The organism is Rhizobium indigoferae, assembly GCF_034554815.1.
Taxonomy (GTDB): Bacteria; Pseudomonadota; Alphaproteobacteria; order Rhizobiales; family Rhizobiaceae; genus Rhizobium; species Rhizobium leguminosarum.
Genome location: NZ_CP140637.1, coordinates 115343 through 228883, shown reverse-complemented (window position 1 = coordinate 228883; position 113541 = coordinate 115343). Strand labels below are relative to the sequence as shown.

Annotated in this window: 100 protein-coding genes and 4 pseudogenes (2 of these 104 only partly in view); 74 read left to right on the top strand and 30 right to left on the bottom strand. The window is 60.5% G+C overall.

The window, feature by feature from the left end:
* The 6 genes from U5G49_RS27620 to U5G49_RS27595 form a co-directional block, all read left to right on the top strand.
* A protein-coding gene (locus U5G49_RS27620; RefSeq protein ID WP_193444493.1) for an ABC transporter substrate-binding protein crosses the window boundary here: on the top strand, positions 1-868 show its 3' portion. The gene continues 149 nt to the left of window position 1, outside the view; 868 of the gene's 1017 nt are visible here — the last part of the coding sequence; its start codon lies beyond the left edge, outside the window; it ends in the stop codon at positions 866-868.
* Positions 869-941: 73 nt separating this feature from the next.
* Positions 942-1766 (top strand): ABC transporter ATP-binding protein, encoded by an 825-nt coding sequence (locus U5G49_RS27615; protein ID WP_193444494.1) that lies wholly within the window; start codon positions 942-944, stop codon positions 1764-1766.
* The gene (locus U5G49_RS27610) at positions 1766-2608 is read left to right on the top strand and encodes an ABC transporter permease (RefSeq protein WP_032981327.1); all 843 of its coding nucleotides are present in this window, start codon (positions 1766-1768) and stop codon (positions 2606-2608) included. The genes U5G49_RS27615 and U5G49_RS27610 overlap by 1 nt, the downstream gene beginning before the upstream one ends.
* Complete coding sequence (locus U5G49_RS27605; RefSeq protein ID WP_193444495.1) at positions 2608-3921, top strand: cytosine deaminase; 1314 nt, start codon at positions 2608-2610, stop codon at positions 3919-3921. Before U5G49_RS27610 ends, U5G49_RS27605 begins: the two co-directional genes overlap by 1 nt.
* A 1-nt stretch (position 3922) precedes the next feature.
* Positions 3923-5332, top strand: a complete 1410-nt coding sequence (locus U5G49_RS27600) for an FAD-binding oxidoreductase (protein WP_193444496.1) — start codon at positions 3923-3925, stop codon at positions 5330-5332.
* Entirely contained in the window at positions 5329-5910 is a 582-nt protein-coding gene (locus tag U5G49_RS27595) for an NAD(P)H-dependent oxidoreductase (RefSeq protein ID WP_193444497.1), read from the top strand. The genes U5G49_RS27600 and U5G49_RS27595 overlap by 4 nt, the downstream gene beginning before the upstream one ends.
* A gap of 81 nt (positions 5911-5991) precedes the next feature.
* Here U5G49_RS27595 and U5G49_RS27590 read toward each other — a convergent pair whose 3' ends face one another.
* Entirely contained in the window at positions 5992-6381 is a 390-nt protein-coding gene (locus U5G49_RS27590; protein WP_193444498.1) for a RidA family protein, read from the bottom strand.
* Positions 6382-6559: 178 nt separating this feature from the next.
* Here U5G49_RS27590 and U5G49_RS27585 point away from each other — a divergent pair.
* Positions 6560-7745: pseudogene (locus U5G49_RS27585) on the top strand (IS481 family transposase).
* Between the two features lie 146 nt (positions 7746-7891).
* On the opposite strand, the gene U5G49_RS27580 reads toward U5G49_RS27585, so the two are convergent.
* The gene (locus tag U5G49_RS27580) at positions 7892-8296 is read right to left on the bottom strand and encodes a type II toxin-antitoxin system VapC family toxin (protein ID WP_193444899.1); all 405 of its coding nucleotides are present in this window, start codon (positions 8294-8296) and stop codon (positions 7892-7894) included.
* On the bottom strand, positions 8293-8526 hold the full coding sequence (locus U5G49_RS27575) for an AbrB/MazE/SpoVT family DNA-binding domain-containing protein (RefSeq protein WP_018247053.1): 234 nt from the start codon (positions 8524-8526) through the stop codon (positions 8293-8295). The genes U5G49_RS27580 and U5G49_RS27575 overlap by 4 nt, the downstream gene beginning before the upstream one ends.
* A 136-nt stretch (positions 8527-8662) precedes the next feature.
* Between U5G49_RS27575 and U5G49_RS27570 the strand changes: the two genes are divergently transcribed.
* Complete coding sequence (locus U5G49_RS27570) at positions 8663-9064, top strand: hypothetical protein (protein WP_246289094.1); 402 nt, start codon at positions 8663-8665, stop codon at positions 9062-9064.
* Positions 8970-9188: a GNAT family N-acetyltransferase gene (locus tag U5G49_RS27565; protein ID WP_322790956.1), complete on the top strand. Its 219-nt coding sequence runs from the start codon at positions 8970-8972 to the stop codon at positions 9186-9188. Before U5G49_RS27570 ends, U5G49_RS27565 begins: the two co-directional genes overlap by 95 nt.
* 102 nt (positions 9189-9290) lie before the next feature.
* On the opposite strand, the gene U5G49_RS27560 is transcribed toward U5G49_RS27565, so the two are convergent.
* Positions 9291-11168 (bottom strand): HAMP domain-containing methyl-accepting chemotaxis protein, encoded by a 1878-nt coding sequence (locus tag U5G49_RS27560; protein ID WP_193444900.1) that lies wholly within the window; start codon positions 11166-11168, stop codon positions 9291-9293.
* A 428-nt stretch (positions 11169-11596) separates the two neighbouring features.
* Here U5G49_RS27560 and U5G49_RS27555 point away from each other — a divergent pair, with 428 nt between their 5' ends.
* On the top strand, positions 11597-12313 hold the full coding sequence (locus U5G49_RS27555) for a 4'-phosphopantetheinyl transferase family protein (RefSeq protein WP_193444901.1): 717 nt from the start codon (positions 11597-11599) through the stop codon (positions 12311-12313).
* Here U5G49_RS27555 and U5G49_RS27550 read toward each other — a convergent pair.
* From U5G49_RS27550 to U5G49_RS27540, 3 genes and pseudogenes are all read right to left on the bottom strand, one after another.
* Positions 12286-13638 carry a lysine N(6)-hydroxylase/L-ornithine N(5)-oxygenase family protein gene (locus U5G49_RS27550; protein WP_018245560.1) on the bottom strand — a complete coding sequence of 451 codons (1353 nt, stop codon included), beginning with the start codon at positions 13636-13638 and terminating at the stop codon, positions 12286-12288. The genes U5G49_RS27555 and U5G49_RS27550 overlap by 28 nt on opposite strands.
* A pseudogene (locus tag U5G49_RS27545) lies at positions 13635-17626 on the bottom strand (amino acid adenylation domain-containing protein). Before U5G49_RS27545 ends, U5G49_RS27550 begins: the two are co-directional and overlap by 4 nt.
* Before the next feature lie 19 nt (positions 17627-17645).
* The gene (locus tag U5G49_RS27540) at positions 17646-17864 is read right to left on the bottom strand and encodes an MbtH family protein (protein ID WP_018071314.1); all 219 of its coding nucleotides are present in this window, start codon (positions 17862-17864) and stop codon (positions 17646-17648) included.
* Positions 17865-18057: 193 nt separating this feature from the next.
* Here U5G49_RS27540 and U5G49_RS27535 point away from each other — a divergent pair, with 193 nt between their 5' ends.
* From U5G49_RS27535 to U5G49_RS27525, 3 genes are read left to right on the top strand one after another with little or no spacing between them, the layout of a single operon-like run.
* Positions 18058-19047, top strand: coding sequence for a GNAT family N-acetyltransferase (locus U5G49_RS27535; protein ID WP_193444902.1), 990 nt, complete (start codon positions 18058-18060; stop codon positions 19045-19047).
* Positions 19044-20465, top strand: coding sequence for an MATE family efflux transporter (locus U5G49_RS27530; RefSeq protein ID WP_193444903.1), 1422 nt, complete (start codon positions 19044-19046; stop codon positions 20463-20465). The genes U5G49_RS27535 and U5G49_RS27530 overlap by 4 nt, the downstream gene beginning before the upstream one ends.
* A 10-nt stretch (positions 20466-20475) precedes the next feature.
* A complete protein-coding gene (locus U5G49_RS27525) occupies positions 20476-21663 on the top strand; it encodes a PLP-dependent transferase (protein ID WP_193444904.1) in 1188 nt (395 codons plus the stop codon).
* Here U5G49_RS27525 and U5G49_RS27520 read toward each other — a convergent pair.
* Positions 21554-22213, bottom strand: coding sequence for a sigma-70 family RNA polymerase sigma factor (locus U5G49_RS27520; protein WP_131714460.1), 660 nt, complete (start codon positions 22211-22213; stop codon positions 21554-21556). The genes U5G49_RS27525 and U5G49_RS27520 overlap by 110 nt on opposite strands.
* Positions 22214-22376: 163 nt before the next feature.
* Here U5G49_RS27520 and U5G49_RS27515 point away from each other — a divergent pair, with 163 nt between their 5' ends.
* On the top strand, positions 22377-22868 hold the full coding sequence (locus U5G49_RS27515; RefSeq protein ID WP_018444677.1) for a GNAT family N-acetyltransferase: 492 nt from the start codon (positions 22377-22379) through the stop codon (positions 22866-22868).
* A 121-nt stretch (positions 22869-22989) separates the two neighbouring features.
* On the opposite strand, the gene fhuF is transcribed toward U5G49_RS27515, so the two are convergent.
* The 3 genes from fhuF to U5G49_RS27500 form a co-directional block, all read right to left on the bottom strand.
* Positions 22990-23778: a siderophore-iron reductase FhuF gene (fhuF, locus tag U5G49_RS27510; RefSeq protein WP_193444905.1), complete on the bottom strand. Its 789-nt coding sequence runs from the start codon at positions 23776-23778 to the stop codon at positions 22990-22992.
* A gap of 3 nt (positions 23779-23781) precedes the next feature.
* Entirely contained in the window at positions 23782-25962 is a 2181-nt protein-coding gene (locus tag U5G49_RS27505) for a TonB-dependent siderophore receptor (RefSeq protein WP_193444906.1), read from the bottom strand.
* Between the two features lie 444 nt (positions 25963-26406).
* Complete coding sequence (locus U5G49_RS27500; protein WP_182565187.1) at positions 26407-26982, bottom strand: TetR/AcrR family transcriptional regulator; 576 nt, start codon at positions 26980-26982, stop codon at positions 26407-26409.
* A gap of 104 nt (positions 26983-27086) precedes the next feature.
* On the opposite strand from U5G49_RS27500, the gene U5G49_RS27495 reads away from it, so the two are divergent.
* Positions 27087-27773, top strand: coding sequence for a glutathione S-transferase family protein (locus U5G49_RS27495; RefSeq protein WP_018245550.1), 687 nt, complete (start codon positions 27087-27089; stop codon positions 27771-27773).
* 91 nt (positions 27774-27864) lie between these two features.
* On the top strand, positions 27865-28836 hold the full coding sequence (locus U5G49_RS27490; RefSeq protein WP_193444907.1) for an alpha/beta fold hydrolase: 972 nt from the start codon (positions 27865-27867) through the stop codon (positions 28834-28836).
* A gap of 77 nt (positions 28837-28913) precedes the next feature.
* Here the strand turns inward: U5G49_RS27490 and U5G49_RS27485 are convergent, their stop codons facing one another.
* Positions 28914-29318, bottom strand: coding sequence for a hypothetical protein (locus U5G49_RS27485; protein ID WP_037082774.1), 405 nt, complete (start codon positions 29316-29318; stop codon positions 28914-28916).
* 175 nt (positions 29319-29493) lie between these two features.
* Here U5G49_RS27485 and U5G49_RS27480 point away from each other — a divergent pair, with 175 nt between their 5' ends.
* The 27 genes from U5G49_RS27480 (at position 29494) to U5G49_RS27350 (ending at position 60396) form a co-directional block, all read left to right on the top strand.
* Complete coding sequence (locus tag U5G49_RS27480) at positions 29494-29919, top strand: MarR family winged helix-turn-helix transcriptional regulator (protein ID WP_018245547.1); 426 nt, start codon at positions 29494-29496, stop codon at positions 29917-29919.
* Between the two features lie 67 nt (positions 29920-29986).
* The gene (locus U5G49_RS27475) at positions 29987-30880 is read left to right on the top strand and encodes an NmrA family NAD(P)-binding protein (RefSeq protein ID WP_018516833.1); all 894 of its coding nucleotides are present in this window, start codon (positions 29987-29989) and stop codon (positions 30878-30880) included.
* A 396-nt stretch (positions 30881-31276) separates the two neighbouring features.
* Positions 31277-32305 (top strand): ketopantoate reductase family protein, encoded by a 1029-nt coding sequence (locus U5G49_RS27470; protein WP_193444908.1) that lies wholly within the window; start codon positions 31277-31279, stop codon positions 32303-32305.
* Positions 32306-32356: 51 nt separating this feature from the next.
* Positions 32357-32926, top strand: coding sequence for a TetR/AcrR family transcriptional regulator (locus U5G49_RS27465; protein ID WP_193444909.1), 570 nt, complete (start codon positions 32357-32359; stop codon positions 32924-32926).
* Positions 32927-32938: 12 nt separating this feature from the next.
* On the top strand, positions 32939-33541 hold the full coding sequence (locus tag U5G49_RS27460; protein WP_018245543.1) for a 2-hydroxychromene-2-carboxylate isomerase: 603 nt from the start codon (positions 32939-32941) through the stop codon (positions 33539-33541).
* Positions 33542-33620: 79 nt separating this feature from the next.
* Positions 33621-33746 (top strand): rhodanese-like domain-containing protein, encoded by a 126-nt coding sequence (locus tag U5G49_RS27455; RefSeq protein ID WP_281365504.1) that lies wholly within the window; start codon positions 33621-33623, stop codon positions 33744-33746.
* A complete protein-coding gene (locus tag U5G49_RS27450; RefSeq protein ID WP_193444910.1) occupies positions 33743-35137 on the top strand; it encodes an FAD-binding oxidoreductase in 1395 nt (464 codons plus the stop codon). The genes U5G49_RS27455 and U5G49_RS27450 overlap by 4 nt, the downstream gene beginning before the upstream one ends.
* 30 nt (positions 35138-35167) lie before the next feature.
* Positions 35168-37501: a molybdopterin guanine dinucleotide-containing S/N-oxide reductase gene (locus U5G49_RS27445; protein WP_193444911.1), complete on the top strand. Its 2334-nt coding sequence runs from the start codon at positions 35168-35170 to the stop codon at positions 37499-37501.
* Between the two features lie 184 nt (positions 37502-37685).
* Positions 37686-39335 (top strand): ABC transporter substrate-binding protein, encoded by a 1650-nt coding sequence (locus U5G49_RS27440; RefSeq protein WP_193444912.1) that lies wholly within the window; start codon positions 37686-37688, stop codon positions 39333-39335.
* Between the two features lie 37 nt (positions 39336-39372).
* The gene (locus U5G49_RS27435) at positions 39373-40383 is read left to right on the top strand and encodes an ABC transporter permease (protein ID WP_018245538.1); all 1011 of its coding nucleotides are present in this window, start codon (positions 39373-39375) and stop codon (positions 40381-40383) included.
* Positions 40380-41228 carry an ABC transporter permease gene (locus U5G49_RS27430; RefSeq protein WP_130729662.1) on the top strand — a complete coding sequence of 283 codons (849 nt, stop codon included), beginning with the start codon at positions 40380-40382 and terminating at the stop codon, positions 41226-41228. Before U5G49_RS27435 ends, U5G49_RS27430 begins: the two co-directional genes overlap by 4 nt.
* Positions 41207-42937 carry a dipeptide ABC transporter ATP-binding protein gene (locus U5G49_RS27425; protein WP_130729663.1) on the top strand — a complete coding sequence of 577 codons (1731 nt, stop codon included), beginning with the start codon at positions 41207-41209 and terminating at the stop codon, positions 42935-42937. The genes U5G49_RS27430 and U5G49_RS27425 overlap by 22 nt, the downstream gene beginning before the upstream one ends.
* A complete protein-coding gene (locus U5G49_RS27420; RefSeq protein WP_130729664.1) occupies positions 42934-44016 on the top strand; it encodes an LLM class flavin-dependent oxidoreductase in 1083 nt (360 codons plus the stop codon). Before U5G49_RS27425 ends, U5G49_RS27420 begins: the two co-directional genes overlap by 4 nt.
* Before the next feature lie 201 nt (positions 44017-44217).
* Entirely contained in the window at positions 44218-45324 is a 1107-nt protein-coding gene (locus U5G49_RS27415; RefSeq protein WP_018245534.1) for an LLM class flavin-dependent oxidoreductase, read from the top strand.
* A gap of 90 nt (positions 45325-45414) precedes the next feature.
* Entirely contained in the window at positions 45415-46596 is a 1182-nt protein-coding gene (locus tag U5G49_RS27410; RefSeq protein ID WP_193444913.1) for an acyl-CoA dehydrogenase family protein, read from the top strand.
* A gap of 72 nt (positions 46597-46668) precedes the next feature.
* Positions 46669-47229, top strand: a complete 561-nt coding sequence (gene msuE, locus U5G49_RS27405; protein WP_018245532.1) for an FMN reductase — start codon at positions 46669-46671, stop codon at positions 47227-47229.
* A gap of 16 nt (positions 47230-47245) precedes the next feature.
* Positions 47246-48250: a C-terminal binding protein gene (locus U5G49_RS27400; protein WP_130729667.1), complete on the top strand. Its 1005-nt coding sequence runs from the start codon at positions 47246-47248 to the stop codon at positions 48248-48250.
* 697 nt (positions 48251-48947) lie between these two features.
* On the top strand, positions 48948-50186 hold the full coding sequence (gene serA, locus U5G49_RS27395; protein WP_130729668.1) for a phosphoglycerate dehydrogenase: 1239 nt from the start codon (positions 48948-48950) through the stop codon (positions 50184-50186).
* 623 nt (positions 50187-50809) lie between these two features.
* On the top strand, positions 50810-52096 hold the full coding sequence (locus U5G49_RS27390; protein ID WP_376770326.1) for a GGDEF domain-containing protein: 1287 nt from the start codon (positions 50810-50812) through the stop codon (positions 52094-52096).
* Positions 52097-52272: 176 nt separating this feature from the next.
* Positions 52273-53016, top strand: a complete 744-nt coding sequence (locus U5G49_RS27385; RefSeq protein ID WP_130729670.1) for a FadR/GntR family transcriptional regulator — start codon at positions 52273-52275, stop codon at positions 53014-53016.
* Positions 53000-54598: an ABC transporter substrate-binding protein gene (locus tag U5G49_RS27380; protein WP_193444915.1), complete on the top strand. Its 1599-nt coding sequence runs from the start codon at positions 53000-53002 to the stop codon at positions 54596-54598. The genes U5G49_RS27385 and U5G49_RS27380 overlap by 17 nt, the downstream gene beginning before the upstream one ends.
* Positions 54599-54681: 83 nt before the next feature.
* Positions 54682-55641: an ABC transporter permease gene (locus tag U5G49_RS27375; RefSeq protein WP_193444916.1), complete on the top strand. Its 960-nt coding sequence runs from the start codon at positions 54682-54684 to the stop codon at positions 55639-55641.
* Position 55642: 1 nt separating this feature from the next.
* Positions 55643-56521: an ABC transporter permease gene (locus tag U5G49_RS27370; protein WP_193444917.1), complete on the top strand. Its 879-nt coding sequence runs from the start codon at positions 55643-55645 to the stop codon at positions 56519-56521.
* An 18-nt stretch (positions 56522-56539) separates the two neighbouring features.
* A complete protein-coding gene (locus tag U5G49_RS27365; RefSeq protein WP_193444918.1) occupies positions 56540-57457 on the top strand; it encodes a dihydrodipicolinate synthase family protein in 918 nt (305 codons plus the stop codon).
* An 8-nt stretch (positions 57458-57465) separates the two neighbouring features.
* On the top strand, positions 57466-58482 hold the full coding sequence (locus U5G49_RS27360; protein ID WP_193444919.1) for an ABC transporter ATP-binding protein: 1017 nt from the start codon (positions 57466-57468) through the stop codon (positions 58480-58482).
* The gene (locus tag U5G49_RS27355) at positions 58483-59436 is read left to right on the top strand and encodes an ABC transporter ATP-binding protein (RefSeq protein WP_193444920.1); all 954 of its coding nucleotides are present in this window, start codon (positions 58483-58485) and stop codon (positions 59434-59436) included. It begins immediately after the preceding gene.
* 24 nt (positions 59437-59460) lie between these two features.
* Positions 59461-60396 (top strand): dihydrodipicolinate synthase family protein, encoded by a 936-nt coding sequence (locus U5G49_RS27350; protein ID WP_168278746.1) that lies wholly within the window; start codon positions 59461-59463, stop codon positions 60394-60396.
* Positions 60397-60500: 104 nt separating this feature from the next.
* Here the strand turns inward: U5G49_RS27350 and U5G49_RS27345 are convergent, their stop codons facing one another.
* A complete protein-coding gene (locus U5G49_RS27345; RefSeq protein WP_168278747.1) occupies positions 60501-61265 on the bottom strand; it encodes an IclR family transcriptional regulator in 765 nt (254 codons plus the stop codon).
* 192 nt (positions 61266-61457) lie between these two features.
* Between U5G49_RS27345 and U5G49_RS27340 the strand changes: the two genes are divergently transcribed.
* The 7 genes from U5G49_RS27340 to U5G49_RS27310 all read left to right on the top strand — a co-directional run bounded on the left by U5G49_RS27340 (position 61458) and on the right by U5G49_RS27310 (position 69578).
* Positions 61458-63032 carry an ABC transporter substrate-binding protein gene (locus tag U5G49_RS27340; RefSeq protein WP_193444921.1) on the top strand — a complete coding sequence of 525 codons (1575 nt, stop codon included), beginning with the start codon at positions 61458-61460 and terminating at the stop codon, positions 63030-63032.
* A gap of 146 nt (positions 63033-63178) precedes the next feature.
* Positions 63179-64033 carry an alpha/beta hydrolase gene (locus U5G49_RS27335; protein WP_168278751.1) on the top strand — a complete coding sequence of 285 codons (855 nt, stop codon included), beginning with the start codon at positions 63179-63181 and terminating at the stop codon, positions 64031-64033.
* The gene (gene ggt / locus U5G49_RS27330; RefSeq protein ID WP_193444922.1) at positions 64030-65640 is read left to right on the top strand and encodes a gamma-glutamyltransferase; all 1611 of its coding nucleotides are present in this window, start codon (positions 64030-64032) and stop codon (positions 65638-65640) included. Before U5G49_RS27335 ends, ggt begins: the two co-directional genes overlap by 4 nt.
* Positions 65641-65706: 66 nt before the next feature.
* Positions 65707-66681, top strand: a complete 975-nt coding sequence (locus U5G49_RS27325; RefSeq protein WP_193444923.1) for an ABC transporter permease — start codon at positions 65707-65709, stop codon at positions 66679-66681.
* 4 nt (positions 66682-66685) lie between these two features.
* Positions 66686-67600 carry an ABC transporter permease gene (locus tag U5G49_RS27320; RefSeq protein WP_018444632.1) on the top strand — a complete coding sequence of 305 codons (915 nt, stop codon included), beginning with the start codon at positions 66686-66688 and terminating at the stop codon, positions 67598-67600.
* Positions 67597-68574: an ABC transporter ATP-binding protein gene (locus tag U5G49_RS27315; protein WP_193444924.1), complete on the top strand. Its 978-nt coding sequence runs from the start codon at positions 67597-67599 to the stop codon at positions 68572-68574. Before U5G49_RS27320 ends, U5G49_RS27315 begins: the two co-directional genes overlap by 4 nt.
* Positions 68574-69578: an ABC transporter ATP-binding protein gene (locus tag U5G49_RS27310; protein ID WP_246289105.1), complete on the top strand. Its 1005-nt coding sequence runs from the start codon at positions 68574-68576 to the stop codon at positions 69576-69578. The genes U5G49_RS27315 and U5G49_RS27310 overlap by 1 nt, the downstream gene beginning before the upstream one ends.
* 48 nt (positions 69579-69626) lie before the next feature.
* On the opposite strand, the gene U5G49_RS27305 is transcribed toward U5G49_RS27310, so the two are convergent.
* Positions 69627-70052, bottom strand: a complete 426-nt coding sequence (locus U5G49_RS27305) for a CBS domain-containing protein (protein WP_017957358.1) — start codon at positions 70050-70052, stop codon at positions 69627-69629.
* A 407-nt stretch (positions 70053-70459) separates the two neighbouring features.
* A pseudogene (locus U5G49_RS27300) lies at positions 70460-71501 on the bottom strand (AI-2E family transporter).
* 135 nt (positions 71502-71636) lie between these two features.
* On the opposite strand from U5G49_RS27300, the gene U5G49_RS27295 reads away from it, so the two are divergent.
* The 3 genes from U5G49_RS27295 (at position 71637) to U5G49_RS27285 (ending at position 73567) form a co-directional block, all read left to right on the top strand.
* Positions 71637-72104 (top strand): alpha/beta fold hydrolase, encoded by a 468-nt coding sequence (locus U5G49_RS27295; protein ID WP_322790955.1) that lies wholly within the window; start codon positions 71637-71639, stop codon positions 72102-72104.
* A 238-nt stretch (positions 72105-72342) separates the two neighbouring features.
* Positions 72343-73017 (top strand): L,D-transpeptidase, encoded by a 675-nt coding sequence (locus U5G49_RS27290; protein WP_018444627.1) that lies wholly within the window; start codon positions 72343-72345, stop codon positions 73015-73017.
* Between the two features lie 13 nt (positions 73018-73030).
* The gene (locus tag U5G49_RS27285) at positions 73031-73567 is read left to right on the top strand and encodes an OmpA family protein (protein ID WP_047620083.1); all 537 of its coding nucleotides are present in this window, start codon (positions 73031-73033) and stop codon (positions 73565-73567) included.
* Positions 73568-73665: 98 nt separating this feature from the next.
* Here U5G49_RS27285 and U5G49_RS27280 read toward each other — a convergent pair whose 3' ends face one another.
* Positions 73666-76128: a glycoside hydrolase family 3 C-terminal domain-containing protein gene (locus U5G49_RS27280; RefSeq protein ID WP_193444926.1), complete on the bottom strand. Its 2463-nt coding sequence runs from the start codon at positions 76126-76128 to the stop codon at positions 73666-73668.
* Between the two features lie 201 nt (positions 76129-76329).
* On the opposite strand from U5G49_RS27280, the gene U5G49_RS27275 reads away from it, so the two are divergent.
* Positions 76330-76968 (top strand): TetR/AcrR family transcriptional regulator, encoded by a 639-nt coding sequence (locus U5G49_RS27275; protein ID WP_018516897.1) that lies wholly within the window; start codon positions 76330-76332, stop codon positions 76966-76968.
* 16 nt (positions 76969-76984) lie between these two features.
* Here U5G49_RS27275 and U5G49_RS27270 read toward each other — a convergent pair whose 3' ends face one another.
* A complete protein-coding gene (locus U5G49_RS27270; RefSeq protein ID WP_193444927.1) occupies positions 76985-77863 on the bottom strand; it encodes an alpha/beta hydrolase in 879 nt (292 codons plus the stop codon).
* Between the two features lie 200 nt (positions 77864-78063).
* Here U5G49_RS27270 and U5G49_RS27265 point away from each other — a divergent pair, with 200 nt between their 5' ends.
* Positions 78064-79005: a LysR family transcriptional regulator gene (locus tag U5G49_RS27265; RefSeq protein ID WP_193444928.1), complete on the top strand. Its 942-nt coding sequence runs from the start codon at positions 78064-78066 to the stop codon at positions 79003-79005.
* Between the two features lie 95 nt (positions 79006-79100).
* Here U5G49_RS27265 and U5G49_RS27260 read toward each other — a convergent pair whose 3' ends face one another.
* Positions 79101-82127: an alpha-mannosidase gene (locus U5G49_RS27260; protein WP_193444929.1), complete on the bottom strand. Its 3027-nt coding sequence runs from the start codon at positions 82125-82127 to the stop codon at positions 79101-79103.
* 240 nt (positions 82128-82367) lie between these two features.
* On the opposite strand from U5G49_RS27260, the gene U5G49_RS27255 reads away from it, so the two are divergent.
* Entirely contained in the window at positions 82368-83507 is a 1140-nt protein-coding gene (locus U5G49_RS27255) for an ROK family transcriptional regulator (RefSeq protein ID WP_168278765.1), read from the top strand.
* A gap of 8 nt (positions 83508-83515) precedes the next feature.
* Here U5G49_RS27255 and U5G49_RS27250 read toward each other — a convergent pair whose 3' ends face one another.
* The gene (locus U5G49_RS27250) at positions 83516-84562 is read right to left on the bottom strand and encodes a Gfo/Idh/MocA family protein (RefSeq protein WP_026230397.1); all 1047 of its coding nucleotides are present in this window, start codon (positions 84560-84562) and stop codon (positions 83516-83518) included.
* A 393-nt stretch (positions 84563-84955) separates the two neighbouring features.
* Between U5G49_RS27250 and U5G49_RS27245 the strand changes: the two genes are divergently transcribed.
* The 6 genes from U5G49_RS27245 (at position 84956) to U5G49_RS27220 (ending at position 91433) form a co-directional block, all read left to right on the top strand.
* On the top strand, positions 84956-86254 hold the full coding sequence (locus U5G49_RS27245) for a type 2 periplasmic-binding domain-containing protein (RefSeq protein ID WP_026188676.1): 1299 nt from the start codon (positions 84956-84958) through the stop codon (positions 86252-86254).
* A gap of 171 nt (positions 86255-86425) precedes the next feature.
* Positions 86426-87355: a carbohydrate ABC transporter permease gene (locus U5G49_RS27240; RefSeq protein WP_018245497.1), complete on the top strand. Its 930-nt coding sequence runs from the start codon at positions 86426-86428 to the stop codon at positions 87353-87355.
* The gene (locus tag U5G49_RS27235; protein ID WP_018245496.1) at positions 87352-88194 is read left to right on the top strand and encodes a carbohydrate ABC transporter permease; all 843 of its coding nucleotides are present in this window, start codon (positions 87352-87354) and stop codon (positions 88192-88194) included. The genes U5G49_RS27240 and U5G49_RS27235 overlap by 4 nt, the downstream gene beginning before the upstream one ends.
* Before the next feature lie 34 nt (positions 88195-88228).
* Positions 88229-89467 carry an ROK family transcriptional regulator gene (locus U5G49_RS27230; RefSeq protein ID WP_018245495.1) on the top strand — a complete coding sequence of 413 codons (1239 nt, stop codon included), beginning with the start codon at positions 88229-88231 and terminating at the stop codon, positions 89465-89467.
* Between the two features lie 48 nt (positions 89468-89515).
* A complete protein-coding gene (locus tag U5G49_RS27225) occupies positions 89516-90370 on the top strand; it encodes a sugar phosphate isomerase/epimerase family protein (RefSeq protein WP_193444930.1) in 855 nt (284 codons plus the stop codon).
* 22 nt (positions 90371-90392) lie between these two features.
* Positions 90393-91433, top strand: a complete 1041-nt coding sequence (locus U5G49_RS27220; RefSeq protein WP_322790954.1) for an ABC transporter ATP-binding protein — start codon at positions 90393-90395, stop codon at positions 91431-91433.
* Between the two features lie 129 nt (positions 91434-91562).
* Here U5G49_RS27220 and U5G49_RS27215 read toward each other — a convergent pair whose 3' ends face one another.
* The 3 genes from U5G49_RS27215 to U5G49_RS27205 all read right to left on the bottom strand — a co-directional run bounded on the left by U5G49_RS27215 (position 91563) and on the right by U5G49_RS27205 (position 95168).
* Positions 91563-93368 carry a methyl-accepting chemotaxis protein gene (locus tag U5G49_RS27215; protein WP_193444931.1) on the bottom strand — a complete coding sequence of 602 codons (1806 nt, stop codon included), beginning with the start codon at positions 93366-93368 and terminating at the stop codon, positions 91563-91565.
* 10 nt (positions 93369-93378) lie between these two features.
* Entirely contained in the window at positions 93379-94365 is a 987-nt protein-coding gene (locus tag U5G49_RS27210; RefSeq protein WP_193444932.1) for a cytochrome-c peroxidase, read from the bottom strand.
* A 329-nt stretch (positions 94366-94694) separates the two neighbouring features.
* Positions 94695-95168, bottom strand: a complete 474-nt coding sequence (locus tag U5G49_RS27205; RefSeq protein ID WP_193444933.1) for a ProQ/FINO family protein — start codon at positions 95166-95168, stop codon at positions 94695-94697.
* Between the two features lie 276 nt (positions 95169-95444).
* Here U5G49_RS27205 and panC point away from each other — a divergent pair, with 276 nt between their 5' ends.
* Positions 95445-96356, top strand: a complete 912-nt coding sequence (panC, locus tag U5G49_RS27200; RefSeq protein WP_168319008.1) for a pantoate--beta-alanine ligase — start codon at positions 95445-95447, stop codon at positions 96354-96356.
* Entirely contained in the window at positions 96353-97174 is an 822-nt protein-coding gene (gene panB, locus U5G49_RS27195) for a 3-methyl-2-oxobutanoate hydroxymethyltransferase (protein ID WP_193444934.1), read from the top strand. The genes panC and panB overlap by 4 nt, the downstream gene beginning before the upstream one ends.
* A 21-nt stretch (positions 97175-97195) precedes the next feature.
* Here the strand turns inward: panB and U5G49_RS27190 are convergent, their stop codons facing one another.
* Positions 97196-98110 (bottom strand): hydrogen peroxide-inducible genes activator, encoded by a 915-nt coding sequence (locus U5G49_RS27190; protein ID WP_018245487.1) that lies wholly within the window; start codon positions 98108-98110, stop codon positions 97196-97198.
* Positions 98111-98256: 146 nt separating this feature from the next.
* Between U5G49_RS27190 and katG the strand changes: the two genes are divergently transcribed.
* A complete protein-coding gene (gene katG, locus U5G49_RS27185) occupies positions 98257-100443 on the top strand; it encodes a catalase/peroxidase HPI (protein WP_193444935.1) in 2187 nt (728 codons plus the stop codon).
* Positions 100444-100507: 64 nt separating this feature from the next.
* Here katG and U5G49_RS27180 read toward each other — a convergent pair.
* The 4 genes and pseudogenes from U5G49_RS27180 to U5G49_RS27165 all read right to left on the bottom strand — a co-directional run bounded on the left by U5G49_RS27180 (position 100508) and on the right by U5G49_RS27165 (position 102480).
* Positions 100508-100926, bottom strand: a pseudogene (locus tag U5G49_RS27180) (PIN domain-containing protein).
* Positions 100913-101173, bottom strand: coding sequence for an antitoxin (locus tag U5G49_RS27175; protein ID WP_193444936.1), 261 nt, complete (start codon positions 101171-101173; stop codon positions 100913-100915). Before U5G49_RS27175 ends, U5G49_RS27180 begins: the two are co-directional and overlap by 14 nt.
* A gap of 81 nt (positions 101174-101254) precedes the next feature.
* Complete coding sequence (locus U5G49_RS27170) at positions 101255-101812, bottom strand: DUF3299 domain-containing protein (protein ID WP_193444937.1); 558 nt, start codon at positions 101810-101812, stop codon at positions 101255-101257.
* Positions 101813-102021: 209 nt separating this feature from the next.
* The gene (locus U5G49_RS27165; protein WP_193444938.1) at positions 102022-102480 is read right to left on the bottom strand and encodes an SgcJ/EcaC family oxidoreductase; all 459 of its coding nucleotides are present in this window, start codon (positions 102478-102480) and stop codon (positions 102022-102024) included.
* A 144-nt stretch (positions 102481-102624) separates the two neighbouring features.
* Between U5G49_RS27165 and U5G49_RS27160 the strand changes: the two genes are divergently transcribed.
* From U5G49_RS27160 to U5G49_RS27145, 4 genes are all read left to right on the top strand, one after another.
* On the top strand, positions 102625-103800 hold the full coding sequence (locus U5G49_RS27160) for a sensor histidine kinase (protein WP_246289100.1): 1176 nt from the start codon (positions 102625-102627) through the stop codon (positions 103798-103800).
* Entirely contained in the window at positions 103797-104471 is a 675-nt protein-coding gene (locus U5G49_RS27155) for a response regulator (RefSeq protein ID WP_193444939.1), read from the top strand. Before U5G49_RS27160 ends, U5G49_RS27155 begins: the two co-directional genes overlap by 4 nt.
* Positions 104456-106420 carry a sensor histidine kinase gene (locus U5G49_RS27150; protein WP_246289103.1) on the top strand — a complete coding sequence of 655 codons (1965 nt, stop codon included), beginning with the start codon at positions 104456-104458 and terminating at the stop codon, positions 106418-106420. The genes U5G49_RS27155 and U5G49_RS27150 overlap by 16 nt, the downstream gene beginning before the upstream one ends.
* Before the next feature lie 68 nt (positions 106421-106488).
* Complete coding sequence (locus tag U5G49_RS27145; protein ID WP_105008542.1) at positions 106489-106956, top strand: response regulator; 468 nt, start codon at positions 106489-106491, stop codon at positions 106954-106956.
* A 99-nt stretch (positions 106957-107055) separates the two neighbouring features.
* On the opposite strand, the gene U5G49_RS27140 is transcribed toward U5G49_RS27145, so the two are convergent.
* Positions 107056-107523, bottom strand: a complete 468-nt coding sequence (locus U5G49_RS27140; protein WP_193444940.1) for a nuclear transport factor 2 family protein — start codon at positions 107521-107523, stop codon at positions 107056-107058.
* 137 nt (positions 107524-107660) lie between these two features.
* Here U5G49_RS27140 and U5G49_RS27135 point away from each other — a divergent pair, with 137 nt between their 5' ends.
* On the top strand, positions 107661-108032 hold the full coding sequence (locus tag U5G49_RS27135) for a winged helix-turn-helix transcriptional regulator (protein ID WP_193444941.1): 372 nt from the start codon (positions 107661-107663) through the stop codon (positions 108030-108032).
* Positions 108033-108044: 12 nt separating this feature from the next.
* Here the strand turns inward: U5G49_RS27135 and U5G49_RS27130 are convergent, their stop codons facing one another.
* Complete coding sequence (locus U5G49_RS27130; RefSeq protein WP_193444942.1) at positions 108045-109019, bottom strand: zinc-dependent alcohol dehydrogenase family protein; 975 nt, start codon at positions 109017-109019, stop codon at positions 108045-108047.
* A 53-nt stretch (positions 109020-109072) separates the two neighbouring features.
* Here U5G49_RS27130 and U5G49_RS27125 point away from each other — a divergent pair, with 53 nt between their 5' ends.
* The 3 genes from U5G49_RS27125 to U5G49_RS27115 are packed head-to-tail and all read left to right on the top strand — an operon-like array spanning position 109073 to position 112231.
* On the top strand, positions 109073-109489 hold the full coding sequence (locus U5G49_RS27125) for an acyl-CoA thioesterase (protein WP_193444943.1): 417 nt from the start codon (positions 109073-109075) through the stop codon (positions 109487-109489).
* Between the two features lie 29 nt (positions 109490-109518).
* Entirely contained in the window at positions 109519-111048 is a 1530-nt protein-coding gene (locus tag U5G49_RS27120) for an AMP-binding protein (RefSeq protein WP_193444944.1), read from the top strand.
* Complete coding sequence (locus U5G49_RS27115; RefSeq protein WP_193444945.1) at positions 111026-112231, top strand: thiolase family protein; 1206 nt, start codon at positions 111026-111028, stop codon at positions 112229-112231. Before U5G49_RS27120 ends, U5G49_RS27115 begins: the two co-directional genes overlap by 23 nt.
* 20 nt (positions 112232-112251) lie before the next feature.
* Here U5G49_RS27115 and U5G49_RS27110 read toward each other — a convergent pair whose 3' ends face one another.
* Entirely contained in the window at positions 112252-112710 is a 459-nt protein-coding gene (locus tag U5G49_RS27110) for a carboxymuconolactone decarboxylase family protein (protein WP_193444946.1), read from the bottom strand.
* 360 nt (positions 112711-113070) lie between these two features.
* Here U5G49_RS27110 and U5G49_RS27105 point away from each other — a divergent pair, with 360 nt between their 5' ends.
* Positions 113071-113541, top strand: partial view of an SDR family oxidoreductase gene (locus U5G49_RS27105; protein WP_193444947.1) — the 5' portion only. It continues 294 nt past the right edge of the window; 471 of the gene's 765 nt are visible here — the first part of the coding sequence; its start codon is at positions 113071-113073; its stop codon lies beyond the right edge, outside the window.

Sequence of the window (113541 nt, the reverse complement as noted above, 5' to 3'; positions counted from 1 at the left end):
CGTCGCCGACGGCACCTATGAAAAATACGGCCTCGACGTCACCATCGTCCAGGGCGGCCCGAATGCTGCAGGCAGCGCGCTCTTGATCTCCGGCAAGCTCGATTTCTACATGGGTGGTCCTCAGGGCGAAATAGCCGCCGTCGAGCAGGGCATTCCGCTGGTCGATGTCGCCGCGATCTTCCAAAAGGATCCGCAGGTGCTGATCGCCCATCCGGACAACGGCGTCGACAAGTTTGAGGACCTCGCCAAGCTGAAAACACTGTTCCTCAGCAAGGACGGCTACCTCACCTATTTCGAATGGATGAAGGCCAACTTCAAAGGCTTCAAGGACGAACAGTACAAGCCCTATAATTTCAGTCCCGCCCCCTTCCTCGCAGACAAGGACTCTGCCCAGCAGGGGTACCTGACCTCCGAACCTTACGAGATCCAGAAGCAGGCAGGCTTTGAGCCGAAGGTCTTCCTGCTCGCCGACAACGGCTACTCGCCCTATTCGACGATGATCACGACAACACAGGCGATGATTGACAGCAAGCCGGACGTCGTGCAGCGCTTCGTCGATGCCTCGATCGAGGGCTGGTACAACTACCTCTACGGCGACAACAGCAAGGCGAACGCGCTGATCAAGAAGGATAATCCTGAAATGACAGATGGCCAGCTCGCCTACTCCATCGCCAAGATGAAGGAATACGGCATCATCGAATCCGGCGACAGCCTCGACAAGGGCATCGGCTGCATCACCGATGCGCACTACAAGACGTTCTTCAACGAGATGGTGGCGATCAAGGTCTTCAAGCCGGAGACGGATTACACCAAAGCGTTTACGACGAAGTTCGTCTGCAAGAGCACCGGCGTGGCACTAAAGAAGTAGGCTTACCGACGGCTCTCCTGGTCCGCCATTGAGGACGTGGCGGGCCGTATCCTCCCGCATGAACGAGACAGCAATGCTCCCAGCAGACGCCCAGGCGGTATCGCCGAAAGAGACGCGCAAGCGGCCGCTTGTTATCATGCGGTCGGTCTCGAAGGTCTTTTCCAGCGGCACTGCCGCCCTTTCGAACATGTCGCTCACGGTCGAAAGCGGCGAGTTCGTCAGCCTGCTCGGCCCTTCCGGCTGCGGCAAGTCGACGGCGCTGCGCATCATAGCCGGTCTCGGCGATGTCACCTCGGGAACGATCGACTGGCCGAGTTCGCGCATCAATTCCAGAGGTCTGCCGGAGGGCGATATCGGCTTTGTCTTCCAGGAACCGACGTTGATGCCCTGGAAGAACGTGTTCGACAATGTCCATCTACCGCTGAGGTTGAGGCGCGTTTCGAAGGCAGCCGCGCATGATCAGATCATGGAAGTGCTGACCACCGTCGGCCTTCAGGATTTTGCCAAGGCCTATCCGCGCGAACTTTCCGGCGGCATGAAGATGCGCGTCTCGATCGCACGGGCGCTGGTGACGAAGCCGAAGCTGCTGCTGATGGACGAGCCTTTCGCCGCGCTCGATGAGATCACCCGCCAGAAACTCAACGACGACGTATTGCGGCTGTGGAAGGCAACCGGCATTACGGTGATTTTCGTGACGCATTCGGTCTTCGAGTCCGCCTATCTCTCGAACCGCATCGTCGTGATGAAGGCAAGGCCCGGGCGCGTGCATGCCGACGTCCCGCTGATCACCAGCCTCGAGCGCGACGCGCACTACCGCACCTCGGAAGAATACCGCAAGGCCTGCGAAACGGTATCGCATTCGCTGATCGGGGCGATCAATTCGGCAGGGGATCATTGATGAGTGACGAAACAGACACATCGCCGCTGCTCGTGAAGGGTACCGCAAGCGCAAGGCGCCGCGATCTTGCGCTGCGCATCGCAATCCCCTTCCTCGTCATCGCCCTGTTGATCCTCGTATGGTACGCCTATGTGAAACTGTCGGGCGTGCCGCCCTATATCCTGCCAGGACCGGCCGCTGTGGCAAACGCCTTCGTGACGGATTGGGGTACGCTTGCTCCTGCCCTATGGGTCACCACCAAGATCACCTTCATGTCGCTGATGCTGGCGCTTGTCGGCGGCGTCGGATTTGCGATCTTTCTCGTGCAGTCGCGCTGGGTCGAGCTTGCCTTCTATCCTCTTGCCGTCATCCTGCAGGTAACGCCGATCGTCGCCATCTCGCCGCTGATCCTGATCTACGCGCCATCGACGCAGGTCGCGCTGCTGATATGCGCCTTCCTCGTCGCATTCTTCCCGATCCTGTCGAACATGGTCCAGGGCCTGAAGAGTGTCGACCATAACCTCATCAACCTCTTCGAACTCTATGGCGCCTCGCGCTGGCAGACGTTGATCCATCTGAAGATCCCGGCCGCCCAGCCCTATTTCATGACCGGTCTTCGCATCGGCGGCGGCCTCGCGCTGATCGCCGCCGTCGTCGCTGAATTTGCTGCAGGCTCGGCCGGTGCCGGCTCCGGCCTCGCCTTCCGCCTGCTCGAAGCGCAGTACCGGATGAACATCCCGCGCCTCTTTGCAGCGCTGTTGATGCTCTCCATGCTTGGGGTAGCGATCTTCGGCCTCACCACCCTTATTGCCTGGCTGAGCCTTCACCGCTGGCATGAAAGCAGCATCAAACGGGAAAACTGATGACTTATTCCTTCATATCCCCGCCAAATGCGGCCCGCTTCGTGCTGAGCAATGCGACAGTGCCCGCCGTCACCCTCGAGCATGTCGACGTGCCAATCACCGAGGGACTGGCCACGGTCGATATCGTCATCAGCGACGGCATGATTACAGCCATCCGGCCGGCCGGCGCCGCACCCGCCGATTATGCCAGGATCGATCTCAAGGACGGCATGGTCTGGCCGTGTTTTGCCGATATCCATACTCATCTCGACAAAGGCCATATCTGGCCACGCCAAGCCAACCCCGACGGCAGCTTCATGGGCGCGCTCGATGCCGTCAGGGCCGACCGGGAAGCCAACTGGTCGGCCGCAGACGTCAAACGGCGCATGGAATTCTCGCTCCGCTCCGCCTATGCCCATGGCACCAGCCTGATCCGCACGCACCTGGATTCGCTTGCGCCCCAGCATCGCATCTCCTTCGAGGTTTTTGCCGAAACCCGGGATGCCTGGAGAGACAGGATTGCACTGCAGGCGGTCGCCCTCTTCCCGCTGGATGCCATGGCAGACAGCACCTTCTTTGCCGATCTCGTCACAACGGTCAGACAGAGCGGCGGCCTGCTTGGCGGCGTCACCCGGATGGGGCCGGAGCTCGTCTGGCAGCTCGACACGCTCTTCAGGACTGCCGTGGAGCATGGTCTGGATGTCGATCTGCATGTGGACGAGACGGATGATCGCGGCGCCGAGACACTGAAAGCAATTGCCGAGGCCGTGCTGCGCAACGGGTTCGAGGGCAAGGTGACCGCCGGCCATTGCTGCTCGCTCGCCCGCCAGGACGAAGACACCGCCGCGCGCACCGTCGCGTTGGTCGCCAAGGCAGGTATCGCGGTCATCGCACTGCCGATGTGCAACATGTATCTACAGGATCGCTATCCCGGCCGCACCCCGCGCTGGCGCGGCGTCACCCTGTTCAAGGAACTGGCCGCTGCCGGCGTCGCGACCGCGGTCGCATCCGACAATACTCGTGACCCCTTCTATGCTTATGGTGATCTCGATCCAGTGGAGGTCTTCCGTGAGGCCGTGCGGATCCTGCATCTCGACCATCCGCTCGATACCGCCGCCCGCGTCGTCACCAACTCGCCCGCCGCCATCGTCGGACGGTCGGACAAGGGCCGTATCGCCGCCGGCGATCCGGCCGATCTCGTGCTCTTCAGCGCGCGGCGCTGGAGTGAATTCCTGTCCCGTCCGCAGTCTGACCGCGTCGTGCTTCGCCGCGGCAAGGTGATCGACCGCAGCCTGCCGGATTACCGTGAACTCGATAACGTCGTTGGAGCCTGACATGGCCGATTATCAGAAGATCAAAAAGGAACTCGAAGGCATCGCCGTCGAGGATAATCCGGCGCTGGTTCGCCAGAAGAGCCGGGATTTCTATTGGTACTCGCCGATCCTGAAGGCGCAGCTCGACAATGTGACGGCCGATCTCGTCGTCACGCCGAAGACCGAGGAAGAGGTCGTCCGGACGCTGAAGGTCGCCTATGCCCATGGCGTGCCGGTCACGCCGCGTGGCGCCGGCACCGGCAATTACGGCCAGGCCATGCCGCTTTCCGGCGGCATCGTGCTGAACCTTGCCGCCATGGACAAGATCAAGGAGATCCATCCCGGCCGCGTCATCTGCGAACCGGGCATCGTGCTTGCCCAGCTCGACAAGCAGACCAAGGCCCATTCCGGCCAGGAGCTGCGTTTCCACCCCTCCACCGCCCAGACGGCGACGGTCGGCGGTTTCATCGCCGGCGGTTCCGGCGGTGTCGGCTCGATCACATGGGGCGGCTTGCGTGACCTCGGCAATATATTGCGCCTGCGCGTCGTCACCATGGAGGCCGAACCGCGCGTCCTCGATCTCACCGGCTGGGATCTCCAGAAAGTGAGCCATGCCTACGGCACGAACGGCATCATCACCGAGATCGAGATGCCGCTGGCACCTGCATATGACTGGGTCGATGTGCTCGTCGGCTATGACGACTTCATGGAAGCGGTGCGCTTCTCCGATGCACTGGCGAAATGCAACGGCATCCTCGTCAAGGAGATCGCGCCGATCGCCGCTCCCATTCCTCACGATTATTTCACCCGCCACAAGCCCTACATCCGTCAGGGTCAGTCGATCGTCGTGCTGATGATCGCGCCGCACTCCCTGGATGCCTTTCTTGCCTTCACGGCGGCGCAGAAGGGCGAGATCATGTTCCGCTCCGATAAGGTGGAAAGCATGCGCGGCATTCCGCATGCCTACGAGCTTGCCTGGAACCATACGACATTGCGTGCGCTGAAGGTCGACCCGAGCTTCACCTATCTGCAGGTGCAATACCCGGGACCGGATCATGTCGCCAAGGTCCGCAAGATGGTTGAAATTTTCGGTGACGAAGTGCCGGGTCACCTCGAATTCATCAAATTCGACGGCCAGATCCAGTGCTCCGGCCTGCCGCTGGTGCGCTATACCACTGAAGAGCGGCTGGAGGAGATCATCAAGATCCACCAGGACAATGGATGCCCGATCTTCAACCCGCACCGCTATACGCTCGAAGAAGGCGGCATGAAGCGCACCGACGCGGTTCAGCTCGCCTTCAAACAGGAAACCGATCCAAAGGGCCTGCTCAACCCCGGCAAGATGGTTGCGTGGGAAAATCCTGATTTCGACTTCAACGCCGGCAAGAATTATCTCTTCCCAGGCCTGGCGGGCCTGATGGAGGCTTCATGAGGGTTCTCGTCCTCCACTCTCACCCGGTCGAGGAAAGTTACGGCAAGGCGCTTTACCGGCAGACCGTCGAGAGCCTTGGGAAGGCCGGGCATACAGTGGACGCCTGCGACCTCTATGAAGAGCAGTTCGATCCGGTGCTCTCGCGCCACGACCGGCTCGTCTATCACGATTATCCGGAAAATCTGAAGCTGGTGGGATCTCATGTCGAAAGGTTGAAGGCGGCTGAGGGGCTGGTGATCTGCACCCCGATCTGGAATTTCGGCTTTCCGGCAATCCTGAAGGGATATTTCGATCGCGTGTGGCTGCCGGGTGTTTCCTTCGAGCTGGTCAACGGCAAGGTGGAATCGCGGCTGCGCCACATCCGCAAGCTCGCAGCCGTCCTGACCTATGGCGCAACGCCCTTCCGGGCCTTTGCCGCCGGCAACCCGCCGAAGAAAATCGTCAAGCGCGTGCTGAGGGCGCAGATCAATCCGGTGAGGCCGGTGACGTTCCTCGCCCATTACGACATGAACAATTGCACGCCGGAGACGCGGGCAAGATTCCTCACCCGCGTCGGGGACGCGATGGAGCGATTCTAAAGCAATTCCAGCAAAAGTGTGCCGCAGTTTTGCCAGGCAAAGTGAAATCAAAGAGGTAGAGCGAAGAAAAACGGAAATGCTCTACAAGATTTTCGCGGCCGTTACCTCGACCTCGACGAGGAACTCAGGCCGCGTAAAGCCGCCGATGACGAGCAAGGTGGAAACCGGCTTCGGATCGAGCGTATAGCGATCCCGTACAGCCATATAGGCCGGGAAATCCTCGCGGCGGGTAACGAACCCCGAAATGCGGATCACATCGGCAAAACTCATCTCCGCCTCTTCGAGGATCGCCTTGATCGCCTCGAAGCAGAGTTCCGCCTGAGCCGTGATGTCGCTCGGAACAGTATCGTCGAGACCGATACCAAGCTGGCCCGACGTGACCAGAAGCGATGCGCCGGGCGGCACCAGCAGGCCGTGATTATAATTTCCGAAAGGCCGGCGCACCGAGGCCGGATTGAAGATTTTCTTCATCGATCGCTCTGAAATTTTCCCATAGGTCCGCAGATACCGCGACCCTACAGGATGCGGCAGGATATGAGAATATCGCGTTGCCCATGCTGTCTTGCGACAAATGCCCGACCTGAGAGATAGGTGACGTTTCGTACCGGAGACATGGGTAACACTTTTCGTTTTTTGGCGGGAGGTGTTGATGCCGTGGAAAGAGACTTCGGTGATGGAGGAACGTCTACGATTTGTCGCCCGGCTGCTAGAGGGCGAAGGCATGAGCGATGTGTGCCGTGCATTCGGCATCTCGCGCAAGACCGGCTACAAAATCTTCAATCGCTATAAGGACGACGGCCTGGAGGCGCTGACGGATCGGTCTCGACGGCCGGTGCGGTATGCCAACCAGCTGCCTGAGCCGGTCGAGGCGATGATCGTCTCGTGCAAGAAGAGCAAGCCGCATTGGGGTGCCAGGAAGATCAGGGAGCTTTTGGTGAAGCGCCTGGCCGGCGATGTGCGCGTGCCGTCGAAGAGTACGGTGCATGCCGTTCTCGATCGACATGGTCTGGTCGCCCATGCCCGCAAGCGGCAGCGACATCGAGCCGAAGGGACAGCCTTGTCACCGGCATTACTGCCGAACGATCTGTGGTGCGCCGACTTCAAGGGCGAGTTCAAACTTGGCAATGGTCAACTGTTACCCATTGACGGTCACCGACCAGGCGTCACGTTATCTTCTCGCCTGCGAAGCCTTTGAGTCGACGCGAGAACGGGCTGTCTTCGACGCGTTCCGCCGGCTGTTTATCGAATGTGGCCTGCCGACGGCGATCCGCAGCGACAACGGCTTGCCTTTCGCCAGTCCAAACGGGCTCTACAATCTGTCGAAGCTGTCGGTGTGGTGGCTGAGGCTCGGGATCACGCTGGAGCGCATCAGGCCGGGCCGTCCCCAACAAAACGGCCGGCATGAGCGCATGCACCTGACGCTGAAAAAAGAGGCGACCAGACCACCCGGCAAAAACATCCTTCAGCAGCAGGCCCGCTTCGATGCTTTCGTCAGCGAATTCAATCAGGAGCGGCCGCACGAGGCGCTCAACATGAAGGTGCCGGCAGATCTCTACGTCGCTTCGTCACGCCTCTATCAGGGCCTGCCGGAGATCGACTACCCCTTCCATGATCGGGATGCGCTGGTGACCAATTGCGGCCGCATCTGCATCTATCGCAAGAAGATCAACATCTCGACCGTGCTGGCCGGCCAGAAACTGGGGCTCAAGGAAGTCGACGACGGCATTTGGCTCGTCAGCTTCATGCATTATGATCTGGGATATATCGACCTGGAGCAGAGAACTTTGCAAACCATCGACAACCCGTTCGGCACGAGGTTGTCACCCATGTGTTAGGTACGTTTTGTTACCTATGTCTCCGGTATGGACAAAAAAGGCAGGTGACCGTCTTGATGATATTCGAACCGTCGACCCCGTTCGTGAAAGTCCAAGGGCTGGCCAAGGTGCCAGGGCTGTGATCTTGCCCCTCCCCTCCAGTGAAATCACTGAGCCGGTGAGATCAACACGACAGTTGGGAAGTATGACCGGTACCGACCAACGTCTCGCGTTAACAGCGGAACCTGTTGAACCGCAGCATGCGCGCCGATGAAGAAATCCGGCAAGACACCCGTCCGAGAGCCACCGCCCCGGCGATACCGCGTGAAGGCCTTTCCGGCAAGAAACAGCGCCGCCCGCGGAAACGCCGCGACGACCAGTCCCGCCTCGTCGATGAACGCGTCCAGTTCCTCGATGCGATCATAGCGGACTGCAAGTTCGGCATAAACGACATCGTTAATCAGCAGCGGGCCGGCGAGATTGGCCGCTTCGAGTTGCTCAATCGACCAGTCAGCCCAAGTTCCGTCATTGGTCACGAGATCGAGCAGAACATTCGTGTCGATCAGCGTCACACGTCACCACGGGTGAGTGCCATGATCGCGTCGGTATTGAGCCCCTCTCCGGCGTGTCCCCGAAGCTTTTGAAAGCGGCTAGTGGGCTGCTTCCTGTCGGCTCTTGTCAGTACCACACTACCATCTGCAGTCCGATGAAAATCGACCTCGCTTCCGGGAACAATCCCGAGCAATTCTCGAACCGCTTTGGGGATGGTGACCTGACCTTTTGCTGTGACTGTCGTCGTCATACCGAAACCTCGTAATACCGCTTTGGCATTAGGTATTACTTTCCGGCTTCGATTTCAACATTTCCTGGTGGACCTTCATGTCATCGCATACACAGCGACTGCCATGCTGTCCCGACTAGGCCAGAAGGCATCAGCATTGTCCATGTTGACGAAAATCGATGAATCCAAAGTAATCGTGCGCCCTGCCTCGCCGGGAGAGATGAAGAATCTCGGCGGATTCGGTGCATTGCTGATGGCGCTCCACCACGAGCTTGACGGGAAAAGATTCATCCAGGCCACGGCAGACACCCTGGCCAAATATCCGCACTTCCTCGACAGCGAGCTCGCGCGGCCCGATGCCATTCTGCTGGTCGCGGAAGAAAGCGGTTCGCTATCGGGATATGTGTATGCCGCGCGCGGAGGCTTTGATTACATGGCTCTGAGAGGACCGGCCGGCGGCATATATGACCCGTTTGTCGCAGCCGATAGGCGCCGGGCAGGGCATTGGTCGTCTTCTGCTGGACGCGGCGATGGAGACGTTGCAAGCGCGCGGTTCTGAGCGCTTTGTGCTGTCGACGGCGTTTCAGAACGAGGCGGCCCGATCCCTGTTCACTTCCATGGGTTTTCGTCCGGCCATGGTCGAAATGATCCGGGAAGCAGATGCCCACGGCCTCACCCCCTGAACGATGGTGCGTCGCGGCGAGATGATGCTGTCGCTCTGATACATTACGACGAATGATGGAGGACGATCGCCCAAGCGTATCTGATCTGACGTCAGCCGCGCGTCATCTTTGCGTCACGCGCCGCGAAGCGACCAAGTGGATTGGCCTGTTGCCTTCGAAGGCCCGTCCGCTGCGCTGCCCGTCCGCTGCGCTTTTGTCGCCGTCCAATTGAAACTGGTTGACCAGATCCCGCAGACGGCCTGCCTCGGAGGACAATGAGGCAACGGCAGCCGTCGACTGCTCGACCATCGCCGCATTTTGCTGGGTCGCCTGGTCCATCTGATTGACGGCCGTGTTGATTTCGGCAAGTCCCGTCGACTGCTCACGCGCCGATGTGGCAATCGCATCCATGAGTTGGTTGATGTGCACGACATACTCACCGATCGACTTCAGCGACGTTCCGGTTTCGAGAACCAGTTTCACGCCATTTTCCACGTCAGTTGACGATTTTTGAATAAAGCCCTTGATCTCCTTGGCCGCTTGAGCGGCGCGCTGGGCAAGCTCACGGACTTCCTGGGCGACGACTGCAAAACCTTTGCCCGCCTCACCCGCACGGGCAGCCTCAACGCCGGCATTCAACGCCAAGAGGTTCGTCTGGAAGGCGATCTCATCAATTGCACTAATGATGTTGGAAATCTGCTGTGAACTGTCTTCGATGCGCCGCATGGCCTGTTCCGCCTGCGAGACGACAGTTGCCGACCGCTGAGCGCTGATATCGGCTTCTTTGGCCACATTGCGTGCCTCGTCGGTGCGTTTGGTCGCCATCGTCACATTCGACGTGATCTCGTCCAAGGCTGCAGCCGTCTCCTCGAGAGAGGCCGCCTGTTGTTCGGTACGCTTGGAAAGATCCTGCGCGGCAGATGCAATTTCACCGGTACCATTATCGATGCTGTGCACCGTCTGGAGCACTGCGCCGATCGTCGCACCCAATTGCCGGAGCGAGGCGTTGAAGTCTTCGCGCAAGGCTTCGTATTCGGCCGCAAATTGCTCCGAAAGCTGGAAGGATATGTCGCCTGCTGCAAGCCGCCGGAGGCCTCCGCCCAATGTCGTGGTCGCGAAGCGCAATTGTTCCGCCTCGCGTTCGGCGCGCTGCTGGGCGGCGGCGCGCGCTGCCTCGCTCTCGCTGCGGGAATCGGCGGCTTCCTTCTCGAGCCTGACGACGTTGAGGGCATTCTGACGAAAAATTTCAACCGCACCGGCCATTTCGCCGACTTCGTCGGCGCGACCGGCATAGGGAATACCACTGTCAAGATCGCCATCCGACAAGCGCCGCATGGCTGAGGCGATGCTTCGGATTGGGTTGGCGATGCCCGATATCGCAAAGAAGATGCCGGCTATGGCAAGAAGCACGGCCAGCCCTGCGATCGCGGCCGTCAGCATGAAAGCGGATTGTGCGGAATCACCGCTCGCGGTCACAAAGCCTTCGGCCTGGTTGAGAATGAAAGCGACCAGATCCGCCACCGCCTTGTTCACCAGTTCGGCTTGCGGCTCCATATTCTCCTTGAAGAGGCGGATTGCTTCAGGCGTCTTCCCGTCATTTTCAAACGCGATCATTTGCTCTGCCAGCGTGCGATATTTGGCGAGTTCCGGCTTGATCTGATTGATCAGTTCGCGCCCACGCTCGGTGCGCACGCCCTTTTCGTATTCGGTGACAACTTTCTCGAGTGCGGCGCCGGCGGCATCGATTTTTTGCTGGCCGACATTCCGCTCCTCTGCTGTATCCTCCAGGAGGTACTGGGCATAGACCAATTTCAGGTCGAGGAAGTTATCCTTGATCTCGCGAGCCGTCACAAGCCTCTGCATCCAGAAGGTCCCAATCTGCTCAGTATTGGCACGAAGTGTCGAAATCGTGCTCAGCGAGACATAGGATAGGCCAACCATGAATAGACTGATGATCGACAGCTTTAAGATCAGGGCTTGCTTGATGCTCGGGCGCTTCATGCGGGTCTCCTCCAAGGTAGCTGGGACGATCGGCGTGCCGGCTGATGCAAGATTTCGCGCCAGATTCAATAATTTAGTATTAACTAAACAAGGATCCCGCCTTATTTCCTTGGAACTTCTGAGCAGATCCATACTTCCGCGATCAATTCAGCGCCCTGCGACTTAAAGTTCCTGGAAATCCAAGGAAATAGCAGCCATTGCGAGCGAAAAATCTCAGCACGTGAGGTCTCGATACCAAGAAAAGGATCGGTCGACATTGATTCGGATCGGCACGATCTCGTCATCTTCGCCATCGAGAACGAGCGTTGGAATGCCAATCGCCTTCAGGACGGGAAACGCCGATCCGCTCACGCAGCTCTCCTGCCGTACGCGACGTCGGCAAGCACCTGCATGCTTGCCAATCGATCCACGGAACACATACTGGGTCCATGCAGCAATCAGAAAACCAACCTGCCGACATTGAAATAGCGCTCTGGCAGTATTCCAAGAACGAAAGCGACTGGAACCGCTGGATGCAGTCGCTTTCATCGGATGAACGGGATCGCGCCGCGACCTATCGGTTTGAACGAGATCGGGCCTCGTTCATTGCCGGCCGGTATCTCTTGCGGCAACTGTTGAGCCTGCAGACCGGGATATCGCCGAGCAAGGTCCCATTGTCTCCAGACAGGCACGGCAAGCTGAGGCTTGAGGGTCGTGATAGGCCGCAATTCAGCCTCGCCAATGCCGACGGGCTTGTGGCGGTCGCGGTCGCTTCAGGATGTGATTACGTGGGAATAGACTGCGAGCGCGTCGACGCCGAGATCGAAGAGGCGGCAGTGGATAGCTATTGCAGTGCAGACGAACGGCGCTGGCTGATGGAATTGCCTGCGCGCGAACGTGCACGGGGCGCCATTGCACTCTGGACGCTGAAGGAGAGCCATCTAAAGGCACTCGGCGTCGGGCTGCGCGTGGATCCTCGCAACGTCGCCTTTTCCTGGAAGGATGGCATCCCTGTCATAACAGGCGGCGATCGCGATCGACGATGGCATCACCGTCTGGTCGAAAGCGGCAGCCAGCACGTCGTCGCGCTGGCTGCTTGCTCTCAATCGGGGCTCCCCGGCATTTCGATACGCCTATTTCAGGACGATAACATGCCGTCCGAATAGCCGGCTCGGAGCTGATGAGGCATTGCGGCAGCGGTCTCCGTCGCCCAGGCCAGTTGCCCATTGTCGGGTTCAGCATCGAAATGCTGCCGGCCGATAAGCGTGTTGACGATGGTTGCGCTGCGCCAGGCCATGAGGCTGAGCTGAGAGTCGGCGATACCGTGCGAATAGCGCCCCGCATTCTGCGCAAACACCCGGTTGGTCCGCGGACCCGTCCACTGCATCGTGTAGTCGTCATTGAGAAGCGGATAGCCGTTTCTGTCGAGCGTTATCCTGTCGCCCAGCGAGCCGAGAGCATCCGGCAATCGGAACCGGTAGCCGGTTGCCAGCACCACCGCATCTGCATGCAGCACCTCGATCCCGCCGTCGAATTGGTTCCTGACGATGAGCCGGTAGGCATTGCCGTTCCGCTCCATCTGAATCACATCGCGATTGGGCGCCAGAGAGGCATTGAGCGTGCTCGGCTCGAGGTAGCGCAACGCATAGAGGCGGCGATAGATCGAGTGAATCGTCGAAATCGACAAGCCGTCGCTGGTCAGGATCGAGTTCTTCAAAGCGGCCTGCTTCTGCTCGCCGCCGAGCTTCAGATAGGCCTGGACGTATTCCGGTGAGAAGACCTGGTTCGAAAACGGCGTATCGTTGATCGGCTCGAAATTATGACGCCGGCTGATCCATGTCAGCTCCGTCATGGAACCGGGATCGCCAAGCAAGGCTTCGACGACCTCGCCGCCGCTTTGACCGCCGCCGACCACGACGATGCGGGCGGTGCCGAGATCGCCGAGACGCGATTTGGCCTCGCTGTTATGAAAGCAATCGGCCCCTAGAAACGGTTTTGCCCAGTCGGGCACGAAGGGTGAAGATCCCGTGCCGATCACCAGGTTTCGCGCTTCTTCCTGTCCGTTGTCGAACCGCAGGAAGAAGCGGTCGTCGCGGTGCTCGACGTCGCGGATTTCCGTGCCAAAGCGCAGGCCGTCCACGCCGTTGGCGACCCAGGCGAGATAACGTGCAAACTCCTGCCGGGGAACGGCCTCATAATTGGCGTTCAGGAAAGCGTAGAGCCTCTTATGGGCAACCAGATAGGAGACGAATGACCAGCGGCTGGTCGGCAGGACCGGGGTGACGAGGTCTTTGAGAAAGGACGATTGCAGCTCGACGCCGGGCATCATCATGCCGGGATGCCAGTCGAAGGAGTCTCGTCGCTCGAAGAAACGGCTTCTGATCTCGGGCACCGACTCGAACAGGCAGGCGAGGCTCAGATTGGAGGGGCCGATGCCGATGCCAGCAATATCCAGCGGCTCGGCATCCCTGCGGGCAAAAGCGACGGTCATGCGATATCCTTCTCTGTTTCCTTGAGACGCAGGGCAAGCCTTGAGTGGAAGGCGGGAGACCCGATCATGTGCAGATGGTTGGTGCCGGTGATGATTTCGGCCGCATGCGCCCGCGGCGACAGGCGGCGCCAGTCGATCAGGTTGAGGCCGCGGTTGAGGCTGTCGTCGGCAGCCCAGGGATAGATCGGTACATCGTGAGGAACGAGCCGGTGCTTGCGGAAGATCAGGGCATTGTCGATCAGCACCCAAAACGTATGCTCACGACTGCTGATATCGGGCCCGTCGTTTGGAAGCGGGTCCTTTTCGTCGCCGACAAAACGCAGGAACTGGTCGTAGGTATCCGCGTCCATCGTCGACAGCAGCCGGTCCCATTCGGGACGCATCGCCGTTCTTCCAAGCCATGCCTGCACGTCTCGATGAAGCTCATCGCGCTCGCCGGGCCGGAACCTCGGCTTTGCGCCGATCGCAAATTCCGATCCGAGATCGCAAACATCGACCATCGCCATCATCCTGACGTCGACCTGATCACCGAGGGCGCGGGCAGCCTCGTAGGCCAGAAGCCCGCCCCAGGACCAGCCGAGGAAATAGCAGGGCGCGCCCTGACTGTGTGTCCCGATATAATCGACATAGCTCTCGATGATCTCTTCGACCGGAGCGCCGACTGCCTTTTTCTCGGAGAGCGAGTGGCATATGAAGCCGGTCGCCGGCTGATCGGCTCCGAGATAGTCGACGAGCTTGACATATTCGCGGGTGCTGACGAGAAGCCCCGGGAAGCAGTAGAGCCGCGGCTTGGCGCCGGAAGCGCGCAGCACGATCACCTCGGAGAGATCCCGTTGATCCCCCTGCTCCATCACGCCGGCAAACGAGCGAATGGTCGGGTTGTTGAAGATATCGGCGACGATGAGCGGGGTTTTCGGCCGGCGCTGCCGGAGCAAGGAAAGAATACGGATCGCTCCGAGCGAATTGCCGCCGATCGCGAAGAAATTGTCCTCGACGCTGATTGCTTCCAACTTGAGTACCTGCCGCCAGACATCCAGCACCTCTTCTTCGAGCACGGTTGCCGGCTCGACGATTGCGCGCTTGACCGGTTGTGGCGCCGGCAGCGCAAATCGATCGAGCTTGCTGTTCGGATTGGTCGGCATTTTTTCCAGTTCGACCACCGCAGCCGGCACCATATAGGACGGCAAGCTGCGTTCGAGGGCGGTGCGGGTCGTCTCGACGTCAAGCGTCTCGTCTTTCTTCGGAACGACGTAGGCAACGAGCGCCTTTTCACCGCCGGCATCGTCATCGCGCAGGACGACCAGAGCCTCGCCGACGCCGGGTTGCTGCAGGAGCGCCGCTTCGATCTCGCCGAGCTCGATCCGGTAGCCACGCAGCTTCACCTGATGGTCGACACGACCGACGAATTCGACGGTTCCGTCATCACGCCAACGCGTCAGATCGCCGGAACGATAAAGCCGGCCGCCCTCGGTGAAGAACGGATCGGGGATGAAGCGGTCCGCCGTCGTATCCGGCTTGCCGAGATAGCCGCGTGCGATGCCCTCACCACCGATATAGAGTTCGCCTGTCACGCCGATCGGGCACGGATTGAGGTCAGGGTCGAGCACATAGACGCGCCTTAACCCGACAGCGCGACCGAGGGGAGCATAGACCCCCTGGAACTTCGTGCCCGCCCTCACCTTCCAGACCATCGGCGTCATGATGGTTTCGGTCGGCCCGTAGCCGTTGATCAGCCATTCCGATTTCAGCGCCCGCGACAGCAGATCGAAGGTCGGTTGCGCCAGCCCCTCGCCACCGAAGGAATAAAGGCGCATTGGGGGCGCGCCGTCTGAAATATCAGCCCATTCCGCCAGCTGCTGCAGATAGGTTGTGGGAATGCTGGCATTGTTAGCGCCGTGCTTGCGCATGGCCGTCAATGTCTCTTCCGGCGTCCACAGTGGCTGATCGGGAAGGATGATACTGCCGCCCTCCATCAGCGGGTTCATCCATCGCTCGTGCCCGCCGTCCGAACTGAAAGGCAGGAACGGCAGCTCACGGGACGCCGAGCTCATGCCATAGACACGCGAGGTGTTCTGCAGATGGTGCGTCAGCGGGCCGTGCTCGACGGCCACGCCCTTCGGCAATCCGGTCGATCCGGAGGTATACATGACATAGGCCAGCTGATCCTTGTGAGTGGGAATATCGAGCGGCGTATCCGGCTCGCCGTCGAGGTCGATCTTGTCGAGGTCGAGGATAGTGGCGTCGAGCTCTTCCGGCAGCCGATGGCGAAGCCAGCTGTGGGTCAGAACGATTTTGACACCGCCATCGCGCAGAATGTGATGGTTGCGTGCCGGCGGATGGTCGGGCTCGACCGGGATATAGGCGCCGCCCGCCTTCAGCGTCGCGAGGATCCCGACGATTGCCTCTGGCGAGCGCTTGATGAAGATGGCGACCGTCACCTCGGCGCGAACACCCAGCTGACGCAACCGATGTGCGAGACGGTTGGTGCCGGCCTCTAGCCAGCCATGGCTCCATTCCTCGTCACCGTAGACAATCGCCGTCTTCTCCGGCGTCTGGCGCGAATGGGCTGATATCAGCTCGTGGACCGGCCTGTCATCGTTGACCACGTCATCTTCGTAGGGCGCCGACAACTGGTCGAGCTCGTCGCTGCCCACAAGTTCGATGTCCTTGATCCGCACGTTCGGCCGCGCAACGATCTGCTCGAGCACAAGGATGAAATGCCGGGAGACACGGGCAATCACGGCGCTGTCATAGAGATCCTGTGCATAATCGATCAGCCCGGATGCAGCACCATCCAGACCTGCTTCGATCACCAGGGAAAGCTCGCTGTCGGCGCGCGCGCCCAGGGGCTCCAGATTTGTTGCGTGCCCGGGGATCGGATACGGCTCGCGGAATTCGAACAGGGCTTTGACCACGGCTTCCTGGGCCGCCGCTTCGTCGACGACCAGTTCCTGGGTGATGCGCTCCAGCGGAACCAGCCGGCGAAGCCCCTCCTGCGTTACCGAAGTGATCGCAGAGATGACATCGTCGAGCGAATTTCTGGATGTTAGCGATAGGGTGAGGGGAAGGATCTGTTCGGCACGGCCGCGGTTCGCAAGGTGGTCCTTCTGCGGCCGCGCGATCAGGAGCCCGGTCAGCAAAGCGTAGTTGCCGCTGTAGCGTGCCAGCAGCGCGCAAAAGGCGGCATGCAACACGCGCTCGACCTGATATCCCTTTTGCTGCACATGTCGATCGAGCTTTTCCCAGAGACCGGGCTCGATCGAAAATCGATGCTGAGCGCGTGCCACACCTGCCAGCCCGCCACTGTTGAAGCGGGTGGGAAAGGTCGTGGCCGCGTAGTCGAGGCCGATCGTTTGCCGCCAGTAGGAGAGGGATTGCTGCGCCTGCTCTGTCTGCAGCCAATCGGCCTCTCGCGTTCCGGCCAAGATATCTGGTAGCTGCGTATCGCGGGTGGGTCCGCCATCGAGACTTCGCGTCAGGGAGCCGGTAAGAATCGACTTCTCGCGATCGTCTGAGATGTTGGATGAATCACGATCGTCAGAAGCGACTGTCCATCCGCAAGCAAGACAATCTGAACACGTGCCGGCGGACCGGCAAGAAGATCGAAGCGTCTGTCGCGGAAGGCTTTCTGTGCGGTCAATGCATGCTGCTCGGCAAGCGCAGCACCTTCACCGACAATCTCGATCGGTACAGCATTTAGTGTGCCGCAGTACTGTTCGACGCGCCCGCCCGCCAGCCGGCGGAACCGGGTGGCAAGGGAGGGATGTTGCGCCACCAGCGTCCGGCAGGCGCCGGCAATCGTCTTGACGTCGAACGCCGGGCTCAATCGCAGCGAAATGACCTGGTCGGGAAAGACCGTGTAGTTGCCGATCTGCTCCAGCGACCAGATACGCTTCTGGGCGATCGTCAGTGGAAAGCTCTCGAAGACCGCGTCCGTTGCGATATCGGTCGGGTGGGCATCTGCGAAGTTTGTGATCTGCTTGTTCATCCGTGTCATCCAGCCGGTTTCAGAGACGCGCGTCGCCGGCGATTGCCGAGCGCAAAGAGAGAGGGCGCGGGTCCGCCCAGACGTCACGGATATGCGCCAGGCATTGCTGGCGCGAACCGGCAAAGCCCGCCGGCTCCCAGCCCAAGGGAATCCGCTTGTCCTGCGGCCAGACCGAGTAGCGACGCTCGGTGTCGATGACGGCGATCCAAAGATCGTCGTGAGGCTCAAGATTATCCATTCGCAGCTCCTGCGGTGATGATGGTCATGCGCAAGTGACGGATCCGGCAGGCTGCAGTTTAGAAAATTGATGAGAATTTTTTTCTTCGCTTATCCCTAAATCCGGCCGGAGATGGATCGTCATTCTACCAAATCGACGCAGGAGCTTTCTTCATGCTCGCAGCGCTAAAAGCCCGACCGGCAAGGAGAACATCATGGATTTCGACGCCGCCAAACAAAGGCGCGCTTTGCAGTCGCGCAGCTACATCAGCCTTGCACCCAATCTCATTCACCTCAAGACCGCCTACGGCCACCACGAAGCCGCATTCGAGGTCGAGGCCGGCATAGCGTCGGTGACCTTCTATCATGGGGATCCGGTGCAATCGCCGGAGCTTCTGATGGCGGCCGCCGAAGCGGTGACGGCACAAGATCGCTCGATTACATCAGTCGTCTTCGAAGGGCATCAGACAAGCCTTCCCAGACACATTGCCGGCACAGGCGGAAGGCTCGATTCGGCGATCCTATGGCAATGGCCATCGCTCTGGCTGCCGCAGCTGTCCTATCCGCTGCCGCCCGTGCAGGAGATGACCGCGGGCCGGTATCATCCGCGCCGACCTGCAAAGCCGAAGGGCACGGTCTACCAGCGTTTCATCCCCTGGCTGGAACGGGAAATAGCCTTCACCGTGGCCGATGCCGAGACCGATCTTGCAGCATTTCATCGCTGGATGAACGACGAACAGGTCAACACGATCTGGGAGGATGCAGGCTCGATCGGCAAACATCGGGAGATTCTGGAGGAGAGGATCACCGATCCGCATGTCCTGCCGCTGATCGGCAGTTTCGCGGATATCCCTTTCGGCTATTTCGAAGTCTACTGGGCAAAGGAGAACCGTCTCGGTCCCTTTTACGACGCCGACGACTATGATCGTGGATGGCATGTGGCGATCGGCGAGCCCGATTATCGCGGCAAGAAATGGATCAGCGCATGGCTTCCTTCGCTGATGCATTTCATCTTCCTCGACGATCCGCGCACGAAGCGCATCGTCGGCGAGCCGCGCGCCAGTCACGAACAGCAGATCCGCAACCTCGACCGCTCGGGTTTTGCCAAGGTCAAGCATTTCGATTTTCCGCACAAGCGGGCGCTCCTCGTGATGCTCGGCCGCGAGCGCTTCTTCGGTGATCGTCTCTGGGTGCCCGCGTCATGAACGACATGAGCGACGCAAGCGGCAGCTTTCGGAGACGGCAGCGCCTCGCACCGGAGGACCTTGCCAGTCCCCAGCTTTTCAGACTGCTGCTTCGGCTTGGACTGCCGGCAATGTTCGGCCTGTCGATCAACGCCGCCCATCACACGATCAACATGATCTTCATCGGAATGATCGGTGAGGACCAGATCGCGGCGATCATGATCGTCCTGCCGGTCCTCATGCTCGTCGCCGCCTTCGGCGAAGGGATCGGCGTCGGTGTCGCAACCGAGGTCGGGCGGACGCTCGGAGCCGGCAACCGATCCCGGGCTGGCGCCATTGCCTCCGTTAGCCTTGCTGCCGGCGTCGCCTTCGGCGCGGCAAGCGCCATCGCAATCCTCGCATTTCCAGATTTGCTGCTGTTCGGCGCCACGCCTGCCCTTCAGCCGCTCGCGCAGCAATATCTGATGATCATTGCGGTCTCGGTGCCGCTGACGATGGCGCAGATCATTCTCGATTTCCTGGCGATCGCAGAGGGCAATGCCCGCTTCAGCATGTGGACGCTGGTCGCCTGCTTTGCGCTGAACATGATCCTCGATCCGATCATGATCTTTGGCTTCGGCCTCGGCCTGCAGGGCGTTGCGATCGCAACCATCCTGTCCCAACTCGTCGCACTTTGCATTTATGCTGCTTACCACGCCAGACGACTTGGGACGGTCCGGCTGGCGTTTGGCTGGCGGTGGAGAGATATCGGTTATCTCAGGCCTGTCCTTGCTGTGGGCGCGCCGACGACGCTGACCAGTCTCGCAACCGCAGGCGCGATTGCGGCAATGGTGTCGCTCGCCGGCACCTATCACGGAGAAGCCGGCATTGCCGGTGTCGGGATTGCCTTGCGGCTGCTTGCTATGGGAACACTCCCCGTCATCGGTATTTCACTCGGGGCCCAGTCCATCCTGAGCTTTGCCTGGGGTCGAGGCGATACAGTCCGAGTGCTGTCGGCAGCCCGCATCCTGACAGCGGTCACTACTGCGGTGAGTGGCACTTACGGGCTGGCCGCGCTCGCCTTCTCCGAACAGCTTGCCTCGTTTTTCACCGACGATGCGACGGTGATCGGGATCGCGGGGCAGGTGATCATAGCAACCCATCTTCCCCTTCTGCTGTTCGGCCTGCGGCAAACGGTGCTGATCCTCTTCCAGGCTCAGGGCAGACCGAAAGCGGCGGTTGCCATCGGCCTGGCGCAGAATGGCTATCTTCTCTTTCCGCTGCTGGCTCTCCTGCCGCCGTACTTCGGCTTTTCAGGCTTGCTGGCAGCAACGTTCCTGGCTTCTACCCTGACCGGCCTGCTGTCGGCCGTCTGCCTGATGAGGACGTTCAGCGCGCTCCGGCAGCGCGCTGCCGATCATCTGACCTCCATCCGTCCATATCCCAGCTTTTGTCCATGAGAGGATGACCATGAACCAGTCGATCAACCCGCACGACCTTGGCGCCCATGCGGCCGCTGACGATCTCTTTACGCCTGTCGATCCGGCGGCATTCAACGCCGTGTCTCCGCCGATCTTCCAGACGTCGCTCTTCGCCTACGACAGTTACGAGGCGATGGAGGATGTCTTCGCCGGCCGCACTCGCAACTACATCTATTCGCGCGGCGACAATCCGACCGTCCGAGAATTCGAACTCCTGGTCGCCCGCCTCGAGGGCGCAGAGGATGGACGCGCTTTCTCGAGCGGAACGGCCGCCATTACTTCGACAATTCTCAGTCTCGTTGAGGCGGGAGACCGGGTCGTTGCGGTTCGCCATCTCTACAACGATGTCTACCGCCTTCTGGTGAAGCTGCTCGGCAGGCTCGGTGTCGCGGTGGACTTCGTCGATCCTGCCGACCACGACGAGGTCCGCAAGGCCCTGTCGGGCGCCAAGCTGCTCTACCTCGAAAACCCCACATCCTTCGTCTTCGAGCTTCAGGACATTGCGGCGCTGTCGGCCATGGCAAAGGAGGCCGGTGTTACCACAATCATCGACAATTCCTGGGCAACGCCGCTCTTTCAAAAACCGATCCAGCATGGCGTCGATATCGTCATTCACGCCGCCTCGAAATATCTCGGCGGTCACAGCGATACGGTCGCCGGCGTCGTCGTCGGCTCGAAGGAGGCCATCGCCAGGATCAATTCAATATCCTACCCCTATGTCGGCGCCAAACTGTCACCGTTCGAGGCCTGGCTGCTGCTGCGCGGCATGCGCACGCTTCGTGTCCGTCTCAAGGAGCACGAGCGCAGCGGGCTATTGTTGGCCGGGCGGCTGAAGGAACATTCTGCGATCGCACGCGTTCGTCACCCGGCATTCCAGGAGCATCCCGGACGGGCAACGCTCACGGGTTATGCCGGGCTGTTCGCCTTCGACCTCAATCCCGATATCGATGTCGCCCGTTTTGTGAATAGCCTTCGCGATATCCGCCTCGGTGTCAGCTGGGGGGGACCAGAAACGCTGGTGGTCCCCGCCAAGGTCGCGTTGCAGATCCCCGACCGGATGACCTCCTTCATCCGGTTCGGTGTGAGCGAGCAGACGGTTCGTTTCGCCGTTGGCCTGGAAGAGCCGGAACTGTTGTGGAGTGATTTGCAGCAGGCGCTGCACGCCGCGAAGCGGTAGGGTCCTGTCGGTGCGCATGGTCGGGGCGGGAAGCAGGCTCAGTAATTGCCAGATGGCAATGCTCCTCTGCCGCCTTGATCATGAAGTTGACGAGGGTCCTTGAGACGCCGAGTTCGGCTGCAATATCCTTCTGCGGCACGCCGTTGAGGCGATGGCGAATGAAGGCATCGTTGGTTCGCTTCGGCAGCGCCTCTAGCGAAGCAAGCACATTGCGCAAAGTCTCGGCGGCGACAAGCTGGTCGAGCACGGTGGGGATGGGAGCCGTGATCTCCTGAACCTGGTCGATCGACCTATAGTTGTTCATCTGCTGACGTCGCCGGCGGCTCTCGTCGAGTGCGAGATTATAGACCATCCGGAAGGCGTAACCGATCGGGCAACGAATGCCGTCGGTTTTGACTCCATAGGCTTTAATGACTCCATCCTGAAATATATCCTCGGAATATGACTTTGATTTGACAACGCTTTCAATCGTTTTGAGGAGTTTTTCCTTGTTTTCGATCATGGCGTTGACCACGGCATTTCCGTTCACATCACGATGCAATGTGTGCATTGTCCTGTACCCTTTTTACAAATGGAAAATCAGGCTCTGTCGGTGCTGGTCGATGCGGTCTTGGCGTTCCTTTTTCGAGGAAAGTACACGATTTGATTGCAGTGTCTATTTTAAGGTGATAACAAGAGTCAAGTTTAAATCGACCTGATGAAAGCGAGAAAAAATGGGAAGGACAGTGGAGATCCTGACGGGCAAGGCGGAGCTCTGCCGATCGATCATGGGGGCTTTGCCCGACTGGTTTTCAGAACCTGAGGTCATCGAAGCGAGCGCTCAGGCGATCGAAGACCTACCGGTGTTCGGCTATGTCGAAGCCGACGTCGTGACTGCGTTGATGGCCTTGAAGCCGCACCCGCCCGGCGCCGTCGAGATCGCGCTGATTGCGACACGACCCGAACATCACGGTCGCGGCGCCGGACGCCATCTCATCGATGCGGCCGAACGTTTCGGCCATGAATCGGGTGCCCGACTGCTGACCGTCAAGACTCTCGCCCCGCGCGACCGCGACGAACCGCAGTTCGAGGCGACGCGGCGCTTCTATGACCGGAACGGCTTTGTGCGGGCGGAGGTCTTTGCAAAGCTCTGGCACGAGGATCATCCATGCCTGTTCATGGTCAAGCCGCTCGCCGACGTTGAGGCAGGTGAAGCCGTGTTTTGAGGCGACAGGACTTTCTGCCTGGCGCGTTGGCAATGAGCAGCGCGGTACATCGGAGCGGCCCTTCTCGTCATCGCCGACTGCCATCCATCGTCTCTTCAGGACCTTGGCGAGCCGATAGGAGCTAATGGCGCCCTTCCGGCAGCGGACACGCTTCGCCGCAGCCACCCACGCCCGGCAGATTGTAGCGCAGGCAGCAGACCTTTCGGCGAGCGAACTCCAGTCCGCATTGCTGGCGCGCTATGCGGATCATGCCCAACATCGGATTACGCCCGCCGCATGGCCATACAGCTTCTTCAAGCAGCGCCAGGCCGCCTTCGACGAGGCCGGGCTCGTGACGATGGGCGAGCTCCTTGAGAATCCAGGAGAGATACGCCGCGACATTGTTCCAGAGAAGCTTCGGAGCGACGCCGGCATTGGCGGCGATCGCCGCGATCACCGGTTCGGCGTGGCGGCGCATCAGCCGGTGAAGCTCGTCGGCGGGATCGGTGGTAACGTCTGGTCTTTCGGACATCACGAATGCTTCCGGCTCGCCCGTATGCTCGTTGCAGACGAGCGAAAGCCGGTCGATCTCCAACGGCAGCCCGATCCGGTGCACGAACATGTGGAGGCTGGGGGCGATCGTCAGCATGCTGAAATAGTAGAGCGTCCACATGGAGACGATCGCACGACGGTCGCTGCCTGGAAACTTTTGCGCATATCGGCCAATGATCTCGTCGAAGATTGCCCGGTCGCAAAGATCCCTGCAGGGAATGACGATGCCCGTCTGCGGTGGAGAACTGAGCAGCTTGCCGCGGCAATAGGAGAACGGGCCGTCGCCCACCAGGCCGTCGAGGTCGACGGCCTGGTGGGCGACGGGATGATCAGCGACCAACGTCGCGGGCTGGAGCGCTCGGGTCGTCTCCGGCGCCATCTATTACCACCGATACTTCAGGGTCGCCGTCATGTTGCGGCCTTGGCCGAGATAGCAGAAGCCCTCGTTGCACACGGTGTCGCGCTGGTCGGCAATGTTGCGGATATTGAAGGCAGCCGTCAGGCCCTCGTAGTTCTTGTCGATCGCGCCGAAATCATAAGCGGCAGATGCATCGACATAGAAGCTCGACGGGTTCTTCGAGGTATTGGCGGTATCCGTCCAATTCTCGCTGACATAACGGACGCCCGCGCCGACCGACAGGCCGTTGAACGGATTGGTTTCCTGGAAAGTATAGTTGGCCCAGAGGCTTGCGACATGCGCGGGCGTGAAGGCCGGCGTGTTGCCCTCATTGTCGCCTGCGGTCACCTCGGAATGGTTGTAGGTGTAGGCCGCAATGATATCGAGGCCGTCGGCGATTGCCGCGCGCGCTTCAAGCTCGATGCCCTTTCCCGTCACTTCGCCAAGCGAGTCGTAGGCAAGGGTCAGCGGATTGACCAGCACCGGCTTGTTCTTTTCGACGATGTGATAGGCGACCGCCGACAGCAGGATGTCGGTGCCCGGCGGCTGGTACTTCACGCCGAGTTCGTACTGTTCGCCCTCGGTCGGCTCCAGGATCTTGCCGGATGCCGACCGGTTGGTGACCGGGTCGAACGAGGTCGCATAGGAGACGAAGGGTGCAATGCCGTTGTCGAAGAGGTAAAGCGCACCGGCTTGCCAGGAGAAGGCGTTCTTGTTGACGTCTTCCGAGTCGTTCAAGCCGAAGGAGGGATAGGTCGTGTCACGCGTCTGGTTCACCCAGGTCTGGCGACCGCCGAGGTTGAAACGCCAGTTTCCAGCCTCGATCTGGTCAAGGGCGTAAACGCCGACTTGGCGCATATCGGCATCGGCAACGATGAAGTTATAGTCCGGCGTGGCGCCCGAAACACCATAGGTCGGATTGGCGATATCGAAATCGAAGGCCGAGTTCACCGCCCCGATGCCGTAGCCCCAGTTCGACTGGAGATTGGTGTAATCGAGGCCGAACAGCATCGTATGGGCAAGCGGGCCCGTATCGAACTTCGCCTCGAGCTGGTTGTCGACCTGGAAGACGTTCATCTCGTCGCGGATCGAACTCGCGTTACGATGAGCGACAGTCCCGGTCCAGCTGGAAACGCCGAGGTAACGCGCCCTGAGATCGAGATGCGAATAGCGCAGGTTCTGGCGGAACGTCAGGCCGTTGTCGAATTCGTGCTCGAACTGATAGCCGATCTGCTGCTGCTTGACCTTCTGGTAGTCATAGTCGGGATCGCTCTGCCTTATGTCGAGAATTTTGCCGTCGACGGTCGTGATCGCGCCGACATTGGCATCGGTCTCGTCGGACTGCGCCAGGCCGTACAGCGTGAAGGACGTGCCTTCGTCGGGCTTCCAGGTGAAGGATGGTGCCAGGAAATAGCGATCGTCGGCAATATCGAAATTGTTGTCGCCGTGGCGCGCAAGGCCGACGATGCGATAAAGGAAGTCGTCGTTCCCCTCGCTGATCGGTCCGCCGAAATCGAACATCGCCTGAGCCCGATCCTTGGTGCTGTAGGAGATGCCGACTTCGTGGATCGGCTCTTCGGTCGGAAGCTTCGATATCTTGTTGACGAGGCCGCCCGGCGATCCCGAGCCGTAGAGAACGGATACCGGTCCCTTGATCACCTCGACGCGTTGCAGCTGATAGGGATCGGTGCGGAACATGCCGTAATTGATATAGGGCTGCCGCAGGCTGTCCCGATAGTCGCCGACCGTCGTGATGTTGAAGCCGCGAATGAAGATCTGATCGAAGCGCGGGTCGAAGCCGTTCGGTCCGGTCGTCACGCCGGCCGAATAGCGCACGGCCTCGATGATGCTCTGGGCGCCACGCTGCTCGATTTCCTTTTCGGTGGTGACAGAGATCGAACGTGGCGTCTCGACGAGCGGCGTGTTGATCTTGGTCGCAGCCGAGCTGTTCTTAGCGGCAACGGACGTCCGGTCAGCCTTGCTATCAGAGGCTGCGCCGCCTTGAATGACGATCGGCTCCAGCGCTGTCGCACTGGCATCGGTGGCGCTTTGGGCCGCAGCCGGCGATGCCGCAATGCCGATCAGGACGATCGCTGTCGTGACAAATAGGCTATCTCTATAAATTCGCGATACATTATTAGAAACATTCAAAAAAACACGTGCCATTGCTTGGTCCCTACGCCACGGATGCGGGCGGAACCTATGGAGCGAAATTGGCCTTGTCAACATAAGATGATTATTTTAGTCATCTTTAAATCTAAAAATCCACGTCTTCAACACTCCCGAACAGGTTGCAGGTAGAATCGAGGCCTCGTAACGTTCTGTGCGGCTGCCAAACAGAGGCGGTTCTGCCGCGCGCGAGACCAAGTGCGCACCGAGACGACGGCCTACCTGCCGGTCTTGACGGGGATGGACCCGACGATCCCGTATTGCTGCTGATTTTGAACCACGCCCGCGGCCAGCAGTATCAACTGACTGAGTAGGAGGGGTATTTCGACCGCAGATGCCGCTGAAGTGTGGTATTTTGCTCAAGTCCGCCGGCCGACCTATCCGGCGAGCCACATCGCCCTCACTTGAGCAACTTCCACTCCCATTGGAGCCGCCGGCCAATTACGGGAAGAGATCTGTCGCTCGGTAAGCCCGGATCGTCCGGTCATAGATGCCGATGTCCTGGCAGCCCCGCGCGACCAGCTGGGCCCCCTCGATGGCTGCGAAGATCGCCATCGCGTGCTCCTGCAGGTCTTGGTCGCTTGCGGAAGGCTTGGCCCGCGAAAGCACCTTGGATAGCCACCCGACATTCATAGCGGCGAATTTATCGACCTCGGTCCGAACCTCCGTGGGAAGGTCGTCAAGTTCGGCACTCATGATTCCGCACAGGCACATGCGATTGTCGTTTGCCAGAGCTGAGCGAAAGATCTCAGTATATCTGTCCATGCACCAGGTCGCGTTTTCGGACGTCGCCAGCAGCTCCGTCAGATAGGCTGCTCCGTCCTCGGTGTAGCGGCGCGCCAATGCAGCGCCGAGGGCGCCCTTGGTCGGGAAGTGGTAGTGCACGCTGGCACTCTTGATCCCCACTTCTTTCGCGAGCTCACGAAAGCTAAGCGCATTATAGCCGTGCGCTTGCACCGTCGCTCTTGCGGCGCTCATGACCGCCTCGCGCATATCCGTTTTGGTTTTGGCCATCATCGATCCTTACCTATCACTCGATAGATAGTTGTTGACGCCGGAAAAGGGAAGGGATAAACGACGACTGTAATCTATCTATCGATAGACAGATAAAGGAGTCTCCCATGAAAATCTTCGATCGCCCCGGGTTTCCCAATCCGGCCCGCATCCGCATCGTGCTCGCCGAGAAGGATCTCGAACCGCAGGTCGAGTTTGTTTCCGTCGATCTTATCGGTGCCGAACACAAGCAACCCGCCTTCCTCCAAAAGAACCCCTCGGGCGTGCTGCCGGTGCTCCAGCTCGAGGACGGCACCTACATCGCGGAGGCCACTGCCATCACCGAATACCTCGACAATCTCGACGGCGATCCGCGGCTCACCGGCAAGACGCCAAAGGAAAAGGCCGTCATCCACATGATGCAGAAGCGGGCCGAGACCGAACTGCTCGATGCGGTCGGCAACTATTTCCACCACGCGACCCCCGGCCTCGGCGCCGAGCTACAAGTGTTCAAGAGCCCGGAATGGGCTGGCCGCCAGGACTGGGGCAACCGCCAGCGCGACAAGGCGCTCGCCGGCATGACATATTTCGACAGATTGTTGCAGGACCAGTCGTTCGTCGCCGGCGATGCATTCTCGATGGCCGACATCACGGTGTTTGCCGGGCTGATGTTTGCCGACGCCGCCGGCATTGCCATCCCTGAAGATCATTCCGCGCTGAAGTCCTGGCGCGCAAAAGTCTCCGAGCTGCCGAGCGTCAAGAATCGCAGCGGCCAGATGTTCGTCGCGGAGGATCTGCGCAGGCTCGGCTTCTGATCCCCGCACCCGGCCTGAACATCGCGCCGATACGTCCAACCACATTACCCACTCGCGCCGCCCAGGCGGCATAATCTCACGGAGTTTCCTCATGTCTACGATCTCAACACCCGACAGTGCTTCCCGGCGCAACCTGCTGAAAGGGGCTGCCATCGCCGGCGTCGGACTGGCGGCGGCCGGTGCCAGTGCGAACTTGGCGGCAGCAAAAACGCCCGCGTCAGTCCATGCCGGGAAGCTCACAGGCGAACGCCTGGTCACGAAAGACGGCACCGACCTCTACTTCAAGGACTGGGGCACCGGTCCGGCCGTGGTATTTAGCCATGGCTATCCGCTCTCGTCCGACGCCTGGGAGGACCAGATGTTCTTCCTGTTGCAGAACGGCTATCGCGTCATCGCCCATGACCGTCGGGGCTTTGGCCGGTCGAGCCAGCCGTCCGGCGGTTACGACTACGACACCTTCGCTGACGACCTGGCGCAACTGGTCGAAGCGCTCGATCTGCGCGAGGCAACGTTCGTCGGCCACTCGATGGGCGGTGGCGAGGTCGCGCGTTATGTCGCGCGTCACGGCCAGAGCCGCGTCGCCAAGGTCGCCTTCGTCTCCTCGGTGACACCCTTCCTGCTCAAGACCGCGACCAATCCAAACGGAGCGCCAAAGGAGCTGTTCGATACGTTCCGCGCCGCTGTGCAGGCAAACCGGTCGCAGTGGAATCTCGACGTCACCATGCCGTACTACAGCTTCAACCGTCCGGGCTCGCACGTCTCGGAAGGTCTCAGGGAGAGCTACTGGCGTCAGGGACAGGCAACCGGGTTTCTTGCCGCCTATCACGCGCTTGGCGCCTTCTCCGAAACCGATTTCCGCGACGACCTCAAGAAGATCACCGTTCCCGCGCTGGTGGTCCACGGCAGCGACGACCAGATCGTCCCGCTGGAAATCTCCGCGAAACTGACCGCCGGGCTCGTTCCACATGCCAAGCTCATTGTCTACGAAGGCGGCTCCCATGGGCTGCTGCATGTCGACAAGGACCGATTGAACGCCGATCTGCTGGCGTTCCTTCGCGGCTGATGGCGTGGAAAAAGCCGGGGGCTGGCTGTAGCCCAGCCTCCGGTGCCATTGCGTGCGATCGTATGCGAGTCTGGCAATCAGGACGCCGTGATCTCGTTGACCGACGCGTCGTAAAAGAGATCGTCACCAAACTCCTCCCCGACAATGCCGCCCAGTCCTGCCGACAGCGACAGCGCAGCGTCCAAAGGCAAAAACGTCATCGTCACGCGCCGAACGAGCCCGGCCTCGTCGCGCTCGATGACACCTACCGCTTCCAGATCGAGGCTGGTGCGAAGTGTTGCCTTGTATTGCAGGAAATGGCGCTGATCGATCGCCCCATAGAAGGTCGGCGTCTGCGAGGCATAGAGCGTGCCGACGGCCTCGACCAGGCGCTTGATATTGTCACGGCCGGAAACCGGACGGCGCAGGACCGTCCCTCTCAGTTCGGCGTCATCGGCAAGATCATCGAGGAATGGGTGCTTTTCTCCGTTGCTGCCCGTCATGACGTTTCTCCGGAAGGCGTGATTTCTGGGGTGGCCGCGTGAGCGCGATCCAAACTCAACATCGACCTTGCGGGATATAGTGTGTAATTGCACGTCAAGCAATGAGCCTTGGAATCGGGATGTGGCGCCGAGATTCGCGCTTGACACTGTGCAATTGCACATTTAGATGTGCCCCATGCCGACACCCACTGGTCCCCATCTGTGTTACGCCCTCGCCGCCCGCCAGAACGCGCGGCATCTGAGCCGTCTTTACGACAATCATCTGGCGCCTGCCGAACTGTCGGTCTCGCAGTTCTCCATCCTGTCGCTGCTAGAAGCCTACCAGAGCCTCAAGATCACCAGTCTGGCCCATATGCTGAGCATGGAGCGTACGACGCTCGTCCGCGCGCTGAAGCCGCTGCAGGCAGCCGGATGGGTTGTCGCCGGGAGAGCCGACAGCGGCCGCGCCTTCGATGTCACCCTCTCCCCCTCCGGCGTCGCAAAGGTGGCGGAGGCTGTCCCCCTTTGGGAAAACGCCCAGGCCGCGTTTGAGCGGGAGGTCGGACAGGACCGCGCCGTGCGCATGCGCGATGAAATCCTGGAGCTGAACCTCGGCGGGTAGCTCCCCTTTTTACTCAAAACTGTGTAATTACACACTTTATGATGCAGCCAAACACAAGGAGATAGAAATGACTGACAAGTTCCTCGTTACCGGCGCAACCGGTGAGACCGGCCGCTACACCGTCCAACGCCTGCTCGAAAAAGGCCACTCCGTCCGCGCTATGGTCCACAGGCAAGACGAGCGCGCCGACGCGCTTCGCAACGAAGGCGCCGAGGTCGTGGTTGGCGACCTCTTCGAGCATGACGACGTTATCCGCGCTGCCGCCGGCACCACTGCCGCCTATTTCTGCTATCCGGTCCGTCCCGGCATCATCCAGACGACGGCATATTTCGCCGATGCGGCCAGGCGCGCCGGGCTGAAGGCCGTAATCAACATGTCGCAGATCTCCGCGCGCGAGGACTCCAAGAGCCATGCGGCGCGCGATCACTGGATCGCCGAGCGGGTCTTCGACTGGTCGGGTGTTCCCACCATCCACCTGCGGCCGACCTTCTTCTCGCAATGGCTGCTCTACCCGTTTGCACGCAAGACGATCGTCGAGCAGAGCATCATTGATCTGCCCTACGGCGCTGGCCGTCATGCGCCGATCGCCGCCGAGGACCAAGCCCGCCTGATCGCCTCGCTGCTGGCCGATCCGGCCGCCCATATCGGCAAGACCTACACGCTTCATGGGTCGACCGAGCTTGACCAGCCGGGCATCGCCGCGGCCATCAGCGAGGTGCTCGGCCGCAAGATCAGCTACCAGCCGCTGACCATCCCCGCCTATCGCGATCGCCTGGAAAAGTTCGGCCTGCCGGAATTTCTGATCCAGCATTTCTGCGCGATCGCCCTCGATTACCAGAATGGCATCTTCTCGGGTGCCGACAAGATCATCGCCGAAGTGACAGGCGTGCCGCCGATGACCGTTCAGGACTTCGTCACCTCGCACCGGGCCGCCTTCAATACCCTGAACGCGGCGGCGTAAGCCGCTCCGGCGCGGCCCGACGAGCATCGGCATCACCGGGTCTGAAACGCCGGCTCCGTCCACAAGCTGATGGCGGCGCGATGAATGCGCCGCCCGGCCAACCTTCCAGGAGAAGCAAGTTGAACATCGACCTTTCAGGTAAAGTCGCCCTCGTCACCGGATCTACCGAAGGCATTTTCCAGAATTTGCTTCTTATTTGATCCATGGCCGGCGGAGATTAAGGTGGCCGTAAAACGTCCAAATTCCAAACTATTTTCTACGAAATCAGTAGAAAGAGAACGACCTGTCTTTCTTCGGCCCATTTACATGCCTATGTTTCAAACGTGGGCTTGTCGACCTTCTCGCTGACGCCACACGCTAGTCCGCCTTGGTCATAAATCAGATTTGGGAAGAGAGATGACACGATACGTTATCGTGGGGGCAGGCGCGGTTGGTGCGAGCCTCGCTGCGCAGTTCGAACTTTCCGGCATCACATATGCGCTCGTCGGACGTGGCGCACAGATCGGCCATATAAAGAGGTATGGTTTGAGCTACCAACGTCCCTCTGGCAAGCGACAGATCGGGCTTAACGCTTTCGACCTCAGCGACCCGCCCAAATTGACCCTCGATGATATCCTGATGTTGACGGTCAAAACTCAGGACGCGGCAAGCTCCCTGGCCTCCTGGTCATGGCGTCCTGTGTCGGATTCGGGAGGTGCAACGGCTGCCACTCTCCCCGTCGTCACCTTTCAAAATGGCTTGGCGACAGAAGCGATTGCGCTCAGAACTTTCGCCAGGGTTTACGGAGCTAGTATTCTGACGCCAGCACGGTTTACCGAAACCGGCTCCGTTGCAGTGGCGGGTGATCCGCAGGTCGGCGTGGTCACCATAGGGCGTTTCCCGTCGGGTTCTGATGAAACAGCCGAGCAGATTGCGGCGGACCTCACCCGCGCTAATTATCTGGCGGAAACCAGCAATGATATCCGCCGTTGGAAATCAGCCAAACTTCTTCACAACGTCAGAAACGTCTTAGAATTGTTCGTTGGGGCCGAGGATCTCCGCGTCTCCATCGCCGAGGCGCTGGTCAATGAAGCTCGCCAGGCTCTCGAGGCTGCCGGTTATAACCTCGCCTCACCCTCTGAACGGACCACAGATCTTTCAGGGTGGCGTATAGCTCAGGACAGTGGCATCCATCCCGGTCAACAATCGACCTGGCAGAGTTTTACCAGAGGCGCTTCGAGTGAGGTCGATTTTCTCAACGGCGAAATCGTCTTGCTGGGTCGTTTGCACAATATTCCGACACCCTACAATGAGGTTGTCCAGAATCTTGCTGGCAGATTGGAGCATCAAGGCGGCTTCACCAAAGCACTGGCGCTTGACGCGATTCAATCACTTGTCGACAGGCCCTATCGGGCGAGCAACACCGATCTCGCCGCAACGAACTGATTGTCGCCGTCTAATTGTTCAACGATGCAACCACCAACCTGAAGCGATCCAATGAGAGAACCCATATCAGATCAGATCCTCGCCGCAGCCGGCGGGCTATTTTACAGCGAAGGTATTCGGGCTGTTGGGATAGATCGCATTATCGAAGAAGCGAAAGTTGCAAAGGCAACGCTATATCGACACTTCCCGTCCAAGGATCATCTTGTTGCGGCCTATCTCCAGGATCGCCACGAACGTGTTGTTCGCTCCTTGCGGGAGGCCTTGAACGCGACGGCTGCTCCGAGAGACCAGGTGAGAGTTATTTTCGAGCGCCTGTTTGAAAAGGCCGACAGCCCGGAGTTCCGGGGCTGCGCATTTGCTCTTGCGGTGGCCGAGCATGGCGACTCAGAACGCGTCGTGTCCGTCGCCCGAACGCATAAGAAGGCCGTGAGCGACATTTTCCGTGCCATTATCTCCAAAGCCGAATTAGGGCCCGACCAGACGGCTGCTCATCTATCGCTTCTCTATGAAGGCGCGCTTGCGACGGTGGCAGTCGGACGTGATCCAACAGCGGTTCTCGTCGCCCGAGACTGCGCACTTTCTGTATTCGACGCCGCAATCCTACGCGACCGGACATCTTGAGAGCACTATAATATGACAAAGATCATCGACTATTTCTTCGGCATTGGCTCGCCATGGGCTTTCATTGGTCTGGACGCGTTCGCGGCACTGGCTTCCGAACAAAACGCTACGATCCGCCCCTATGTCATCCCCCTGATTGAGGATAACGGCGCCATCTATTCTCGTAACCGGCCGGAGGCCCGTCGAGCTTATTGGACGAAGGATCTCAAGCGTTGGGCGGCCGTCCGGGGCAAAACGCTGAACTTCGAAAATCGCGCGGCCTTGTCGGATCCAACGCCGGCGGGTTTCATGATCCTTGCCGCCATCGATGCGGGCAAAGACTGGCTCAAGCTGACGAAAGCGCTGCAGGAGGCCTTCTGGTTGCGCGGAGAAAATATCGGTGACGCACAGGTGCGTCGCGCAATCGCGGATGCCGCGGGCTTCGATGGCGCAGCGCTGGATGAGCGTGCCCAGAGCGACGCCGTGTTGTCGATATGGAAGGCCAATTACAAGACCGCCAAGGACGCCGGTGTGTTTGGGTTGCCGACATTCCGTTATGAGGACGAGCTTTACTGGGGGCAGGACAGCCTGCCCTTCCTCGAACGTCATCTCAAGGGCGCAAAACTGGTCGCCTGATCCTGTCGTAAAGTCGAGGTGCGCGCCCGCGCGAACGCAGCCGGGCCGCAAACCTCAGATCGCAATTCCGGGGTTTCTCATGTCTCTTTGCTTGCCGGGTTCCCTGGTCTTCACCGAATGGCTGGCGGCGCATCTCGATCATCCTGGCCACGTCATTCTTGACGGCTCTTTCACGACACCGATGTCGCGCGGAGCGGACAAGTGAGCGCGCTCTCCCCTGCTCTTATCGAGGCGCTATACGACCGTTTCGGTGACCGCTTCTCCACATCGCAGCCCTTGCGGGAGCAGCATGGCCGCGGTGAATCCCACCACATCGCCGCGATTCCGGATGCAATCGTCTTTGCGGAAAACACGGAGGACGTAGCGGAAACCGTGCGGCTCTGCGCGGCCGAAGGCGTGCCGGTCGTCGCATTCGGCGCCGGTACCTCCCTCGAGGGCCATCTGAGCGCGGTACGGGGTGGTGTTTCCATCGATCTCTCCCGCATGTCGCAGATCGTCCGCATCAGCGCCGAGGATTTGGATTGCACGGTTGAGGCCGGCGTGACCCGCGAGCAGTTGAACGCTCATCTGCGTGACATGGGCCTGTTCTTCCCGATCGATCCGGGCGCCAATGCCTCGATCGGCGGTATGGCATCGACCCGCGCATCAGGCACGAATGCCGTGCGCTACGGAACCATGCGCGAAAACGTCTTGTCTCTAACCGTCGTTCTGCCGAGCGGTCAGATCATCCGAACCGGTGGGCGGGCACGAAAGTCGTCGGCCGGATACGATCTGACGCGGCTCTTCGTGGGCTCCGAAGGGACCCTCGGCATCATCACCGAGGTGACGCTTCGGCTTTATGGCATTCCGGAAACGACCTCGGCCGCGCTTTGCTCGTTCGAGAATGTCGAACAGGCGGTTGCTGCGGCCATCGCAGTCGTGCAGCTCGGCATTCCGGTCGCGCGGATGGAGTTGATGGACCGTGGTCTGATCGAAGCCGTCAATGCTTATTCGAACCTGTCCTTGAAGATCGAGGACACACTGGCCTTCGAGTTCCACGGCTCTCCGGCCAGCGTGCAGGAACAGGTCGAGATGGTCGCCGGCATCGTCGGGGACAACGGCGGCAAGGACTTCGAATGGGCCAATACGCCGGAAGAACGCAACCGCCTGTGGAAGGCGCGTCACAATGCGTTTTATGCCGTCGTATCCCAGCGTGCGAATGCCAAGGGCTGGTCTTCCGACGTCTGCGTGCCGGTATCGCAGCTCAGTGCCTGCATTCTCGACACGCGCGAACTGCTGCGTAGCTGCAGCGTGCCGGCCGCCATTCTCGGCCATGTCGGCGACGGCAACTACCATGTTGTCTTCGCCGTCGATCCGACGAGCCAGGCAGAACTCGACGAGGTCGCCGCCATCAACAAGAAGATGGTGGAATACGCGATTTCGGTCGATGGCACATCGACGGGCGAACATGGGGTGGGCACAGGCAAGATCAAATATTTGCGTCAGGAACACGGAGATGCCGTGGATCTCATGGCGGTCATCAAAAATGCCATCGATCCGAAGGGCATCATGAATCCCGGCAAAATCCTTCCGAACGATGTTTCGCCAGCAGTCTGATAACGGCTTGATTGCCGAGGGCACTGTCAAATGAATAGCTTCAAGACCCACAGTTCCCATTGGGGGGCGTTTTCAGGCCGATACGAAAACGGAGGTCTTGAGGTCCGGCCTCATCCGGGCGATCCGCATCCGTCGCCATTGCTGGGCAACATTCCGGCGATCGCCCATAGCCCTATGCGCATCAGGCGGCCGGCGATCAGGCGCGGCTGGCTCGAAGGCGCGCCGGGTCACGCGCAGAATCGCGGGGCCGACGACTATGTCGAGGTCAGTTGGCCGCGCGCAGCCGACTTCGTCGCAAAAGAGCTGCAGCGCGTTTACGGAAACTTTGGCCCGGAAGCCGTGTTCGGAGGATCCTACGGATGGGCTAGTGCCGGACGGTTCCATCATGCACAAAGCCAGATCCACCGGTTTCTCAACGTGCTGGGTGGTTACGTCGGTTCCGTCAACACCTACAGCTCCGGTGCGGCAATGGTCATCCTCCCGCACGTGTTGGGACCATACGATCATTTCGACCGCAAGAGCGTCACCTGGGATGCCATCGAACGGAGCAGCGAGCTGGTCGTCGCCTTCGGCGGGATGGCGATCAAGAACACCGATGTGCATGGCGGCGGCATCAGCGCGCATATCGTGCCCCGGACGCTGAACGGCGCGCACGCGCGAGGTGCGCGTTTTGTCCTCGTCAGCCCCCTGAAAGACGATTTTCCTCCTGAGGTGAATGCCGAATGGCTGCCCATCTTACCTGGCACCGACATCGCGCCGATGCTCGGCCTCGCGCATGTGCTCGTCAGCGAGGGATTGCACGACCGCCAATTTCTCGACCGATATACGGTCGGCTATGAACGTTTTGAAGACTACCTGCTTGGCCGGATCGATGGTGTCGAAAAAAGCCCGGATTGGGCGTCCCACATCTGCGGCATCGGCGTCGATGCCATAAAGACCCTCGCGCTTTCCATGGCGCGCGCCAGGACGTTGAGCACCGTCAGCCATTCCCTGCAACGTGCCGACCATGGCGAGCAGCCGGTCTGGATGGGCATCGTGCTCGCCGCAATGCTCGGGCAGATTGGGCTGGATGGCGGCGGCTATTCCTATTCCCTTGGTGCGTTGGGCAACATCGGCAAACACCAGCTCGCCGTCCCGCTGCCGACGCTCAGCCAATTCAAGAATGCAGTGTCGGATTTCATTCCCGTCGCGCGCATCGCCGACATGCTGCTCAATCCGGGCCACGAGTACAACTACAACGGCCACGCGATGCGTTATCCCGATATCCGCCTCGTCTATTGGGCGGGAGGCAACCCGTTCCATCACCATCAGGATCTCAACAGGCTGCGGGCGGCATTCAAGAAACCGGAGACCATCATCGTGCATGAGACGGCCTGGACGTCGTCTGCGCGCCACGCCGATATCGTGCTGCCGGCGACGACCACGCTCGAGCGTGACGATATCGGGGCGGCGGACCGCGATCCGCTGATGGTCGCCATGAAGAAGCTGATCGAGCCGGTCGGCGAAGCACGGGACGATTATGAAATCTTCTCTGAGATCGCGCGCCGTCTCGGCAAATTCGAAGAGTTCACCGAAAACCGGACCAGCCGGGAATGGCTAACCTTCCTTTTCGAAACAACGCGCAAGGCGCTCGTAGCCGGTGGACACGAAGCTCCCGACTTCGAGACGTTCTGGGAACGCGGAGAGATGTGCCTGCCGCTCAAACCCGACGATGGCGGACCGGCGCGTGCCTTTCGCCATGATCCGTTTGCATCTCCACTTCAAACGCCATCCGGGAAGATCGAGATCTTTTCGCAGAGGATCGAAAGCTTCGGTTACGATGATTGCCGCGGCCATCCGCGATGGTATCCGCCAAGGGCGGAGGCGGAGGACGATAAAAGCCGCTTCCCGCTCCATCTGGTCTGCAACCAGCCGCATCAGCGGCTGCATAGCCAGCTGGACTATGGCGATTTCAGCCGCTCCACCAAGATAAAGGGGCGGGAACCGGTTCGTATAAACCCGGCTGACGCGGCCGAACGCGGCATTTCCGATGGCGACATTGTGAGGCTGTTCAACGCCCGCGGCAGTTGCCTTGCAGCCGCGGTGATCAGCGAGGACGTCCGAAAGAGCGTGATGCAGCTTGCAACGGGTGCGTGGTTCGAACCCGACAATGCGGCCTCCGACAAATCGATGTGCGTTCACGGCAACCCGAACATCCTCACCCGTGATGTCGGAACCTCGCAATTGGCCCAGGGCTCGACCGGACAGCTTACCAGGGTGGACGCAGAGCGGTTCGTCGGCGAACTGCCTCCGGTGCGGATATTCGAGGGGATGACGTTCTTTGACGAGGCTGAGAGGTCCAGCACGAGGGCCGGCAACCAGTAGATCGGCGTCACCAACCACGGCGAAGGATGCACTGAGCCCGGAAAAGCTGATCCTCACACACCCAGAAACCGAACAAAATAATCCATAAAATTAGTAGAAAAAGAACAACTGGTCTTTCTCCCTCCTGTTGCCCTGCTTAGGCTATGCGTCGTGATCTACTTGGCAAACAATACAGGACCGCATTATGATCGAACGCTCTCCCCCGTTCTCCCTTTCCCGGCGTCTGCTGATCGCCACCTCTGCGTTGGCAATCGCCGCCTTGGTGGTAACGGCTGAGTTCAATCCGGCTCTGAGTGCCGATAGCCCACACAACGGCGGTGACATCACCTTCCTGATCGACTCGCTGGGTGATACCTGGATCCCGAACAACAGCGCCATTTCCAGCTTCCAGGGCCACATCTGGGGCCATGTGACCGATAAGCTCCTTTACGTAGATGCTGACGGCAAGGTCAGCCCCTGGATCGCCGAACGCTGGGAGCAGAACGACAAGGCCACCGAGTTCACCCTGCACCTGAAGAGCGGCGTCACTTTCTCCGACGGCACCGCGCTCGATGCGTCGGCCGTCGTCGCCAACCTCGACATCTGGTACGCCGGCCGCAAGAGCGAAGGCATCAACCCGATTGGTCTCTTCCCGAAGACCTATGACCACGCCGAGGCGGTGGACGCGACCACAGTGAAGGTCTTCTTCAAGGCGCCGACGCTCGGCTTCATCCCGACCCTCGGCTATCACGGCTCGATCCTCATCTCCCCGAAGACCCTCGCTCAGCCCGCAGCCCAGCAGGCCGACCTCAGTAAGACCTCCGGCAGTGGCCCCTACGTGGTCGACTCCTGGAAGGAGGGCGACTTCGTCAAGCTGGTCAAGCGCAAGGACTACAACTGGGGTCCGGCGGCAGTCGGTCATACTGGTCCGGCCTATCTCGACACGATCACCTACAAGCTGGTGTCCGAGCCCTCGCTGCGCGTGGCCGCTGTCCAGTCCGGCCAGGCCGACGTCGCCTACAACGCCTCGCCGCAGGAGCTGGAGTCTTTGAAGGCAGAGGGCTTCACCACCGCGACACCGCGCTATCTCGGCTTCGTGAATGGTTGGGCAATCAACACCAAGCTTGCACCATATGACGACGTGAAAGTCCGCCAGGCCCTGCAGGCCGGCATCAACCGCCAGGAGATCATCGACACCGTCTACACACCCGACTGGAAGCTCGCGACGTCCTTCATCCAGACCAACGTGCCGGGAGCGACCGATCAAAGTGCGCTTTTGGCCTACAACCCCGACAAGGCCGAGAAGCTTCTCGACGAGGCGGGTTGGGTCAAGGGCGCAGACGGCATCCGCACCAAGAACGGCCAGCCGCTCGTGCTGACGCTGCATTCCAACCCCTACCTCGCAACCTCGAAATCGGTCGACGAACTCATCGCCCAGCAACTCGGCAAGATCGGCTGGAAAGTCGCTATCCGTGCCTACGATGTCGTCACCTTCGGCCAAAAGGTCAAATACGGCGGTCCGGCCGTGCCGGCCTATGAGGTGACGCGCAGCTTCATCGACGCCGGCACCGTCGCCAGTATCCTGACGAACGCCAACAACGGCGAGAACTGGTTCGCCCTCGACGAGAGCGACAAGACGCTCAACGAACTCCGCGACAAGATCGCCAGCGCCGGTTCCATCGAAGGCCGCAAACCGCTCCTCGACGAACTGCAGAAGTACATTCTCGATCAGGGCTACTTCATCCCGCGCACGCAAATCGTCCAGCGGATCTACGTCCAATCCCCGAAGCTCAAGGGCGAAGTCTATAACGGCGTCGCCTATGCCAGCTACTACACGGCCTCGAAAAGCGAATAACCCGCAATTCAACCGAGCAACGTAAGAAGGTGACGGCATGAGCAAAGCCTACCTAAACTACGCCGCAAAACGCCTCGTACAGGCGATCGTCGTGATCCTGCTGGCCTATGTCTTCACCTTCGTCGTCGTCAGCATCCTGCCCGGCGACCCGATCACCAATGTCCTGAACAACCCCCAGAATGGGTTCACACCGGATGAGATCAAGGAGATCATCGCCGCCCAGGGCCTGGATAAGCCGATCCCGGTCCAGTTGTGGACATCCTTTTCCGGCTTCGTGACCGGCGATCTCGGCCTGTCGATGCGGACCAACCGGCCCGTCGCGACGCTGATCGCCGAGGTGCTGCCATCGACGTTGATCCTTGCTTCTGCAGGCCTCGTCGTCGCGCTGCTGCTCGCGGCGGTGATCGCCTATGGCACGCAGTTTCTTCCAAAACACTTTGGCCAAGGCTTGCTGCGGGGCTTCCCGTCATTGTTCCTGTCGGTGCCCAACTTCGTGATCGGCCTGGTGCTGATCCACCTCTTCGGTTTCCAGCTCGGCGTCTTCCGCGTGATCGAGCCCGACAGCTTCTGGGCGACCCTTTTCGCAGCCATCGCGCTCGGCATCCCGATCTCCGCGCAAATCGCCGAAGTGCTCATCGCCAACCTCGATCATGAGTCCGGCCAGGAATACGCCGCCGTCGCGCGGGGCCGCGGGCTCGGGCAAATGCGCCTGTTCGCCAAGCACCTGCTCAAGCCGTCTTCGCTCCCGGTCATTACCGTCATTGCGCTTACCATCGGCGAACTGCTCGGCGGCTCGCTGATCACCGAGACGGTATTCGGACGCACCGGTCTTGGCAGCCTGGTGCAGCGGTCGGTGAGCACTCAGGACCTGCCCGTGCTTCAGGCGGTCGTCTCTCTGGCAGCGGTGGTCTTCGTGGTCGTCAACCTGATCGCCGACCTTGCCTACCCGCTGCTCGACCCGCGCGTAAAACTGCTTGGCACGCCCGAGCGTCGTCCAACCACAGCCGACGAAGGTTCCGCCGGCATTTCCAAGGTGGTGACCTCATGACCCTCGCCTCCACCCACTCTACCTCGCGCATCACCGCGATCGGGCGGCTGACGGCGCTGCGCGTGCCGCCGGTCGTCGCGCTCTCTTTCGCAATCGTCGCGCTGGCGATCGCCTGGTCTCTCGCCCCAAGCCTGTTCACGAGCTATGACCCGGTCAACGGCGTTCCCGCTCAAAAGCTGCTGGGCCCAAGTGCAGCGCACTGGTTCGGCACCGATCACCTCGGCCGCGACCTTTATACCCGTGTGGTCTATGGCACAGCCTCCTCGGTCGCCAGCGCGCTGATCGCCGTCGTCATCGGCGTTTTCGCCGGTGGCCTCATCGGCCTGCTGGCCGGCTTCTTCGGCGGGTGGGTGGATACTCTGTTTGCGCGCCTGGTCGACGTGCTGCTTGCGATTCCAAAATTCCTGCTGGCCGTCATCGTCGTCACGGCGATCGGCTTCGACACCACGAACGCCGCCATCGCAACCGGCGTCTCGGCGGTGGCCCTCTTCGCCCGGGTGATGCGCTCGGAGGTCATCAAGACCCGGCAAGCGACATTCGTCGAGTCTTCCTTTCTACTGGGTGGATCGCGCTGGCACATCCTTTGGCGCCACGTGCTGCCGAACGCCTCGCGCTCGGTGCTACCGCTTGCAGTGCTGCAGTTCGGCGACTCGATCCTGGTGATCGCCAGTCTCGCTTTCCTCGGCTACGGCGACCCTCCACCGGCCTCCGACTGGGGCCTGCTGATCTCGATCGGCAAGGACTACCTCAAATGGCCGTGGCTGGTTTACGCGCCCGCATTCGTCACGATCGCAACCGTCCTCTCCGTGAACAGGATCAGCCGATGGCTTCGCAAGACAGACTGACTGAGCTTTTCGCCCGTACTGACGTCACCGGGTCGGCGCTCCGGCGATCGTCCCCCCTGCTCCGGATCGATGGGCTGTCGGTTTCCTACGGACCGCAGCAAGTCGTCAGCGACGTTGGGTTTGAACTCGGCCGCGGCAAGAGCCTCGCCCTCATCGGAGAGTCGGGCTCGGGCAAGTCGACCATCGCCCGCGCGGTGTTGCGACTGCTCGCCACTGGTGGACGCGCTAACGGCCGCGTCGAGTTCGACGGCCAGGAGGTATTGGGCCTCTCGGAGCGTCGTTTCCGGCCCTTGCGGGGACGTGCGATCGGGTTTGTCCCGCAGGACCCCGGCAACTCGCTCAACCCGGTGCGGACGATCGGCGCCCAGGCGATGGAGGCGGCAGCACTCGTCGACGAGCCCAATAAGGCAATCCGCAAGGCGCTCATCCTGGAGACCTTCGCCCAGGTCGGCCTCGACAACCCCCAGCGGGTCTATGACTCTTACCCGCACCAGCTGTCCGGCGGCATGCTGCAGCGCGTGCTGATCGGCCTTGCTGTCCTCCCTCGGCCGTTGCTGCTGGTCGCAGACGAGCCGACGTCAGCGCTCGACGTCACGATCCAGAAACGCATCCTCGACTTGCTTTCCAAGTTGCAGCACGAACTGGATATCAGCCTGCTCCTCATCACCCACGATCTGGCGATCGCCGCCGAGCGGGCGGACTCTCTGGTGGTGCTCAAGGACGGCATCGTCCAGGAAGCCGGCAGCACCACGGCTGTCTTCTCCGCGCCCGCTTCGGCATACGCTAGGAAGTTGCATGCCGACGTCCCAGCCCTCAACCCCGATCGTTACCGTAAGCTACGAGACCCCGCCTTCCGTCTCCTCGGGACCAAGACCGACAAGGCACCGAAGATCGAGGTTAGCGGCGTCACGAAGACTTTCACGGTCGACGGCAAGGTTCTGACGGCCGTCAACGACGTGTCGTTTGCCGTCCAGGCTGGCACCACGCACGCGCTGGTCGGCGAATCCGGTTCTGGCAAGACGACGGCAATCCGGCTGCTGCTTGGGCTCGAACAACCCGACATCGGGAACATTGCGGTCGCCGGCGAGCAGCTCAACGGTCGTTCGCCCGAGTCGCTGCGCGCGGTATGGCGCCACCTGCAGCTCGTCTACCAGAACCCGTTCACGTCACTGGACCCGACCTGGAAAGTCGAGCAGCTGGTACGAGAACCGCTCGACCAGTTCAAGATCGGAACCCGCGAGGAGCGCTCCGCGCGGGTCCGCGAAGCGCTGGCCAATGTCGGGCTCGGCGAGCACCTGCTCTTGCGTAAGCCGGAAGCCTTGTCAGGTGGACAGCGCCAGCGCGTGGCCATCGCCAGGTCTCTGGTCCTCAAGCCTGATGTGATCGTGCTCGACGAGCCGACCTCCGCGCTCGACGTCAGCGTTCAGGCCGACATCGTCGAGGTGCTGCTTTCGCTGCAAGCCAGGCTTGGCCTGACCTATGTATTCGTCTCCCACGATCTGGCTCTGGTGCGCCAACTCGCGCACACCGTCTCGGTGATGCAGCGCGGGCGCATCGTCGAACATGGGAGCGTCACCGACATCTTCGGAAACCCCCAGCAGCCCTATACTCGGTCGCTGCTGGAATCGATCCCATCGGGCGCCGCTGGTATCGCCCGTGCACCACACCCGCAACCTCGGCGGATCTTCAACGAGGAAAAGATCGCATGACCATCGCTGCGACTGTAAATCCTCAGCCCGCGTCGTTCCGCCCAAAGCAGCGGCTCGGCTTCAACACCCGGGTATCGTTCAATGACGAGGCCGGACCGGCGCAAGGTCTGCGCGACGGGATCGAGTTGTTCAAGGAAGCAGAGCGGCTGGGTTATCAGTCGGGCTGGGCCTATCAGCGACACTTCGACCACTATCTCTCTTCACCGCTTCCGTTCTTTGCCGCGGCCGGTCAGCACACCAAGCGCATCAACCTGGGATCGGCGGTCATCCCAATGCGCTATCAGGACCCGATCCTGCTCGCCGAAGCGGCCGGTACGACGGACTTGCTCATCGATGGCCGGCTGGAACTTGCGATCTCGACCGGTGCCACCGCGGCGTTCGACGCTGTGTTCGGTACGGTCGACACCGACGCCCGGACGGAAGCGAAACGCCGCCAGGCACGCTTCCTCTCAGCGATCGCAGGCGAAGTCCTCCATACGGTCGTTTCGCCAGGCCAGGGTGCTCCGCAAGGCGCCGAACTGCGCGTAACACCGCATAGCCCGACCCTGCGCTCGCGCATACGACAAGGGTCGGCCAGCCTGAGCTCGGCAGTGCAGGCAGCCGAGCTCGGGATCGGGCTTATCTCCGGAACCGTGCAGCACGACCAGGCCGAGGGCGAGACTTTCGGGCAGTATCAGGCTCGCATTATCGAGGCGTTCCGCGCCACCTGGCGCACGACCTGGGGAACGGAGCCGCCATCGGTCGCAGTCGCCGCCTCCATCCTGGTTGGGACCACCGCCGAACTTCGAGAGAAATACGCTGCCTATGACCTCGAGCGTCGCACCATCGGAATTGCCGCGTCGCGTCCCAAAGGTGCCCTCGCGCCCGCCAGCCAACCAGCCGGCGCTCAGATTTCGCCTGTCTTCCAAGGCACGCCCGATCAAGTGATTGAGGCCGTATTCAACGACCCGGGCCTCGCAGCCGCAGACGAGGTCGTGCTCTTCCTGCCCCCCGCCTTCGGCCTCGCCGAGAACATAAGGTTGCTGGCCGACCTGGCCGAGACAGTCGCTCCAGGACTTGGCTGGTCGCCCGCCTCGTAACCATTTACAGGCCACACGGCTCGATGCCAGGACAGTTGAAGGCATCAGGTGTCAACGCCACGGCCGGGAGCGAGTCCTACTCCATCCGCCGCGATAGCGAATATTTTCTATAAAATCGATAGAAAGAGAATGACCTGTCTTCCTCGCGGCGCTGCCGCGCCTTAACGTCAATGCAATGGTCTGCAACCTGAAGGAGCTCACATGTCCGCGGAATTCATTAGCGTAAGCTTTCCCAACGCGTCGAACGACCTCAACCCCATTCCCGACGCGCCTGTGGATCCTCGTTTCCTGGAGCGGTACGCACGCGCCCTCGATGACTATGGTTTCAACTACACGCTGATCCCCTACTCCTCCGCCTCCTTCGATCCCTTCACGCTCGGCGCCACGGTCCTGGCCCACACAAAGCACATCAAGATCATCGTCGCCTTGCGCCCGAACACCGTCTATCCAACGGTCGCAGCCAAATCGCTTGCAACCCTCGATCAATTGAGCGGCGGGCGTGTTGTCGTTCACTTCATTGCAGGCGGCAGCGACGAAGAGCAGGCCCGCGAAGGCGACTTCCTCAACAAAGAGGAGCGCTACGAGCGCCAGGAAGAATATATCCGGATCCTTCGTCTCGCCTGGACGTCCAAAGAACCCTTCGACTTCGATGGGAAATACTACCAGTTCAAGCAATTCCGCAGCGCGGTGCGCCCAACCAGTGGCGTGATCCCGATTTCGGTCGGTGGTTCGTCGGATGCCGCGTATCGCATCGGGGGTTCGCTGGGCGACATTTTCGGGCTGTGGGGCGAGCCGCTTGCAGAAACAAAGCAGCAGATCGAACGGATCTACGCGGAAGCGGCAAGGGCAGGCCGGACGGATCGCCCTCGCATATGGGTTACCTTCCGGCCGATCGTCGCGGAAACTGACGAGTTGGCATGGGAAAAGGCGCATAGAGTTCTCGACCAGCTGAACGAAAACCGCCAGAAAGGCTTGGCCCGTGCGCCGCTCAATGCTGCACGCCCGGCCAATGTCGGTTCGCAGCGGCTTCTGGACATCGCAGCACGCGGCGATGTGCATGACCGCGCTCTATGGTATCCGACGGTGACCGCGACCAATGCTGGCGGCGCCACCACTGCGCTGGTCGGTTCGCCGCGCACCATTGCAGATTCGATCCTCGACTACATCGATCTCGGCTGCGATCTGATCTCGATCCGCGGCTATGACAATTACAATGATGCGGTCGACTACGGCCGCTACATCCTGCCGCTCGTGCGTGAAGGCATTCGCGAACGGGAAGAGGCGAACAAGAAGAAGAGTGCTGCGTGATGCGCGCAGTCTGGCCCGAGCGCCGGACTGCGCGTCCCCTTTTTCTCAACGCAGCCGGACTGCCTTAACAGCCAGAAAGCGTCGACCCGCATGTCCCATGATACAATCGTTCCAGATGAAACCGTGCGCGTTATCGCGGACGCCGCACCGGATGCGGATCGAACCGGTCAATTTCCCTGGACCGGTATCCGGGCCGTTCATCAGAGTGGTCTCCTAGAGAGCACCGTTGCGACACGCTATGGCGGTCAAGGCGCGACGCTCGCTGATGCGGCCCACATTCTTGCGGCGTTGGGGCGAGGTGATCCCTCGGTGGCGCTGATCAGCGCCATGACGATCTTCAATCATCTCGGCCAGGCCGCAAAGAACCATTGGCCTGATGATCTGTACCGGCGCCTGCTGGCGGAGGCCAATCAGAAACCGCTATTGCTCAACGCCGCACGCGTCGAGCCGGAACTGGGGTCTCCGGCCCGCGGCGGCCTGCCCGCGACTGTCGCCCGCCGCACGACAAGCGGCTGGTCGATCACCGGTAGCAAGCGCTTCGTCACCGGCGCATACGGTCTTACGCATTTCCTGGTCTGGGCGCATACCGACGAAACGCCCGCGCGCGTCGGAACGTTCGTCGTGCCAAATGGATTGCCCGGCATCGACGTAATCGAGAACTGGAACAGCCTGGGCATGCGCGCCACAGGTTCGCACGACGTCGAATATACCGACGTCGAGATCCCAGCGGAAAACGTGCTGGAACTCGTTGATCCGTCGGTGGCTCAGCAGGACAATCGCGCCCATGCTGCGATCACGCTGGCGCTGACCGCGATCTATCTCGGCGCGGCTGAGGCTGCCCAGGCTGCCTTCATCCGCTTCTCCCATGAGCGCGTGCCCGCCAATCTGGGCCATCCCATCGCCCGCACGGAGCGGTTCGTGACGCTCTCAGGTGAGATCGACCTGCTTGTCTCCGGCGCCCGGCAGATCATTTTCGGCGCGCTCGACGCCAACCATGGCGACGCGGAAAAGATGATAAGGGCTCGGCTGATCGCAGGCCGACAACTGCGCGAAGCCGTGCAGATCGCGGTACGTGGCATCGGCAATCCGGGACTTAGTGCCGACCTGGGACTTGAACGGCATTTCAGGGATATCCAATCCGTGCTCGTCCACGCGCCGCAGGAAGATACTTCTATTTCGATATTGGGCCGCGCTGCCTTTGATCGATGGAATAGAGAGGAAAGTGTCCGCTCGAGCTATCCGGCTGGGCTGACGGTCCTCAAAACAGCATAGCAACAGAGCGCCTCGTCCGGTGGCCTCCCTCCTCCCTCGCATGATCGAGGCGAATTCGCGAAAGGAATTTAGATGAGCAACGATCTGATCGTCGGCTTTTCGGGCAATCTCTCCCGCCCGTCCAGCACCAGGCGCTTCGTGGAGAGTGTCACGGTATCGCTGGCGAAGCAGGCCGGCCTGCAGCACGCCGTCTTCGACGTCGAAGACCTCGGTATCTCACTGGCGGCCGCAAGATCGGTCGCGGACCTCGATCCGGCAGCAAGGGCGGTGATCCAAACAATCATCGACGCAGAAGCGCTCGTCATCGGTTCGCCAACCTACAAAGGGAGCTACACGGGCCTGTTCAAGCACGTCTTCGATCTACTCGATCCGGCAGACTTGCGCGGCAAACCCGTCATCCTGACGGCAACCGGCGGGGGCGATCGACACTCCCTCGTTGTCGAGCATCAACTTCGCCCGCTGTTTGCTTTTTTCGAGGCTTTTGTGCTGCCGACGGCAATCTATGCCTCGAGCCGCGATTTCACTGATGGCATTCCGTCAACGGCCATTCTCGGTCGGGTGAACCAGGCGCTGGCTGAGGCCTCCGTCCTTGTGAAGGCCCGCTCGACGGCAGACGCAATTGCCGCGGAATAAGTAGTCGACTGGCAAAATGACAGCACAAAAGAAATATGTCGTCGGCATCACCGATCACATGTTCGGCGCGCCCGATCTCGAGGCCGAGGTGCTCGGTGACGATGTCGAGATCGATTTCTTCGCCACCACTGACGAAACGCTTTTCTCCCCCGAGCGCTTGGCTCGGCTTGATGCCCTGATGGTCTGGGGCGCACGGCTCGGGCCGAAAAGTATCGCCCAACTTTCACGCTGCAGGGGCGTCGTCCGCTACGGTGTCGGCTACGAGAAGATCGATCTTTCGGCTCTGGCTGATGCAGGCATCCCGTTCGCCAACAATCCCGATTACGGCACGGAGGAAGTCGCCGACCATGCGCTCGCGATGATGCTGTCGCTGCACCGGCGACTCTGGGAGCATGATGCCCGCGCCCGTGGCTATACGACAGGATGGCAGGTCCATAGCCTCAAGCCACTTGCCCGCTCGAACCGGACCACGGTGGGCGTGATAGGTGTCGGACGGATTGGGACGGCTGTGGTCAACCGGCTGAAGCCCTTCGGCTTCCGCATCCTGGGCTATGATCCGGGCCAGCCGCCCGGCCATGAGAAGGCGGTCGGCTATGAACGCGCCGACCGGTTAGATGACCTCTTCGCCCAGGCGGATATCGTCACCCTGCATTGCCCGGCAAACGACGAGACGCGCGGTATTCTTGGCGCGGATGGACTTTCCCGGCTGAAGCCCGGAGCCATATTGGTCAATACCGCGCGGGGAGAACTGCTCGACGATCTCGATGCGCTCGAAGCCTCACTGCGAAATGGCCATCTCGCGGCGGCGGCAATCGACACACTGGCGCAGGAACCGCCGCGCGATCATCCGCTGCTGACAGCATGGCGCGATAGGAGTGACTGGCTTGAGGGGCGGCTGGTGATAACGCCGCACAATGCCTTCTACTCCGATCATGCAGCCATCGAGATGCGCCACAACGCAGCGCAGACCATCAAGATCCTGCTCGAGGAGGGCCGACTGCGAAATCAGATCACGGCGTGAGCGGCGGTCATTCGGAAACGAGACGTCAAGTCGAGCGCTTGCTATCCCGCTCTGATCGGAAGGCAAATCACGTGTAGGTCTACCGACTGAAAGGTGATCGCCTTGACTGGAATCGAACCGCTGACTTCTCAGACTTTTGCGACAGAGAGCCTTGCATCTTCACCCCATCCTTCGGTCAAATCCGACGGCCATCCTGGAAACACCCCGACCATCCGCTTAGACGGATGGGCCCGCCTTCGAAAAACGGTCCCTGTGCCGCAGTCGCGGGAGATCATTCTGGCCGGCTGCTCAATGACCTCGTCAATCAATTGGCTTGAGAATAATCATCGAAGACGGCCCCATTTGCCAACCTTCTTTCGATTGCAAGTGCTCGGTAGCAGATGCTGAAGGCGGCTCTTCAGATGGAGAGCTCATACTCGCGGCTTGCGGACCAAAGACGAGCCGGCTTTGATGATGAAAGATGTGCAGATCATTGTAGAGAAATAGCAACCGCTGTTTTTTGACAGCCGCCGTTCGCTCGTCATGACTGTCGGCATATGCTGAATTGCGGCAACGGAGCCTTATGCCTGCCGACGGAGCTGAGTTTGTTATTGCGCTGCTCATCGGATGGTCGCTAAGTCATGCTGCCATCGCAGTGCGTCTTTGTGTCGGACGAGCTACTTCGGCCAGATAGAATTCGAGACTCCAAGGCAATTCAATGACCGAACAACTTTCTCTTCCTCGCGATCGAATTTCCGTGCTTCTGATGGAAGGGATCAGTCAGAGCGCGGTGGACTACTTCGCTTTATCCGGCTACGTCAACCTGACCCATTTGCCGAAGGCTCTGGATGACAAAGATCTCAAAAGTCATATAGCCGAGGCCCATATTGTCGGAATTCGTTCACGCACGCAGCTGACTGAGGAGATTTTCAGCTGCGCCAAGAAGCTGATGGCCGTCGGTTGTTTCTCTGTGGGGACAAATCAGGTCGACCTGGATGCGGCCCGTCGACGCGGGATCCCGGTATTCAACGCCCCTTATTCGAATACGCGCTCGGTCGCCGAGCTTGTGATCGGCGAGATCATAATGCTGACTAGGCGGATTTTCCCGCGTTCGGCTTCCGCTCATGACGGCGGATGGGACAAAACCGCCGAAGGTAGTCGTGAGGTGCGCGGGAAAACGCTGGGCATCGTGGGCTATGGCAATATCGGTTCGCAGCTAAGCGTTCTTGCCGAAAGCATGGGTATGAACGTTCGCTATTTTGATCCTTCGGACAAGCTTCGCCACGGCAATTCAGAATCGATGGCAACGCTTGGCGAGCTCCTCGAAATCTCAGATTTTGTGACGATGCATGTTCCAGAGACCAGCTCGACGCAAAACATGATAACTGAAGCTGAACTGCGCAGGATGAAAAAGGGAGCCATTTTCATCAATAATGCCCGCGGAACCGTGGTGGATCTTGAAGCGCTCGCGAAGGTTTTGAAAGAAGGACATCTCGCAGGCGCGGCTGTGGACGTATTCCCGAGGGAACCGGCATCAAACAAAGAGCGTTTTGAAACACCGCTGCAAGGTTTGGATAATGTCATTCTGACCCCGCATATTGGAGGGTCGACCGAAGAAGCCCAAGAACGCATTGGAAGAGAAGTCTCGAGGAAGCTTGTCGAATATTCGGACATCGGCTCGACGCTAGGCGCTGTCAACTTTCCCCAGGTTCAACTGCCGCCACGTCCAAACGGCACGCGTTTCATCCATGTTCATGAAAATCGCCCTGGCATTCTCAACAATCTGAATACGGTTTTTTCGTCTCGTGGACTTAATATTGTGGGCGAGTTCCTGCAGACGCACGGCGATACGGGTTACGTGGTTATTGAAGTCGAAGGCGTTGGCCAAACTGCAAATGATATACTTGATGCACTCCGCCAGATTCAAGGAACGATACGGGCTCGATTGGTTTACTGACGCCGGTGGGAATGCCTTTTCCAGGGTGCTCGCCAGGCTCAGGGCTCATTGTGACGTGCCCCGTTAAACATTGTGCAGCAGCCATAGCCATCGCGTTGAAGGGGTTCGAACCGTCGACCCGTAGATTAATGGTATGTTCACGCGGTTGGGGGCAAAGGATCAGTGCCTCGAGGATCGCGACGCGAGTATGGGTTTCGGCCGCTATTTAAGTAAGCGTGGCTTTATTCAAATAAGGAGAAAGCTAAGGTAAGCGCTCTTAAGTAATCTTCGCCACGTTCGACCGCCTTGAACGGATGTGAACCAACAACCCGCCTATTTCCAGAACCTCAGTTTCTCGAAGATGCAAATATCGCCTTTCGTCGGATTTCAGCGGGCATCCTCCTCAATCTCGCTTCGGGCGAGCTTTGATCATTGGATGGCCTACCTCATCGAGGATGATTGGGGCCTTGAAAGGAGTCGAACCGTGAATTCGGCCTGGCACGCGTGAGACTTTGACCCGATATGACACGTTAACGACATACTGTCGTCCCCTGGTACAAAATCATTAGGGCAAGCATATCGTCTTTTGGGGCGGAATTTGCGGCTCGTCTTGCCTCCGGTCGTCTGCTCCCTAGATCCGACACATGGATACCGAGCGAACCACAGCTCCTATCAAACCGGTAAGGGCGTCTTCGCGGAAACCTCTCCAGAGGTTGAGCCCGGCCATTGTGGAGCAAGTCGAGCGCCTGCTCGGTGGACGCACGCGTGATATCCGCTTCAATGGGGAACTGGCCCAGCTTTTTCGCGAACGCTCCTGGCCGCGGACTGCCAAGATCATCCGCGCGTGGATGGTTTGGGTTATCGTGCTCGACGTTCTGACGTTGGGCCTCAACGCGATCTTGCTTCCGACCGAAACCGTAATGTCGATGCTTTGGCCAGCGTCTATCCTTCCCCCCGCAGCTCTTGTCGCCGCGATAGCCTTCCTGCGGCCGCACGCTTTGTGGGTGCAGGGAGTTTTCCTCCTCTCGGCTGTTTTTCTCATCCTTCTTTCGGTAGCCTTGGTGGGCGTTAACACCGGTGGCGAGTTTTACGAGCGGCATTTGACCATCATGCTCTTTGTGGCCGTCACTGCCATTATCATATTTCCCGTTCCACTCGGTTGGGCGATGACGATCGGTGCAGCTGCCCTCGGTATTTATCTTGTGTTTCAGCTGCGAAATCCGGGCATTGAAGTGGGGAGTGCTCTGGCCGGTACGCTGTTTTTCGCAAGCGGTGTGGCGGCAACCGTCGTTGCCAGACGCACCGCCACCATCTTCGCTCAGAAAACCTTCTTGCTTGAGTTACGAGATCGAACTCGCCTCGCGGAGCTTACTGACGCCAATTCCCAGCTGGAGTTGCTGGCGGGGACCGATCCGCTGACCGGTGTCGCCAACCGGCGTTCGATGATGGAAACGCTCCATCATTTCTGGAACGAGGACCTTAAACGAACGAGCAGCGCGGCGATGCTGATGTGCGATGTCGATGACTTCAAGCGCCTCAACGATAATCGCGGGCATGCCGAGGGCGACCGTTGCCTGGTGAAAGTTGCCGGCATCATTCAGAGCAGTATGAGAGACGAGCGAGACCAAGTCGCCCGGTACGGAGGCGAAGAATTTCTCGTCTTTCTCCCAGGCGCCGATGAACAACAGGCCCGGCTGGTTGCTGAGAGAATTCGAAGCCGAGTAGAAGCTGCGTCTCTTCCAAATCCTACCTCCCGCGTCGGTCCCTGGGTCACTGTCAGCATCGGAATAGCGATATTGATGGAAAACAGTGAATTCGTGTCCGCAGAGCACATGCAGCGACAGGCCGATGCGGCACTCTACCTTGCCAAAAGGACCGGCCGCAACTGCGTGGTGGTCCATGCTGCAGAGGTCGGTCAAGCCTCCGGCTGAGGTCGTTCCAGGAAAACTGAGCTGTTTGCATCTTGTCGTTCTGGCCCCCAGGAACGACCGCCTCAACCAGATGCGAGCGGGGTTCGGTGTCAATCGTTAAGCCTGACCATTTGACAGATATCCTACAAGTGGATATCTAATATCCATCTTATTGGCGATGCGAGAGAGTGGCCGGCATGACATTGAAATCGATGAAGCCGCTGACGCGCGCGCCGCTGCTGCATGTCTCCGTGCAGGAAAGTCTGCGCGCCTATATCGACGACAATGGCCTTGCGCCCGGAACCCTGCTTCCGGCGGAAGGAGAGCTTGCCACCCAGCTCGGCGTCAGCCGCAATTCGCTGAGGGAAGGCATCAAAGCGTTGGAATCGCTCGGTGTGCTGGAGACGCGGCGCGGCGTCGGTATCTTCGTGAAGGCCTTTTCCTTCGAGCCGCTTCTCGACAACCTCGCTTACGGCCTCGGCGGCGCCCTGCGACAGATCGAGGAAGTCCTCGAAATCCGGCGCACGCTGGAAGTGGGATTGATCAGCAAGACGATCGACGTGATCGGGGAAGGGGACATCGCCGAACTGCGCGCCACCGTCAATCGAATGCGCGCCCATGCCGAACGGGGTGAAACCTTTGCGGAAGACGACCAGCTCTTCCACCGACTGCTGTTCCGCTGCCAGGACAATGAAACGCTCGTGCGGCTGATCGATGTCTTCTGGCTCGCCTTCTACAAGGCATCGGATTTCGTCAATCTTGAAAATACCGATCCGATGGCGACGTGGCGCGACCATGCCGCGATCGTCGATGCGATCGAGGCAAGGGATCTGGAGGAGGCGCGCAGACGCCTGGATCGTCACTACGAGGGCATTGCCCGGGTGATTGCCAACAACAAGACAAGTTCAAACGTGGGAGGAACACATGAAAAGACTGTCTAGATTATCCGTTATCGGGCTTAGCGCCCTGCTGTCGACGGCTGCCGTTCCGGCTCTTGTCGTTTCGGGAATTGCAACCCAGGCTCAGGCAGCCACGCTGTCGGGTGGCTTCGATGTCGGCCCCGGAGGCTTCCAGGGCAACTTCAATCCGCTTGCCGCCACCGCCGGCTTCACCTGGCTCAGCGTCTACTACGAACCGCTGATCACCTATGACGAGAAGTTGCAGAAGGTCGTCGGCGCGCTGGCAAGCTCCTACGAGGTCAGCCCGGACCAGATGAGCTACACGTTCAAGCTGGCGGACGCCAAATGGCACGACGGCAAACCGTTTACCGCCAATGACGCGAAGTTCACCATGACCCTTGCGATGGATGCGAAAACCGGCTCGGTACTCGCCGCCCGATTGAAGGGCATATCGTCCGTCGAGACGCCGGACGATCACACTGTTGTCATCAAGCTCAGCGCACCGAGCAGCAGTTTTCTCGATACGATGACCAAGGTGATGATGCTGCCCGAGCATGCGCTCGCCTCGATTCCGGCCGACCAACTGGCAAAGAACACATGGTGGTCCACCGCGCCGATCGGCACCGGCCCGTTCAAATTCACCAAATACGTCTCGGATCAGTATGTCGAACTTGCCGCAAACACCGATTATCGCGGTGGCAAGCCCGCACTGGAACGCGTTATCGATCGCTATTTCGCCAACCCGGCCGCGGCGATCGCGGCACTAAGATCCGGCGAAATCCAGTTCACCTATGTCGATTCCAACGATGTGCCGACCTTCAAGGACAACAAGGACTTCAAGGTCATCGAAGGCGACTCTTTCGTCGTCAACTATCTCGGCTTCAACCACGATTCTCCGCTCTGGAAGGATGTGCGCGTGCGCCAGGCGGTGATGTACGCGATCAATCGCGATGCCATCATCCAGAGCCTCTATGGTGGTGCGGCCAAGCCTGCCAATTGCGCCTATGTCGCCGAACAGCTGATACCGCAGGGCATCGACACCTATGCCTACGATCCCGAGAAGGCCAAGCAGTTGCTGACCGAAGCCGGCTGGGACCAGATCAACGGCGGCAAGCCGATCACGCTTCTGACCTATTACACCACGCCGCTTGCCACCAACGTACTTGCGGCAGTCCAGGCGATGCTTGCCCAGGTCGGCATCAACATCGTCCCGCGCGCCGTCGATGCGCCGACTTATAACAGCATCGTGCTCAATGCGACGCCGGATATTGCCCAGTTCCAGCTGGTTTACGCCGGGCTGCAGAACGGGCCGGATGCCGGAAGCATCAATGTCGGCCTCAACGAGAAGCAGATTCCTCCGGCCGGACCGAATGTCGCCAGGGTTCGCATGCCTGACCTCACCAAGGCGCTCGACAGCGCGCTGGCCGAGCCGGACAGCACCAAGCGGGATGCTGCCTACCAGGACGTCTGCAAGGTGATGAACACGAACCTGCCCTGGGCGACGCTCTGGGTGGCAAACCGCTACGGCATCGTCTCGACCAAGGTGAAGGATTTCGTCTGGACGCCGGCGCCGGGCGGCGGCCCCTACCAGGCCAACCCGCAGAAGTGGTCGATCGCCGAATAGGCGTTTTCCGAAAAGCCTTGAGGGTGGCCTCGGCCACCCTGTCAAGACGGCCTGACAAGACGGCCCGATAAGACGGATTGCCGATGCTCCAATACAGTCTGAGACGCCTGGTGATAGGAATAGGCATGCTCGTCGCCCTGAGCATGCTGATCTTCCTGCTGCTGCGCCTGACACCCGGCGATCCGATCGATGCCTATGTCGATCCGAACCTGCCGATGTCGCCGTCTGACCTTGCCGATCTGCGCAGAAGTCTCGGGCTCGATCAGCCCTTGCCCGTGCAGTATCTGGGCTGGCTGCAGCAGGCGCTGACAGGCAATCTCGGCTATTCGATCAAGCGTCTCGATCAACCGGTTCTCGGTCTGGTGCTGTCACGGATTGGCCCGACAGTGCTATTGATGGGCACCGCACTTGCCTTCGCCGTCGTCGCAGGCATCACCTTCGGGGTGATCGGCGCCGTCCGCCGCAATTCGCTTGCCGATCTCTCCTTGTCGGTGGTTGCGCTTGCCGGCATTTCCAGCCCGGCATTCCTCAGCGCGCTGATCGGCCTTTATATTTTCTCCGTCCGCCTGCACTGGATGCCGTCTGGCGGCATGCTGACGCCGGGCGAGGAATTCTCGGTGAGCGATCTCCTCCACCATCTGATCCTGCCGGCGGCACTTCTGTCTGTCGCGCAAGCCGCATTGATCATGCGCTACATGCGCGCTTCGCTGCTCGAAGTCCTGAACCAGGATTTCGTGCGCACGGCCCGGGCCAAGGGCGTTCGTGAATTTTGGGTCGTCAGCAAGCATGCCTTGCGCAATGCGCTTCTGCCGATCGTCACGCTGATTGGCTCCACCATCGGGCTTGCAATCGGCGGCGCCATCTTCATCGAGAGCGTCTTCAACTGGCCGGGCATGGGGCTCCTGCTCGTCGATGCCGTGCAGACCCGTGACTACCCCGTCATCATGGGGGCGACGCTCGTCATCGGCACTTGCGTTATCGTCGTCAATCTTCTGACCGACATCACCTATGCGGTCGTCGACCCGCGCATCAAGGTGGGTTGATATGTTGGCACGCTCTCCCGAACGCCGCAGCCCGGGGCCACTTGCCCGCGCCTTCAGTCGGTTTCTGCTCAATCGCGCAGCCGTTGCCGGCGTCTGCATTGCCACGCCAATGCTGCTGTTGATCCTCTCCTATCCGCTGTGGTGGGCTTTCCGGCCGAACGACATCGATCTCCTGGCGATGAATAGCGGCCCGACGGTAACGCATTGGTTCGGAGCCGACGGCGTCGGACGCGACGTCTTCGCCCGCGTGCTCGAAGGTGGCCGGATTTCGCTCCTGGTCGCCGTCGCATCGACCGCGCTTTCCGCAGTCATCGGGTTTCTCTTCGGGGCCATCTCGGCGCTTGCGGGACGTTGGACGGACGCCGTCTCGATGCGCTTCGTCGATCTGGTGATGACCCTGCCGCCCGTCATCTTCCTGCTTGTGCTCGCCTCGATCGCCGGTACCGGCATCTGGCCGACCGTGATCGTCATCTCGCTACTTTCCTGGCCGCTGCTTGCGCGCATGATCCGCTCGCGGCTGCTGGAATTGCGTGAACGCGACTTCGTCCTGGCCGCCCGCGGCATGGGCGCCGGCATCGGACATCTGCTCTTTCGCCACGGCCTGCCGAACTCGATCGATATCCTCGTGGTCTATGCGACGCTGCAGATCGCCAATGCCATCCTGCTCGAGGCCGGCCTGTCCTTCCTCGGTCTCGGCATCGCCCCGCCGGCGGCCAGCTGGGGCAACATGCTGAACGCGGCCCGCTCGACCGCCGTGCTCGAACAATATCCGTGGCAATGGCTCTTCCCCGGCGCCGCGCTCATCCTTGCCGTCCTGGCAATCAATTTCATTGGCGATGGCCTCAGAGATGCCTTCGACCCGCGTGCCGAACTGAACTGACAATCGAAAGAAGTGAAAATGACCAAATTCAAGGGTGTCGTCCCTCCCGTCGTAACCCCGCTCAATCCGGATTTCACCGTCGACTATCCTTCCTATACGCGTGTGCTCGAGCATCTGATCAATGCCGGTTGCCATGGCGTATTCGTCCTCGGCTCGACAAGCGAGGTGATCTTCCATGACGAGAAGACCCGGCGGGAAATCATCGAACATTCGGCCAAGGTGGTGAATGGCCGCGTGCCGTTGATCGTCGGCGTCATCGATCCGACCACGGATCGCGTCATCGCCCACGCAAAGGTTGCAAAGTCCGCCGGTGCCGACGCGGTCGTCGTGACGGCGCCATTTTACACCGTCACCAGCCAGTCCGAGATCCTCGATCACTTCCGTTATATCCGCGACGCGGTGGACATTCCGCTGATCGCCTACGACATTCCCGTTTGCGTTCACGTCAAGCTGCAGCGCCAGACGGTCGTCACGCTTGCTGGGGAAGGCGCGATTATCGGCCTCAAGGATTCCAGCGGCGACGACGGCAACTTCCGCTATGCGCTCCTCGACCTTGCCGAACACAAGGACGTCTTCCTGATGACCGGCTCCGAGATCGTCGTCGACACCGCCTTGTTGATGGGGGCCGACGGCGTTGTCCCCGGTATCGCCAATGTCGATCCGCACGGCTATGTCCGCCTTTGGGATGCTGCGCAGCGCGGCGACTGGGTCGCCGCGAGGAAGGAACAGGAGCGCCTCTGCCGCCTCTTCGAAATCGTTTGGGTCGCGCAGGGCCGCGTCAGCGGCGGCGCAGCGGGGATCGGCGCTTTCAAGACCGCCATGCGTAGCCTCGGCATCATCGATTCCGCCGTCATGCCGCGGCCGCGTGCCAGCCTGAACGAGACGGAAACGGCACGTATCGACGAGATCTTGCGTGCAACCGGCCTGCTGAACTGAGCAAGCTGATGGGACAGACGACCGAACCCGTACTCGACATCAGAGGATTGCGAACGATCTTCCGTACCCGCGGCGGCGAGATCACGGCGGTCAACGATATCGACCTGACCGTTGCCGCCGGCGAGACGCTTGCGCTCGTCGGCGAATCCGGCTCCGGCAAGTCGGTCACCAGCCTGTCGGTCATGCGGTTGCTCACCCGCAATATCGGCGTGATCGCCGCAGGCAGCATCCGCCTCGCGACCAGCGGCGGCGCGGTCAGAGATCTGGTTTCCCTCGACGAAGAGAGCATGCGCAGGATCAGGGGCGACGACATCGGCATGATATTCCAGGAGCCGATGTCGAGCCTCAATCCCGTTTTCACTATCGGCGACCAGATTGGCGAGCCGATTCGCATCCATCGCGGCGCCGACCGCAAGGCGGCGATGGACGCAGCCGTCGCATTGCTTGAAAGCGTCGGCATACCGGACGCTCGACGCCGTGCCGGCCAATATCCGCACGAACTGTCGGGCGGCATGCGGCAGCGTGCGACGATCGCCATGGCGCTCGCCTGCGATCCGGCTCTGCTGATCGCCGACGAGCCGACCACGGCGCTCGACGTGACAATTCAGGCGCAGATTCTCGACCTGCTTCTCAAACTGCAGCGCGAGCGCGGCATGGCCATGCTCTTCGTCACCCACAATCTCGGAGTCGTCGCCGAAATCGCCCACCGCGTTGCGGTGATGTATGCCGGCCGGATCGTCGAAGAAGGGCCGGTCGGCGAGGTTTTCCGCAATCCCAAGCATCCCTACACGATGGGCCTTCTCGCCTCCATGCCGCGCCTTGGCGATGCAGCGCGGATGAAACAGGCCGGCGAAAAGCTCGCCGCCATTCCCGGCATGGTCCCGAGCCTGATGAACATCCCGAGCGGCTGCGCCTTTTCCCCGCGCTGCAAATTCGCGATCGATGCCTGTCGCGTCGCGGTTCCCGCGCTCGAACAGGTCAATTCGCAGCACCGCAGCCGCTGCATCAGATGGAAGGAGATCTAGATGAGCGCACCGCTGCTCTCCGTCCGCGACCTTTCGAAACATTATACCTCCCGTGGTACGCGGCTGAACATTCTCCAGAGCATCTCCTTCGATATCGGCAAGGGTGAAGTGGTCGGGCTTGTCGGCGAATCCGGCAGCGGAAAGACCACGATCGGGCGTTCCATCCTTCGCCTCGTCGAGCCGTCGTCTGGCAGCGTCCGCTTCGACGGGACGGAACTCACAGCGCTTTCCGCCTCCGCGCTCAGACGGCAACGGCCGCGCATGCAGTATATTTTCCAGGACCCCTTCGCCAGCCTGTCGCCGCGCATGACGATCGGCGAGATCCTGACAGAAGGCCTGAAGATCCAGGGGATCGGCACCGCCCGTGACAGGCTCGAACGGGCGCGGTCGGCACTGGCCCAGGTCGATCTGCCCGCCGACGCGATCAATCGCTACGCGCATGAATTTTCCGGCGGCCAGCGCCAGCGCATCGGGATCGCCCGTGCGTTGACGTTGTCACCCGAATTCATCGTCGCCGACGAGCCGGTTTCGGCGCTCGACGTGTCGATCCAGGCGCAGGTGATCAACCTGCTGCGCGACCTGCAGCAGCGGCTTGGCCTGACCATGCTGTTCATCTCGCATGACCTCGCCGTCGTCGAATATATCTGCGACCGGGTGATCGTGCTCTATCTCGGCCGCATCATGGAAGTCGCGCCGAGTGCCGATCTCTATGCGAGACCACAGCATCCCTATACGCGCGCCCTGCTCTCGGCGATTCCGTCGCCCGATCCGGATGCCCGCCGCAACAGGCAGATCCTGAAAGGCGATATTCCAAGCCCGGCCAATCCGCCGAGCGGATGTGTCTTCCGCACGCGCTGTCCAAGCGCGCTCGATGCCTGCGCCGGTACGATCCCGCAATTGCGGGAAGTCGCTCCCGGCCACCTCAAGGCCTGCATCCGCGACGACCTCAACTGATCCGCCATCCACCGGAGACAATAGATGAACGCGACGACGCCACATCCCGCCATCGGCGGAAACTGGGCGAGCCTGCTTCTACCGATCGGAGCCGATGACAGCATCGAATTCGACAAGCTCGGTGAAGAGATCGATATCCTCATCGATGCCGGCGTCGATGGTATTTATTCGAACGGCACTGCCGGCGAATTCCACAATCAGACGGAGGAGGAGTTCGACAGTATCCAGGCAATGCTGGCCGAACGCTGCAAGGCTTCCTCTATGCCATTCGTCATCGGCGCCTGCCAGCCCGATCCGCTGATCATGCTCAATCGGGTCCGCCGCGCCGCCGCGCTCGATCCCCGCGCCATTCAAGTCATATTGCCGGACTGGTGGCCGCTCAACGATGACGAAGCGGTCGACTTCCTGAAACGAGCAGCCGACGCTGCCGACGGAATTCCGCTCATCCTTTATAATCCGCCGCATGCAAAACGGGTGCTGGCGCCAAAGGCGCTGGGCATGGTCTGCGCGGCGGTGCCTGAGGTGATCGGCATCAAGCTCGCCGACGGCGACGACTCTTGGTATGCGGAGGCACGTGAACGTCTTTCCGGTCTGTCGCTCTTCGTTCCCGGTCATCATCTCGCAACCGGCATCAAACAGGGCGTCGCGGCAGGGTCCTTTTCCAATGTGGCCTGCCTTAGCCCCCGCGGCGCTCAGACCTGGACGGTCTCCATGCGAAACGATATCGACGCCGCACTCGATCTGGAACGACGCATCTGCGCGTTCATGGACGCGCATATCGTCCCCTTCCGCCACGACCTTGGTTATTCGAACGCCGCTCTCGACAAACTCTTAAGTGCGATCGGCAATTGGGGACCCGTCGGCACCCGTTTGCGGTTCCCCTATCGTTCGATAGACACGGCAGAAGCGGTCAGGTTGCGACCTATCGCACGCTCCGAACTCCCCGATCTTTTCCCCTGAATTTGCTTAAAGAGCGGGCATGGCACGAAACAACCTGCGTTGGCTCGCCTTGATGGGCGTCGAACCGAAGAGACAAGGTCCGATATGGCGCAGGACGAAAAGTTCTACCATCCCAGCCGGGCCGATATCTTGCTGGAGGCCTCCTTCAGCAGAACGATGAAGCGGTCGACGTCGCTTTTTTGCGTGCGGAAGGCCGGGGCGCCGACATTCACCGCGGCGATCACGGATCCGTCGAATGCCAGAACCGGCACTGAGACGGAGACAAGTTGATCGCTCACTTCACCATAGCTCACACAAAATCCCTGGCGGCGGATTTTATCCAATTCAGCAATCAACTTGCCACGATCCGTGATCGTGCGCTTGGTCAGCCGCGGCAAAGTTTCGGGGATCATTTGCAACTGCACCTGGGGCTGGAGATAGGCGAGAAGCACCTTGTACGAGCCCGCCGTGAGCGGCCGTCTTCGACCGATCATCGCCTGCACCCGCAAGTCGCGCATCGGTTCGAACTTTGCAATGCACAGGGATTCCCCATTGTCGATGATCCTGAGCTGGGTCGTTTCGTTCGCCTTCTGACCGACTTCTTCAAGGATAGGATTGGCTATTCGCACCAGATCAACCTGTGTCGATGCAGCGGTCCCGAGAATGATCGCAGTCGTCCCCAGGCGGTAAGTGCCTGTCTCGCTCTTCCGCACCAGGCCGCGCCGTTCCAGTGTGCGTAACATGCGCAAAATTCTCGGCTTGGTTTCCCCGAGGTTCTGCGCCACCTCAGTCAGTCTGATATCCGGGTTTTTGGCGACATTCAGCAATACCTCGATGCAGACATCAACCGATTGCACGATATCGCTTTTTGATGGTTGTCTTTTGTCCATGGGACAAGAATTTTCTCCGCGACCAGAGCCGAAGGATTGGCATAATTTCAGGTTACGCCTATCGTAACGCACTTGTTTTCCGTTTGACAGTCCCGTTGAGGGCCCCTTACCAATTTGTGTCAAGAGTGGACGGGAACCTGCTCGTACCGACCAGCAGGGTCGGCCTAAAAACGCTAAACCGGGATGGAAGAAATGGCCGCAAAAACATTAACGCGGGCAGCGATCGGGCTGCTTGGAACGATTGCTATTCCTGCAATGGTCGTCGCACAGGAAACCCCGCTGACGATCGGGATGTCGACGACGCCGACGACGCTCGATCCCCATGAAGACAGTTCGGCTCCCAACAATGCGACCTCGCGCCATATCTGGGACAGCCTGATAAACCTCACGGGAACGTCGGCAAATGCGCCGGAACTCGCCACCGAATGGAAGGTCATCGACCCGACCCACTGGGAATTCAAACTGCGGAAGGGCGTGAAATTCCATGACGGCAGCGAGTTCAACGCCGATGACGTCATCGCTTCGCTTCTGCGTGCCCGCGACAAGCCCAGCCAGAGCTTTGCTTCTTACACCCGCAATATTGTCAATGTCACGGCCACGGATCCCTATACCATCGTCGTCGAGACGAAGGTTCCGGATCCGATCCTGTTGAATTCCGTCAGCCGAATTCGCATTATCAGCGCCGATTGCAAGGAGGCGCCTGTCCAGGATTTCGACAACGGCAAGTGTGCAATCGGAACCGGGGCCTATTCCTTCGTCTCCTATTCGCCAGGCAGCAGCCTGACCTTGAAGCGCAATGACAGCTATTTCGCTGGACCCTCGCACTGGTCGAACGTCACGCTGCGCTTCCTGCCCGATGACGGCGCCCGTCTGGCATCGCTTCTTTCCAACGAGATCGACATTGTCGAAACCCTTCCTGCCGATGGAATGGCACGCGTGGAAGCGAGCGATAATCTGCAGATCATCAATGGTCGGTCTTCCCGCTTTGTTTATCTTGGCCTTGATGTGAGCCGCGATGTTTCGCCTTTCGTGAAGTCTGCGGATGGCTCCGATCTCGGCAAGAACCCGCTCAAGGATGAACGGGTGCGTCGCGCAATGCTGATGTCGATCAACCGGCCGGCAATCGTCGACCGCGTCATGCAGAAGAACGGCACGGTGGCCGACCAATTCGTCGCCCAAGGCTATGCGGGCTTTTCCGAAAAAGTCGAGAAGGTGGGCTATGATCCCGCTGCCGCCAAGGCGCTTCTGGCCGAGGCCGGTTATCCCGACGGCTTCAGCCTGACCCTGCATGGCCCCTCTGGCCGTTACGTCAAGGATGCCGAAGTTCTGCAGGCGGTCGGCCAGATGTTCACGCGCATCGGCATCAAATCGAAAGTCGAGGTCCTGCCTTGGTCGATGTATTCGGAAGCCTATTCAAAGGGCACCTACAGCACCTATTTCGGCTCCTGGGGTGTGAACACCGGTGAAACCACCAATCCGACTGTTGCGCTGGTCGCAACGCGCGACGAGAAAAAGGGGACCGGCAGATATAACGGCGGCGGCGTGTCCGATCCGAAGATCGACGAGGTGCTGGCCAAGGCCAGTTCGACGCTCGATGAAGCTGCACGCGCGCCCCTTCTCGAGGAACTGTCGACCGAGACCTTCAACAACCTCTGGCTCCTCCCGATGCACTACGAAAACGTCGTGCTGGGCGCAAAGAAGACCGTGTCCTACACCCCGCGCGGCGATAAATATACGCTCGCCTACGACGTAAAGCCGGCGGACTAATGCATGCCGTCCAAAAGCGTGCCGCGGTTTTGGGACAAATAAGATTTGAAGTGCGTCGCGTCGATCCATTCGATGCGACGCGGTTTAAAACAGCAGCATGGGGCCGCACCAAGGCCGTCCCTTTCTTCATCTCCCAGGAGACATTCATGCAGGAACTTGGAACGGGCGAAGCCGTCGCCCGGGCGAAGGCCATCTATGACTATGGCCAGACGGCCATCTTCGCCTCTCAGGCCGATCCCCGCCTCCATATGGTGCTTTATGTGCCACCGACGGCGGCAGACGGCCGCAAGCTCGACCTCCTGGTCGCGGTCCACGGCACCGGGCGCACGTCGGCCATCGACTTCCGCGACGGTTTTGCCGAATTCGGGCTCTACAACGACTGTGCAATCCTTTGCCCGATCTTCCCGGTCGGCGTTCTCGGCGACGGTGCGCGTTCCGGCTACAAGTTTCTTGAGGAAGGCGACATCCGCTACGATCAGGTCGTCCTTGCCATGGTCGCGGAGATGGCCGACAAATACCGCCAGGACTGGTCCAAATTCGCCATGTTCGGCTTCTCCGGCGGCGGGCATTTCGTGCACCGTTTCGCAATCCTGCATCCGGAAAGGCTCTGGGCGGCATCGATCGGCGCACCTGGTTCCGTCACCCTTCTGGATCCGACGCGTGACTGGTGGGTCGGCATTCGGGATCTGGAGGCGCGCTTCGGCAAGGCCTTCCAGCCCGAATATCTCGCCATGGTGCCGGTGCATATGATCGTCGGCGACGCCGATCTGGAAACCTGGGAAATCACCCATAAGCCGGGTGGCAAATACTACATGGATGGCGCCAACGACGCCGGCAAAACGCGGCCGGAGCGCCTTGCCGCCCTGGCGGGCTCATTCCGCGAAGCGGGTGTCGATGTGACGTTCGATCGTGTTCCAGGCGTCTCTCACGACCGGATGAAAGTTCTCGGCCACGTCAAGGCCTTCCTGGCAAAGGTGCTGGAGGGGCGGCGCGCGAAATGAGAAATGCAACGATCGTAGCGCCTCAGCCGGAGGCAGTCGAAGCCGGTGCGGAAGTTCTGGAACGCGGCGGCAATGCCATCGACGCAGCACTCGCCTGTGCCTTCGTCCAAGGTGTGGTCGACCCGCAGATGGCCGGCATCGGCGGCTTCGGCTCCATGCATGTCTACATGCCGAAAAAGGGCGTGCACGAGATCCTCGAATTTTATGCGCGGGCGCCGTTGAAGGCTGCGCCGGACATGTGGCTCGACAAGATCAAGCACCAGAGCCGCGACGGTTTCGGCTATGTGCTTGAAGGCAATATTTCCGATATCGGCTATCTTGCCGTCTGCACCCCCGGCTCGCTCAAGGGCTATGAGACCGCGCTGCGCGACTACGGCACCTTCGATTGGGCCGATCTCATCAAGCCGGCTATCCGCCTTGCCCGTAACGGTTTCATGATCCGAAACCATATGCACTGGTATTGGGCCAAGGACCAGTCGAATGACGGTTTTGCCAACACGCTCGACAAGCTGCGCTTTTCTGCAACGGGCCGGAGAACCTATTTCCACGACGACGGTACGCTCAAGAACGTCGGCGACCTGCTCGTCAACAAGGACATGGCAGAGACCCTCGAACGCATCGCGCGAAGCGGTGGCTCGGACATCTTCTATCACGGCGAACTGGCCGAACAGATCGCCGGCGATTTCAAGGCAAATGGCGGCTTGATCGATCGGGAGGATCTGGCGCGTTACGAATTGTCGAAGGTAGAACCGGTTTGGGGCGACTACCGCGACAACCGCATCGCCACCTCGCCTCCGCCAGGCTCGGGCTTTCCGATGCTGGAACTCCTCCATATCATGGAGCAGTTCGACGTCGGCTCGCTGCAGCATGGCAGCGCAGAACATGTCCGCATCCTGTTCGAGGCCATGAAGCGGATGACGATCGACAAGGACGCGCATATGGGCGATCCCGCCTATGTCGACGTGCCCTATGAAAAGCTGCTGTCGAAAGAGCATGCAAAGGCGCATGCTGGCGCGATCAAGGCAGGTGAGATCGCCAGCGTATCGCGCCTTGATGGATCGCAGCGCGACACCACGCATATCTCGGTGATCGACAAGGACGGCAATGCCGTCGCGATGACCCACACCCTCGGCAGTCCCTCGGGCGCGATCACCGACGGCCTCGGCTTCATGTACAATGGCACGATGAGCCGCTTTAACCCGGTTCCCGGTAAGCCCGGCTCCATCGTGCCCGGCAAGCGGCGTCCAAGTTCGGCTGCGCCGACGATCGTCTTCAAGGACGGCGAGCCCAGCATCGTCATCGGAGCGCCAGGCGGCAGCTATATCGCGCCCGCGGTTGCGCAATGCCTGATGAACATGATCGATTTCGACATGTCCGTGCTCGAAGCCGTCTCGGCGCCGAGGATCGTAGGGGTGTCAAACACGATCGACATCTGCAATCGCATTCGACACTCTGTCGAAGACGAGCTTCGGGCGCAAGGCTATCAGGTGGCGCGGTCGCCGCAGACATATGCGTTCGCCGCAGTCCACGCGATCAAGATTGACGGCGGCATCTCGAAAGGCGCGGCCGATCCGCAGCGCGACGGGATGGCCATCTCCGTCGCCTAGATTCAAAGTGTTACAGCGTCCTTTGCGGTTCTCGAAAAGACGCGCGGCGCTGTAGGGAGAGGTTCAATGGTCACATCCATTATCAGGCGGTTGATACAGGCGCTCTTCGTCATTGTCGCGATGACGATCATTGTCTTCATCGGCGTCAATGTGATCGGCAACCCGGTCGACATCCTCATCAACCCGGACGCCAATCAGGCGGAGCGGGCACTCGTCATCGCGCATTACGGTCTGGATCAGCCGCTGTGGAAACAGTATCTGCTGTTTCTCCAAGGACTTCTGCACGGGGATTTCGGCAACAGCTTCGTTTATGGGCGGCCGGCGCTGGGTCTGATCCTCGAACGTCTCCCAGCGACGCTCGAACTGGCGATCACGGCTCTCGGCATCGCGCTGCTGTTTGGCTTGCCGCTTGGGCTGTATGCAGGGCTCTACCCCAATCGGATTTCCTCCAAGCTCATCATGAGCGGCTCGATTCTGGGCTTCTCGCTTCCGACTTTCTGGGTCGGTCTCATGCTGATCATGGTGTTTTCCGTCGAGCTCGGCTGGTTGCCGACGAATGGCCGCGGCCCGACGCAGGAGCTGCTCGGCGCACAATGGTCGTTTCTGAGCGCAGACGGCATCCGGCACCTCTTATTGCCGGCCTTCAACCTGGCTCTGTTCAAGACGTCGCTCATTCTTCGGCTGACCCGTGCCGGCGTGCAGGAGGTCCTTCCCCAGGACTATGTGAAGTTTGCCCGCGCCAAGGGATTGCGAGAGCGGCGGATCATTTCCGTGCACGTTCTCAAGAACCTGATGATCCCGGTGGTGACGATTATCGGTCTCGAGTTCGGGTCACTCATCGCCTTTTCGGTCGTCACCGAAAGCATCTTTGCGTGGCCGGGCATGGGCAAGCTCATCATCGACTCGATCAACCTTCTCGATCGCCCCGTCATCGTCGCCTACCTGATGATGATGGTGCTGCTCTTCGTCGTCCTCAACTTCATCATCGACATCTGTTATACCCTTCTGGATCCGCGGGTCCGGCTGGAAGGAAAGGCTTGACCCCATGGCCGAACCACACACGCAAGACACAAGCGCTCTAACGCCCGAACCCAGTCGTCTGTCGAAAGGGATCGCGGATTTCTTCAGCTCACCGGCAGCTGCGATCGCCTTCCTCACGCTGGTGATCATCTGCTGCCTGGCGCTGTTTGCGCCATGGATCTCTCCGCAAAATCCCTATGATTTGATGCAGCTCGACATCATGGATGGACGACTGCCGCCGGGGTCTGAATCCATGACCGGGCTCGTCTATCACCTCGGTACCGACAGCCAGGGCCGCGATATCCTGTCCGGCATCCTCTATGGGCTGCGCACCTCTTTGCTGGTGGGTGTTCTGTCGGCTTTCGCCGCTGCCATCATCGGAACCTCAGCCGGCTTGTTCGCCGCTTACATGGGAGGGCGCACGGAAACCGCGATGATGCGGCTCGTCGACCTGCAGCTGTCGTTTCCCACAATATTGATGGCGCTCATGATGCTCGCCGTGCTCGGCAAGGGTGTGCCCAATGTCGTGATCGCACTGATCATCGCCGAGTGGGCGACCTATGCCCGCACGGTCCGCGGCACCGCTCTGGTCGAGCGCGAGAAGGAATATATCGAGGCGGCCCGGATGCTGCGCCTGCCCGGATGGCGCATCCTCTTCAGGCACCTGCTGCCGAACTGTCTTGCGCCGGTCATCGTCATCGCCACGATGCAGATCGCGAGGGCAATCGGCCTCGAAGCAACCTTGTCCTTCCTCGGTCTTGGTGCATCTGTGACCGAACCCTCGCTCGGCATGCTGATCTCGACGGGCTACCAGTATCTTCTGACAGGCCTCTACTGGATCAGCTTCTTTCCTGGCATTGCCCTTCTGGTCACGATCGCGGCGATCAATCTCGTCGGTGACCGGCTGCGCGATGTGCTCAACCCAAGGAACATGTCATGACCCCATTGCTGCAAGTGAGCAATCTTGTCACCGAATTCGGCGGCGGCAGGGGACGCCCCAGCCTTTGCGCCGTCAATGATGTGTCGTTCACGGTGGAGCGCGGCAAGGTCCTTGGTCTCGTGGGAGAATCCGGATCCGGAAAGTCGGTGACCGGCTTCTCGATCATGCGGCTCCTCGATAAACCCGGCCGAGTTGCCGGCGGCCGGATCATCTTCGACGGCGCCGACATCGCGAAATATTCGGACGAAGAGATGCGGCAGCTGCGCGGCAAGCGGATCGCCATGGTATTCCAGGATCCGACGATGACGCTCAACCCGGTCCTGACGGTCGGGACGCAGATGGTGGAAGCCGTTCAGGCACACGACCGCGTCTCGAAGGATGCCGCCCGGCAGCGGGCGCGGGATGCTTTGGCGCTGGTTGGAATACCAAGCCCTGAAGAAAGGCTTGCCGCCTATCCGCATCAGTTTTCCGGCGGAATGCGCCAGCGTGTGGCGATTGCCATCGCGCTTCTTCACAAGCCGGACCTTATCATCGCCGATGAACCGACAACGGCGCTTGATGTGACGATCCAGAGTCAGATCATTTCCGAATTCCAGAAACTCACCGAAGAGGGAAATACGGCGGTGATCTGGATCACGCACGATCTGGCGATCGTCTCAAGATTGGCCGACGAGATCGCCGTCATGTATGCCGGCCGCCTCGTCGAGACCGGACCGGTGGGCAAGGTTCTGACCGATCCTCACCATCCCTACACGGCCGGTCTGATCGCGTCCGTTCCTTCGCAAAACAGACGCGGAGAGCCCCTTCACCAGATCCGCGGCATGACGCCGGCCATCAACCGCCTCCCACAGGGATGTAGTTTTCGTACGCGCTGTGATCGGGCAACTGACGGCTGTCTGGTCATGCCGGCGCTCATGCCGGAAGGCGATCGCTCCTTCCGCTGCATTCATCCCGTAACGAAAGAGATGGCATGATGACCGCGACCGCCGCGCCCCTGATCGAAGTGAGGAACGTGTCGCAGCGCTTCGGAGCCAAGCCCGATTTGGCCGCCAAGATCGCGCTCAAGCTCAAACTGGCCAAACCCGCGCCTGTCGTTCACGCGCTTGATAACGTCAGCCTCAGCATTCGGGCCGGAGAGGTTGTCGGCCTTGTCGGCGAAAGCGGCTGCGGGAAGTCGACGCTCGGCCGCGCCATTGCAGGGATCACCTCGCCGAGCCAGGGCCACATTCTCTGGAAGGGGATGGATCGAAGCGCCATGTCGAAAGGCGAGCAGCATCAGTTTGGTCTCGCCAGCCAGATGATATTCCAGAACCCGATGGCGGCTCTCAATCCGCGCATGACCGTCGAGGAGCTTATCTGGGAGGCGCCTCGAACGCATGGGCTTGCCCGCTCGGCGGAGCGCGACGCCTATGTCGACAGATATTTGATGCTGGCCGGTTTCGACCCGGCCATGAAAAAGCGATACCCGCACCAGTTTTCCGGTGGCCAGCGGCAGCGCGTCAATATTGCGCGCGCGCTCGCCGTGCAGCCGAAATTCCTCGTCTGTGACGAAAGCGTCGCGGCGCTCGACGTTTCTATCCAGGCTCAGGTCATCAACCTGTTCATGGAACTTCGTGACAAGCTTGACCTGACCTACTTGTTCGTCAGTCATGATCTCGGCGTTGTGGAACATATTTCCGACCGCGTTGCGATCATGTATCTCGGCCGCATCGTCGAAGAGGCGCCCGTCGAGGAGGTTTTCAGGCGGCCCAATCATCCGTACACGAAAGCGCTCTTGGCCGAGGTGCCGCGCATCGAACCCGGCAAGCGACAGTTCAAACCCGTCGATGGCGAACTCCCCAGCCCGATAAACCCGCCGAAAGGCTGTCACTTTCATCCGAGATGCCCGTTCGCGATGGACCGCTGTCATCTGGAAGTGCCGGTGAAAAAGGAAATTGCACCGGGGCATTTGTCGGCTTGCCATCTCAATGATGAATGATCTCAAACGACAGGATCCTGATTGCTTCAGGCCTAAAATCATCCTCCTCTAATGTGCATGAGCGCCGCCCGGTCGGGAAACTTTTTTCAACCCGGCTCCCGCTGCAGCGGTGTCCGCCAGGGACGCATCGCCGAGCGAGATGACGCCGGTAAGGCGTTTGTCACGATTGACGACGGGAAGGCGGCGGACCTGGACCTGCCCCATATTGCGGGTCACGTCGTCGACATCTTCGTCTTCGAAACAATATTTGACATCGCGTGACATGACTTCGCGCACCTTTGCATCGCCCCCGAGTCCATCGGCAAGCCCACGCACGACGAGATCGCGATCCGTGATCGTTCCGACGAGCCGGTCGTTGTCGCCGACCGGCAGGAAGCCGATCTGCCTGTCGGCCATGCATCTCGCGATTTCGGCTATCGTCTGATTAGGGTTGGCGATTTCTACATCGCGAGACATGATCTCTGACACTTTCATGGTCTTTCCTCCTGCCTTTTACGGTTAGTGGACGTCGAATGTTCCGGTGAGAGTCGTTTCCGAAACGACGTGGTTGCGGCTCCTGCCACCCTCTCGATGGGGACTGAGTGTCGCTATCCGGATCCGGCCAGAGCGCCTGGACTTCTGCCGGCAGTCCGTGGCGCACTTTCCGCACCTCGCCCGGGCGTCGATGAAAGCTCGTCGTTCACCGCAGACTAGCTGCCGATCAGGTCCCTGCTCGGCCATCAGATCGTCGTGCCGCATATTTGTAGTTTGCAGCGTCTTATCGAAGACGGCGACACTCGGAGCGCTCATGGCTCCACCCCCATGATGATGGTTCGAATCTATGAAACCGGTCAGGGAGACGAAAGTTCCGGAAGCCATCGGTAAATGCTCCGGTCGCATCGTCAGGAATCCGACGTGCCCTCCTCCTCCACGAATATCCCCCAAGCGGCGATGAAGAGAGCGGCGATCAGCGGCCCGATCACGAAACCATTGATGCCTAGTAGGGAAATGCCGCCAATGGTTGAAATGAGGACAACATAGTCGGGAAGCTTGGTCTCTCTGCCGACCAGGGACGGCCGCAGCAGATTATCGACAAGACCGATGACGAGGGCGCCCACCGCAACCAGCACAATCGCCTTCACCCAAAAGCCGGCCAGAGCCAGGTAAATGGCCGTGGGGACCCAGATCAATGCGGCGCCGACCGCAGGCAGCAGCGACAGGAAACTCATCAGCACGCCCCACAGAAGGGCTGGCTCGACGCCAAGGGCCCAGAAGGCGATTCCGCCGATCGAACCCTGGATGATGGCGATGATAATATTGCCTCGCACGGTCGCGTGAACGACCGAAGTGAATTTGGAGGTGAAGCGAAGTGTATGGGCATCGCTGAGAGGCAGCGCTCTTCTGATGGCGCGGCAAGGGCGCGCCCATCCCGGAACATGAAGAACAGGATCATCACGCCGAAGGTGACGAAGAACCGCACGGTGTTCTGACCGAGGCTCAAGGCGCGTCCGGCAAAAAAACCGCCGCCCTGCATCAATGCCGAGGAAACGCGGTCCTGAAACGTATCGACGCCGTTCAGCTCGATGCTCCGGAGCCAGTCGCGGAGGAACAAGGGCATGCTTCCTGCAGATTATGAATAAAGCTCCGGACGTCGATCTCGCCGGTGTCCATACGTTGGTAGAGATGGTTGCCCTGCTGGACGAGTGAACTGAGGACGATCAGCCCGGGAATGATAACGACGCAGAGGCAGATCAACACAGACAGCGCTGCAGCAAGGTTTCCCCGCCCACCCAGCCGCGCCTCGATACGGGCGTGAAGCGGGAAGAAGATGATAGCGAGGACGACTGCCCAGAATATCGCCGAATAGAACGGTAGCACGACGGCGACGAACGCAATGGTCACGAGGACCAGAAGCACATAGAAACTGACACGCTGAAGGAGCATTCGATCTTTCCGCTTCGAGACCGCGATGATGGTAGCACAGATAAGGCGGCAGCGCTGAGCCGCCCGTCCATCCTACTCTAGCGGCTCAATGCCGTAGGCGCCGTCCCGACCGGAACTTCTTCTTTCGATTTAGTTATGCGCCTCATGTTAGTGAAGCCTGTCCAGCTGACGTTCGGAATAACAATTCACGTCGCAGATCAGGACGTTCACATCCTTGACGGTGGCAACTCACATGGCATTCCAGTCGTCCTCCTGCATGGCTGCGGCAGTCTTGCGCAGGAAATTTTGCTTCCCTTCGACAACAGCGATTTCCGGATCATTGCTCCCGACCGGCCCGGCTATGGACTGAGCGCGCCGGCTGCACCGGCTGAGCGTGGACCTGAGGGACAGTCCTTCTGGCTTGAACGCCTTCTCACGTCTCTTGACCTGTCGGAGGTGAGGATCGTTGCGCACTCGATCGGAAGCGCAGCGGCGTTACACCTTGCCGCAAGAAGACCAGAAGTGTCGGGCATTTGCCCCATCATGTGGTCCCAGGCGTTGCGCGAGAGATGCTTTGTGATCTTGTGGAGGCATTCGCACAAGAAAAGGGACTGCCGCGTGTGAAGAGCATCGGCTCGCAGGCGGTTGCGGAAAGAGTACATGCCGATTTCAAAGGTGATGAATGCCCGGCCCTTTAACTCGAAGCGCCGCGGCATTCCAGAGTAACAATGGGGCAATACCAGACACAGGAGGCCCGTGAACCGATCTCCGCCTTTAGGGAGGATATGATTTTTCTGTTGTGGCAAATGAAAAATCTGATTTACTGACACTTCGCTGCTTGGCTTTAAGGGGGATATTGCCGATGCCGTGGACACGCAGAAATATTGTGCTTGGTGGATTGGCGTTACTTGGCGCCGGTGCGGTCCAGAAACCGGCATTCGCCGCCGCATCTTCCAATTTTGCCGGCACCGCCGTCGACAATGGCGTGACGTTCCAAAAGACCAACTTCGCCAAGATCGACAAGAAGTGGCACCGCCAGGTTGTCAAATATTTCAGCAGCGAGCCGATCGGCACCGTCGTCGTCGATACAAGGCACCATTTTCTCTACGTGATCATGGAGAACAAGACGGCCATCCGCTATGGCGTCGGCGTCGGCCGCGAGGGCTTCAAATGGTTTGGCCGCGCCACGATCGACGCTAAATCGCTTTGGCCGCGCTGGACGCCGCCGCCGGAGATGCGCAAGCGCCATCCTGAACTGCCCGAATTCGTGGCCGGAGGTTCACCGAAAAATCCACTTGGTCCCCGCGCCATGTATCTGCATCGCGACGGCGTCGACACCGGTTATCGCTTCCACGGCACGCTTGAGCCGTGGAGCATCGGCAAGGATGCCTCCAGCGGCTGTATCCGCATGTTCAACGAAGACGCCATCGATCTTTACCAGCGTTGCCCCATCGGCACCGCGGTGCAGGTTCTGCCGCACATTGCCGACCAGGCTGAAAGTGCCGCGCAGGTCAGCCAAATAACTCCGGTCGAATGAGGAATATCCGCTGATGTCTGCTCCGACCGGATACATGAGGCAGCTTATGGCCGCGGCCATGCTCCTGGCGCTTACCGCCTGCACCACAACCAAGGTCGCGTCTCTGGAAGAACCCGCTGCGGCGCCGATGACCGGCCAGACCAACGATCCGGCGCCCGGTTTCGAAACCGTCGCGGCTGGCAGTGAAGAGGATTTCATCCTCAATGTCGGCCGAAGGATCTACTTCAAGCAGGACTCCGCCACGCTCGATTCCGTCGCCATGGCAACATTGGACAACCAGGCCATCTGGCTAAACAAGAACCCGACTTGGCTGCTCAAGCTGCAGGGATTTGCCGACGATTCCGGTTCCGCATCCCAAATGGAGACGCTGTCGCAGAAGCGCGCCGATGCGGCGATGGCCTATCTCGTCTCGAAGGGCGTGGACGCCAGGCGCATGTGGGCCAAGGGCTACGGCAACGACCGCGAAGTCCGCGACTGCACGGAGCGCTCCTGCAAGGTGCAGAACCGGCGCGTCGTCACCAATCTCCGCTCTCAGCCCGACGCGGCCTGATCCAGCTCGAACCAACGCTTGGCGCAGACGCGCCAAGCGCGATCGTCCGTATCGGCTGGGCGCAGTTCGAATGCGACATGGATCTCGCCAGCCTGCCTTTAATTCGAAGGTGGCAGTACATATTCGAGTGGTGACGGCAGATCGATGATGAACCTGATATCCGCGGCATTCGCAGCCACGACCAGTTGGTAGTCGCCTGCTTCTGCGCGGAAGGCGCCGGCCCCGACGTCGTAATAGGCGAGGTCGCGCGGCAGGATCCTCATTTCGGCCGTTCCTGTCTCACCGGGCAACAGCGAAAGCTTTGCGAAGGCGCGCAGTTCCTTGTCCGGCCGTTCTACCTTTGACCTCGGCGAACGCACATAAAGCTGGACCAGTTCCGATCCGGCCCGATCGCCGATATTGGTCAGATCGACGCTGACGGTCACGCCTTCGGGACCCATTTCGCTGGCTGAAAGCCGCGGTTCGCTCCAGTTGAAGCGTGTGTAGCCAAGGCCGAAACCGAAAGGGAAGAGCGGTTCGACAGCATGCGTATCGTGATGACGATAGCCGACGAAGACGCCTTCGGCATAGCGCACATGCCCATCCTTACCCGGATAGACGGCCGGATCACCTGTGATGGCGGAATTGTCGGCAAGCGCCCTCGGGAATGTCTGCGGCAGACGTCCGCCGGGCTCGACATCGCCGAACAGGACATCCGCGACGGCATTGCCCAGCTCCTGCCCGGGGTACCAGATCTGCAGCACGGCGCGAACCTTGCCGAGCCACGGCATTTCCACTGGACCGCCGGTCTGCAGCACGACCACGGTGTTGGCGTTGGCGGCCGCAACCCGCTCGATCAGCTCTTCCTGCCGCCCCGGAAGCCGCATGTCGGGCAGGTCCAAGCCCTCGGTATCCCATTCGCCGTCGCGGCCGACGAAGAGAAGCGCCACATCGGCATTCAGCGCCGTCTCGACGGCACCCACGATATCGGCCTCGCCCAAGGGCTTTTCGACGCCGAACCGAATGGCCGTGAGGTTGATCCCCTCTTCGTTCGCCACCGGCGGGTCATATTCGACGGTGACGGCATGGGCTTTGCCCGCATCGAGCGCTACCGTGCCGCGCTGTTCGTCATTTGCCGTGCCGAAATAGTTTTCGCCGCGTGCCCAGCCGTCATGGCCGTCAACCGTCAGCCTGCCATCGACGAAGAGCCGCGCCAGTCCGGCATTGGTCATGCCGAAGACATGATCGCCGCTCTCCTCCGGCACGAATTGCATCGTCATCCGTGCCGAGAAATCGGTGGGGTCGAGCTCGGCCGCCGGCAGTTCGAACCAAAAGAACTCACCCTTGTCGACGGTCTCGACATGAAGCGGAGTGCCCCGGCAGCCGCGTCCCTTGAAATATTCGACGGTGATCTTTCCCTTGGCCACCTCGATCAGACGGTTATGGCGGCAGCCGACGGCGTGGCTGACGCTATTGGCATTGGAAAGGGCGGCTCGAATCCCTTCGAGCGGACTGACCACGTAATGCGCCGCGATCTGCGCGCTGCCACCGCCCATGACGCGCGCGCTCGCGGCGTTGGGTCCGATGACGGCGATCCGGTCGAGCGACGTCTTGGCAAGCGGCAGTATGCCGTCGTTCTTCAAAAGGACTGCGCCCTCTGCGCCGACACGCCGGATCAGCGCCCGGTCTTCCGGCAGGTCGACCGCCTGCTCCGTAAGGTCGGGCTTCTTCTCGAACGCGCCGACCCGCTCGAGTAGAAGCAGGATCCGCTGCGCCGCCGCCCGCACGGTGGCGGCTTCGACCCTGCCCTCGCGCACGGCCGCAACCAGCTTCTCGCCGCGATCGCGCGCCGGGCCGGGCATCTCGAGATCAAGCCCGGCATTGATCGTCTCGACCGTCGAATGCGAACCGAACCAGTCGGACATGACGATACCGTCGAATCTCCATTCCTGGCGCAGCACCTTGGTCAGCAGCCACTCATGCTCGCTCGTATAGGTGCCGTTGAGGCGGTTATAGGAGGACATGACGGCCATCACGCCGGCGCGTTTGACAGCCTGTTCGAAGGGTGGAAAGTAGATTTCGCGCAGCGTCCGCTCGTCGATATCGGAAGACATGGTCTGCCGCTCTATCTCGGATTCATTGCCGGCGAAGTGCTTGATCGTCGCCGCGATCCCCTGGCTCTGCACGCCTTTGATATAGGCGACGGCGAGTTCCGCGGTCAGCATCGGATCCTCGGAATAACATTCGAAATTTCGCCCGTTGAGCCCGGAACGATGGATATTCACTGTGGGCGCGAGCAGTACGGCGGCACCCTTGCTCTTCGCCTGGTGGGCAAGCGCCACACCCATGCGCTCGACCAGATCGGGATTCCAAGTGGCGCCGAGCGCGATGGCAGTGGGAAAACAGGTCGCCTTGACGCCGCCGACCAGCGAACCGGCGCCGCGGGCGCCATTCGGTCCGTCCGTCACCTTGATCTTCGGCACATCAAGACGCTCGACGGGAACCGTCGTCCAGAAATCGGCGCCGGACAACAGGGAGACCTGCTCCTCGAGCGTCATCTTGTCGAGAATGGATTCGATCATGCAAACCTCCCCTTCAATGGAATTCGGTTGCCGTGAAGTATTGCCTGAGCAAGCGCGGTGCTAACCCATCGGCGGCAAACGCGCACTTCTCAGCCCGTAAGGTAGTTCTTAAACCTACCGATTACTCGGTATTTTTAAGATGTCAACTGGCGAAGCCTGATGTATGGATAAAGAGCGCCGGAGAAACCGACGGGAGAGGCGATGGCAGAGTTTTCCGAATCGAATACCGGACAGGACGAAAAGCGACGACGCAGATCCCGCAAGGGCGAAGCGCGCCGCGCGGAGATCCTGACTGCTGCGATGCGGCGCTTCGCCGAAGACGGCTACCAGAATGCCGCCATCGCGGATGTTGCCCGCGACGTCGGCCTGTCGCTGCCCGGCCTGCTGCACCATTTCCCGACCAAGGTCGATCTCCTGCTCGCCATTCTGGATAAGCGCGATCGCGAAAGCGAAAGCTTCATCGGGCCCCATCGTTCCGATCTCCGCGGCCTGCTCAAGGGCATGGTCGAGGTCTTCCGCCGCAACGCCGATATGGTCGAGGTCATCAGGGCCTTCGCCATCCTGAATGCCGAGAGCCTGATGAAGGATCACCCGGCCAAAGGATGGTTTCTCGATCGCGCCACCCAACTGCAGAATGACATCGCCGCGACCTTCGAAGAGGCCGTCGCCGATGGCTCGATCGACGGCAAGATTGACGGCAGGGCAATGGCGGCCGAACTGATCGCGGTGATGGACGGCCTTCAGATGCTCTGGCTGCGCGATCCCACCCGCTTCGACATGGTCGGCGGGTTGGAAGCCTACATCAGCCGGCTGTTGGCGAGCCTTGGTCCGCAAGGCTGAGCCTTGGCTTACGGCTCTACTCGCGGGCGGTCCAGGATGATGCCTTATCGGAAACCGGCCTCCCATCAAAGCGCGCTAACCAGACCATAATGCGGCTTACAGCTTCGTGATACCTCTGCCCGACAAGCAGACCGGTATGTGTCGTGCCCCAGAGACCTAGATACTCGCTGCCGATGTGACGCGCTGTCGCCCGGCCGCGATGTTCATCGGATTCGTCGTTGATGGCGCAGATGACGAGGCTGGGACAGGCGATCATCTCGCCTTTGATGGAAATCCCCTCGGACCCGAAATGAAAGGAAAATGCGCTGAATGCCTTCGCAGATTCCATGGACAGGTACTTCCGCTGGAATTCGATATCCTCGAATGTTTCATCCACACTGATCTGCTCGTCGCGTGCTGGAGCAGGCACGACGAGGCCGGGCATTCGGAACGCGAGATCGCGATAGGGGGCCTCCGCATGCACTTCCCTGCAAATGCTGGAATCGATCAAGACCAGCCCGGCTATCTGCACACTTTCCGCCAGTTTCTGGCTCAGGATTCCGCCCATGCTGAATCCGATCACGATGGGAGGAGTTCCACATTCTTCGACGATTTCGGAGATCACCAGCCGGATGTCTTCCAGGTAATCTTCAAACAGGATTTTTGTGAAATCCACCGACCTGCTTTTGTAGTGGCCTCGCAGGTTGACGCAATAAGACTTCCATCCAGCCGACATGAAATGAGGAATGTATTTGCTCCACATCCAACTCCCGGTAAAGGCGCCATGGACGAAGAGCAAAGGCGGCCGGACGGACTGCCTCGAAGCGCCGTATGCGTGAAATATTTCCAGAAATAGGTCATTCTCTCCGACGTATTTTTCCGCGTGCTCGGGTCGTTCTTTTGCATAGTCCCGCATGCGTTCACTCCTTTGATATTGCCAGACGCCGTCCGAATAGGCGGCAATCGAGATCACCCGACCGCTGCGGCTGCAGCCGAAGGATAAGGCCTCGAAAAGCGCCTAGCATCGTGAGACAGAGGATATTTCCTACGCAATATTGATCAATGGTGGCCTGTGGACGTACATAAAGGACAAAATATCTCTAATCGGGTGTTATTGTGGACAGTCTCGCAAGCGTTGTCGCCTTCGTCCACGCCGTCGAACAGCAGAGCTACGTCGCAGCCGCCAGGGTTGGCGGAGTTTCGCCGTCTGCGATCGGAAAGGCAGTGGCGCGTCTCGAAAGCCGACTGGGCGTGCGGCTCTTCAATCGGACAACGCGCAGTATCAGCCTGACTGAGGAAGGAGCGGTCCTCTACGAGCGCTACAAACGCATCATCGACGACATGGATGACGCAGAGGCCACAATCTCACGAAGCCGGGAACGTCCAAGGGGACGCCTTCGCGTCAGCGTTCCGCATATCGTCGGGCATCACCTTCTCATGCCGCTTCTGCCCATTTTTACCGAGCAATTTCCGGAGATCGAACTGGACATCGATTTCGAAGACAAGGTCACAGACCTGGTCGCAGAGGGCCTGGATGTCGTCGTTCGGAGTGGTGAGCTTGCCGATGCTCGATTGATCGCCCGCCATCTTGGCGACCAGCATTTCGTCGTTTGCGGACGTCCCGATTATTTCAAGCGCCATGGGCAACCGCAGACGCCTGATGACCTCTCCCAACATGCTTGCATTCACTTCAAATACCCATCCAGCGGCCGGCTCGCGCCGTGGGCATTCCGATCACCATACGATCGGCTCATTTTGCCAAGAGGCCTTACATTCAACAATACGGACGCAGGGCTGCGGGCAGCACGGGACGCTTTGGGGCTCGCGCATCTGCCTGTCTACGTCGCAGAACCCCATATGCGAACCGGAAGTTTGGTCCCCGTCCTGACCTCCTTCATGGTGCCGTACGGCTCGCTCTCGCTCGTATGGCCGTCCAATCGTCAGCTTTCACCAAAAGTCCGCGCTTTCGTGGATTTTGTAGTTGCGAACTTTGCCGCCCGACCCGACGCATTTCGACCGCTGGATGCGGCCGGCGGCTCATCCAATTCTGGGGGATAGCGGCCGCTTTCACGAGCGCCCGCCAGTTCTTCAAATCATGGTGCGACATGCTTGCCATAGGCCATTTGATTCCCGGCACGTATGGCGGTTAGCTGTCAGGTTTTCTTCAGCTTCCAGGTTCGGATTTCGAACGGCATGACGTCGGCAGGTCCCTTCCGCTCCATCGGCTCTTCGAGAATGTTCAGCGGTTGCGATGCTGCCCATCCGGAAGGTAGACCGAGGGAGAGGTTGCCGCGCCGGCCAGCTGGTTCGTAAAGGCGCAGGATGAGACCATCGCCTTCTTCCGCCGGCTTCAGGCCTGAGAACGCGACAGGGATGCCGTTGACCACAAGCGGCGCGAAGGTGCCGGTGGAGAGGCCGCTGGCCTCAGCAGCGACGAGCGGTTGATTGAGATCGATCGCCTCGTCGAGGACGCCGCCTTCATGCCAGGTGCCTTCATGCGGCATCAACGCATAGGTAAAGCTCTGCTCGCCTTCATCGGCCAGCGGATCCGGATAGATCGGACCGCGCACGAGGCTCATGCCGATCACATTGCCGCGGGCGCTATGACCGTATTTGGCATTGTTGAGCAGTGCGACCCCGAAGCCCGGCTCGCTGATATCGACGAAGCGGTGCGCGACGGCCTCGAACATCGCCTGTTCCCAGGACGTATTCGTGTGCGTTGCCCGCTCGACGATGCCGAAGGCGCATTCGAACGTTGCCTTCCGGGCCAATGCGGCGACCGGGTTCAGCGTGCGCAGAAGGGTGCGGCGGTCATGCCAGTCGATCGTCGTTTCGATGTCGAGGCGCCTGGCGTTGGCCGTCAGCACATAGGTCTGCGTGACGCTCGAATTCCGGTAGCGGTAGACGACGCGGATCGCCGCTCGGTGCGGCCCTTCTTCAACGAGCGTGATGCTTTCCGGGGCATCGAGGCGGACGGCCTTTTCGGCATAATCCGCATCGATGTCCCAGGCGTCCCAGTTGCGCGGCTTGTCGCCTGGATAGACCCAGAGCTGATTTGCCGAGCCGTCGACCGCTTCCCGGCCCGTGGCCTTATGGATGAGGCTCACGACCGCCCCGTCCTTGCCGATGGCGACCGAGAGGTGCTCGTTTTCGAGATGGCCGGGGCCGGCCTTCAGCCCACTTGCGGGCTTGAGCGTGCCCTTGTCGAAGACCGCGACGGACAGGGGGGCGACGACATCGGCGGCCGAGACGACCGTGCCGTCGGAGAGCGTTGCGCTGAGCGGTCTGGCCGCAAGAGACGGATTGACGACGACGAGGGCATCGCCAACCCCGCCCTTCGGCAGCTTGGCCGACAGCGCCTGCAATGCCCTCGCCTGCTCGATCTTGGCACGGTCGATGACGCCGCCCAGTTCCTGCTCCGCATCCTGATAGACTTCACGGATGCTCGAGCCCGGCAGAATGTCATGAAATTCGTTCTTCAGCACGACGCGCCAATCGGCTTCGAGGCTCTGGGGCTTGTCTGCTCCGAGCATGTGCCCAAGCGAAGCGATGGCTTCGGCGGTGATCAACGCACGTTCGGCCTGGCGGTGCTTGCGCTTGACGCCGCTTTGCGACGTCAGCGTGGCGCGGTGCAGTTCGAGATAGATTTCGCCATCCCACACCGGAAGGCTCTTTTCCCCCGCGGTGCGGTGCGCCTGCTCGTAATAGCTTTTGACGGTGCCCCAGCGTGCCTGCGGGATCGCCGGGAAATCGCGCAACTGCACTTCGCGCTCCACCATCTCGGGCGTGACGCCGCCGCCGCCGTCGCCATAACCGACGGCCAGAAGCGAGGTATCGTGCTGCGTCTTGCCGCGGAAATTCTTCCACGTCGGCACGTAGCAATCGGGTTGCACGAAGCCGTTATAACCCTGCATCGGATTGTCGAACGTATGGGTCAGCACCTGGCTGCCGTCGAGGCCCTTCCACCAGAAGAGATCGGAGGGAATATGATTGGTCTCGCTCCAGTTGACCTTGATGGTGAAGAAACTGTCGATACCGCCCTGTCTCAGGATCTGCGGCAGCGCGCCTGAAAAGCCGAAGCAATCCGGCAGCCAGCAGACCGTATGGCGCGTGCCGAAGGTCTTCTCGAAATAGCGCTGGCCATAGAGAACCTGACGGGCGAGACTTTCGCCGGTCGGCATGTTCGTGTCGGGCTCGACCCACATGCCGCCGACGGTTTCCCACTTTCCTTCCGCGACCTTGTTCTTGATGCGATCGAGAAGCTCCGGATCCTCCTCTTCCATCTGCGCGTAATAATGGGCGGTCGATTGATTGAAGCGGAAATCGTCGGAGCGCTCCATCAGCGAGAGCGCCGTATTGAAGGTGCGCCGCATTTTCCGACGCGTCTCGCGATAGGGCCAAAGCCAGGCAAGATCGATATGCGCATGGCCCGTCATCAGCAGTTCTCCGTTCGGCGGAAAGCGCTTCTGCAGCTCCTTCAGCCGCGCCGTCAGAGCCTCGAAGGCCGCGGCTGCCGAAGCGCTTTGCTCTTCCGTGAGGCCTGCCGGATTAGCTTCAAGCTCCGGCAGTTCCCAGATTTTCTGCTGCATGACGGCGCCGGATGTGCGGGAGATATAAGCCGCCGTATCCGATGGCCAATCGAGACTGCGCAGCCCATGCTCGGCGGCATCCATCAGATGCGGAACGACTTCATGTTCACTCAGCGCATCGATTGCCTCGGCAACCTGCTTCAACAGAAGGTGCAGGCGGTGAGCCGGGCCATCGAGCCAGATAAACCGGGCCTTGTTGAGCCGCGGAGCGCGATTGGGTTCGCCGAATGGAAAGCGGGCGACGGTTTCCGTTGCGATCGAAAAGCGGCGACCCTTCACCGGGAATTCCTGATGATAGGGATCGAGGCCGAATGTTTCGGTCTGACCGTCGGGGTAGCTCAGCGTGATCAGGCTCTCGCCGCCGAGATCGAGCTGCAGGCGAATGTCTGCGAGAGGCCACGCCTCCGGCGCTTCAGCGCTCACGGCAAAATGCACCGCCCCCTGGCGGTGCGGCCAATCCTGCTGATGCGCGATCGGCTGGCCCTCGAAAGTCCAGCCGTCGATCACAGCACTTTGTCGATCCCGCCAATGAGCCAACTCGGCAATGCGAACTTTGAGACGATCGAGGCGCTGGGCAATGGTCAGAGGCATGGCTTATCCTGTTGAAAATCGACGGCTGACAATTTTGTCGTCATGCTTTGGGGCCGGGGTCATGGTTTGGGGGAGATGAAGATGGCGCGATCAAGATCGCGATTTGCCCGGCCCTCTCCTCCAAGCAGGCCTGCAGCCTTAGATTAAGTAACTTTGATTTCCCGTCAAGTCCGTAAGAAATTCATTGCGGCAGACGAAGGCGTGTTACAAAAGCGTCGTATAGCTCTAAGGACGGCGACTATGCGGTATCTTCGATCAGGGCCGCGTCGGCTTCAAACCCAGGACACAGGCGCCCCGCGCGCCAAAACAGTCGGTCTGCGGTCCGGTGAAATTGCCGATCGAAATATTCGCGTCATTCTGGAAGCCATCCGCCGCCACGGCCCGCTGACCCGGATGGAGCTTGGCCGGCATTGCGGCCTTACCGGCCCCGGCATTACCAATATTCTCCGCCGACTGGCCGAGGAAAAGCTTGTCACCTCCAACCGCCGCAATGGCCTTGGCGGAGGCGCCACCGCTACCGAGTTTGCCTTGCGCCCGGAAGGTGCTTTCTCGATCGGCGTCAAGCTTCGCCAAAGGCGTGGCGAGGCCGTGCTCATCGATCTGAGTGGTCAGGTCCATGACCGGGTCTATATCGAGCTGGACCCCGCAGACAAAGTCGGCCTCGTGCATGCGGCGGTCAGGGATATGGTCGACCGTCATGCCGCATTGCCGATCATCGGCCTTGGCATCGCCGCCAACGACTGGACGCAGGATCAAAGCGATCAGATCGCCGCGATGTCGACGATCGCGCGTCCTTATGTCGAGAACGAGTGTACGGCGAGCCTTCTCGCCGAACGCACGATCGGCAGCTCCGGCAGGGAAGGCGGACTTGCGATGATCATTATCGACGACGACGTTCAGGCCGGCTTTCTCATTCGCGGTATTCCCTATTCCGGCGTGCATGGGCGGGCAGGCAGCATCGGCGAAATGCTGACCGGCCCGGATAATGTCCAGCTGAACACCGTCGTCGGTTTCGAATCCCTGCGATCGCGGATCGGCGACCAGGACTTCACCCGCCTGTTGCAGGGGGAAGAATTCCCCTCGTCGTCACTGTCGCAATGGATACGGGAGGCCGCTGGTCATCTGCTCGACCCGATCATCGCCATAGCTGGATTCCTCGCTCCGAGCGTCGTCATGATCGGGAGCGATTTGCCACAGGGTGTGATCGAAGCGCTGATCCATCAGCTTTCCATCGAGCGGCGCGACACCTCGACGAGGCCCTTGCTGACGCCCTGGATTTCGCCGATGAAACCCGCGAGCTTCAGTGGCGGCGGCGTTGCGCTCGGTGCAGCCCTCCTGCCCTTCCTCAACACTTTGCTGCTGCCGCCTGCTTCGGCCTGATGGCCGGCTCAGCCGAGTGCTTCATCGGCGTGGCTAAGATCGGAAGCCAGCGCCTTGTCCAGGACTTTCTGGATATTGGCCGCCCGCCGGAATGATGGTTCCTGCGTCTTTCCCGCCCGCACGGCCTGGACGAAACGCTGGTAGTTGGTCTCGACCGGATCGAAGGGAACGTCACGCCAGGTCGCCGTGTGCACGTCTTCTCCAAGGCAGGCGCGAAGTGTCGATTTACCGGTATCGTAGATCATCTCGATCGAGCCGGTTTCGCCATAGACCCTGAGGCGCAGCTGATCCATCTGTCCGGCCGCCGTGCGCGTCGCCTGGATCGTCCCGATCGCCCCATTGGTGAAATCGACATTCATCGTAAAGCTGTCATTCGCATCAAGATCATATTCTCCGATCTTGTGGCCCGGCGCCTTGTCGAAGGTCTTCAGCCGCGCGAAGACATGGGCAACGTCAAGCCCTGAACCGTAGGACGCAAAATCGACGATGTGAATTCCGATATCGCCGAGCGCGCCGTTGGATCCATGCTTCTTGCTCAGCCGCCACAGCCATTTGCTTTCGCTCTTCCAGTCGCCCCAATGACGACCGACCAGCCAGCTTTGCAGATGCGACGCCTCGACATGGCGCACTTGCCCGATTTCGCCGGCGAGCACCATCTGCCGGCCTTTCTGGAGAGCCGGCGAGTTGCGATAGGTGAAATTGACCATGCCGACCTTGCCCGATTGCTCGATGGCTTCGGTCATCTCCATGGCCTTGATCGCATCGGTGGCGAGCGGTTTTTCGCAGAAGACGTGCTTGCCGGCTGCGATCGCCTGCAGCGTCGTCGGGTGGTGAATGCGGTCCGGCGTGACGTTTGCCACTGCGTCGAATTCGCCCCAGGCGAGAGCTTCCTCAAGGGTCGTGAAATGGTTGGCGATGCCATGTTCGGTGCAAAAGGCCGCGAGCCTTTCCGGGACGATATCGACGCCGCCCACGACACTGACGCCTTCGATCGCCTTGAACTTGGCGGCATGCTGGTTGGCCATCCCGCCGGTACCGAGAATGAGTAAACGCATCTTATCCTCCCCTAGCGCATCCTATCGGACGCGGGTGTGTCAGAGCTGAGCTCCGGCGTGCAGCCGGGCAAAATCGCACTCCTGCCATCGCGGCCATCCGCGATCGGCTTCTCTCTGTTTCAGGAAAACTGCGGTCGATGCGCCGTGCGCCCGACAGGACGCTCCATCACGTTAATGGCGCGGATCCTTTTCCGAAAATCGATCTCGATTTTCGGAAATTATGCACTAGCTGCTGTTGATTGTCGCCAGCATCTCAACCTCCCAGGTTCTGCCTCCCAAGCTGTGGCTTGACATCAAATCAAAGTAACTTAATCTAATTAATGCAGCACGGAAATGAGGAGAGGTCAACCGACCGCCAGGCTGTATCCGTTCAAAATGGGGAGGAGACCCATCATGAAGAGCGCCACCATCAGCGTATTTGCGCTGAGCACCATGTTATTTTCAGCATCTACTTCATTTGCCCAGGAACTTGCCACGAAGGACAGGATTGGCCTTGCCGATGCGCCAAAATCCCTCGTCGTCCGTTTGACGAACGACAGTCCCAACAATTCGGATCCGGCGATCGCCGAGGGCTATCAGAAGCTCTTCGTCGATTTCATCAAGAAGCATCCGGACTGGAAATTGCAGATGCAATTCATGTCCTCTGACATCGGCACGGAACAGGCCAAGATGCTGGAGCAGGCCAAGGCCGGCAACGCGCCTGATTGCGCCGCTGTCGACTCCTTCGTCCTCTCGCAGTTCATGGTCAATCACGTGCTTGCGGACTTCACGCCGTATTTTTCGAAGGAGGAAGTGGATGACCTGTTCCCCTTCATCCGCAGCGGCATCACGGATAAGGACCAGACGGTCCGCGCCTGGTGGTGGGATACGGACCTTCGTGTGCTCTACCGCAACAAGTCGATCGTTGCGGATGCGCCGCAGACATGGGACGACCTGAAAAAGGCCGCGCTCGCCTCCACCAAGGAAGGCATGGAAGGCGTTCTCTTCAATGGCGGGCGCTGGGAAGGGACGACGTTCGACTGGCTCGCGAATTATTGGGCGCTCGGCGGCAAGCTCGTCGACGACTCGGGCAAGCCAGTATTCGGCGAAGGCGAGAACAAGGAGAAATTCCTGAAGGCGCTGAATTATTTCAAGGATCTCGTCGATTCCGGCGCCGCGCCCAAGCGCGTCAGCACGATCGCGAATTACGACGATATGAATGCAGCGGCCGCAGCGGCGACGACAGCTCTCTTCATCGGCGGCAACTGGCAATATGCGCAGCTGAAGGCCACGCTCGACGAAGACGAGTTCAACAACTGGACCTTCTCGCCGATTCCCGGTCCCAGTGCCGATCAGCGCTCGACCGGCACCGGCGGCTGGACGATCGCCTCCTTCAGCAAGGACAAGGACAAGGTCGAGATGTGTGCCAACCTCGCCCGCGAGGTCTATATGGGCCCGGCAAACGCGCTGCAGCAGCAGTTGCCGACCAGGAAATCGCTGTTCGACAAATATGAGGTCTTCTCCACCGAAGCCAACAAGACCTTCGCCAAGGCTCTGGTCGACGGACAGGCGCGCCCTGGTGTGCCGATCTATCCCGAAATCTCCAACCAGATCCAGATCATGATGGGCGACGTGCTCTCGGGGACCAAAAAGCCGGAAGACGCCTTGGATGCCGCCTTCAACGCGGCGCTGGAGGCGTACAAGCGTCTCTAGTGCTTCCGACCGTGACGGCGCCTGCCTGCCAGGCGCCGTCGACCTACAGCGCGCGCCTTTTAATACGCGCAAAGGACGCTGTAACACTTTGAACCTACGCATTCTGCTTTCCGAAAGTCGATTCCGATTTTCGGGCCGATGCGCAAGCCAAACCCGGACAGAGAAGCTTTAATGAGCCCCATCGCCATCGAGGCTGTCAGCCCGCCTCAAAGCAGATCGTTCATGCGCCGTTTTGCCGGCGCGCCCCTGCCCTGGATCATGCCCGTGATCATCGTCATCGGCATCTTCTACCTTTATCCCGTCATCGACGTTTTCAGACTTTCATTCACCAACGCCACGCTGATCGGCGACAATCAGGATTATACGCTGGGGTCGATCACCAATGCGTTGAGCTCGCCGCAGCTGCCCGACATTCTCTGGGCGACCCTGATCTTTGTCGGCGGCAGTGTCATCGGTCAGCAGATTTTAGGTCTTGCGGTGGCTGTCGTGGTCATTCGCGGTGAAAAGCGCGGCTTGTTCGGCACCACCATCCTCAGAACGACGGCGCTGGTTGCCTGGGTCGTCCCCGGAATTGCCGGCGGCATCATCTGGCAGATGCTCTTTTCCGAAGCGCCTTATGGCGCGCTGAACAGCATTCTGAGGCTGATGCACATGCCGACCGTCGCCTGGCTCTCGGACCCTGCTATTGCGCCGTGGTCCACCCTCATCTCCAACATATGGCGCGGCACCGCATTTTCGATGGTCGTCATGTATGCGGCGCTGAAGTCGATCGATCCCTCGCTCTATGAAGCGGCCGAGGTCGACGGCGCGACGGCATCGCAGCAGTTTTTCTTCGTCACCCTTCCGCAGCTGCGTGCGGCGATCCTGGTCAATATGATCCTCATCACGATCCAGACGGTGAATACCTTCGATGCGATCATCACGCTGACGGGCGGCGGTCCGGGGCGTGCGACCGAGGTCATCTCACTCTACGTCTTCAATATCGTCTTTAGAAACTACGACCTGTCCGGCGGCAGCGTGCTCTCCGTGCTCATGCTGATCATCAGCCTCGGGCTCGCCTTCGTCTATGCGTCGTTCCTGCCGAAGGAGGAAGAGCAATGAGCGGACGGACCGGAACGCGGCTCGGCGATGCCATGAGCTATCTCTTCATGCTGGTGATGTTCGTGTTCTTCGCCGGCCCCCTCACCTATCTCCTGTCGATGGCGATGCGTGACAAGCGCGAGATCTATCGCGGCGCGGCGCGATATATTCCAAACAATCCCACCATCGATAACTTCATCACGGTTTTGAACAACAGCTACTTTCCGATCTATCTCTGGAATGGTCTCAAGCTTGCCGCCCTCAGTGGGCTGGGCGTCCTGATCGTCGCACTGCCAGCGGCTTATGCCTTTTCCCGATTTCAATTCCGGGGCAAGGGCCTGTCGATGATGGGGCTGCTTCTCTTCCAGATGATCTCGCCGCTCGTCATCATGGTGCCGCTCTATCGCTACATGAACCGTCTCGGCCTGCTGGATACGCATTTTGCCGTCGTCATGGTCTACATCGCGCTGGGCGTTCCGCTGGCGACCTGGCTGTTGAAGAGCACGGTCGACGGCATCCCGCGCAGCCTCGACGAAGCGGCCATGATCGACGGCTGCAACAGGTTTTCCGTCTTCTGGCGCATCGTTCTGCCATTGTCGGCGCCGGGCATAGCCTCGGTCTTCATCATCACGGTGATCGCCGGCTGGTCGCAATTTCTGGTGCCTTTTCTGTTGCTCACGAAAAATGATCTGATGCCGATCGGCGTCGGCATCTTTAACTTCCGCGGCATGCAAACCGACTCGTCCATCCAACTGCTTGCCGCCGCCTGCCTGATCGCGGTCGTTCCGGCGATCGTCGCCTTCCTGTCGCTCCAGCGGCTGATCCTCGGTGCGATGACCAGCGGCGCAGTCAAGGGATGAGCGGTCAGTCTATGCGCAAGGAAGGATTTCGAGCATGAACCAGACACTCGGCGCCAGGCTGTCCCCGGATCTGACCGGCGCGAATGTCGAAGATGCTGGCGAGCACAACAGGGCGGTCGTTCTGCGCTGCATTCATCGCCAGGCGCCGATTTCGCGCGCCGAAATCGCCAGGCGGACGGGTTTTACCAAACCGGCAATCGCCCGGATCGTCGATCGCCTGCTGGACGAGGGGCTGATCATGGAAGCCCGCCGGCGGCATGGGTTGAGAGGCCAGCCGGCAATCGAACTCGAAATCAATCCGGATGCCTGTTTTGCCATCGGCATCAACATCGATCGCGACCATCTGACGATCCTGGCCGTCGATGCCGTCGGCAATGTCCGCGCCCGCGTGCATCACGAGAAACGTTTCATCCTGCCGGCGGAATTCCTGCAGCTAACGGCCGATGCGATTTCGCATTTCCAGCGCAGCCGGCTCATTGACGACGCGCGCCTCGCCGGCATCGGTCTAGCGATGCCGGATTGGCTTGGCGAGATTTCGCTCCTCGGCAAGCCCAAGACCTATCAGGAATGGACAGCATTCGATGTGCGCGCAGCATTGGAAAACCTGACGCAGCATCCCGTCTTCATCGAAAACGAAGCCAATGCCGCCGCCCTTGCCGAACTCGACTATGGACTGGGTGCCGAAAGCAGCAGCTTCTTCTACATCGCCATCAATCCATGCCCGGGTGGTGGCCTCGTGCTCGATGGCAACGGTCATCGTGGCGCCATGGGCCTCAGCGGCGAAATCGGCTGGCTTCCGATTGCCGACGGCGGGGACGGGAAGGCCCATAAGGTCCAGCTTCTCGGCGAGATATTCTCGCTGTTCTTCCTCTATGATTTCCTCGCGCAGCACGGCGTCGAGGTGAGTGTTCCGCACGATCTTCTGACGTTGGATGCGCATGGCAGGCGCCTCGTGTCGCAATGGCTGAAGGAAATGAGTGCGCATCTGGCAGTCGCAGTCAAGCATATCGGCATGATCGTCGACCCCGACGCCGTCCTCGTCGGCGGCAGATTGCCGATCCGCATCGTCGACGAATTGCTGCGCTACGTGCACGAGCATCTCGATGCCGAGGACACCAGCCTTCCCTCGCTTCATCGCGCCTCGCTCGGAGAGGATGCCTCGGCCATGGGAGCGGCGGCCATGCCGATGGCAGCAGCCCTGATGCTCGCATCGGCGGATGCTGCTCAACGCACACGTTCGCCGCTTAAGAATATGGACCGCCTGAACAGTTGAAACGGCCGGCAAGGCCCCACGGATTTTGGTGAAGACGGGAGGATTTTGGTGAAGATCGGCTTTTACACCTCGACATTCAACGATCGCCCCCTGGAGGAAGTGGTGGATTTCGCCGCATCGGCAGGTTTCGACGCAATCGAGATCGATGTCGGCGGCCATATCAAGACGCCCGATCGGGTGGAGGCAGCCGTCGCGCTCGCACGCAGCCGCAACCTCTTCGTGTCGTCGATCACCTATTTCGGCAATCAGCTCGATGCTGACCGCGCAAAGCGTGAGGCGCTTCGGGCGAAGACCGCCGAATTTGCCGGCGCGATCGGTGAAGCGGGTGTCCCAATCTTTGTGATCTTCCCAGGCCGGGACGACACTTCAAGCGACGAAGCCAACTATGATGATTTCGCCGATTTCGCCAACGGCCTGATCGCGCAGACGCAGTCCAATGGCCTGACCTTCGCAATCGAGAACTGGCCGGGTCCGAAGGACAATTTCATCGGAACGACGCCGAGAGGGTGGCGGGAGCTTTTTCAGAGAATCAGCGATCCCCGCTTCGGGCTGGAATTCGACCCCTCGCACCTCATTCGCATTGGCGTCGATCCCTACGAGGCGATGGAGGCAGTGAAGGATCGTATTGCCATCCTTCATGCCAAGGACACGGCAATCGATCCGGAGAGGCTGCAGGCTGTCGGCTATCACGGCAAAGGCTGGTGGCAATACAAGCTGCCGGGGCTCGGCCTGATCGATTGGCCGAGGTTCCTGCGCCAGGCTCGCGGGGCTGGCTTCGACGGCACGTTGTCGATCGAACATGAGGATGCCGCCTATGGCTGGCCGGGCAAGGACTTAGCCGCTCGCAAAGACGGCGAGCGCCTCGGCCTCGATTATTTGAGAAATGTCCTGAGCGGACTGTGATAGCGATTTCGGGAGGACGGTTATGGCCCATGTTTCGGTCAACAATGCGCGCAAGGATTATGGCGCGTTCAAAGCCATCAAAGGCGTATCGGTCGACATTGGCGACGGCGAGTTCGTCGTTCTGGTCGGCCCCTCTGGCTGTGGCAAATCCACGCTTTTGAGGATGATTGCCGGCCTGGAGGGCATTACCTCAGGGCAGATCCAGATCGGAAAGCATATCGTCAACGAGCTTGCGCCCAAGGATCGGGACATCGCCATGGTGTTCCAGAATTACGCACTCTACCCGCATATGACCGTTGCAAAGAACATGGGCTTTTCGCTGCGGCTGAAACGAATGCCGCGGACGGAGATCGATCAGCGGGTGGGCAACGCCGCGAAGATTCTCGGCCTCGAAAGTCTCCTGGAGAGATATCCGAAGCAGCTTTCTGGCGGCCAGAGACAGCGCGTGGCGATGGGCCGGGCAATCGTGCGCGACCCGGCCGTCTTTCTCTTCGACGAACCCCTGTCGAACCTCGATGCCAAGCTCAGGGTGCAGATGCGCTCGGAGATCAAGGAACTGCATCAACGGCTGCAGACGACGACCATCTATGTCACCCACGACCAGATCGAAGCCATGACCATGGCCGACAAGATCGTCGTCATGAAGGACGGTCTGATCGAGCAGTCGGGTTCTCCGTTGGAATTGTACGATCGTCCGAACAACCTTTTCGTCGCCGGATTCATCGGCTCTCCGGCGATGAATTTCATCAGTGGCCACATGACGGAAGATGGGTTTCGAACCGCCGATGGCCTGCTCCTGCCGAGCGAGCGCCGTCCGCCTGAAGCCGTGACCTACGGCATTCGTCCCGAGCATCTCCGGTTGGACCCGGGCGGCATCGAGGTCACGACGGTGGTCGTAGAGCCCACGGGTTCGGAAACGCTGCTCATCGCCCGGTTGGGAACGCAGACGCTCACTTGCGTCTTCAGGGACCGGATCAGGGCAGCCCCCGGCGAGGTGCTGAGGATTGCGCCAATCCACGATGCGGTTCATCTGTTTGCCGGAGACGAGCAGCGGATCACATGAGGTGAAGCCCCGTTGAACTGACCCGGCCGATTGCCCCCTCCCCTTCGGCCGGCGCCAGCCGGGGGCGCGTTTTCCGCGCCCCCGGCCCGGAAACTCTCAGTCCTTCACGGTCGGTTTTCCGCGCTCGGTTCAGGCTGCGTCGCGATACGTTCGGGTGTCGGGCCGTGTCCTGCCCAATTCGAACTGCGTGACCAGTTCGCGCAGGCGCTCGGCTTCGCTGGCGAGCGTGATGCTGGCGGCTGTGGTTTCCTCCACCATCGAGGCGTTCTGCTGGGTCACCTGGTCGAGCTGGCCCATTGCCGAATTGACCTCCGACAGGTTTGTCGCCTGTTCGCGCGCCGAGGCCGCCAGCGCTTCCATGCGCTGATTGATATCGGCAATGAAGCGGCCGATATCGCCAAGCGCTGCGCCGGTGTGGCTGACCAGTTCAACGCCGCTGGCGACGTTGGCGGATGCCCGCCCGATCAGGTCCTTGATCTCTTTGGCGGCTTGGGCCGAGCGTTGCGCAAGTTCGCGCACTTCCTGGGCGACAACGGCGAAACCTTTGCCGGCTTCGCCGGCGCGGGCGGCCTCCACACCGGCGTTGAGCGCCAGCAAATTGGTCTGGAAGGCAATCTGATCGATGACGCCGATGATGTTGTTGATCTGCTTGGAGGATTCCTGGATCTGATCCATGGCCTCGACCGTCTGGGCCACCACCTTGCCCGAAGCCATGGCGCTGCGGTTGGCGTCCTCGGCGACGCTGCGAGCCTCTTTGGCGATCTCGAAAGCTTCCGTGACCTTGGCGGTAACGGCGTTCAGCGCCGCGGCGGTCTGTTCGAGCGTCGCCGCCTGCCGTTCGGTGCGGCCGGAGAGTTCGTTGGAGCCGTTGCTGATTTCGCGAGTGCCTGAATTGATGATCGAAACGCTTTCGGAAACGGAAAGAAGCGTATCGCCGAGTTGCTTGACGGAGGCGTTGAAATCATGCCTCAGCGGCTCGAATTCCGGCGCAAACGCATCCGCAAGCTTGAAGGCGAGATCGCCCTGGGCGAGCCGCTTCAGGCCGGCGGCAAGGCCTGATGTGGCGACCGTCAGCCGTTCCGCCGCGCTCAGCTCCGCCTGCTCCTGGTCCGCCAGGCGGTTTGCTTCCGCCAGGCGACGGTTCTCCTCGGCCTCGCTTTCGAGTTGGCCGCGGGCGATGGCATTCTGACGGAAGACTTCCACCGAACCGGCCATCAGGCCGATTTCGTCGCGACGCCCCGCATAGGGGATCACCTTATCCGTCTCACCGGCTGCGAGTTCCTGCATGGATTGGGTGATGCGCTGGATCGGGCGCGACACATGCCGGGCGATGGCGATGAGAATGCCGAGGCCAACGATCGCGGCAATGGCCCCCAATGCCAATTCGATTTCGATCTTCGATTCCAGCGCGCTGCCGGCTGCAGCGACGCTCTCGGTTGCTATTTTGTCGACGATCGTATTGACGGCGGCAATGCCGGTCAGGATCGCCTGCTGCGAGCGCGCCAGCTTCTCGGCCGTCGGGACTTCGTCCGCCTGCTGCAGCCCGAGACTGATCCTGACGTCCTTTTCCCAGGCGTCATGGGCCTGGCGGAGCGACCGGACGCCCTCGGTCAGCGAACCGGCGAGATCGACGCTGCCAAGCTTATCGAGCGACTGCACCAGCGCGCCGTTGCTCTCTTCGAACCCGGCCTTGATCTCGGCCGCCGGGACGAAATTCGTCATCGACAGCACCCGGTCCACCACGGCAGTGGCTTCCTTGAACTGCTGTTCGATATGGGCCGAGGCTATCTTGGCGTTCACCGCCTGCTGCACCACCGCAGCGACCTGGGTCTGGCCGAGGATCGCCTGGTAGCCGATCAGGAATGCGCTGCCGAAGCCGACGACGATCGTGACCACCATCGGGATGAGTATCTGCATGCGTATGGAGAGTTTCATTGCCTGCACCTCAGTTCGGCAGCGTCGGCAGGGGGATGTCTTGCTTTTCGGCGGTCAGAGTTCCCAAGAACGCGATCAGATCTTTGCTCTCCTGGTCCGTCAGCAAGAAGGGCGACATCGCCCGATCGAGCGATGGACGGCTGACGCCGCCGCTTTCATAATGGACGATCACCTCGTCCATGCTCTTCAGGCTGCCGTCATGCATATAGGGGCCACGATAGAGCGTATTACGCAGGCCGGGCGTCTTGAAGGCATATTTGTTGTCAGGGCTGCTTGCATCGATCTTGTAGCGGCCGATATCGTCGCTCGGCAAGCCGATGTCATGGAACTTGTTGTCGGTGAAGTTCCAGCCCGTGTGGCAGGAAGAACAGCCGGCGGTGCCGGTGAACAGCTCGAAGCCCCGTTTGGCGCTGTCGGAGACCGCCTTCTCGTCGCCGTCCACCCAGCGGTCGAAAGGCGACCAGTTGGAAACCACCGTCCGCTCATAGGTGGCGATCGCCGTCAGCATCGTCTCCTTGGTGACGCCCTTGTCAGGGAATACCTCGTCGAACCACTTCTTGTAATCAGGTATAGCCCGCATTTCGGTCACGGCGGTGTCTAGCTTGCCGTTCATTTCGGCGGCAGCCGTGATCGGACCTGCCGCTTGCTCTTCCAGGTTCGGCGCGCGGCCATCCCAAAAGAAGGGCGAGACCCAGGCAACATTCAGGACCGTCGGTGCCTGGCGCGCGAGCGCGGTATTGGCCGCGCCAATCGGCGTCGTCACCGGTGTCTCGAAGCCGAAGGAAGGGTTATGACAGCTGGCGCAGGTCATGTTCTTGTTGCCGGAAAGCCGCGGATCGAAGAACAGCATCTTGCCGAGCGTCGCCAACTGAGGGGAGTAGGCCGTCACGCCCTCGAAAGGGACTGTCAGCGGCCGCTTATACGCGGAAAGATCGGCGGCCGCGCCAGGCTGGACGGCGGCCAATGCGAGTAAGGAAGCTGCAATCAGGAAACGCATCGTTCTAGCAAGTCCGAACTTGGTTCTGGATTATGCTAAAATTAGCGTCATTACGTTAAATCTATGTAAAGCAATCAATTCTTGAGTTGTACGCGAAAGTTTGAGGGCTAACACGTGACGCTGGCGGATATTGATTGCCGCGATACATCCGGCCTTGCTTGGCGCACTTAAGAACGAGCCGAGCAAATGTCGAGATAAGAGGCTTTGATCGACCAGTTGGAACCAGCGAAACGGTCTATGACGAACCGGGAAAGCTCTTCGAACCATCACGTCGCAGGAATGTGGAAACGCCTTCAAGGCAGTTGGTTTGAGCAAACCTCATCTACGCTCTAGCTGACGGCGTTCCTCTTACCGAGGAGGGCTGCGCGGATCTGTTCGCTTTTGCTCAACGAGGGAGGAGAAACCGGTGGTGTCGGCTCTGGCGCGTCGGCTTTGCCGGTGGTCTGCTTGACGCTCAGGAAGCGTTTTTGCGCGACCATCCGGTCTTCGGACGACAGTGGTTCGACGGGTTCGCCGTCAAGGCCGTGGCGCATGGAATCGGGCTGGGCGCTGGCAAAATAGTAGCGCCGGCAGTGGACATAGGCAGCGGTCGCCCGCCGCAGCGTCGTGACGCCGGCATCGGGCTTCAGCAGCGGTCGGAGTTCATTGAAAAGGCCGACGGCAAAAGGGAGGACCGGATCTCCCGCCTTGGCCGGAAGGACGCCGACTGGCCGGAGCAGCAACGTGCTGATCGCGTTTGCCTTCTCCACGTCGAGCTCGGTTGCCGCAATCGGTCCGCGGCTGATCTTCCAGGGCTTGTCCATGCGTCCTCCATGTAACGTCCATAGCGACCGACTGTGATAGTATCTTGACGGACAGGGTGAGCAACGGAAGTCGCACATCGTCGGTTCCACTGCAAGCCTGCGAACGCAGCGCGGGAGCCGTGTGGCGAAATGCCGTTTCCCAGAGCTAATGGAGCATGGTGTCGTCGGCTGCCATTTGCATCTAATCGTTTTTATCGAGAAATATGCATTGACCTGCCACATCGATTACACTTCATATCCGCGCCCAAGATGGAGTGACCGGCCGGGGGAGGATATATGCGGGTTTTCTCGAGCATTGACGAGCTGCGCCATACGCTCGATGCGCTGAGGCGGCAGGGTCGGACCGTCGGCCTCGTCCCGACGATGGGCTATCTCCACGCCGGTCATATGGAGCTCGTCTCGCGCGCTCGCGCCGAAAACGACATCGTCGTCGTCTCGATTTTCGTCAATCCGCTGCAGTTCGGCCCGGCGGAAGACCTCAGCAAATATCCGCGCGATCTGGAGCGCGATGCCACCATGCTGAGGCAAGCCGGCGTCAATTTCCTCTTTTCGCCCGGCGTTGAGGATATGTATCCTCGCCCGATGCTTGCTGTCGTCGACGTTCCCGATCTCGGCCGCGAACTCGAAGGGGCGGTCCGGCCCGGACATTTTGCCGGCGTCGCCACTGTCGTCTGCAAGCTTTTCAACATCGTCCAGCCGCAGACCGCCTATTTCGGAGAAAAGGATTACCAACAGGTCGTCATCATCAAGCGCATGGTGGACGATCTGGCCGTGCCGGTGCGCGTGATATCCGTGCCGACGGTCAGGGACAGCGACGGCCTCGCATTGTCGTCGCGCAACGTCTATCTCAGCGAGGCGGAGCGGCGTGCCGCGGTGATTGTCCCGCAGACCCTTGACGAGGCGGAGCGCCTGGTCGCCGGCGGCCTTGCCGATCCGGCGGAACTCGAGGCAAGGCTCACGGCGTTTCTTAGTCGCGAATCTCTGGCAAAGCCCGAGGTCGTCGCCGTCAGGGATGCCTCGACGCTGCAGCCGGTGACGTCGATCGCAGAGCCTGTCGTCGTGGCGCTTTTCGTTCGGGTCGGCTCGACACGGCTTCTCGACAACAGGGTTGTTGTCGACAACCGAGTTGCCGGGAGCAACCGGGTTATCGGCGGGCGGGGCTTGCCGGGAAAGGGAGTGACCAGATGAGCGCGGCCGGAATTCAGAAGCGCCTGACACCAGCGCGCATTTCAGCCATGAAGGGCGGCAAGCCGATCGTCTGCCTGACCGCCTATACGACGCCCATGGCGCGGCTGCTTGACGAACATTGCGACCTGCTGCTGGTCGGGGATTCGCTCGGCATGGTGCTCTACGGCATGGAGAGCACTATCGGCGTCACGCTCGACATGATGATCGCCCACGGCAGGGCGGTAATGCGCGGCGTCGACAAGGCCTGCGTCGTTGTCGACATGCCGTTCGGCACCTACCAGGAATCGAAGGAGATCGCCTTCCGCAACGCTGTCCGCATCCTGCAGGAAACCGGCTGCGATGCCATCAAGCTCGAGGGCGGCGAGGAGATGGCCGAGACCATCGCCTTTCTGACCAAGCGGGGGGTCCCGGTCATGGGGCATATCGGTCTGATGCCACAGCAGGTCCAAACCGCAGGCGGCTATCGTTCTGTCGGTCATTCCGAACACGAGACGTCGAAGATCCGGCGCGACGCTCATGCCATCGGCGGCTCCGGCGCCTTTGCCGTCGTCATCGAGGGCACGGTAGAGCCGCTCGCCCGCGAGGTGACCGGCGCCATGCACATCCCGACCATCGGTATCGGCGCCTCTTCCGCCTGCGACGGTCAGGTTCTGGTCTCCGACGACATTCTGGGGCTCTTCAACGATTTCATCCCGCGTTTCGTCAAGCGCTACGACGAACTCGGCAAGAGGATTTCGGCCGCCGCCGCCGCTTACGCCGGCGAGGTCCGGTCGCGACAGTTTCCGGCCACGGAGCATACGTTCAAGCGGCGATCCTGAGGCGAGGCAATACCAGGTCCATCACCGCGCGACATACTGTTCGCGCATGCTGTCGGCTGAGCGGCGAACGGCCTCGGAAACCTGCACGAGCTGTTTGGCCATGGGCGTCGAATGGCGCCAAATCATTCCGATCGTTCGCGACGGCTGCGGAGACTGGAAGCGCGAAATCGAAACATGCGCCGAGCGCGTTTCGAGGGGAACAGCCATCTCCGGAATCAGGGTGATGCCAATACCGGCGCTGACCATCTGAACCAGAGTGGATAAAGAGCTGCCTTCCATGACTTCCCGGGGCCGGGCCGGCCCTATCTTGCAGAACGACAAGGCCTGATCGCGAAAGCAATGGCCTTCCTCAAGCAGCAGCAACCGCATTTCGCGCAGCGCCTCGCGTTCGGGCACCGGCTTGCCCTCGTCTTCGGGCCGCCGGACCAGTACAAACTCTTCCTTGAAGAGCTCGTGCTCGGTCAGGGAGGGTTCGGACACGGGCAAAGCAACGATTGCAGTGTCCAGCTGGCCTTGCGCCAACTCCTGAACCAGCTTCGACGTCTGCGTCTCGCGCACCTCGATCTGGATACCGGCAAAGCTCCTGTTCAGATCGTTGATGATCGCCGGCAACAGATAGGGTGCAATTGTTGGGATGATGCCGATGCGCAGCCGCGTCAGGAAGGGATCGCGCGAGGTCCGCGCCAGCTCCGCCAACTCATCCACGCCACGCAGTATATCGCGGATCCTGAGAGCCACGGTCTGACCGAAGGCGGTCAGCTTCACCTCACGCGCATTACGCTCGAAAAGCTCACCGCCCAACTCTTGCTCAAGTTCTTTGATCTGCATTGACAATGCCGGCTGGGAGATCGCACAGGCGTCGGCAGCGCGCCGGAAGCGGCCATCTCTGGCCAGTGCTTCAAAATAACGTAGCTGTTTCAGGGTAAGGTTCTTCATAACCTCAGCTTATCGCAACGATCAGTAAATCCAACTTAAAATTATGACGCGCTTCCGATATGAAGACTGCCACAAGGGGAGAGTGGGGCGTAAGCTCGGCTCATCTTTTTTACGCGCAGACAGATCAAGCAACGAAGGAGACGATCATGGACAATCCCACTGACAGCGCAGGCAAATGTCCTGTTGCCCACGGCAATACGCCTCGCAGCCGATCGAATCGCGACTGGTGGCCGGACCAGCTGAATGTGCAGATTCTTCACCACAATTCCGGCCGCGCCGACCCCCTCGGGCAAGCCTTCGACTATGCCGAGGAGTTCAAAAAGCTCGATCTCGACGGCCTGAAGAAGGATCTTCACGCGCTGATGACGGATTCACAGGATTGGTGGCCGGCCGATTTCGGTCATTACGGCGGCCTGTTCATCCGCATGGCCTGGCACAGCGCCGGCACCTACCGCATCACCGATGGTCGCGGCGGCGCCGGCCAGGGCCAGCAGCGTTTCGCGCCGCTCAACAGCTGGCCTGACAATGCCAACCTCGACAAGGCCCGCCGCCTGCTCTGGCCGATCAAGCAGAAATACGGCAACCGCATCTCCTGGGCCGACCTGCTGATTCTCACCGGCAACGTCGCGCTCGAATCCATGGGCTTCAAGACCTTTGGTTTCGCCGGCGGCCGCGCCGACGTCTGGGAGCCTGAGGAACTGTTCTGGGGCCCTGAGGGAACCTGGCTGGGCGACGAGCGCTACAGCGGCGAACGCGAGCTGGCAGAACCGCTCGGCGCCGTGCAGATGGGCCTGATCTATGTCAATCCGGAAGGCCCGGGTGGCAATCCCGATCCGATCGCTTCGGCGCGTGACATCCGCGAAACCTTCTCCCGCATGGCGATGAATGACGAAGAGACCGTGGCGCTGATCGCCGGCGGCCATACCTTCGGCAAGACGCATGGCGCCGGCGACCCGTCCCTGATCGGCGCCGAACCGGAAGGCGGCGCGATCGAGGACCAGGGCCTCGGCTGGAAGAGCTCGTTCGGCACCGGCGTCGGCAAGGATGCCATCACCGCCGGCCTCGAAGTCACCTGGTCGCAGACGCCGACCAAGTGGAGCAACTACTTCTTTGAAAACCTCTTCGCCTTCGAATGGGAACTGACGACGAGCCCGGCCGGCGCGAAGCAGTGGCAGGCCAAAAACGCCGAAGCCTCCATTCCGGATGCCTACGACGCCTCGAAGAGGCACCTGCCGACCATGCTGACGAGCGATCTGGCGCTGCGTTTCGATCCGACCTACGAGAAGATTTCGCGCCGCTTTCTCGAAAATCCCGGTGAGTTCGCCGACGCTTTCGCCCGCGCCTGGTTCAAGCTGACCCACCGCGACATGGGACCGAAGGTGCGCTATCTCGGCCCGGAAGTTCCGGCCGAAGACCTGATCTGGCAGGATGTGATCCCGGCCGTCGACCATCCGCTCGTCGACGACAAGGACATTGCCGAACTGAAGGAAAAGGTTCTCGCCACCGGTCTCACCGTGCAGGAACTGGTCTCGACCGCCTGGGCGTCGGCCTCGACCTTCCGCGGCTCCGACAAGCGCGGCGGCGCCAATGGCGCGCGCATCCGCCTTGCCCCGCAGAAGGACTGGGACGCCAACCAGCCGGCGCAGCTCGCCAAGGTGCTCGGCGTTCTGGAAGGCATCCAGAAGGACTTCAACGCTGCCCAGACCGGGGCGAAGAAGATCTCGCTGGCCGACCTGATCGTTCTCGCCGGTGCTGCCGGCGTCGAGAAGGCTGCGGCAGAGGGCGGTAACGCCGTCAGCGTGCCCTTCACGCCAGGCCGTATGGATGCCTCCGAGGCACAGACCGACGCGCATTCCTTCGCAGCGCTCGAACCGCGTATCGACGGCTTCCGCAACTACGTGAACGGCAAGCGCCATCAGTTCATGAAGCCGGAAGAAGCGCTCGTCGACCGCGCCCAGCTCTTGACGCTGACCGGGCCTGAGATGACCGTCCTCGTCGGCGGCCTGCGCGTGCTGAAGGCCGGCGCCCCCGAACACGGCGTCTTCACTTCGCGTCCCGAGACGCTGACGAACGACTTCTTCGTCAACCTGCTCGACATGGGCACGCAGTGGGTTCCTGTCGCCGGCAAGGAAGGCGTCTATGAAGGCCGCGACCGCAAGACCGGCGCTGCCAAGTGGACCGGCACCCGCGTCGACCTGATCTTCGGCTCGCACTCGCAGCTTCGCGCCTTCGCCGAAGTCTACGGCCAGGCCGATGCCAAGGGGAAGTTCGTCAAGGACTTCGTCGCCGCCTGGAACAAGGTCATGAACGCCGACCGCTTCGACCTCGTCTGATCAGAAGCATTTTGCCTGGGCGCAGTTTCGGCTGCGCCCGGGCATTTTTCATCTGAGACCGAACCTACCGCCCGATCGTCCAGTCTTCGACACGCAGGCCGTCGACGCGGCGGAACTCCCCGACATTGTTGTGACGATAACCAGATCCCAGGTCCTGGCCTGAGCGGCGATCAGAACATCATAGGGACCGATCGGCGTTCCCTTTGCCGCCAATGCGGCACGGATCTCCCCAGCGGCCCGCGCATCCTCACGCTCGAAGCCGACGGCTTGGAAACCTGCCATGAACAGGCGCAGGGTTTCGAGATTGTAGGAGATTTTCGTGCTTTTATAGGCGCCATAATAGAGCTCGTGCATCACCACGGTCGACAGTCCGATCAATCCCTCGTCACTGTCGACCACGCGTTTCAGCAGCGTTTCGGACTTCCTGCCGATCAGGGCGATTACCGCATTGATGTCGATGAGATGGGAATCACTTGAACAGATTCTGAAGACCAGGCCTCTCTTGCCCCGCCGGCTGCTCTCGCCCTTCCGCCATGAAATCGTCGCTGAGGCCGCGCTCCCAGGCGCTATGCAACGATGCCCACCGCATGCCGCGATCGGGCCGCGGCCGAAGGATTACCGCATCGCCTTCACGTGTCACTTCCACCTGGTCTACGTCGAAGTGAAACTCCTTGGGCAGGCGAACCGCCTGCGAATTGCCGGATTGGAATACACGCGCACATTGCGGCACGAGAACCTCCGCAATTTATATATGCCGTAGTATATATGCAATTGGCGGCATCCATGCCAAAAACCGTCTCTGCACCTTCCACTAGCGAGGCAGAATGCCGAAAGGCGAAAGTGACAGCAGATCAGGATCCGTCGTCGCCGTTGCTGTCGCTACCTGGGCGTGGCTTATGCTGTAGCCGTAGGTGAGGACGCGGTCACCGTCGATCATGAAGAATTGCGCCTGATCCAGGCCGGGCCGCAGGGTACCCGTCACGGTGACGGTCTCGTACATTCTTGCCAGGTGCAAAGGCTCTTCCGGAACGACACGAACCAGTTGGTTGGGCGGAGGGGAAGGCATGTGACTGCAGGCTCCGGCCCAAGGCACCAGCATGAATTCGTAGACAAGATCGCCGTCCTGGTCGATCGGCAGAACGAAGCCCGTCAATTCGATCGGATGCTCCTCGCCATGCCAGGCGAGTGTTTCGCCTTGCGGGCCGCTCACCGCCTTGCCCGACAGTGGAATTGTCGCTTTGGGCTGATCGGCCGGCCGTAAAGCGTTCCAGAAAATAGGCTGAGCTGCAGCGAAGGCGTTGGAAATTGGCCATGCGGAACCAAATGCCAGTGCCGCGAACGTCAGGAGGAAAGGTTTGTCTTTCATCATTGCATCTCCACCGGGCCGGCCGCTTTGACCACCTTGCCGCTGCCGTGAGGATGCTACTCTCGATCCGGTTCGGCCGTCAAAGCTTCCGGCGCGCTAGGCAGAGGCCCGAGCATGACGAAAGAGACGTTGGCGTGCTTCGTCAGCAGTCAGGAGACCCCGCGTGGGATGAACACGGGGTCTCCCTGACGGACCAACAGAACGATGAAGCCTTACTTCTCCGGCATCATCGAAGAGTGGTGCGAGGTGATCAGCCAATTCCCGTCCTTGAACTCATAGGTATAGGTGTAGCGGGCCGGAACCTTCGAGCCGTCCTTCAGCCTGAAGGTGTAAGTGCCGACGTCGACGGCCCAGTTACATCCGATCTGGATGTCGCGGCTGTCGATGTGGCCTTTGGGCTCGTTCGCCAGGAAATGCTCGAAATAGTCGATCCGCTCCGTCTGCGTCAGACGTGGTTTGTCCGACAAGGTCGCGAGAAGCACGGAGTCCTCACTGTAGTTCTTGGCGACCTCCCGGGGGCTCAGCGTCGCGAGCGAGGTATTCCAGCGGTCGAAGAGCTTGGCGATTTCCGGCTCGCTTGTCGGTGCACAAGTTGCGATTTCGGTAGCAGCCGCGGCCGACTGGACCTGTACGAAACCGAGAACGAGGGCGGCAGCAATGATGGTGCGCATTTTGACTTTCCTATGTGGCGGTTCCGGCGGACATCGCATCGGTCAACCGCATGACCAGCAATTTAAGTATCCTCTGCCGCCGCCTCATCTGCCGGGTGGCTTCGATCCGATCTGCCGAACGGCATAGATGACATTCCCGCCGGAATGACTATCGTGCCGGCGTCATTCATCTTCGGAGCAGTCCTGTTGGGCATGGAGCACGATACAAGTCCAACGCACTCGCCAAACGTTGCAGAACTGCGGGCTCTTTACCGGGCGGCGGAAGCGCGGGCGGCTCGTCTGCGTTTCATCATCGAAGTGCAGAACCTGCTCGATGCCGCGGCATTCGAAACGGCTGCCCTGGACGTTCTGTCCCGGCTTGCAGACTTCGCGGGAGCATCGCTTGCCAGGCTCGTTTTTCCGTCGTTCCAGGGAAAAGCACCCGTGCAGCTGTCGGTGGGTAAGTCAACGAGCCCGGAAAGCGATAACATCTTATTTGCCTCGCAAGCCGGTTCCGATCTCTGCCTGACGATCATCGGATCGTCAAAAGCGCGCGCCATCAATGCCGACGACCGGCAGACATTGGAGGTGGCGGCGGGGCAGCTCGCCGACGCCTACAATCTTAACCGGCAGGCGGCGGAAAATCAGGCGCTTCTCGGCGATCTCCAGCGGCAGCGCAGTGAGCTCGCGGCACTTGTCGCGCAGCTGATCCAGGCGCAGGAGCAGGAGCGGCAGCGGGTGGCGCTCGATCTTCACGACGGCTCGGCGCAACTTGTAGCAGGCCTAAGCTATCGGCTGCAGGACCTTGCGGCCCGCATCGGCGACGCGCACGCCCTGAAACCCGAAATCGACCAGCTCGCCGCGCTCGCGCGCCATTCCGTTGCCGATCTCAGGGCGGCCATCGCCGATCTTCGCCCGCCCGAGCTCGATGATCTCGGCGTCGCCGCGGCCCTGCGTACGCGTCTCGATGCGATCGATGATCTCGAGGTGGTCGCCGATCTCGATGCCGCCGCCGATCGCTGGCCGGCATCGACGGGGATCATCTTCTATCGTGTCGCGCAGGAAGCGATCACCAATGTCATCAAGCACGCCGAGGCGAGCCGCCTGGTCGTCCGTCTCTTCGAGGATGGCGCGGGCGAAGCGCATCTCGAAGTGATCGATGATGGCAAAGGCATCGGCGAGCTGCGCCATCCCCAGATGCGGGGCGGGCGGCTCGGCATCGTCGGCATGCGTGAACGGCTGGCGCTGCTCGGCGGCCGGATCGAGATCAGCGTCGGGTCTCTGAGGGGCACACATGTGCGCGCCACCGCACCGATTTCGCAGGAGACGACATCAGAATGACGGCATCGATCCTTGTCGCCGACGATCATGACATCGCCCGTGCAGGCCTTATCGCCATGATCGGCGGTGAAGACGATTTTCATGTCGCCTGGGACGTGCGCGACGGCGTGGAAGCGGTGGAGGCCTGTGCGCTGCACAATCCGGATCTTGCTCTCCTCGACATCCGCATGCCTCGCCTGGACGGCCTCGCCGCGACGAGGGAGATCCGGCGCGTGTCGCCGGGAACACGCGTCATGATCATCACGATGCATGACAGTCTCGACTACCTGGAAGCGGCGATCGAGGCCGGCGCTACGGGCTATCTGCTCAAGGACGCCAGCCGGGAAGATATTCTCCGGACGATCCGGCGGGTCCTTCAGGGCGATGCCTTCTTCGACGGTCCGCTCGTCGCAAAACTATTGCGCCGCGCCGCCACCAAGCCGCAGACCAACAGCAGCGCTCTCGAGACGCTGACGATCCGGGAGCGCGAAGTCCTGTCGAAGGTGGCCGAAGGCCTGACCAACAAGGAGATCGCCAGGACCCTGAAGATCTCGCCCGGTACCGTGAAGATCCACGTCGAGCGCATCATCGGCAAGCTCGGCGCCGGAGACCGGACACAGGCCGCGGTCATGGCGGTCCGCGGCGGGCTCGTCGAAACATCGAAAGAGCAGCAACAATGGCACCCACAATGATCTCGACGGGTCGCCTGACGGCGTGGCGCTTTGCCGACCTTCCCCTTCGCGCGAAGGGCATCGTCATCATCACAGTGCCGCTGGCGCTACTGCTTGCAGCCCTCGCCTCGGTCTTCGTGGCCGACCGGCAGAGCCGGATTGCCGAGGATCAGGTGCGGGTCACGCTCGAGATCCAGTCGGGCATTCAAGAGATCCATGCCTCGATCGCCGAAGCGGCGACCGCGATGCGGGGTTATCTGTTGACCGGCAGAACCGATTTTCTTGATCCCTTCAACCGGGCTGAGGAAAGACTGCCCGTCGTCATCGACGAAGTCGGTCGCCGGTTGCGGGATGAAGAGCAAAAGAACCGCCTCGAACGTATCCGCACCCTGGTAGCCGCGAAAGTCGACCGTCTCCAACTCCTGAAACAGGCCGACATGCTTCGCGCCGGCGGACGCGAGGACCTTGCGGCCAAGCTCATCGAAGGCAAACAGGTCCTCGATGTACTGAGACAGGAGATCGACGCAATGAGCCGGCGGGAGGCGGATCTGCTTCACGCCAGGACCGAGGCCGCGGACCGGGTCCGCACTCTGTCGCGAAGCCTGATGATTGCCGCCGGCGTTGTTGGTTTTGCCGGCGCCCTCGTCGCCGTCTTCCTGTTTTCGGCAAGCATCGTGCGCCGCGTGCATGCGCTGAAAGCTGAGGCGCATCGGCTGTCGCAAGGCGACGTTGTCACGGTGGCGGACCCCTTCCGCGATGAACTCGGCAGCCTCGGACAGGCGCTCGAAGATGCAAGCGTCCTTTTGAAAAGGCGCGAGGCTGATCTGACCGAAAGCGAGGAGCGCTTTCGGCAACTGGTCGAAGGCGTCAGCGACTACGGTATTTTCGGGCTCGATATCTCAGGGCGGGTGGTAAGCTGGAATGCCGGCGCCGAGCGGATCACCGGTTATGGCGCCGAGGAGATCGTCGGGCAGCATTTTTCTCGCTTCTATCCCGCGGAAACCAGAGACACATTTCCGGCAGAAGAGCTTGCCAGTGCAGCTCTTCACGGACGCACCGAGGCGGAAGGCTGGCGCGTGCGCAAGGACGGGTCACAATTCTGGTCGCACGTCGTGGTGACCGCCCTGCATGATGAGACATGCCGCCTGCGTGGCTTTTCCAAGATCACGCGAGACATTACCGAGCGCAAGCAAATCGAAGAGGCCCTGCTTGCCGCCCGCGAGGATGCGGTTCGCGCTAGCAACGCCAAGAGCGAATTCCTGTCCCGGATGAGCCACGAGCTGCGCACGCCGTTGAATTCCGTCCTCGGCTTCGCACAGCTTTTGGAAATGGATGTCACCGATGCGGATTCCAGGGATAGCGTCGCCCAAATTCTAAGGGCCGGCAGACATCTGCTCAGCCTGATCGACGAAGTTCTTGATATGGCCAGGATCGAGGCCGGGCGCATGGATCTTGCCATCGAACCGCAACGCGTCGCCGATGTGATTGATGAAGCGGTGTCGCTTGCGAGGCCGCTCTGCGGCAAGCAGCAGATCCGCATAGAGGTCGTCGAGCCCGAGCGAGATCTGGCGGTCCTGGCCGACCGGCGGCGTCTCCTCCAGGTGTTCCTGAATCTTCTCTCCAATGCGGTGAAATACAATCGTCAGCTCGGAACCGTGACCGTCAGCCACCGCGAGATTGGCGACGACACTATTCGGATCGAGGTCAGCGATACCGGTCCCGGCATCCCGGCGGAACGCGTTTCCCGGCTCTTCACCCCATTCGATCGGCTGGGAGCCGAACGCATCGGTCAAGAAGGGACCGGTCTCGGGCTCGCGCTGTCGCGGCATCTGATCGACGCCATGGGCGGCGCGCTCGGCTTCAGCAACCATCCGGAAGGTGGCGCCACCTTCCACGTCGATTTGCCGCGCCGGCCTGCGGCGACGCAGGAAACCCGAAGACGAGGCCTCTCCGTCGAAAGTTCGCCATAGAAGACGGTCGCCTATGATTTGATTGCGCGCTTGATATCCTCCAACGCCTTTGACGAAATGTTTGGCCCATGACAGACCCCACCGACATCGTGCGACGATCGACGATCCTGATCGTCGACGACGAGCCCGCAAATGTTTCGCTGCTGGAGCGCATTCTCAAACGCGAAGGCTTCAAGGAACTCATCAGCACCACCGAGCCACGCGAGGCATTGCGGCTCTTTCGCGAACATCCGGTGGATCTCGTTCTTCTCGACCTGATGATGCCCGATCTCGATGGCTTCGCTTTGCTGGAGACCTTCGCAAGGCTTATTCCTGAAAACAGCTATCTGCCGATCCTGGTTCTGACCGCCGATGCAACATTGCCGACGCGGCGGCGGGCGCTTTCTCTCGGCGCGAAGGACTTTCTGACGAAGCCGTTCGATGCGATCGAGGCCATCCTGCGCATCTTCAACCTTCTCGAAACCCGTATCCTGACCCTGGAGCTTGCCAAACACGGGCTGGCAACGCCGAAATCGGAGCGCCCTCGGATTGATTGATGGCACCAGCTGTCTTGGCGTATGGGCGTTAGGCCATCGGCAAATGTTGACCGCGTAGCGCCGATAATGGGGCCAGCTGGGAAGCCGGCCCAACCCAACTCAGAACATGGTGTTCTTGTTTGCCGCCTCTTTCGGAACGGCCTGGATCACGTCCCAGTGCTCGACGATCTTGCCGTCCTTGACGCGGAAAATATCGACGATCGCCTGGCCGAGATCGCCTGCGCCGTTCGTCGCGTGCACATGCAGCCAGACCAGATCGCCATCGGCGGCGCTGCGGACGATCTCGGCCCGCGACTGGACATTGTCCTTGAAGAAGCCGGTGAAGAAGGAAATCAAAGGCTTCTTCCCATCGGGAACTTGAGGATTGTGCTGCCGGTAGTCGTCGGCGACGACCGAGGCAGCCGCGATATCGTGCTTGTTGAAGAACCGGTCGTAGAACTCCACAACCAGCTTCCGGTTGGCTTCCTCGATCTTCAAATCCCGCGAGGCCGATTCAGCAAAAGCGCCGGCCGGCGCGACGACGCCCGCCAAAATGACGAGTGCGAAAAGCGATTTCCCGAATTTCATGCATCAAGCTCCTTGGTATGGATTCGCGATCTAGTCTAGAAAGCAGACTATGAGAGTTGGTCTATGAAACCTCGACATGCCGAGCAAGAAGGCACGTTTTAGTGGCGAGGTCAGCCGACGATGACCGAGGACGGAGCATGCCCAAGGAAACGGACGAGCCGAAACAACAGCCCGGGGCGGGATGCCCGATCAGAGGCGTGCTCGATCGTATTGGCGATCAATGGAGCCTGCTCACCCTCGAGGCACTGGAAGACGGAGAGAAACGCTTCAACGAGCTGATGCGCGAGATCGGGGACATCTCGAAACAGATGCTCTCCAAGACGTTGAGGCATCTGGAGCAGGACGGCTTCATCAGGCGCACCGTCTATCCGCAGGTCCCGCCTCGCGTGGAATATGAACTGACGGAGCTGGGGCGATCCTTCCTCATCCCCATGAAAACCCTGATCGGATGGGCCGAGCAGAACCACCCGGCAATCATTAGCGCGCGGCAACGACACGAAAACTCCTAGTGACCGCATTCGTCAGGCCAGCAGAACCTTGCCGCCCGTTCGGAAGGGGAGAGCGGACCGCAGGGCTTGCCGGACATTTTCCAAAGGGAATACCTCTCGTATCTCGGTCTCGATGACCTTCGAAACGATCTGCGCCGCGACCTCCAAATAGGCCTGTTGGACATCGCCCATGGCTTGCGAATGAACCCATTCCCGGAGGTGAAAATAGGAAAAGGCGATATCGGGATGGGACGCCCAGAATGAATTCGGGATGCTCTGCCCCGAGAGCAGACCGTAATGCACGAAACGTCCGCCCGGCCGCAGTGCGCCGGCGAGGGTCGCGGCACGCGCTCCTCCGACGCAGTCGAGCACTGCATCGAGCCCATGCAGGCCGGCGAACCCGGCGACCAGATCACTTTCGCTTTCCTCCCTATCGATGATGACAGCCTCGACCCGGCCGCGCAGGCGCTCAAGTGATCCTTCGCTCCGGACGATGGCCACCGGCTCCACGCCTGCGGCGTTGGCGAGACCGATCAATGTTGCTCCGATCGAAGAGGCGGCGGCATTGATAGCGATGCGCATGCCCGGCCTCAGCCCGATCTTGGCATGCAGCATCAACCAGGCCGTCATCGGATTGACGTAGCTCGTCGCAGCCTCGAAGTCGGTGAGCTCGTCCGGCACACGAAGGCACCAGCCGGGGTCGGTATCCTTGAATTCCTGCCACCCGCCCGCGCTGCGCACCGGCAGCACGCGTGCCCCGGGGGAAAGCCCATGAACCTCTTCACCGCATTGTTCGACCACTCCGAACGCTTCGAAGCCGGGAATGAAGGGCAATGTCGTGCGTCCGCTATAGGCTCCTGATATGGTTATGATATCGGACGGGTTGATCGCCCGCGCCAGCAGACGCACCCTCACCTGGTCGCGCCGCAGCGGCGGCAGCGCAGCCTGCTCGAGTTCGACGACATCCTGAGCCGGGCCGAATTTTCGCACGACTGCCTGATATTGCATTGCATCCCCCACACACTGCGGTTAGATCACCCCGTCGAATTTTCGGTGATCGAATGAGCGTTGACGACAGGCCTTTAGCATCGTTCCGGGTCTCGATGCGAGACATCGACATCTATGGTCATGTCCACAACTCCCGTTATCTCGACTATTGCGAGGATGCGGTCGTCGAGTTCCTGCGGCAACGGCAGATTCTCAGCCATTTCCGTCACACCTCCTCCGGCGTCGCCTATCACGTGAAGAAGGCGGAGATCACCTTTCACAGCCCAATCGACCTTGACGATGTTGTCGACGCAAAGGTGGATGTGGAGAAAATCGGGCGCACGAGCCTGTCCTTTGCCATAGAACTCTTTCGCCAGCGCGATGGCGCCCATTGCGCATCGGCGCATTTCGTCTGGGTCTGCGTCGGCGTCTCCGACAGCCGCCCGACGCCGATTCCGGAAGCGACCAGAGTCGCTCTGTCTCCAGGCTGACAGCCGATCATTCAAACCCGCGGGTGTCCATGCCGATCCATGCGCAGCTTCTTCGACATGCAACGGAGACACCGGACAAGCCGGCGCTGGTGATCGACGGGCACTCGCTCAGCTATGGCGAGCTCTATGTGCGCGCCAAGGCAATCTATCGGTTTGTCCAAGATCTCCCTCGCTTGAACCGCCGCCCGCTCGATCTGCCCGGTGTGGAGAAGCTTGCCGCTCTCAGCCTTGGCAACCATATCGGCTTTGCCGAGTATTTTGCGGCGGCCACCGCTTTCCCAAATGCCTGCGCGGTCATCGACCCGGTGATGCCGGCCGAAAGGATCGAACGCATAATCGAGCGGCTGGCGCCTGATGTTCTGATCGTCGACGACAATGCCGGGCCGAGCGCCGAAATTGCCCGGAGATTCGGCATTCCCGTTGTGGCTGCCGGGGCGGAGGCCTTCGACCTTGCCTCGACGGAAGGTGAAGCCGAGCTGCCGCTCGATGCCGACAAGATCTTTCTGATCGGCTTCACGTCAGGGACCACCGCCGAGCCGAAGGCCTATTATCGCTCGCGCGAACAATGGCGCCGGAGCCTCGATCGCGGACGCCTTGTTTTCGAGCTCGAAGACGCGCCGTCGACAATGTGCCCGGGAGCCCTCGCGCATGGCCTGGCGCTTTATGCATTGGTCGAAGCTTTGGATGCCGGGGGGACCTTTCATTCGGTCCGGAAATGGGATCCGGGCATGGTCGCACGCACGCTCTCCTCCTGGCAAGTCGAACGGCTGGTTGCCGTGCCCACCCATATAGCCGGCATTGCAAGGGCCTGGGCAGGCGAACCCGCTCTGACCTCTCTGCGCGATGTCCTGACCGCCGGCGCAAAGCTTGACAAGAACGGGGTCGAGTCCATGCGCCGACTGTTTCCGAATGCCCGTATCCGGGAATATTACGGTGCCTCCGAGCTCGGTTTCATGACGGTCTCGACCCTTGTCGGCAGCGAGATCGATTTTCCGATCGACCGGGTGGGACGAACCTATCCCGGCGTGGAAATCTCCATTCGCGATCCCGATGAAAAGGGTGTCGGGACCGATGTGGCGGGAACTATATTCGTCGACAGCGACCTGATCGCGGATGGATATCTCTGGGGCGACGACGGTCAGGCCTTCCGGGTTACAGAAGCCGGAGCGACGGTCGGGGATCTCGGCGAACTCGATGCCAATGGCATGCTGCGGGTGATCGGCAGGGCGGGCGGCATGATGATATCAGGCGGCAACAACGTTTATCCGGCCGAAGTCGAGAGCGCGCTCAAGGCCTGCCCCGGCATAGAGGATGCCGTTGTCTTCGGGCTGCCGGACGCCTATTTCGGTCAGCGGATCGTCGCCGTCGTCTCGGGAGAGACGATGGACCCGAAAATCCTGGCCGATCATTGCGCGCAGATGCTCGGGAAGTACAAGATCCCCAAGCAATTCTACCATATAAGGTCCTGGCCGATGACGAGCAGCGGGAAGATCTCGAGGGGGCAAGTGGAGCGGGCCGTGGTTTCTGGAGACGATCTTGTCCTACGCCTTTCAGCCTGACGAGGATTGGCAGCCAGTCGTGGTTGCCGCCTACCGGTCCCCGATCGGCCGGGCTTTCGGGTCGCTTGCGACTGTCGCGGCGGAAGACCTGCTTGCGCCGATCATTCATCGGATCCTTTCCGAAACAGGAATTGCACCCGACACGATAGACGACGTTCTGGTGGGCAACGCAGCAGGCGGCGGCGGAAACATCGCGCGGCTGGCAGCGCTTACCGCAGGTCTGCCCATGGCGGTTCCGGGTGTTTCGATCGATCGGCAATGCGGCTCGGGCCTGGAAGCGATCATCACGGCAGCCCGGCTGATCCAGGCGAAAGCCGGTTCGTGCTTTCTGGCCGGCGGCGTGGAGAGCGTCAGCACCGCGCCATGGCGCGTTGAAAGACCAAAGGCGAATGGGATGCCGCCGCGATTTTACGGGCGCGCCCGGTTTTCGCCTGAAACGATTGGCGATCCAGAAATGGGAATTGCCGCCGAAAATGTCGCGCGTCAATTCGGTATATCGCGCCAGAGACAGGATGAATTCGCCCTGCGCAGCCACCGGCTCGCCGTGCAGGCGGCCGAGGCGGGCATCTTTCGACCCGAGATCGTTGAAATTCCCACCAGCCATGGTCAGATCGAACGGGACGAATGCCCACGCGCTTCCACATCCCTCCCGGCGCTCGCAAACCTCCGGCCGGTCTTCCTGGCCGATGGTTCGGTGACAGCAGGCAATGCCTGCCCGCTGAACGACGGCGCCTGCCTGGTGCTGGTCATGAGCCGTGCAATGGCGAGAAGCATGGGCATTGAAAAGGGCCTTGCCTTCATCGACAGCGCCGCTGCCGGTGTGGATCCCAATCTGCTCGGCATCGGGCCGGTCGCCTCGACCAGGAAGCTGCTGCAGCGTCAGCCCGGGCTCTCGCTCTTGGACATCAATGCCATCGAATTTAACGAGGCCTTCGCGGCCCAGGTTCTGGCATCGCTGGATCAGCTCGAGATCCCACCCGACGCGATCAACAGGAACGGCGGAGCAATTGCCTTGGGCCATCCGTTCGGCGCCTCCGGCGCAATCCTCGTTACCCGACTATACAGCCAGTTGATCCGCGACACCGGGGGAAGTTGGGCGCCCGGTGCGACCGCCCTGGCGATGATCGGTATCGGCGGAGGCATCGGACTGACTACCATGTTCGAGGCAACCCAGCTTTCTTGATCCGCCGAAGGCGCAGACAGTCAGGCGGCGGCGCGTTTGTGATCTGCCGGATGCTGAAGCCGAAAGCCGATCGCCAGCCTGTTCCAGGCGTTGATCATCGCAACACCGATCGAAAGGGCCACGAGCTCGTCATCCGCGAAGTTGGCGTGCGCCTCTTCATAAACATCATCCGGCGCATGGCTTTTCGCGATCTGAGTGAGAGCCTCGGCCCAGGCGAGTGCGGCCCGCTCCCGAGTGGTGAAAAGCTGCGACTCCCGCCACGCGTTCAGAAGCAGCAGCCGGTCATCCGTTTCGCCGAGCTTCAGCGCGTCCTGGCGGTGCATGTGCAGGCAGTGAGCGCATCCGTTCATCTGGGAAACGCGCACTTTGACGAGTTCGAGCAACTTCGGATCGAAGCTTTTGGCAATCCAGCCTTCAACGGCCACGAGGCCGTCGATGCCGTTGTTCTTATGGGCCATGAAGTTCAGACGCTTGATCATTCTTATCTCCATCGTGAGAGCATTGATGACGCAAGCCTCGGCTTGCAGGCCAGTGAATACGCCTTGCCTTGCGGGTCGACCATCTGCCCCAACGGTTTATCAGGCCGATGCCTGTTGACGTGATGTTCCGCCATTTCGGCCAGCTGGCCTACTGCGTTCGCATAGGGTGACAGCGACCGAGGAAGAATAGTTTGGGACCGCGATCCGGCGCATCCTACTGCCCATCGGTTACCGGCCGCACCGGCGACGGTCCCGATGAAGTCGCTTCGCTCATTGGGGACGCGGTGGGCATGCCGAGCAGTTGCCTGCTCACCTTCAAGTCACCAGAGGACATCCTCGTAAAGGACAAGGAGACTAAACATGAAAATCGTCGTTATCGGCGGCACTGGCCTCATCGGCTCCAAGACCGTGGAAAGATTGCGCGACAAGGGGCACGAGGTATTGGCGGCTTCGCCGAACTCGGGTGTGGACACGATCACCGGCAAGGGCCTAGCGGAAGCTCTCGCTGGAGCACAGGTGGTTCTCGATCTCGCAAACTCGCCCTCGTTCGAGGACAAGGCCGTCCTGGAATTCTTCCAGACGTCCGGCCGCAATCTGCTCAAGGCAGGGGCTGCCGCCGGCGTCAAGCATCACATCGCGCTGTCGATCGTCGGTATGGAACGGCTGCAGGGCAGCGGCTACATGCGCGCCAAGATGGCCCAGGAGGAGCTGATCAAGAGCTCCGGGATACCCTACACCATCGTGCACTCCACCCAGTTCCATGAATTCATGGCTGGCATCGCCCAGTCGGGTACCGTCGGCCAGAGCGTGCATCTGTCGCCGGCCTATGTG

What these genes read in the sequence shown, in the direction of transcription:
- U5G49_RS27615 (WP_193444494.1), top strand. Translation starts at nt 942, where the DNA reads ATGCTCCCAGCAGACGCCCAGGCGGTATCGCCGAAAGAGACGCGCAAG.
- U5G49_RS27610 (WP_032981327.1), top strand. Translation starts at nt 1,766, where the DNA reads ATGAGTGACGAAACAGACACATCGCCGCTGCTCGTGAAGGGTACCGCA.
- U5G49_RS27605 (WP_193444495.1), top strand. Translation starts at nt 2,608, where the DNA reads ATGACTTATTCCTTCATATCCCCGCCAAATGCGGCCCGCTTCGTGCTG.
- U5G49_RS27600 (WP_193444496.1), top strand. Translation starts at nt 3,923, where the DNA reads ATGGCCGATTATCAGAAGATCAAAAAGGAACTCGAAGGCATCGCCGTC.
- U5G49_RS27595 (WP_193444497.1), top strand. Translation starts at nt 5,329, where the DNA reads ATGAGGGTTCTCGTCCTCCACTCTCACCCGGTCGAGGAAAGTTACGGC.
- U5G49_RS27590 (WP_193444498.1), bottom strand. Translation starts at nt 6,381, where the DNA reads ATGAAGAAAATCTTCAATCCGGCCTCGGTGCGCCGGCCTTTCGGAAAT.
- U5G49_RS27575 (WP_018247053.1), bottom strand. Translation starts at nt 8,526, where the DNA reads ATGACGACGACAGTCACAGCAAAAGGTCAGGTCACCATCCCCAAAGCG.
- U5G49_RS27565 (WP_322790956.1), top strand. Translation starts at nt 8,970, where the DNA reads ATGACCCGTTTGTCGCAGCCGATAGGCGCCGGGCAGGGCATTGGTCGT.
- U5G49_RS27560 (WP_193444900.1), bottom strand. Translation starts at nt 11,168, where the DNA reads ATGAAGCGCCCGAGCATCAAGCAAGCCCTGATCTTAAAGCTGTCGATC.
- U5G49_RS27555 (WP_193444901.1), top strand. Translation starts at nt 11,597, where the DNA reads ATGCAGCAATCAGAAAACCAACCTGCCGACATTGAAATAGCGCTCTGG.
- U5G49_RS27550 (WP_018245560.1), bottom strand. Translation starts at nt 13,638, where the DNA reads ATGACCGTCGCTTTTGCCCGCAGGGATGCCGAGCCGCTGGATATTGCT.
- U5G49_RS27540 (WP_018071314.1), bottom strand. Translation starts at nt 17,864, where the DNA reads ATGGATAATCTTGAGCCTCACGACGATCTTTGGATCGCCGTCATCGAC.
- U5G49_RS27535 (WP_193444902.1), top strand. Translation starts at nt 18,058, where the DNA reads ATGGATTTCGACGCCGCCAAACAAAGGCGCGCTTTGCAGTCGCGCAGC.
- U5G49_RS27530 (WP_193444903.1), top strand. Translation starts at nt 19,044, where the DNA reads ATGAACGACATGAGCGACGCAAGCGGCAGCTTTCGGAGACGGCAGCGC.
- U5G49_RS27525 (WP_193444904.1), top strand. Translation starts at nt 20,476, where the DNA reads ATGAACCAGTCGATCAACCCGCACGACCTTGGCGCCCATGCGGCCGCT.
- U5G49_RS27520 (WP_131714460.1), bottom strand. Translation starts at nt 22,213, where the DNA reads ATGCACACATTGCATCGTGATGTGAACGGAAATGCCGTGGTCAACGCC.
- U5G49_RS27515 (WP_018444677.1), top strand. Translation starts at nt 22,377, where the DNA reads ATGGGAAGGACAGTGGAGATCCTGACGGGCAAGGCGGAGCTCTGCCGA.
- fhuF (WP_193444905.1), bottom strand. Translation starts at nt 23,778, where the DNA reads ATGGCGCCGGAGACGACCCGAGCGCTCCAGCCCGCGACGTTGGTCGCT.
- U5G49_RS27505 (WP_193444906.1), bottom strand. Translation starts at nt 25,962, where the DNA reads ATGGCACGTGTTTTTTTGAATGTTTCTAATAATGTATCGCGAATTTAT.
- U5G49_RS27500 (WP_182565187.1), bottom strand. Translation starts at nt 26,982, where the DNA reads ATGATGGCCAAAACCAAAACGGATATGCGCGAGGCGGTCATGAGCGCC.
- U5G49_RS27495 (WP_018245550.1), top strand. Translation starts at nt 27,087, where the DNA reads ATGAAAATCTTCGATCGCCCCGGGTTTCCCAATCCGGCCCGCATCCGC.
- U5G49_RS27490 (WP_193444907.1), top strand. Translation starts at nt 27,865, where the DNA reads ATGTCTACGATCTCAACACCCGACAGTGCTTCCCGGCGCAACCTGCTG.
- U5G49_RS27485 (WP_037082774.1), bottom strand. Translation starts at nt 29,318, where the DNA reads ATGACGGGCAGCAACGGAGAAAAGCACCCATTCCTCGATGATCTTGCC.
- U5G49_RS27480 (WP_018245547.1), top strand. Translation starts at nt 29,494, where the DNA reads ATGCCGACACCCACTGGTCCCCATCTGTGTTACGCCCTCGCCGCCCGC.
- U5G49_RS27475 (WP_018516833.1), top strand. Translation starts at nt 29,987, where the DNA reads ATGACTGACAAGTTCCTCGTTACCGGCGCAACCGGTGAGACCGGCCGC.
- U5G49_RS27470 (WP_193444908.1), top strand. Translation starts at nt 31,277, where the DNA reads ATGACACGATACGTTATCGTGGGGGCAGGCGCGGTTGGTGCGAGCCTC.
- U5G49_RS27465 (WP_193444909.1), top strand. Translation starts at nt 32,357, where the DNA reads ATGAGAGAACCCATATCAGATCAGATCCTCGCCGCAGCCGGCGGGCTA.
- U5G49_RS27460 (WP_018245543.1), top strand. Translation starts at nt 32,939, where the DNA reads ATGACAAAGATCATCGACTATTTCTTCGGCATTGGCTCGCCATGGGCT.
- U5G49_RS27455 (WP_281365504.1), top strand. Translation starts at nt 33,621, where the DNA reads ATGTCTCTTTGCTTGCCGGGTTCCCTGGTCTTCACCGAATGGCTGGCG.
- U5G49_RS27445 (WP_193444911.1), top strand. Translation starts at nt 35,168, where the DNA reads ATGAATAGCTTCAAGACCCACAGTTCCCATTGGGGGGCGTTTTCAGGC.
- U5G49_RS27440 (WP_193444912.1), top strand. Translation starts at nt 37,686, where the DNA reads ATGATCGAACGCTCTCCCCCGTTCTCCCTTTCCCGGCGTCTGCTGATC.
- U5G49_RS27435 (WP_018245538.1), top strand. Translation starts at nt 39,373, where the DNA reads ATGAGCAAAGCCTACCTAAACTACGCCGCAAAACGCCTCGTACAGGCG.
- U5G49_RS27430 (WP_130729662.1), top strand. Translation starts at nt 40,380, where the DNA reads ATGACCCTCGCCTCCACCCACTCTACCTCGCGCATCACCGCGATCGGG.
- U5G49_RS27425 (WP_130729663.1), top strand. Translation starts at nt 41,207, where the DNA reads ATGGCTTCGCAAGACAGACTGACTGAGCTTTTCGCCCGTACTGACGTC.
- U5G49_RS27420 (WP_130729664.1), top strand. Translation starts at nt 42,934, where the DNA reads ATGACCATCGCTGCGACTGTAAATCCTCAGCCCGCGTCGTTCCGCCCA.
- U5G49_RS27415 (WP_018245534.1), top strand. Translation starts at nt 44,218, where the DNA reads ATGTCCGCGGAATTCATTAGCGTAAGCTTTCCCAACGCGTCGAACGAC.
- U5G49_RS27410 (WP_193444913.1), top strand. Translation starts at nt 45,415, where the DNA reads ATGTCCCATGATACAATCGTTCCAGATGAAACCGTGCGCGTTATCGCG.
- msuE (WP_018245532.1), top strand. Translation starts at nt 46,669, where the DNA reads ATGAGCAACGATCTGATCGTCGGCTTTTCGGGCAATCTCTCCCGCCCG.
- U5G49_RS27400 (WP_130729667.1), top strand. Translation starts at nt 47,246, where the DNA reads ATGACAGCACAAAAGAAATATGTCGTCGGCATCACCGATCACATGTTC.
- serA (WP_130729668.1), top strand. Translation starts at nt 48,948, where the DNA reads ATGACCGAACAACTTTCTCTTCCTCGCGATCGAATTTCCGTGCTTCTG.
- U5G49_RS27390 (WP_376770326.1), top strand. Translation starts at nt 50,810, where the DNA reads ATGGATACCGAGCGAACCACAGCTCCTATCAAACCGGTAAGGGCGTCT.
- U5G49_RS27385 (WP_130729670.1), top strand. Translation starts at nt 52,273, where the DNA reads ATGACATTGAAATCGATGAAGCCGCTGACGCGCGCGCCGCTGCTGCAT.
- U5G49_RS27380 (WP_193444915.1), top strand. Translation starts at nt 53,000, where the DNA reads ATGAAAAGACTGTCTAGATTATCCGTTATCGGGCTTAGCGCCCTGCTG.
- U5G49_RS27375 (WP_193444916.1), top strand. Translation starts at nt 54,682, where the DNA reads ATGCTCCAATACAGTCTGAGACGCCTGGTGATAGGAATAGGCATGCTC.
- U5G49_RS27370 (WP_193444917.1), top strand. Translation starts at nt 55,643, where the DNA reads ATGTTGGCACGCTCTCCCGAACGCCGCAGCCCGGGGCCACTTGCCCGC.
- U5G49_RS27365 (WP_193444918.1), top strand. Translation starts at nt 56,540, where the DNA reads ATGACCAAATTCAAGGGTGTCGTCCCTCCCGTCGTAACCCCGCTCAAT.
- U5G49_RS27360 (WP_193444919.1), top strand. Translation starts at nt 57,466, where the DNA reads ATGGGACAGACGACCGAACCCGTACTCGACATCAGAGGATTGCGAACG.
- U5G49_RS27355 (WP_193444920.1), top strand. Translation starts at nt 58,483, where the DNA reads ATGAGCGCACCGCTGCTCTCCGTCCGCGACCTTTCGAAACATTATACC.
- U5G49_RS27350 (WP_168278746.1), top strand. Translation starts at nt 59,461, where the DNA reads ATGAACGCGACGACGCCACATCCCGCCATCGGCGGAAACTGGGCGAGC.
- U5G49_RS27345 (WP_168278747.1), bottom strand. Translation starts at nt 61,265, where the DNA reads ATGGACAAAAGACAACCATCAAAAAGCGATATCGTGCAATCGGTTGAT.
- U5G49_RS27340 (WP_193444921.1), top strand. Translation starts at nt 61,458, where the DNA reads ATGGCCGCAAAAACATTAACGCGGGCAGCGATCGGGCTGCTTGGAACG.
- U5G49_RS27335 (WP_168278751.1), top strand. Translation starts at nt 63,179, where the DNA reads ATGCAGGAACTTGGAACGGGCGAAGCCGTCGCCCGGGCGAAGGCCATC.
- ggt (WP_193444922.1), top strand. Translation starts at nt 64,030, where the DNA reads ATGAGAAATGCAACGATCGTAGCGCCTCAGCCGGAGGCAGTCGAAGCC.
- U5G49_RS27325 (WP_193444923.1), top strand. Translation starts at nt 65,707, where the DNA reads ATGGTCACATCCATTATCAGGCGGTTGATACAGGCGCTCTTCGTCATT.
- U5G49_RS27320 (WP_018444632.1), top strand. Translation starts at nt 66,686, where the DNA reads ATGGCCGAACCACACACGCAAGACACAAGCGCTCTAACGCCCGAACCC.
- U5G49_RS27315 (WP_193444924.1), top strand. Translation starts at nt 67,597, where the DNA reads ATGACCCCATTGCTGCAAGTGAGCAATCTTGTCACCGAATTCGGCGGC.
- U5G49_RS27310 (WP_246289105.1), top strand. Translation starts at nt 68,574, where the DNA reads ATGACCGCGACCGCCGCGCCCCTGATCGAAGTGAGGAACGTGTCGCAG.
- U5G49_RS27305 (WP_017957358.1), bottom strand. Translation starts at nt 70,052, where the DNA reads ATGAAAGTGTCAGAGATCATGTCTCGCGATGTAGAAATCGCCAACCCT.
- U5G49_RS27295 (WP_322790955.1), top strand. Translation starts at nt 71,637, where the DNA reads ATGCGCCTCATGTTAGTGAAGCCTGTCCAGCTGACGTTCGGAATAACA.
- U5G49_RS27290 (WP_018444627.1), top strand. Translation starts at nt 72,343, where the DNA reads ATGCCGTGGACACGCAGAAATATTGTGCTTGGTGGATTGGCGTTACTT.
- U5G49_RS27285 (WP_047620083.1), top strand. Translation starts at nt 73,031, where the DNA reads ATGTCTGCTCCGACCGGATACATGAGGCAGCTTATGGCCGCGGCCATG.
- U5G49_RS27280 (WP_193444926.1), bottom strand. Translation starts at nt 76,128, where the DNA reads ATGATCGAATCCATTCTCGACAAGATGACGCTCGAGGAGCAGGTCTCC.
- U5G49_RS27275 (WP_018516897.1), top strand. Translation starts at nt 76,330, where the DNA reads ATGGCAGAGTTTTCCGAATCGAATACCGGACAGGACGAAAAGCGACGA.
- U5G49_RS27270 (WP_193444927.1), bottom strand. Translation starts at nt 77,863, where the DNA reads ATGCGGGACTATGCAAAAGAACGACCCGAGCACGCGGAAAAATACGTC.
- U5G49_RS27260 (WP_193444929.1), bottom strand. Translation starts at nt 82,127, where the DNA reads ATGCCTCTGACCATTGCCCAGCGCCTCGATCGTCTCAAAGTTCGCATT.
- U5G49_RS27255 (WP_168278765.1), top strand. Translation starts at nt 82,368, where the DNA reads ATGCGGTATCTTCGATCAGGGCCGCGTCGGCTTCAAACCCAGGACACA.
- U5G49_RS27250 (WP_026230397.1), bottom strand. Translation starts at nt 84,562, where the DNA reads ATGCGTTTACTCATTCTCGGTACCGGCGGGATGGCCAACCAGCATGCC.
- U5G49_RS27245 (WP_026188676.1), top strand. Translation starts at nt 84,956, where the DNA reads ATGAAGAGCGCCACCATCAGCGTATTTGCGCTGAGCACCATGTTATTT.
- U5G49_RS27240 (WP_018245497.1), top strand. Translation starts at nt 86,426, where the DNA reads ATGAGCCCCATCGCCATCGAGGCTGTCAGCCCGCCTCAAAGCAGATCG.
- U5G49_RS27235 (WP_018245496.1), top strand. Translation starts at nt 87,352, where the DNA reads ATGAGCGGACGGACCGGAACGCGGCTCGGCGATGCCATGAGCTATCTC.
- U5G49_RS27230 (WP_018245495.1), top strand. Translation starts at nt 88,229, where the DNA reads ATGAACCAGACACTCGGCGCCAGGCTGTCCCCGGATCTGACCGGCGCG.
- U5G49_RS27220 (WP_322790954.1), top strand. Translation starts at nt 90,393, where the DNA reads ATGGCCCATGTTTCGGTCAACAATGCGCGCAAGGATTATGGCGCGTTC.
- U5G49_RS27215 (WP_193444931.1), bottom strand. Translation starts at nt 93,368, where the DNA reads ATGAAACTCTCCATACGCATGCAGATACTCATCCCGATGGTGGTCACG.
- U5G49_RS27210 (WP_193444932.1), bottom strand. Translation starts at nt 94,365, where the DNA reads ATGCGTTTCCTGATTGCAGCTTCCTTACTCGCATTGGCCGCCGTCCAG.
- U5G49_RS27205 (WP_193444933.1), bottom strand. Translation starts at nt 95,168, where the DNA reads ATGGACAAGCCCTGGAAGATCAGCCGCGGACCGATTGCGGCAACCGAG.
- panC (WP_168319008.1), top strand. Translation starts at nt 95,445, where the DNA reads ATGCGGGTTTTCTCGAGCATTGACGAGCTGCGCCATACGCTCGATGCG.
- panB (WP_193444934.1), top strand. Translation starts at nt 96,353, where the DNA reads ATGAGCGCGGCCGGAATTCAGAAGCGCCTGACACCAGCGCGCATTTCA.
- U5G49_RS27190 (WP_018245487.1), bottom strand. Translation starts at nt 98,110, where the DNA reads ATGAAGAACCTTACCCTGAAACAGCTACGTTATTTTGAAGCACTGGCC.
- katG (WP_193444935.1), top strand. Translation starts at nt 98,257, where the DNA reads ATGGACAATCCCACTGACAGCGCAGGCAAATGTCCTGTTGCCCACGGC.
- U5G49_RS27170 (WP_193444937.1), bottom strand. Translation starts at nt 101,812, where the DNA reads ATGATGAAAGACAAACCTTTCCTCCTGACGTTCGCGGCACTGGCATTT.
- U5G49_RS27165 (WP_193444938.1), bottom strand. Translation starts at nt 102,480, where the DNA reads ATGCGCACCATCATTGCTGCCGCCCTCGTTCTCGGTTTCGTACAGGTC.
- U5G49_RS27160 (WP_246289100.1), top strand. Translation starts at nt 102,625, where the DNA reads ATGACTATCGTGCCGGCGTCATTCATCTTCGGAGCAGTCCTGTTGGGC.
- U5G49_RS27155 (WP_193444939.1), top strand. Translation starts at nt 103,797, where the DNA reads ATGACGGCATCGATCCTTGTCGCCGACGATCATGACATCGCCCGTGCA.
- U5G49_RS27150 (WP_246289103.1), top strand. Translation starts at nt 104,456, where the DNA reads ATGGCACCCACAATGATCTCGACGGGTCGCCTGACGGCGTGGCGCTTT.
- U5G49_RS27145 (WP_105008542.1), top strand. Translation starts at nt 106,489, where the DNA reads ATGACAGACCCCACCGACATCGTGCGACGATCGACGATCCTGATCGTC.
- U5G49_RS27140 (WP_193444940.1), bottom strand. Translation starts at nt 107,523, where the DNA reads ATGAAATTCGGGAAATCGCTTTTCGCACTCGTCATTTTGGCGGGCGTC.
- U5G49_RS27135 (WP_193444941.1), top strand. Translation starts at nt 107,661, where the DNA reads ATGCCCAAGGAAACGGACGAGCCGAAACAACAGCCCGGGGCGGGATGC.
- U5G49_RS27130 (WP_193444942.1), bottom strand. Translation starts at nt 109,019, where the DNA reads ATGCAATATCAGGCAGTCGTGCGAAAATTCGGCCCGGCTCAGGATGTC.
- U5G49_RS27125 (WP_193444943.1), top strand. Translation starts at nt 109,073, where the DNA reads ATGAGCGTTGACGACAGGCCTTTAGCATCGTTCCGGGTCTCGATGCGA.
- U5G49_RS27120 (WP_193444944.1), top strand. Translation starts at nt 109,519, where the DNA reads ATGCCGATCCATGCGCAGCTTCTTCGACATGCAACGGAGACACCGGAC.
- U5G49_RS27110 (WP_193444946.1), bottom strand. Translation starts at nt 112,710, where the DNA reads ATGATCAAGCGTCTGAACTTCATGGCCCATAAGAACAACGGCATCGAC.